Below are 115343 nucleotides of genomic sequence, written 5' to 3'. Positions count from 1 at the left end.
CGAAACGAAACCAATCAGGTTAATGTCAGCTCACAAAACCTCGAACAATACTCAAATCAGACACTGGATGGTTTGAATACTATTAGAGAGGAAATTGAAGAGCTTAAAAAGCAGATTATCCTGGTTGGAGAATCTGCCAACGATATGAGTACAAATTTAGACGATTCTATTACCTTAGCCGAAGAGGTAACTGATAAGAATCAGCATGCAGAATCAGCCATTTTTGCAAGTGTCGAAAGACTAAGTAAATTCAAAACAAACAGTCAAACTGTGATAGATAACACTGCCGCTTTTGCACAATCTGCGAATAAAATTGGTGATATTACCGGTACGATTAACGCTATCTCTGAACAAACAAATCTACTGGCGTTAAATGCTGCAATTGAAGCCGCTAGGGCGGGCGAACAAGGGCGAGGCTTTGCGGTTGTTGCCGATGAAGTTCGACAATTAGCAAAACGTTCGACTAATGCGGTGACAGAGATATCTGAATTAGCCAATGAAATGAATGCAAGAATTAAAGACACAGTCACATTATTTGAAGACAACGTCGCTGACCTTGATACAAACGTTTCGCAGCTAGAAAGTCTTACTCAAGCAGCTAAACAAAGTAGTGAAAGCGCCTCTTCATCAATATGCAGAATTAAGACCGCAAAAGAATCATATAAAGTCCAACAACAATTCGTCAATAACATCGAATTATTTTTAGAAAAGCTAAACACGGTTTCGAGTAAGACGCAAAGTGATATGAAGTCTTTATGTAATGAGTCAATGAACTTAAATACAAGTACGCATTCGCTTGACGATTTAGTCGCTTCCTTTAAAACAGAAGGTTAACACCATGAAACTCAAACACGCTTTTTTGTTATTCATATTGGTATTTTTACCAATAGAGACAATATCTGCTCAAACTGAAAATGAATTTATACTTGAAGCAGGACATGAGAGTCTACAAGTTTGGCTGTTACCAAAAACACCTGAGTCTCCTGCAGACAATCAGCCTAATGCCGAGCGTATCGAATTGGGCAAAAAACTCTTTTTTGACCCACGTCTAAGTGGCGCAAAAAATATGTCATGTGCAACTTGCCATAATCCTGTATTCGGATGGTCTGATGGACTACCCACCGCCTTAGGCAACAAAAGTATGGTATTAGGTAGAGCTTCTCCAACAGTGGTAAATACCGGGTATAATTCTATTCAAATGTGGGATGGCCGAAAAGCTACTCTTGAGGACCAAGCCTTAGGGCCAATGAAAGCCCATGAAGAAATGAATATGGATTTGGATGCATTAATCAAATTCATGTCGGCCAACGAAGAATATTCAGCGCATTTTAAGCGTGCTTATCCCGATACAGGCGTATCTGAAGCAAGTATTGCCAAAGCAATAGCCGCTTTTGAAAGAACTATAATCAGCCGCACATCGCCTTTCGATAAATGGGTAGCAGGTGATGAGTCAGCATTAAGTCCGCAACAAATCAACGGATTTAAGGTATTTTTAGATCCTGAAAAAGGTAATTGTAGCGTGTGTCATCAAGCACCAAATTTCACTGACAATGGCTTTCACAATTTAGGATTAGCTTCATACGGTAAAGAAAATCCAGATATGGGCCGGTATACCCAAAGGCCGCTCAGATTAATGAAAGGCGCTTTTAAAACCCCAACTATGCGCGACATTGCACTTACCGCACCATACTTCCATGATGGTTCTGCCGCTAACTTACGAGAAGTGGTAGAGCATTATCAAAGTGGTGGGGTGATTAAAACTAACATTGCACCTAATTTTACTGCCGCCAAACTCAGTGACCAAGAAGTTGATGATCTAATTGCTTTTATGCAAGCACTATCATCACCTCAAGCACCTTTTACACTGCCTATTTTACCCTTAGAACACTAGGACTATATTATGAAACTTTTCAAATTATTATCATTATGTTTACTCACCCTCAGCGTCTCGAGTTTCGCATTAGAAACTATTGAGGTCGAACAAAAAAACAAAGAGTTTAGCGAGAAAGAAATTACCATTAAACAAGGTGATAAGGTTAAATTTACTAATCAAGACCCCTTTTTCCACAACGTATTTAGTTTATCCGACGCTAAATTCTTTGATTTAGGTTCGTTTCCAAAAGGCGAATTTAAAGAAGTAACCTTTGAAGAAGCAGGCGAAGTTGAAGTGGAATGCGCCATTCATCCTAATATGAAAATGACTATCAAAGTCGAGAAAAAGTAATACCATGATTAAAGAGACGAAGCAAAGTGTGCATAGCAACAAAAGAACACCGCTACTATTATTAGCGCTTGTAATTTTGCTTACCTGCTTTCAGAGCGGACTAGTTGCCAAAGAAAAGACCTATCCTACATTAGAGCGTGGAGCTGAGGTATTTAAGCAACGTTGTACCCTTTGTCACGGCTCACAAGGTATGGGCGAAGGACGTATACCTTTAAAAATCAAAAGTTACCCGGATACAAATATCGTCAATGCCAGCAAGGCGAAAACAAAAGACGACATCCACAATACTATTGTATATGGAGGCTTGCTTGAGGGTATTGACAAGTATATGCCACCAATGGGTGATGAATTGACGTGGACAGAAATCGAATCAGTTGCCATGTTTGTTTTCGCATTGCGCCAAGATCCTGAAAAGCATTTAGCCTTATTGCGAGCTAAATCGGACCAAACAGTCAGTAGTTCGTTAGGTCGAGATACGTATTCTGCACGCTGCGTATTGTGTCATGGCAAGAATGGCCTTGGCGACGGCCGTATGTCCAAAATTATTAAGTCACCACCTCCTTTTAATCTAACTGTAAGCGCTGTTCCTGCAGAGTACATAAAGCTAATAGTAAGCAAAGGTGGTAAAGAGCTAGGTCGTTCAGAGCAAATGCCTCCGTGGGGTGACCAATTGTCTGAAGACGAAATAAATGCTGTCACAGAGTATCTTATTTCTATTCGTGAGTAGACAAATGTCTGAACCAGATTACCTCTCAAGAGAAGCAACGCCATATCACGTCTTTAAAAACAAACGAAATTTCCTAAAAAAATTAATCGCTTTGGGACTATTGCCTTCTGTAAACGGTTTTGCGAGCGAATCTTCTTCCGACTCATACATAACAGACAAACAATTAGTCACCAGCTATAACAATTACTACGAATTTTCGACGAACAAGAAAATGGTGAAACATTTAGCACAAGAACTAGATACCAGTAATTGGAGCCTGCATATTGATGGCTTGGTAGATAAGCCTATGCAGTTATCAATGTCTGATATTTTTGACATGAAACTGATAAAACGGACCTATAAATTACGTTGTGTTGAAGGCTGGTCTGCCGTCATCCCATGGCAAGGTATTTTGTTGCGTGACTTACTCGCCCTAGCAAGGCCTACCATAAAACATGGTTTTGTGAAGTTTTCCAGCATCTATGCACCTTCCGTAATGTTAGGTCAACGCACAAACATCTTGCCTTGGCCATACATAGAAGGATTACGCTTAGACGAAGCAATGCATCCGCTTACGCTATTAGCAACTGGCATGTATGACGCACCGTTACCTAAGCAAAACGGCGCACCGATTCGTTTAGTCGTGCCTTGGAAGTATGGTTACAAAAGCATAAAAGCGGTTTCTAAAATTACACTAACAGATACAAGATTTGAAAGTTCATGGATGCAATCTTCACCTAGTGAATATGGATTTTACGCGAACGTTAATCCAAATATTCCTCATCCACGATGGAGTCAACGCAGAGAAGTACCTCTTGGACAAACTAAAAAAATAAAAACACAACTGTTTAATGGTTATGCCGAGCAAGTCGCAAACTTGTATGCATCAGATAATATCAACCGCTTATACTAATGCAACGCTTGGTCTTTTTTAACCAATACAGAAAAATACTCAACCGTATTTTGTGGGCACTCGCTTTCTTGATCTTGTTGCTCATTGCCACTAGCTATTGGCTCATAGAACTTGTTAATCCCTTTGAATTTTTGATAGTTCAATTGGGGAGAGCATCTATTATTTGTTTTTTACTGTGTTACGCCATTTCACCAGTCGCTCGTTTAATGGCGCGTTTGTGCATAATTTTGCGCTATCAGTTCGGTAAAAGAGTAGCTGATTGGAGCTTTTTATATTATCAACGGCGCATGCTTGGGCTAAACAGTTTTTATTTCGCTTTTTGTCATATGTTGGTTTATCTATATTTTGAGATTGACCTGAGTGTAGAGGAGTTTTACTTAGAAATACAAGAACGTACATTCATAGCAATTGGCTCTTTGGCTATTTTTATAGGCTTAGTCCTTGCTATCAGTTCGCATAACAGCATCCGCAGAAAACTAAAAAGAAATTGGAAGAAACTTCATAAGTTAACGCACCTATTGGGAGCGCTTATAATTGTGCATGTTGTATTAGTGGCAAAAAATCTTGAATTTGAAGAATACGCTTATCTTATTACAATTAGCTGTTTAGCGTTTGAGCGCACTTATCATATATTAATTGCGGGTAGTGGCTCGAACAAACTTCTTTTTAAAGGTCGCAGAAAGCGCCAAAAATATAGAAAATAAAGTTTACACTACCTTATATTTTTCAATCCTTTCTTCCATGTCATGAGCTATTTTCGAAAGTTGAACACTCGCAGCTGAAAGTTCTTCTGCTCCAATTACGTTTTCTTTTGCTTGATCATCGATACTAGACACATTGACATTTATGCTGTGAATAGCGCTGCTTTGTTCCTGAGTTGCCGTGGCAATAACGGATGTTACATCGTCTACAGACTTAATATCCTCAACAATCTTTTTAAGCACTTTGGATATTTGTTGTGCATTTTCAACAGCATCATTAGCTTGCTGATTTCCGCTTTCAATACTCGAAAAGGCTTTCTTTGAGCTATTTTGTAATACGTCCACCACATTAGAAATTTCCTGCGTGGAATCTTGGGTACGTTGAGCAAGTGACCTGACTTCGTCCGCCACTACCGCGAATCCACGACCCTGTTCGCCAGCACGCGCCGCTTCAATCGCAGCATTTAAGGCGAGTAGGTTAGTCTGCTCTGCCACTGCTTTAATTACATCTACCATCCCCAGAATATCGGAGACACGTTCATTTAATTCAGTAATAGTTTCACCTACTAGCCCAACCTCTTCAGCCGTTCTATTAATACCTTGCATAGAGATGCTTACTGCATTTTCTCCATTGATGGTTTCTTTAGAAGCTTCTTGAGCACCATTAGAAGCGATCTGCATGTTTTCCATTACAGATTCCACGTTAGCACTCATTTCTTCTGAGGCACTGGCAATACTGGAAATATCTAGCTGTAATTTGACCAAATTAGCTTTGCTCTGATCAGTCGCACTTGCGGCCTGCAGTGTTGCTTTAACTATTTGTTGAGCGTTCCCCTGAAAACTAATAAAGTCTTCTTTAATATGCTCGAAAGTAACATTGATTAGTTTAGCGATTTTCCCTAAATCGTCCTCTGAAACAATAGCGACAGAATCAGTTAAATCGTTTTCTGAATTAACCTTAGACATATAGCGCTCTATTTCTCTAGATTGTTGAGCCCTGAGCCTTATAGTACCGAATGAGGCATAAGTTATGGCAATCAGGACGACAAGTAAAATCACTTCGAATATGATGACAAGACGTCTTGTAATGACTTTATCTTCTGCATAGTCAATGGTTGAATCTAGTAATACTCTTTCAGTTATTTTAAGTTTATTAATACGTTCTGTTGCAGCACTAAACCAGCTGTTGGCATCAACGCCAAACGCCCCATCGCTATTTGCAGCGATGTCTCTAAATTTTTCTACTTCTCTGCTTTCCTTTGACGTGAGAAATTGTTTCACCACTTCTTTGTACTCAGGTGTTGCTACCATACTTGTAGATTTGAAATAAGTATCTTGTTTTGTCGCCAGTTCAACAAATCGTTTAAAAAGAGCCGGCGTAAATGAATCTTTAGCAAACACATTACTTAGTACCGCACGTTCGATACCCGCTTGTTCTTTAGCATAAGCAATATTGTAAAGTGTTAAAAAACGTTCTGACGATGTCGACTCTTCCAATTCAGCTGCTAAAAAACCATTAAGGTCCAATATGACAACATTGTTGTTAGTGTAATAAAGCAGTGTTTCGGCAAGTGAAATCGACTGGCTATCTACTTTTTTACGGACTGTCTGCAGTTGTTCAAGTTGATTAAATAATTGCTTTATAATGGTGCTTGTCGCTTCGGGAAAGTCAGCCATCTTCATAAAATTACGGAGATTTTTAATTTCATTGTCAGTCAGTTTTCGTTGGCTTACTATTTCTGTACTAAACTTATTACCTTTTGATCCTAAGAAACCCGCTGACATCCCACGTTCTTTTTGCATTTCATGAACTAGCTGGTTGGTGACCAAAACAAGTTCGGCGTCGGCAATGGTTTTGTTGGCTTGGTCTAAGGCGTGATAGGCACGAAATACATCAATTGTGATGAAAATAAGGAGAACTGAAACCGGAATCAGTGTAAAAAAAGATAAGTATTTAGAAAACCAACGATTCATAAGTAACCTTTCAGATATTAATGTATATGCGCATGTGACCGTTGATATAACAAATTTTCCAATCACCTTTGAAAACATATCGGCATGTAGTCTGAAACCTATAACATCATCACACTTTAGTAGGTTACAAAATTTAGTTTGTATGCATATCTATAAAAAACAAGAACAGTCAGCTTACGTTCATGTTCAGTTTAATATTATAGCGTTTCAACTAGCCAAACTTAAAAGTTGGAAACAATATGAACAGAACCAAACTATTTAAAAATACCTTTCTAATTGCGGTGTTGAATCTAGCGATAGCCAATATTGCACTTGCTGACAACCAACAGAATTATCAAGTAAATGCAGCGCAATTTAGTCAAGCAGAATTGGCTCAGATTCTGGCGCCGATTGCTTTATATCCAGACAGCTTACTTACGCACATTATGATTGCGTCTACTTATCCTTTAGAACTTGTTCAAGCGCAGAGATGGCAACAAAAAAATGACCATCTAGATGCAGCAAGTGCTGTTGAGTTGGCCGAAAAAGAAGGGTGGGATCCGAGCGTAACAGCTTTAGTGGCATTTCCCAATGTACTTGAGCGTTTAAATGATGACTTAGCTTGGACACAAAACTTAGGCGACGCTTTTTTAGAAGATGAAGTCGCTGTTCTCGATGCAGTTCAAGACTTGCGACAACAAGCAGAGCAAGCGAACTCTTTGCAAGATCTTAAAAACATGCAAGTTACAAAAGTGAATAAACAAATAATTATTGAGCCGGTTCAAAAAGAGATTATTTATGTTCCCTACTATGATTCGCGAGTAGTGTATGGCAATTGGCATTGGCGCAGGTACCCTCCTGTTTATTGGAATTACCGTCCACGGTTATCGGTGCATTTTCCGCTAAGTGTGTCAGGTCATTTCCATTGGAATGTGGGTATTAACATTCGTTTTAACTACTTTTTCCGCGCTTTTGATTGGCACAGAAAGCATATAGTAGTGACGCATCATCGCGCCCCTCGATACGCAAATAAATACACATCAAGATACTTATCGTCTCGCCATCGTGTCACCACTAGCCATGGCGCAAAGCGTTGGAAACATAATGCGTCACACAGACGCAATGTGGTTTATCGTTCAGAAAGAATAAAATCTCGTTATGAGCACACTACTAAAAAACGTGGATACAAGCTTAATCAGCAAAAATACAAGCAACATAAGACTCAAAAAATTAAACAAGGTAGCCGTAACAGCGACTACACAAAACTAGGGCAGCATCAACGTGTAAAAAGCGCACTTGGTAAGCGGGAGCGTGTCAGCCATAAGTATGCCCGTCAAACTCAAGCAAAACGAAAGCAGGTACAGCACAAACAGGTTCGAACTAACAATTACAAGCAAGCGCAACTTAGGCATAAGAACAAGGATACTATGCAATCAAAAAACCGAGTGCCTGTGCAACCACGTAAAGTAAACACTAACGTGAAACGAAAACAGAGTCCGCAACAAAATCGAATGGTCAAAAAGCCCATAAGAGACGCGCGTAAATCGCAGAATAAAAGAACAAAAAAACGGACAAAAAAGAGAGACTAAAGCCAGGGTCTAGTCCAAGAAAACTAAAACACCGTGGTTGATGAGTACTAAAATTACTTTTTCTATGTCTTGCCAATCAAGGGAGTAGCCTTCAGTAGCTGCTCTCTTAATTAGCGACTCTCCGCATAGAGCCGTGTTATCTGCTACTAAATTGTTAATGATTGAAATTGGCATATCTTCAAATTGAAATGTTTGACCAGCACTTAATAATTCAATTTTTTTCTCGCCTAGTTGATTCAACATACATGCTTGGTTAGCGTTCCTTTTAAATCGAGTTTGTGCATTAAAATCCTGCCCTCTTATAGCCAATGTTGGCATTTCTATTTCTTTCGAAATAGGACTGTTTTGGATAGCATGTTGATAAACGAACTGTTTAAGTTGATTTCTGTCGGCTATGACCTCTAACAACTTATCAGCGATTTCATCTAGTTGTTTATCCAATCTATGCTCAGAAAGCGAACCTCCTAGACCTCGAATGCTGTGAATGGGTAAGTCTTTTCTCAAAATGGGATGAGTTTTACTAAGTTGCTGAATAAGATGGGTCAATACGTCTGCGCCAGACGTATATGGCACTGTTACGGTAAGATGAATACACGGCTCCACTGCAATTGCTTTATGCCAGTGACCTCTCGGTATATAAAGTACATCACCCGGTTTGAGCTCTATATCTAAATATGGGCTTGCGTTTCCTGACTCAGTTGCTTCAAATAACTTTTCTTCACATGGCCAAAGCTCGCTAGGCTCATAAATATACCAACGCTTAATCCCTTCCGTTTGTAAAATGAACACATCCTGAAAATCATAGTGCAAATTAAAACCTTGTGCGCTTGGATGTGAAACATAAGCGTTAATGTTCACTTCGGTGTTAAAGTCGTCTGAACATGAATCACAAAAACCTCTAATTGCAGGGTCTACTTCCTGTAGGTTATCTATTTCTAATGTTTGACCAGATATTATCTGTTCTCTTAGTACGCTATGCGATAAAAAAGGTGTTTTTTTACCACCGCCTACTAAATTTATAGACCTGTCTTTTGGTCGAGAATTAGACAAAAAGTCGTTTAAGTCAGTCCACTGGAAAAGGTCCATAAATCGCGAGGACGAACCCGGGCTATAATATGCTGTACAGTTATGATACGAATCTAGGAACGAGTCCACAGATAAAGGTGAAATTAATGACTTAAGCATAATATTGGTAGAGTTCGCTAGCTAACTTTTGGGTGCAAGTATGATAGGTTTCGATTTTTCTCTTGACCCCTCACCATTATTTGTACTCTTACCTGCATTAAAATCACTCCCATGCATTTGAATATGATTTTTTTCTGCCTCTACATTTTTACGGGTAATACTTTTTATAGTTGGGCTAGCTTGCGAGTTTGAAATTGATTTAGCAGACTGTTCATTCACTTCCTCAGAATTTGCTATGGGTATTGTCGTTGCAGTTACCGCTGCGATTGCTAGTCCTTTTAGTGCTGCTTTTCTGTTGACGAAACGTTTTTTGATGGTCATGGGTGTTGATCCTTTAAGATTGATTCTCTGCTGTCTAAATGTTATTTCAAATTACCCTTATGCATGTACTCAATTTTCACCAAATGACTACTCAATTTTTGTTATTCCCAGATAAATGTGCCTTTTACTTAAGCCACTTACTTAATCCGTATTCAAGTTTTTCAGTTTTTGAATAGTGGATATTCAAACAATAAATACTGCTTTAAGCTAGCGTAGCCTTTGGCTTGTGCCAGCAATAGAGCCGTTATTTGTTGTGCTGTATTCGTTTTATCTTTTTATTTTTGTGTTATTGTTTCTGTAATGTGATTTTTACTAAACAAATTCAACGCTTAAGCCAAGGATCCTATCTGCAATGTCTGACTTTCGCCAGCGAGCTCTTGATTACCATGAACTTCCAAAACCCGGCAAGATTAGTGTTGAATTATCAACGTCTGCCGCCACTGTAGATGATCTTGCACTGGCGTATAGTCCTGGTGTGGCTGAACCTGTGCGCGAAATTGCGGCAGACCCAAACGCCGCTTATCGATATACCGCAAAAGGTAATATGGTTGCAGTAATTTCAAATGGAACGGCGATTCTTGGCTTAGGGAATTTAGGGCCCTTAGCATCTAAACCGGTTATGGAAGGCAAAGCTTTGTTGTTTAAACGTTTTGCCGGTTTAGATTCCATTGATATTGAAGTAAAGCACCGCACTACCGAAGAGTTTATTAACACTGTGGCAAGCATTGCTGATACATTTGGTGGCATTAACTTAGAAGATATAAAAGCCCCTGAGTGCTTTGAAATTGAAAAAGAACTAATCAAACGTTGTAAAGTACCGGTTTTCCATGACGACCAACATGGCACTGCTATTGTAACAGCGGCGGGCATGTTAAACGCACTCGAGATCCAGGGTAAAGACATTCGAGACATTAAAGTTGTTTGTTTGGGCGCTGGAGCCGCAGCAGTAGCGTGTATGGAATTACTGATTAAATGCGGCGCACAACGCGAAAAAATATACATGCTAGATCGCCAAGGCATTATTCATACAAGACGAAAAACACTGACAGAACACAAAGCGTTATTTGCAAACAATACTGACAAACGCACACTAGAAGATGCAATGGATGGAGCCGATGTATTTGTTGGCGTATCCGGGCCTGATTTACTGCCACCTGAAGCTCTTGCACTTATGGCACCAAATCCTATTGTGTTTGCTTGTTCAAACCCAGACCCTGAAATCAAACCCGAGCTTGCTCATGAGGTCCGCAATGATTTAATCATGGCGACTGGTCGCTCTGATTACCCTAATCAGGTAAACAATGTACTATGTTTTCCTTTCATTTTTAGAGGTGCGCTAGATGTGCGTGCTTCCCAAATAAATGACGAAATGAAAGTAGCAGCGGTTGAAGCTATTCGCAGCGTCTCAAAGATGCCAGTACCAGAAGAAGTGCTTAAAGCCAGCAATAGCGAATCCTTAAGTTTTGGTAAAGACTATATAATTCCAAAACCAATGGATCCGAGGCTATGCAAGACTATCGCAAGTGCAGTAGCTAAAGCAGCTATTGATTCTGGCGTAGCGCAACTTAATGAGTTACCGTCAGATTACGAATAATTTTCACGCAGTTATTAATGCTTACTTTATAAATGTAATGCTCAAAGGATATGGCCATAATTCACCGTCATAAGCTTTTATTGCGCCAACAATGATAAATATCAAACTCACTATCGCTAAAATTATTAAGCCAAACACACCAATTACAAGCACCATCAAAATAGTACAAATAATGGTATATATGAAGGCGCTGATTATCCAATTCATGATCACCTTTCCGTGCTCATCAATTTCTTTAGATTCTTGCTTATTCGTTACCCACATCACAATTGGCAATACTAAGCCAGCAAATGGGATAATCACACCCGCTAACTGACTCAAGTGCATTAATAAAAGGAAAACTCTAGGTTCCATACCCCAGGGCTGATATTCATTAGTCATAATTATTCCTTAATTCGACCTATTAATTGTTTTTGCTTGTAAAGCCTCAAAATAAGGCATTGATTCATCTACTACTGCTTGTTGTTGTGCATTTAGGTGCAAGTGTTTGTTTTTATACTGCGCAAATCCGGTGGAATTTTCAACACTGTGATACCAATGACTCGCCCAAACACCGTCGCTTTTACGAGCGCCTTTTGACCATTCTAGCATCGCAATTTGAAAGTTAATACCGAGTATTTCGCATAAGTGTTGTAGCAAATTCTTAGGTGCCTTGAGGACATCATTAGCATCAATCACGGGAATATCTTGCTGGCTCAAACTAGAAATTTCTTGGTATAACTCGAATTGACGTTTAATACCAATATCGTCGACGCTGCACACGCCTCGGCTATTGGTATACGAATTTACAACTTGGGCTGGGTGTCTAATTAAAAAACAATGACTTAGCTCTCGCGTCCAGGTCATATCACACCCTACTATCATATGATGCGTCATGTGCTTTTCGTATTGAATACAAATTGACTTATCTTTTGGGATGGGGTCAGCGTGCAAACCTTTAATTACTTCATCGTAAGACTGAGGCTGTGACGCAAGTACCTCTTCAAACATAGGATGGGGACTTTGAGTTTGCGCTAAGTAAAAAGCATAAAATGGCTCGTCTACAACCTCGCAGTCGCTTCGATTTTCCCAACTTCGCATCATTGCGGTAGAAATATTTCTAGGCCCTGACCACATACAGATACGTTTAATCATTAGTTAACTTCAATTTTTTTAAAAATTCGGCTTGTAATCATAGTCTTCAACCGTTCCCGACTGGTGAAAGTTGTCGAGCTTTTCTTTGCGTGCAAAAAATTTATTCACCAAGTTGAACGGCACCATTTCAATCGAATTATTAAAGTGTTCAACAGCACGATTAAAAATAGTAATTGCAGCAGCAACATTTTCGTTTTTATCACTAATCTCGTCCATAAGTTCTTTAACAATTTCAGTTGCGCCTAGCTCAGGGTAATTTTCAGCAGTCGCCTTGAAGGATGAAAACATTGCCTTAGAGCGCGCTTCAACGGTACCAAGCGCTTCAACATCAATTTTGTCGGTATCGAGAATATCAATTGATTCTCTTAATGCTGTGACTTTTACAATAAAATCACTTTCAAACTGTTTAAAGTCATCGCTTAAACTGCTTAGTTGTGGCAACACATCTTGTTTGAGCTTTTCGTAGGTAATCACGTCAGACCAAGCCCGCTTTGCTCTATTCAAATTACTAATAATAGTATTGTAAAGCCAAATGATGGCAATCACGATAATGCCGATAACGATACTTGTAACCATAAACAATGTCCTTTTTGCGAACTCTTCACGAGCTCTCTTTTATCGTTCAGGTTATTTATTCTGGTTAATAAAAGCAATCAATTTTTGTGCTTGCTCAAGCGCTGGTAATTTATGGGGTGTCTCTAACGAATTGATAAAAGTAGTAGTATTAGTTAGGGAAGGTGTTTTAACTTTACTTGGAAATATCTCTTTAGGTAACTCAAAACAAACCACCGACGAGGGCGTAACATCCATCGACTTAATAAACGAAAATTCATCAACAAACGCTAATACTGCCTTGGGGTCAAAAAACTTTGCTGCCTGAATTTCAGAAGCACATCTCACTTTAAACCGTTTATTAAAGGCTCTGCTCGACGAATCCCATTTATTGGGAAAACGATTCACATTAATACTCAGGAAATTAAAGTCAGAAAACTGTACTAGCATCCCATATTTGTAATGTGTACTGCGGCTTGTGCGGGTGCCTCCCTTTGAGTTTGTCGAACGCGTGACTCTTACATATTTAAATTCAAACAGGGTGTAGGGAGTAGGACCTTGATGTTCATCCCCAGGCATCCCCCCTAAATACCGAGTAGTAATCGTTTGACTTTCATCACCGGTATTAAATAAAGAAAACATACCACTGAGTTGCTTCCAATAGCTGCGCCCATCAAATTGATAATCTCTAACAACACCGGCATTAATCGCTACCGAGCGAATATACACTGCGTCACCGACTCTTTTTATTTCCGCATAACGCATATAAAAAAGGATAAGCGTAAGACAGCCCGTAATTGCACTGAGCACTTGCATATAAAAGCGCGTATCTTGCGTAATATGCAATTGTTGCCAATACGAAAGCCCTCCTACAAGGCCAGCAATAGCTAAAGAAAGCCATAACAAACTATTGTTATGTGAATATTGATGTTTCGCAGAATATTCTTGGATGAGTTTAGAAATTACGCTGATATCTTCACTGGTTTTGGCATGAATTGCGCGCGCTTGTAAAATTGCCAAATGCGTTTTTAATTTATTGTTGCGTGAATTTTTGGAGGTTAATGCCATTTTACTGCTTTTTACCTTGCTCTATTTTGTTCCGGCGCATGCTAATTTACCGCTGCTTTGCCTGCTATTTATTAGTTTACGCTTTTTGTTTCGCGTGTTCAGCTTCAATGCGTGCCACATAGAGCTGCTCTAAGTGCTTAGTCGTCGTTTGTGAGCCTGTGCCTATTTTTCTGCCATCAATAACGGCGACCGGCGTCAAACCAGCAAAAGTACCCGTTATAAATGCTTCGTCGGCCGCATACACCTCTGACAACGAAAAGTTCTTTTCAAAAACCGGAATGTCATTCGCTTTACACACATTAATCACATTTCGTCGCGTAATGCCGTCTAAACAAAAATCACCACTTGATGTCCATACTTCACCGTCTCTAACAATGAAAAAATGAGTAGAGTTACAGGTGGCAACAAATCCATGTGGGTCAAGCATAAGAGACTCATCTGCGCCTGCTTTAGCCGCTTGAATACATGCAAATATACAGTTGAGTTTTGAGTGAGTATTGAGTTTAGGATCTTGTACGTCTGGATAACCCCGGCGAACATGCGAAGTGAACAAACTCACCCCATCACCCTCAGCTAAGCCCAAAGCTTGTTTGTGTTCCGCAATAATAACAATGGTCGCAGGAGAAATAGTCACTCTTGGGTCTTGGTATGGGGTTGCTTTAATCCCTCTGGTCACCATGAGTCGGATATGGACGCCATCGTGCATATCGTTAGCCTTACAGGTTTGATAAATCCGAGAAACTAATTCGTTCTTACTCAGGCCAATGTCCATATCAAGTGCTTTAGCACCATCAAATAAACGCTGCATGTGCTGATCAATAAACGCAAGTTGCCCTTTATGCAGTCTAATCCCTTCCCAAACGCCATCACCTAATATAAAACCACTGTCGAACACCGAAATTTTTGCTTCGCTACGAGCAAATAATTCTCCATTAATATTAATGAGAATACTGTCATTTCGTGGGTCTTGCTGATATTGATGTGTACCTTTGGCCATTTTACCTTCGCTCACGCTTATTTGTTATCGCCTTCTACCTCGCAAGCTCTTGTGCTCGCTAACAAAATGTCAATCTAGTACTATTTATTATGCGGGGTTAAGGTTAATATCTATAGGGTCTTGTAGCATATACAAATAAGCGGCTCATTAACATACCACTTATCAATAATGAGTCTGCAAGAGCAATACTTGCAAGACATAATTAATATCCAAGTTCGGCAACATTGACTAGAGCAGTCGATAACTATATGGGTATTTGGAGAAGATAAAGAGTGCTAGAACAAGTTAGAAAACTGATTGAAATAGGTGATCTACCTCAAGCCATCACTTCATTACACAATTGGCTTAAAAAGGAACCTCGTCATTATCAAGCGCACTTAATACTGAGTCAGTGTTTATTCGAACAAGGCTTATACAAGGAAGCATTATTAGTTAATCAAAAAGCTGAACGCTTTGATCCCCTTATTGCCGATTTTTCGTTGATTCAACAGCATATGCAAAAGCAAGCTTTTAGCGAAGCAAAAAAAGTCGCCAAACAGATGTTGTTAAAGCAAGAGGCCCACCCAAGAGCCATATTTACTCTGGCGCATATTGCCATGGCTAGCCAACAACCAGAAAAAAGTAATCATATTTTAGCCATTGGTCTACAGTTTTCTCCTGCTAATATGATGTTAAGACATATGCTCATGCAGTCTTTTGAATCGAGCGGCCACTATGCAAAGGCCATTGATGAGGCTAAAACTCTATGTGCTATTGAAGAAAGTTTTGATACGGTTTGGTTGTACACTTCGCTGCTGCTGAAATATGGCCAAAATACCGAGTTACTAAATGTATGTTCGCAGGCTTTACATCTTGCGGGAACTGATAAACAAAAGTTGGCGCAAGTTTACCTTGTTTTGGGCCAGGCTTATCGAATTGTGGGTGAGCGCGAAAAATGCGTTGATACCTATCTAAAATGTATTGATATTGCGCCCCATAATGTTGATGCATGGTGGGGTTTGGCCGATTTGAAAAATTATACCTTTTCGCCTGAAGATAAAGGCGTTTTAGAAGCGCTAACAAATAATGTAAATTTAAGTCAAAAAGCGAGAAGTGTTGCGTTTTTTGTATTAGCAAAGATACATGAATCATTCAATGACTGGCAATCTGCTATGAAAATTTATAGCAAAGCTAACCACAGCTTTCCTGTTGCAAACACCAGAATTAAACAAACAGAATCTGAATTTGCACTGCGCAAGAGTACCTTTACTCAAGCTGTACTGGATTTACAAGCCGATAATCTCAATCAGCAGGTGCGACCCATTTTTATTATTGGGTTGCCGCGGTCCGGTTCAACTATGATTGAACAAATTCTGGCAAGTCACTCACAAATTGAAGGGACCCTCGAACAACCCACTTTAGGGGCGATTGAGAAACAGGCAAATTCGCTTTGCTTACAAAAATCCAACACTAATTTATTTTCGGCCATTCACAGCTTAACAAGCGATGAATTATCTACTTTAGGACAAGCTTATTTAGATAAAGGCGCATTATTTAGAGCAAATAGAGTAAATAACGAAAATACACATAAACGTTTTTTTACCGACAAGCAGCCCTTTAATTTCCGGCACGTTGGCTTAATTCATAAAATCCTGCCAAATGCGATTATTGTCGACATACGCCGTAATCCCCTTGACTGCGGTCTCAGTCTTTTTAAGCAGTATTTTTTAAGCGGTGTTGATTTTAGCTATAATCTGACAAATATTGCTCTTTTCTATAATGCCTACATCGATCTGATGGATTTTTGGGATGCTCAAATACCCGGAAGAGTATTACGCATTCAATATGAAGAACTTGTCAAAAAGCCAGAATTTGAAATTAAACGCTTATTAGCCCATGTAGGCGTCGAATTTGAGCAGGATTGTGTGGATTTTCATAAATCTAAACGAGAAGTGCGTACCGCAAGCAGTGAACAAGTTCGACAAGCTATCAATTCAAAAGGGGTGGGTGTGTGGCAAAATGTAGAACACGAACTACAAGAATTGAAAAGCGCACTGGGTAAAAAAACTCTTGAACGATATTCAAAATATACCAACTAGCAAAATAAGTCGGAGGCCAAAGGTACAATCGAATTTGCACTCTAATGCACCTCTCAATCTAGCTTGTTCATTAGATATTACTAATCATTAGACTAATGAATAGCTTTTTAGCAAAGTTAAGATGTGCTACCTTAAGGAATCAATGCACCTCTATGGTGCTTTTTATGCACTCAATCAGTTCAATCCTACGTTGCGTTTTGGTTTAATTTGCGAGTAATATATGTATAACAAGGCTTTGCAAGGCTGGCACAAACGGTGCTTTATAAACAAGAATAATAAGAAATAACAAAAAATTTAAATTTTACACATAGTTTCGAAACACGTTCAAGGGACAACATAAATATGTCATTTACAAAAAAACACATCAAGGGTGCTACACACAGCACCAAACGCACAGCAGTATCGCTTTGTATTGCGACTGCATTAGGATTAAGTGTGCCCAGTGCTGGTTTTGCACAAGAAGAAGTTGAAGATGAAGAAATAATAAAGGTCACGGGTTCTCGAATCCCATCAGACCCTAATGTGACCTCTTCAGTTCCACTACAATCTATAGATGCAGACGATATCAAGCTTTCTGGTGAGCTCAACCTTGCAGATGTGGTAAATGACATTCCTGCTTTGATTTCATCCTTAACAGCTGAAAACTCAGTTACTGGTGCAAACGCCCTTAACTTAAGAGGCCTAGGCAGCGAACGTACACTGACATTGGTTAATGGTAGACGTCATGTTGCTGGTTTTAGAGGCACATCTGCCGTAGATATTGGTACTATTCCAAGAGCCTTAGTAAAACGCGTTGAAGTAACTACAGGTGGTGCATCTGCAATATACGGTGCAGACGCGGTAACAGGTGTTGTTAACTTTATTCTCAAAGATGACTTTGAAGGTATTCAAGTTGATGCACAAACCAGCGCTCCATTTGAAAGTGGTGGTGAATCCTTTGGTTTCGATATTATTGTCGGTGAGAACTTTGACAATGACCGCGGTAATATTGTTTTTGCTGCAACCTTAGAAAAAGAAAACTCTCTTACTTTTGGTCAACGTGACTGGGCAAGAAATAACGGCATTGCCACTGTAGAAGCTCGAGCCAATCCAGATCCAGATGGTTCTGACAGAGCGGTTATAAATGATCCAAGATTTTGGTTAACTTCTCAAGAAGGTTCTATCGCACCTACTTTTGGCGGGCGTGATGTAACTTATGTCGATATCAACAACAACGGTATTGCGGATTGTCAAGAATCAGAAGGTGGTCGTGTTGGCTTTTTGGCAGGTTGCTGGGTAACTAATCCAGATGGTAGTGTCCGTGTTAATACGGACGGTATTGTGTTAAATGGTCTATGGGGAATAGGCGGTGATGGCGGTAGACTAAACTTTGACCGCGACACCTTAATGCCGTCTACCGACAAGTACGTTATTAACTTAAATGCCAAGTATGAATTGACCGACACTATGGTCGCGTTTTTTGAAGCTAAATATGTATCGGCAACTTCGACTACTTTTGGTGAACAAGATACTTTCTACGATACTTTGTTCATTTTACCCGATAACCCATTTATTCCTGAAGCACTTCAACCTGTGGTTGACGTGACTGGTGGTTTATTACTAACTCAAGATCCTCTCGATTTTAGTGACAATAATCCGTTTACCTATAAACGTGAAACACAGCGATTTGTTGCTGGTATCCAAGGTGATATTGGTGATGACCACCGCTATGAACTGTCAATTAATCACGGTAAATTTACTAATACCTCGCGCACCACTGCTAACTATATTGATAGAATTTTTGCAGCGATTGATGCCGTTGAGGGTCCAGACGGAAATATTGTTTGTCGTTCTGATATAGATGCTGATGCATTTTATGAGATTGATTATTTTACCGCTGGTAATGGCTTTGCAGACGGCGGATTTGCAAGTAACCGTTACTACACGTTCACACCCGGCGATGGCCAATGTGCACCGCTAAATCCATTTGGTACTTACTCAGCTAGCGAAGCGGCACAAAACTTCGTAACCGCTGAATTAGAAGATGTGCTTGAAATTGAACAAACCGTAATTAACTTTTTTGTTAGCGGTGAATTTTATGTTATGGAAAGCTTATTAGATGGGCCTATAGGCTATGCAACAGGTTTGGAATACAGGGAAGAATCAAGTGATAATAAGTTTGACCCAATCACTTTAGGTATTTTACCTGAAGGGACATCACTTACACCGGGCGTGTTAGCAAATACTATTGACCCCTTCTTAAATTCATTTACCAGTATCGATAACGACCAACAGTTTAATACTTTTGGTGAATATGACGTTAGTGATGCCTTCTTAGAAGTTCGTTTACCGATTTTCTTAGATCGCGATTTTGCTAAAGAGCTAACTATCGATGCGGCGATCAGAGTTGCCGATTATTCTACCTTGGGTAATGCGACTACTTGGAAAGCCGGTCTAGCATATGCGCCAATGGATGATATTAGCTTCCGTGCAACATTCTCAGAAGCGGTAAGAGCGCCAAATATCTCAGAATTATTTGACCCACTATTACCGACCACTATTTCGGCAACCGCTGATCCATGTGACCCGGGTAACGTTACCAGTGGCACGAGCGTTCGACAAGCTAACTGTGTTGCGTCATTGCAAGCAGCAGGCGTAGCAGCAAGCGATATCTTAGATGGAAATGGCGACTATATCTGGGTCAACCCATTAACGGGTAGATTTGCAGGTACTACTGGTGGTAACCCTGACTTAGAAGTAGAAACCGCTGAAACGTTTACGGTAGGAACCGTTATTAGACCTAGCTTTATTGAAGGCCTAACCATTACCGTCGACTACTGGAGTGTTGAAATTGAGGACGCTATCAGAGCGGTAAGTGCAGACGATATTTTAAACGGATGTTTCGATTCTGCAAGCTTCCCTGCTTTGGACTTTTGTGATCAGTTTGAAAGAAGAAGCGATGGTGGTTTGACTGATTTATCAACCGTCCAAATCAACTTTGCACGACAAGAAGCTGAAGGTATCGATTTCTCTGTTAACTATACATTTAGTGTAGACGAAAACGACTTCGAAGCATCATTGGTTGGTACACGCCAAAAAACCTTGAATAACTTCTTTAATACCTCTGACTTAACTGAAGTTAACCCAGAAGTTGAAGAAGTGCAATTGCCGAAAACATCGGGTAACTTCCAATTCTCATGGGAGCGTGGGCCATTGAACGTTTCATTCCAAACGACTTATATGAGTCGCCAATCAGTCGACGAAATTGAGGTGGTTCTTGGCTTAGCGGGTAACCAAGCCCTATATGGTGATGCTGGATTCTTTGACGAAGTGTTTATTCATGACATAAATGCTAGTTACGAAATCAACGATTCACTTAGCATATTTGGTGGTATTAACAACTTAGCTGATGAAGAACCTTATGCGACACAAACAGCATGGCCTGTTGGTCCTAGAGGTCGTACTTTATTTATGGGTATCAGCTATCGTAACTAATCAAGACCTTAAGTAATAAAAAAGGGCCAAGTCTAACTTGGCCCTTTTTGTTTGTGCTTGCTTTAGCTCTGTTATTAAGCCCTTAACTCAGTTTCAAGCCGCTTGTTCTTCCTTAGCGATATTCTCAACTGGAGCAGGATTCATTAGCAAGTAATCAAATGCAGCTAATGAAGCTTTAGAGCCTTCACCCATGGCAACGACAATTTGCTTATATGGCACTGTTGTCACATCACCACATGCAAAAATGCCCTCTTGGTTTGTCGCGCCTTTTTCGTTGATGATAATTTCGCCGTATTTGGTCATATCAACAACACCTTCAACTACTTTTGAGTTTGGCACCAAACCAATTTGTACAAAAATACCTTGTAGTGATTGTTGATGCACTTCATCAGTGGCACGGTCGATATATTCTATGGCGTTTACTTTGCCATTTGCGGCCAATACTTGTTTAGTAGCTGCATTTTTCACAACCGTTATGTTGTCGCGTTTTGCCATTTGATCAATCAACACTTGGTCTGCTTTCAGCTCTGGTAAAAACTCATATACTGTTACCGATTTTACAATACCTGCTAAATCGAGAGCAGCTTCTACACCAGAGTTACCGCCACCAATAACAGCCACATCTTTACCTTTATAGAACGGACCATCGCAATGCGGGCAATATGCTACACCATTCCCAATGTTCTCTTTTTCGCCCGGCACACCAAGCTCTCTCCAGTTTGCACCGGTAGCAATAATCAATGAACGCGTGCGCACCACTTCACCATTGCTGAGCGTTAAGGTTTTTATCTTGCCGTTTTCTACTTTATCAACACGAATATGCTCTTTCTTCGTAATATCATGCTGGTCTAAGTGCTCAACTAGCGAACCAGTAAGTTCAGGCCCTGTTGTATATTTAACCGATATTAGGTTTTCTATGCCCATGGTGTCTTTCACTTGGCCGCCAAAGCGGTCAGCAATAATAGTCACTGCCAATCCCTTACGTGCAGAATAAATTGCCGCTGATATACCCGCCGGGCCACCACCAATAACGGTTACATCTTGCAAAGGAAGTTCAGGTGCGCTGTTGTCTGCTTCTAAAATTTCTGGCTGTGCTGCGCTTAACTTTTCAATAATGCCAGCAATCTCAACCTTGCCACTAGCAAAAACTTCCCCATTCATATAAACCGTGGGTACACCCTGAATATTGTTTTCCTCAACTAGTTCAGGATAAACACCGCCGTCAATCATTTCGGCTTCAATGTTTGGATTTAGTAAAGCAAATTGATTCATGGCTTGAACAACATCTGGGCAAGCATGACAACTTAAGCTCACATATACCTGAAACTTGAGTTTGTCTTTCACTTTTTTAACCATGTTTTGGATGCTTTCATCCAACTTCAATTTACTACCACCGGCCTGTAGCACGGCTAATATCAATGAGTTGAATTCATGACCACCAGGCACGCCCGAGAATGTGATACCGGTATCTGCGCCATCTGCTTGCACCAAAAAGCTAACTGCGCTTCTTAGAGTGTCAGCGCGGTCGGCTTCGGTGACCGTGATTTTTTCAGAAGTCGTTGCCAGTTGATTAAGCATATCCATTAGTTCTGCACGCTTTGCGTGCTCGCCTGTTTGCACAACAAAGGTGATGTCGTGACTAAGATCTTTCATATAGCCTTTTAGGGCATTGAGTATGTCAGGAGTTAACATTTTAAATTCCTCATAAAAACGTACTGCACTAATATAGGTATTATCATTATTGTCGAGTTAGCAGTATTTCAACTTAAATAGAAGTCAATACAGGCCTATCAGCGACAAACACCTTTGCTGCTGTAACTGGTTAATTTATACAAATCAGCGTTCACGAATAAGCATATCGACACATGTGCTATGTTTGACGGTATACCAATTTAGGAAGTAAAAGATTGGCCTTTGATTATTGTTCCCATTTCATTGCTTTCTTCCATGGGGAAAGGAAAATCGTTTACTGCCTAAAAGCTTCGTTTACACCAAAATATCTTTTTTCATATAAGCTCGCAGCCATAGCTGCGAGCTTCTCATTAAATGTTGTCATCAAGCGACTTATATTTTACCTACTAAGTCAAGGCTTGGTGTAAGTGTCTCTTGGCCTTGTTCCCAAGCAGCAGGACAAACTTCGCCGTCGTTGTTAGCAACATATTGTGCTGCTTTCACTTTACGAAGCATATCTTTTGCGCTACGACCAATACCTAGGTCATGAATTTCAGCAACTTTGATTACACCTTCAGGGTTTGCTAAGAAAGTACCACGTAATGCACGCCCTTCTTCTTCAATCAACACGTCAAATCCACGAGAAAGAGCAAACACATTATCAGACAATAAAGGATACTTTACTTTGCCAATAGCGTCTGACGTGTCGTGCCATGCTTTGTGAACAAAGTGAGAGTCAGTAGAAACACCGTACACTTCAACGCCTAAATCGTTAAGTTCAGCGTGTATGTTGGCCATGTCTTCTAATTCAGTTGGGCATACAAAAGTAAAGTCAGCAGGATAGAACAAAAAGATAGACCATTTGCCTTTTACGTCTTCGCTAGAAATCGTTTTAAACTCACCATCGTGAAAAGCTTCAACTGAAAAATCTGGGATAGTTTGGTTGATCATTGACATTGCATATTTCCTTAATATTAGGGTTAAATAATTTAGTAAGTTGTGTGTAAATTTAACTCGGTTTTTACACCACTGGTAACTCTTTACGTTGCATACAACGATATAGATGTTTGTGACACAAATAAAACTAAAAGAAACGATACGCATAATTAAAAAAAACGATTAGTAGCTTCTGATTACAATTGTTTTTTCAAATTAGCTCCATCTCGGCCAAGTTTTTACACTTTTTAAATAATTGAATATAAAAAAAGGCCAAGTAGAAATATAGCAGATTAATAAAATATCAAGCGGTGCACATCCAAAAAAATTGATATATGATTTTGAATGCATTCCATAAAAGCTAATACAAGGTAATAAAATGCCAAAACCGATTGACCCAAAATATCAATTAGTCATGCGTGGCGAAGCAATGAGTCGCGTAGAAACCTTTGTTGCTGCTGCATTTGCCTTTGCAGTCACAATGATAATGATCAGTATTGGCAATATTCCCACCAACATGGATGCCTTTTTAATTTCGGTAAAAAATATCCCAAGTTTTTTAGCGAGTTGTGCTGTTATATTATGGATTTGGCACAGTCATGCTCACTGGTCCCGTTGGTTTGGATTAGAAGACGGTCGAACAATATTTTTTAGCGGTACATTAATTAGCATCGTATTAATTTATATATATCCGCTTAGATTAATGATGCAGGGCTTGTTCTACAATATCAGTGGTCATTATCTTCCCTTTGAACTTGAAATTACAGCATACTGGCACCTACGCTTTTTGTTTATCTTCTATGCGCTTGGATTTATTTTATTATGCGCAAATTTTTATTTTCTGTATCGCTATGCAAGGAGCAAAAGTGAAAAGCTAGCATTAAGTGAATATGAATTATTTGAAGTAAGCATTAAAGAACGTTACTGGCTAGCCACCATGGGTGTCAATGTGATTGTTTTAACTACTTCGGTTCTATTGCCCGATAAATGGATGGTATTATCACCCAACCTCTACGTGCTATTTTTTCCTACCTATATTTATCTAAATAGACGTTATTACGCATCGGCTATAAAACGTGGCTATGCTCTGCGGAAAGAAAGATCAAAGGGTCAGGTTCGTTGAAGCTTTATTGCAGAATTACCATCGAGATACACAAACCTTTTAGGTTTAAGTGAGTACACTTACCAATAGCGAGTGAGTTTTAATTGAAGAGGCTAGCTATGGCGAAAGATAAAATATTAATTCTGTTGTTTACTGTGGTGTTGAGCATAGGTATTGGGATTCTAGCCGTTTACATAGACATAATGGCTGTTCCATTAATTTGTGGAAGTATTTTAGCGGGGGGCATATTACTTTCTGCTTACCCTAATGAGAACAGTAGCAACTTTAGGATAATGAGCTATTTAATGTCGTTGTTGTTCTTACCTTTGGTATGGGCGGCGTTTTTAATTGCATCATAAATCCGCTATCTAGAAACGGTGGCAGTGTTAATTAGCTATAAGTATCATCAGATTGTTATTTGATTTAAAGCTTTTCAGATAATAATTTTACCTGACTCAATTCCACACAACAGAGTTTTAAATATTAACCCATGTCATTTTCGGTAGTTTAATTCCGTATTTTACATATGAATTCTGAAAAAAGGTAGACTTCTACCGAATTATTGCTAATATCATTAATTAAGCGGTAACAAACTACTGAGTAGTGAAATGCGAACAGTGACACTGCAATTATTCAATCAAGGCAAATGGTGGGATGCGGCAACTTTGAGTTTCTCTGATGAGAAGCTAAGTTCTACTTGCTCGTTATCTTATTTTCCAGAATATATTAAAGCTGTTGCGAGTTATGATGTTAAAGACTGCTGGGCATGCAGTGTCAATGCGCCAATCAGCATTATTCCGACCGATTACCCAAATTGGCCAGCTCTATTAGATGATATTTTACCGGTCAGTAAATCGAGGGAATGGTGGCTCAAGTACCTTAACCTAAGTCACGCAAATGACTTTCAACAAAATTATGGTTTATTGACCAATGCCTGCATGTCGCCCGTTGGCAATATAAGAATAAAAGAATCTATACCCGCTATAACGCAAAACGATATTCGTCGTTTTTCTATTGATGACGTTATTAAATTACAATATGACTTCCTAGAATACGCCAATGAACACGGTGCTGCAGTAGGTGGTGCAACGGGCGCGGGTGGGGTTGCACCAAAACTATTACTCATGCTTGAAGATGACAAAGTCTTTATTGACAGTGATTTTGCAGGAAAACCTGTAAAGGCAACCCCCTACTTAACAAAGTTTGCTCGTAACAATCGGACCGCCCTAGATAACAACATTCTTAAAGCAGAGGGAATTTTTTACCAGGCACTCACTAAAGTACTACAAGGGACGGAAGTCGAAACTATTGATGTAGCGAAGCTAAAAATTTTGAAGGATACACAAAGCGGCCAAATCAGTTTATGGTTGCCTCGGTTTGATGTGGGAATTAAAAATGGCTTGGCGACAAGGTTTGGTTTGGAAAGTATCTATTCAATAATTAATGCTGAACCCGGCAGTTTCCAAGATCATTTTTATGTAATGGAAACAGTTTGGCAAAAAATAGAATCTGTTACTCAAATGACACCTTGCGAATTTGCAATGCAGTATGTTGTCCGTGATTTTTTAAACATTGTGTTCGGAAATTCAGACAATCACGGGCGCAATATTTCATTTATAAAGTTACAGGACGATATTCAATTTGCACCTATTTATGACTTTGCTCCAATGAAGGCCGACCCTGAAATGGTTACGCGCTTATTTAAATGGGGTAAAAACTGCGAACTTGGCGGGCGAGTTAATTTTTTAATGGTATGCGAACAACTCTCAGGTTTTTGTGAACAGGAAAAGCTGATTTTGGTTTTAAAGCAACTGGCGAGTAAATTAGTTGATTTACCTGTGTTATTGGAAAAACTAAATTGCCCAGAAGAAATATTGAATTTCCCAAGCATTGGCTTTAAAAACATAAAAAGTAAATTAGCGGCGATGGGAGTGTACGATGGATAATTTATCTGCAGAACAAAGAAAAGAACTACTCGATAAGTTAGAAAATGATATTGCTGACAATTTGATTACCATCGGTGAATTGGTTAAGAAGGTTCGTACTCAACTATATGACATGACACAAATACAATACGCTGAATTTATTAAAGTGTCAGACAAAACCCTGCGCGACATTGAAAAAGGTAATACAGATACTCGTGTTTCAGTATTGAATAAAGTATTGGCGCCAGGCGGATTTACATTAAGTGCCAGAGCCCATAGAACGCGGTTATAGTACTATTGTTTTTGATTACATAATCTATAGTTTTACCAAGTTTTAAAATTTTAAGGATTCAGAATTATTATGCATATCGTTTGTCAATCTTGCGCTACGACCAACAGAATACCCGATGATAAGAGCCATACAAATGCAAAATGCGGAAAATGTGGTAACCCTGTATATGCAGGAGTTCCTGCTGAATTAAGCGATAACAATTTTTTCAAATATATCGAAAATAATGACTTGCCTGTAATTGTCGATTTTTGGGCCGATTGGTGTGGTCCCTGCAAGCAAATGGCGCCTACATTCGAATCTGTGGCGCTTGAATCAGACGGTATCTTGTTTGCAAAAGTCGATACCCAGTCAGCGCAACATGTGGCAGCAAAAGCCGGTATTAGGTCTATTCCTACTCTGATATTTTTCCACAAAGGCGAAGAGCTCGACCGTATTTCAGGCGCACTACGAGAACCTCAACTCAAACAATGGATTATGCAATGTCTGCAGAAAATGTAAGTACTCAAGACCTTAACCACCTATAAAGAACCACCTTTGATAACTCGCCGTAGCAATATAAATAGACTGATATTGCTGATCATAATGATCAAGAGCGCAGGCAAGCCACCCAAACTATTCATCATACGAATACCGTCGAGGCTTGCAAAACTAATCATTACCCAAGCGATAATACCAATCGTTATTCCCCAAACGAATTTAAGCTTCATACTTGTTTGTTCTGACTCTTCTGACAAAGAGTCAGACGACGTACATAGGCGGCTCATTGCATCGGTATTTGAGTCAGCAGCGGTCACAAACGAAATAAAGGTGATCACAATAAGTAAAATGGCCATTACTGAGCTTAGTGGTAAGTTCTCAAACAGCATATAAATGAGGGATTCTGGTCCATTACTTGTAAGTGATTGTTGCAGCGCACCTTGTAATACATTGTCGAAATAAATCGCTGAGCCTGAAAAGGTAGACATCCATAAAATGGCACAGCACGAAGGTAAAATTAAGTTCACCGCTATAAATTGTCTAACCGTATATCCTTTAGCAATGCGCCCCAAAAATAAGGCCGCAATTGGCGCCCAAGCGTACCAATTTGCAAAATAGAAAACCGTCCATTCCCTTGCCCAATTATCACTTGCATGTGTCAAAGTGTTAGTACTTCTTTGCATAAAGCTCGATGCATATTCAACTACTCCGTTATAACCAACGTTTAAAATAAATAGGGTTGGGCCAAACACAAAAACAAAGATGCAAAAAAACAAAAAGATTTTCGCATTTAAGCTCGATAAACGTGCAATACCTTTATGCAAGCCACTAACAGCAGAAAACACGAATGTTAGTACAATCAGAGTAGCTACGCCCGCCATCATCAACTTTCCATTTTGCCAACCTAGTTGAGCTTCGACCCCACCGCTTAACACCAAAATACCCGTGCCTAAAGAAGAAGCCATACCCGCTACCAAGGCAAACAATGCTATGGCATCTATTACACTGGCGCCTTTTGTGGCCGCTGTTTGCCCTATTGTTGGCACAAGAAAACTACTGATTGTGTATGCTTTGTTTAAGTTGTAATAACAGAGAGCAAAAACTAAGGAGGGCACACAATAAATCGCATAGGGTGAAATCGACCAATGCATAAACATGGTGGCCATGGTAAAGTCACGCGTTTCAATAGAGTTTGCAACAAGATCAAGCGACGCAGGCGGCGAGGACATATGATACATAGGCTCAGCTACTGCCCAAAACAGAATCCCTGTCGCTAAAGTAGTGCATAAAGCAATAGAAAACCATTTCCATTTGGATAGCAGAGGTTCAGCATTTTCACCGCCTATTTTCACTTTACCCAAAGGTGAAAAATAAACAATGACTAAGCTCATAACAAGGCTCAAAGTCACATATGAAAATAACCAGTCAAAACTCTTTAAAATCCAGTCATTTATGCCTGTCATCACCAATAGAAATTGCTCAACGTCATAAAAACTAAAAATAACGGCTATAAACAGAAGCGTGAATGGTGGCCAAAAAACACTTTTACGTAAGGCTGATAAAGGACTTGTAGTTGGCACTCGCATTATAGTGTTCGACCTTTTTTAATTAATCCCAGTTTGGGATAAGTAAAGCATTTGTCACATGAATAATGCTGATAAAGCTTAAAATGTGTGCTAACTATTTGATATTACCAGACTACTTTGCGAACGCCTTGATGGTCAAGTCATTTATGGCAATGCACAAGTAGATGCACAAATATTAACTGGCTTGACTTTACTCTTCTAAACTGAAAAGCTAACTTATCTGGGCATACAATAATCGGTGCTCCAGGACGAAAAAATATAATAATTAAAGAATAATAAAAGGAGAAGTCATGGGTATTATTTCTTGGATAGTATTGGGACTAATTGCAGGCATCATCGCAAAATGGATTATGCCAGGTAAAGACGGCGGCGGCTTTATTTTAACCACTTTATTGGGCATAGCAGGCGCTTTTGTTGGCGGTTTTGTAGGTTCATTTCTTGGACTGGGTGAAGTAGGATCTTTTAGCTTAGGTAGCATGGCAACTGCGGTTGTGGGTGCGCTAATCTTGTTATTTGTCTACCGCCAGATCAAAAGTAAGTCTTAATAATTAACTAAATCATATCAGCCCTCGCAATGTAACTTTTCGAGGGCTTTTTATTGCCTCGCTAATACTGAACTATTGTTTCACCAATGCCTCACTAATGCTTCACTACCAACAAACCGTTTTTCTCTGGTTGGCGATATATGCCTTTTACCATATCACTATGCCTTGTTCTTATTTCCGCCTTTGTAAAGTTTGAGTCAAATATTTCATCCACTTTTTGCTTTGTAATTTGCCCTTCTACACTAATATAAAGTAGTGCTCCTTTATTTTGGGGTGTCTGAATATCGCCAAATAAGTCACCCGAAACATGGATAGAAGCGCTAGGATGGCCTGTAACAAGTGTACCGTTAAAGTCACCTTGGACCACTAACTTAATTGTGCCTGACGATCTTATAGTGCCATTGAAGTCACCACCAATAAAAATAGTAGCTATACCATTCGCATTAATAAGGGTATTTTCAAAAACATCTCCGGCAATAACGACTTCCGGCTGCAAGTCAATAATTAAATCTGTCTGCAAATGCCCTTTGATAAAGAGCACGTCATAACCGTTCACTAGAGACTGATGGGTCGCGTTTCCTTCAATTGATTGAAAAGATAAAAATGTAGGGGCTTTTTGCTTCTCATCATAGGGAAAAACCATGATTGAGCGATCAAAGTAATGTTCGCCTACACTGCCTACTTGCACCTTGACGTCTTCCCATAATGTTACCGGCACTTGTTTAGGCTCAGTAACGAAATGTACGGAAAGTAAGACACAGAAAATTATACTTATCTTTAACATGAAAACGTATCTGCCAATTGAGCAATGACTCACGAATAGAAACTTAGTAATCCGGATTACCTAGAAAGTTCAAATACTGAACAGAATTTACCAATAAATCTCTGCATCCATCGCGACTTTTCGGGTTTGTTCCATAACTTTAATTACACTATGAGTTTTGTCTTCAATCCAATTGGCTAAATCGGCTCTGTCTTCGTCAGGAATATCATCTAAAGAATCGCGCAACAAACGCAATGCTTTTAACTCTTGAATACCTGTGTGTAGATCTTGCCATGGTGCTCGGAACTGGCCTCGACTCTCAGTAAATAAGTCTGCCAAAATAAAGCCGTTGATCAAGGCTTGTCGTAGCATAACCTCTAGTGCCAAGTACTGTTTATCATCAAGGCTAGTGTGGCGCGACATCGACTGCAACATAGTTTGCCAAGACTGCGAAAGCCAGCCGCTGGCGTGTTTTTTTACCGCAATATTTGCACCCGAATTTTCATTGCGCCATGGCTTTTCAAGCAACACTCTAGAAGCGCTCAATTGTACTTTAGCACTCAAAGAAGATAAGTTTAGATCCAGAGGTTTATAAGCATTTAATAAGCCTTCTCTGCGCCCGAGTAAATAATTCATTAAGTTCTGATTTTTGGGAATGCGCTTACTAAATGGCCCTTTTTTAGAGCGCAAGTCGCGCAGGCCCTGCAGTTGCTCTTGCCAAGCCCAAGCTTGCGATAACTTGAGTAAGAGTTTATGTAAGGTCAGTAATTCTTGGCATTGTAAAACAGGTAAAAATAGTGCGACACCTTGCAAAATATATTGAATATCGTTTCTAATTTCTTGAAGTACTTTTAAGCTAAGCTGCTCTGCATAAACATATTGGTTATATTGCCAACGTTTCAAACACATTTGCAAGAGTTTACAAAACGCTTCTTCAGTGCTGTCATCACCAGTAAGCGGCAAATATTTTGGTAGTCGCTTTAATTCAAGGATATTACCTTGATAGAGCTGATAGCCCCGAGCTGCTTTTGTGACATCACTTAATCGACAAGGAATATAATTTACCATTAACTCTGCAACGTTAAACAAATGCCGTTTGTCACCTTCAACAAGTTCTAATTCAATCTCACAAATGGGTAAACTATTTTGCCTATGTTTTACTTCACCTAAATCAAACACCACTTCCATTTTGTAATCTTTATGGGTTAACTCGAAAGTGGTTCGCTCAAAGTCAGTAGAAAAAAGACTCTCTATTGACTCATTAATATACTGCAAATCAAAGTCTTGCGGCCAAATCTCTGGGTTAAACTTACTCAAGTCGGGCTTGTTATCTGAAAGTGGTATATTGTATTCAGGGCGCTGATGCAAACCACCCTCTACTTGCCCTCGTGTTTTGATCGTCTGTTCGTATTGATTGTCTTTAGCACGAACTCTAAATCCAATTTTCCGCGAGCCTAAAAACAGTTCAGGGGTATCATAATACTCATTATATAAATGTGCATGTTGACGACTAACGCTAATATTTTCACTAGCAAAAATATCAAGCATTTTAGACTCAAATAGACCTAGAGCATCTTGGGTACAAACCAGTTTTAATTCAATTTCCATAAAACCGCATTTTTTAAAAAGTTTGATTAGAAAACTATAGCACATTCAGTTGCTTGTTATTTAATTAACATAAGATTACCATGCTTAAAAATATTCGCGCAGACCACATTATGAATGTCTCTTCAATGACAACAAATAATTTCGAATTTATGACCTTTATGTTTTTAATAGTGCTAGCACTGTGTACGGCGATGGTGCCAAACAATGCCTTCGCATTAGTGCAAGATCAAAGCGAAGGCTTTGAGGACGAACCCAATGACCAAGATGGTGATTTTCGGTACGTGTCGAGCAACCTGTTCACATACATGCGCTCGGGACCTGGCACTCAATATAGGCTCTTAGGCTCAGTAAATGCAGGTACGCGCATACAAGTATTGCAAGTAGATAGTGACTATACTGAAATTATAGACAACCGACAGCGTACAGGTTGGATAGAAAGTAAATTTGTTACTGGTGAGCCCTCATTTAAAATGCAAGTTGATCAGTTGCAAACCGTACTAGAAGAAAATAAAACGCTGATTGAAGCTATGAAATTGGACACCTTAGCCGCTCAAGAAAGAGCTAAAAGTGCCAAGGAGCAAGCTAACGAACTTAATCGTAAAGTGACGGAACATTTAGAAGAAATTGCGCGACTTAACGAATCAATAGAAAAACGCGAACGTTCAAACAATATGCAATGGTTTACGCGCGGGAGCATACTGGCTGTTATCGCCATTATTATCGGCTATATTATGGGTTTGACTGGGCGTCGCAGAAGTCAATCTAGAAGCGGGCTAATGTAATTAGCCCGCCATAATTGCTTTAATCGTCGTCTTCTGTCAATGTCATTAGCGAAGTATTGCCACCCGACGCAGTCGTATCGATACTAATGGTTTTTTCTGTTAATAAACGCTGGATCATGTTGTCGTTATGTTCTGCAGTGATTACCGGCAAAATGGCACCTTGCCTCATTGCCATCTTTTGCACAAATCGGGCAGTACGAGAAGTATTACTGTCAACCACCATGCCAGCTATATCTTTATGCTCGAGTAATGCCTCTAAGTGCTTCAAACGAGCCACTTGAAAGACTCCTTTACTTTGCCCCGTACTCTCAAATTTATCCTTGAATGCAAGGGCTTCCTCGTAAAATAAATCCGACACTACCGCTATGACTGTATTGCCCGTTGCCAACGCGGTCACAATAGAAAGTGTCCAATATTCAAAGGTTACTTCTTTGTCAGCGAAGGTAACAAGTACTCCTCTTGGCTCTAAATGAAGGGTATTTGATTCACCTGTAGGCCCCGGCAGTTCTAGTGGCTTTTTTAAGCGTTTTTCAATCGCAATAAGCTGAGAACGCGCACTGGCAAGAGTTTGATTTAAGTCTTCTGCAAGGTCATCGACTATATCAACAGTCGCAATTTTAGCTAACAATTGCCTAACAGCAGATAATCTTGATGTTAAGCTGGTTAAACGCCATTCGTGTGTCACACTAATGGCATTTAGCAACATTTCGTTGACTTCTTGCTCTGCCATATTGTCACTCGCCAACGCGTGGTCATCGGCAAATTCGTCACTTAGCTCACCAAAATCAGGAGTGACTTTTTCCATCATTAAACGCGGTAAATAATTTGGACCACCCGCTTTAGGCCCAGTCCCTGAGAGCCCTCTACCCCCAAAGGGTTGCACGCCTACAATTGCACCTATCATATTACGGTTAATGTAAATATTGCCAGCGCGAGAGAGTTTCGCACATTCGTAAGCTCGTTCCTCGATACGTGTATGAATACCCATTGTGAGACCAAAACCGGTGTCATTGACTTTGTCTATAACTGAGGTTAGTTCTTTACCTTTAAACCTGACCACATGCACACAAGGACCAAATACTTCTTTTTTAAGCACGCTAATATCTTCAATTTCATATAAAACTGGTGCAAAAAATGTCCCTTCTGTTGCTTCGTCTGGTAATTCACACTCAAATAATGTTTGCCCAAGGCTTTGCATATATTCTTTGTGTTCGTTTAAGTTATTTAACGCTTTTTTGTCAATAACTGGCCCAACATCAGTAGTCAGCCATTGAGGGTCTCCTACACTCAGCTCCTTCATTGCGCCCTTGATCATTTCGATCACGCTGTCGGCGATTTCTTCTTGTAAGAACAAAACTCTTAATGCTGAACAACGTTGCCCTGCACTTTTAAAGCCAGACATAATTACGTCGTCGACCACTTGCTCAGGTAGCGCAGTCGAATCGACTATCATGCAGTTTTGACCCCCGGTTTCGGCAATGAGTGGCACTTGCGTCGAAGCGCGTTCTGCCAGTATTTGCGAAATTAAGGTACCTGTTTGAGTTGACCCTGTGAACATTACGCCTTGAATTCGTTCGTCGGGCAAAATCACTCTGCCAACTTCGGGGCCTTTTGCTATGACCAATTGAATGGCATCTTCAGGCAAACCAACTAGTTGCATTAAAGCAATCGCCCTTTGCGCAATTAAACTAGTTTGCTCTGCAGGTTTAGCGATAACCGCATTACCGGTGACAAGTGCAGCAGCTACTTGCCCTAAAAATATAGCGAGTGGAAAATTCCAAGGACTAATGCACAATATTACGCCCCTCGGTGCTAAGCGATTTTCAGGATCGATTTTTTCAGCTTCAACCGCATAATATCTGCAAAAATCGACAGCTTCTCTTACTTCATCAATGCCATCTTGGGTAATTTTACCCGCCTCTTTAATGCATAAACCAATCAACTCATCCATGTGTCTTTCGAGTATATCTGCTGTGCGTATAAGCAGAGCAGCACGTTCAGCGACCGGTGTTTGTGACCAAGATGCAAATGCCTTTTCGGCCTTTTCGAGTTTACTGAGCATGGCTTGCTCATCGTCAAAATGATGATGCCCAATTATCTCATTCAGGTTGGATGGGTTTTTAACAACAAAATCAGGCTGTTGACTCTCAACACTTTGCAGCGCTTTTTGTTGCCTCGCAAACCATCTTTTTACGCCACTAGACAAGTCATTTAGCTTATTAATGTCATAAAGATCAAAGCCTTTAGAGTTAGTGCGACTATCACCAAACATATCCTTAGGCATAGTGATTTGTGTATTTTGACGGTTAGCCAAACGCTGGGTATGTTCAACTGGATCAGTCAGTAATTCTTCAACCTCTTTAGTATGATCAACTATTGCATTTACAAAAGACGAATTAGCCCCGTTTTCTAGCAAACGTCTTACCAAGTAAGCTAACAAGTCTTCATGATGACCCACAGGTGCATATATGCGGCATTGTATTTTGTCATTTTTAACAATTTGATCGTATAGCGTATCACCCATTCCGTGTAAACACTGAAACTCAAAACCTTCTTTGTCGTCGCCTGCTAATTCTAAAATAACTGACGCAGTATAGGCATTGTGAGTCGCAAATTGTGGGTAAATACTGTCTCGATATGCCAGTAAGCGATTTGCACAGGCATGATAAGATACGTCAGTAGAAGCTTTGCGAGTAAATACAGGAAAGTGTTCAAAACCGCCCTGTTGAGTATGTTTAATTTCGGTATCCCAGTATGCGCCTTTCACTAAACGAAGCATGAGTTTTTTGTTAGTATTTAGGGTGAGTTCTCGAATCCATTCAATCACAAAAATAGCGCGTTTTTGATAGGCTTGTACCGCTAAGCCAAAACCATTCCAATCGGCCAACTCTGGGTCGCTAAATACCCGTTCAATAACGTCTAAAGAAATATCTAAGCGCTCTGATTCTTCAGCATCAACGGTTAAACCGATATCATATTTTTTAGCCTGCAAACATAAACGCTTAAGTTTATGACTAATTTCAGGCACAACTCGTTCGTGCTTTAAAAAATCGTAACGAGGGTGAATGGCTGACAACTTTACTGATATACCGGGGCTAGTCCGCGGCCCTTTGCCTTTAGCGGCCTCACCTATCACTTTAATTGCGTCTTCATATGAACGGTAATAACGAGCAGCATCTTTAGCCGTGCGGGCCCCTTCTCCGAGCATATCGTAAGAATAAACATAACCAATTTTTTCTTTGTCTTGGGCGCGCTTAACGGCATCTTCTATGGTTTCGCCCATTACAAACTGTTTGCCCATGACCTTCATGGCAATATTCATTGCTTTTCGAATAACCGGTTCACCCATGCGGCCCATGGTCTTTTTGAGCAACCCAAACTGTGACTTTTTACGCTCGTTGGCATAGTTAACCATATTGCCTGTAAACATTAGGCCCCACGCCGACGCGTTAACAAATAGTGAGTCGCTGTTACCTAAATGCGATGACCATTGTCCTTTTGATAATTTATCGCGAATAAGCGCTTCTTGCGTGCGCTTATCAGGTATCCTCAGTAGCGCTTCTGCGAGGCACATAAGCACAATGCCTTCTTCCGTAGATAAGGAATATTCATGTAGTAAGGCATCTACTCCGCCATGGCTTTCTTGATCATTACGAATGGTTAGCACCATATTACGTGCACGCTCCCAAGCCCTGCTGCGCGCTCGCATACTCACTTCTGCTTCGGGTAATATATGTTCTAATGCTTGGGCTTCATCGATTCGATAATAATTCCGAATTTTTTGTCTAAACATAGAATTGGTAGCTAAATTCTTTGCAATAAGCATTAACATTTGCCTCTAAAAACGCTCATTAATATGGCGGGTAACAGATATGCGCGTACAATATATATTCTTGCTCGATATTTCTACCTTAGTGTTAATTTTTGAGCAATAAACTACGCCCAATAATATTTATATGAGTTTATCCAACAAAAAATCCTAGTTACAGCAAAAGATTATTGTTAGGCTTTTATGATAAAAAGACGACACCAAAAATCATATGACTCTCTTAAGGCATCAATAATTGGCGGCATTAAGAGCTTTAATAATATTTTAGAGGAAGTAGTCGCCTACCCCAAGTCGAGCAAAAACGAAGGCTGAAAGCATCCAAAAACTATGCAAAAACTAATTAAATTCACTCAAAATAGAGTTTGGCGAACCTACCAAGGTGGCAAGCTACTTGATCAAATAGCAGGCATTGATCCAGCCAAAGACTCAAGTTTTCCTGAAGATTGGATTGGCTCAACGGTCGCTGCTAAAAATATTGGACGAGAACATATTCAAGAAGGTTTAGCGACAGTTGAAAATGAACAAGGTGAACGCGTTTTATTTAATGATGTATTACTTAGCAATCCTGAATTCTACTTGGGCAAAGTTGACAACAACCATACCGCTTTAGACGATATACCCTTAGTTAAATTTCTCGACAGTGCAACACGCCTTCACTTTCAAGCTCATCCAACACGCGAGTTTGCCCAGCAACGACTTAACTCCAACCGCGGCAAAACCGAAGCTTATGTTATTCTGGCGATTCGTGAAGACGTAACTGAACCCTATATTTATGCTGGTTTTCAACGCTCGCCGTCACGTGAACAACTAAAACAATGGATTGAAACACAAAACATTGAGGCGATAGAAGCCTGTTTCGATAAAATCCCAGTAAAACCCGGAGATGTGTTTTTACTCCCCGGTGGCCGACCGCACGCACTTGGTGAGGGGATCCTAATGCTTGAAATTATGGAGCCCTCCGATTGGGCGGTACGATTTGAATTCGAGCGCTGCGGTTATGTTATTCCAGAGGCGGCTCGTTTTATGAACCGAGGGATTGAAACAGCATTAGATGTATTTAATTTTGAACCAGTGCTGCAAAAAAATATAGATAAAGAGTTTCGTTGTGAGCCAAAAATATTGCATCAAGATACTCACGGAAATTTATTGGAAGAGCTCATTGGAGCGAACAAAACCGATTGCTTTAAAGTAAAACGTGCCAATGTGAGTGAACGTTTTGAGCGTCACGAAAAGGGTTTCTTTATCGGGATTGTTAGTGAAGGCTCAGGTAGTATAATTTTTGATGGACAAACAATTGAACTAAAACAGTGGGAAACGTTTTTCCTGCCAGCGGGTATAGTCGATTTTTGTTATCAAAGCAGTGGTAAGCTAGCCATTCTTGAATGCTATCCCGCTGACACAAATACATAATATCCAAATAGTGAAACAATAAAAAAGGTTAATTATGCAAGCTCAAAAAGGATGGAAACAAAAAGGCAGTCAGTTGCTGGCGCTAATTTTACCAGGCTTATTTTTATTGGGCTTTAATATTGGCACTGGCAGTGTTACCTCAATGGCTAAAGCGGGTGCAGATTATGGCATGTCATTGCTATGGACTATTGTGGTGTCGTGTTTATGCACCTTTTTTATGATCAATTTATATGGTCGTTTTACTATCGTTACCGGCGAAACCGCCCTACAAGCATTTCGTAAGCATATTCATCCTGGCGTAAGTATTTTTTTCATAGTTGCCCTTACCACAGGTGTGTGTGGCAGTGTGATGGGCGTAATGGGCATAGTGGCCGATATTTGCTATGAATGGTCTAAGTTAATTTTTGAAGAAGGCATCGACCCACTATACTTTGCGATATTTTTTGTATCTTTGGTTTACTATATTTTTTGGCAAGGTAAAACCCAGTTTTTTGAACGAAGTTTGGCAGTGATCGTCGCCATAATGTCTGTATGTTTTGTGGCTAATTTTTTCTTGTTAATGCCACCACCTATGCAATTACTACAAGGATTAGTACCCAACATTCCAGATGTTAGTTTGAGTACCAAAGACCCTTTATTGATTATCACGGCAATGATTGGCACAACAGTATTTTCTGGCCTTTTCATTATTAGAACAACCCTAGTAAAAGAAGCAGGATGGACGCTAGACGATTATCGAAAACAACGACTAGACGCTGCTTTTTCTGTATTCTTAATGTTTGTTATTAGCGCCTCTATTATGGCTGCTTCGGCAGGCTCGCTGCATATTGAGGGGATCAGCCTAGATAAAGCTTCACAAATGATGAGCATTTTGGAGCCTTTGGCCGGCGCTTTTGCAACGTCGATATTTGCAATAGGCCTTATTGCCGCAGGTGTTTCTTCGCAATTTCCAAACATCCTAATGCTTCCTTGGTTGTTATGCGACTTTAACGGTAGCAAAAGAGATATGACTTTGCCGAAGTTTCGAATAATGGTCTTCGCTATTTCATTGCTTGGATTGGTAGTGCCCATATTTGAAGCACGTCCTATTTTCATTATGATATTGTCACAAACCTTTAATGCGTTTATTTTGCCAATTACAGTTGGCTGTATCTTTTATTTATCAAATCGAAGCGATTTGATGAAAGAGCATAAAAACAAACTGGCATCCAACCTTATTTTAGTCGTCATATTTGGCTTCTCTTTATTTACTTCTTGGATAGCAATAAAGGCTATATGGCAAGTATTAAGCAATTTATAAAGGCTAAAATGGCTGTAGCACTATTGCATACCTAAGCCCAAAATGTGTTATAGTTTGGTCAAGAATCGCTCCATAATACAACCCATAGCAGGTGCTTATGAAGAATAAATGGATCCCCTTAATATTGTTGGCATTGTTATGTGCTTTGCAAGCACGATTGTGGTTTGGCAAAAACAGCATCGCCGATTTTAACCAAATGCAAACTCAAATTACTGCTTTAGAAGAACAAAACGCTAGCTTAAAACAGCGTAATCAACTCTTACAAGCAGACATCAACGATTTGCAGTTAGGTATTGAGTCTATGGAAGAACGAGCGCGCTACGAATTGGGTTTAATAAAAGAAGGCGAAACTTTTTATCGTATCCTGCCCAAACAATAGTGCTAAAAACACCCTTTAGCGAGTCTGTAAAATGCTTCTACCAGCTACTTTTCCATTAATTATCCTTGCTGCGGGTATAGGCGCACGTATGGGCGCTAAACAAGCTAAGCAATATATCGAGATAAATGGCAAAACCATTTTAGAACATACACTTGACGTATTTTTATCACATTCACGAATTAGTCAAATTGTTGTGGTTTTGCATCCCAAAGACGACATTTTTCACAAATTGCCAATTGCTCAACATGAATTAATTACCACAATTATTGGGGGCGATGAACGCGTAGACTCTGTGTTGTCTGGTTTAAAACATCTAAACCAAATGTCTAATAAAACGAACGAAAATCAATATGTTTTAGTGCATGATGCTGCGCGGCCTTGCATTGACCATACGTCTATTTCGCAGTTGATTGAAGTATGCGAAAATGACGTAGGTGGTATATTGGCAATTCCTGTTGCCGACACAATAAAACAAGCTAAGGCTGAAAATTCGCTTATCGATAAAACGATAAACAGAGAGAAGCTATGGCAAGCTCAAACGCCTCAAATGTTTAAACTGCAAGACTTATATTCGGCAATTATTAGCGCACAAAAAAAAGGACTGAATATTACCGATGAAGCATCGGCAATGGAACATAGCGGAGCAAGTGTTAGACTAGTATTGGGCACGTCGAAAAATATCAAAGTCACACACCCAAGTGACCTATCGCTAGCCACATACTATCTTGCTGATAAGGAAAAAACGATATGATTAGAATTGGCCACGGCTACGATGTGCATAAATTAGGTGGTGAGGGACCAATTACTTTGTGTGGTGTTAAAATTGACCATCATTGTGGACTTATTGCTCATTCTGATGGCGATGTTGCTACCCATGCTTTGTGCGACGCTTTGCTTGGTGCTCTTGCTTTAGGTGATATTGGCAAGCATTTTCCCGATACTGATTCGGCCTATGCAGGTGCAGACTCATTGGCCTTGCTAAAACACGTATACAACCTAGTTAAAGAGAAGGGTTATGAACTGAGCAACGCAGATATTACTATTGCCGCTCAAGTACCCAAATTGGCTCCTCACATAATAGAGATGAGGAATTTACTTTCAGCCGCCCTTGAAGTGGATATATCAACCGTAAGCGTAAAAGCAACCACCACCGAAAAGCTTGGCTTTGTAGGTAGACAAGAGGGTATCGAAACCCATGCTGTTGTGTTAATACAACAATGCTAGGTCTACAACCAAATGCTTGGCGATATTTGCACAATGGCCCGCTTTTCAAAGCTAATATCAAAGCACAGCTAAAAGACTTTAAAGTAGTAGAAAAACTCACTTTTGAACCCAACGGCGAAGGTGAACATGACTTCCTATTTATTGAAAAAGAAGGGCTAAACACTGCGTTTGTCGCCGAAGAAATGGCTAAGTTCGCAAAATTGCCATTACGAAATGTTAGTTACGCTGGACGCAAAGATAAATTTGCTAGCACGCAACAATGGTTTGGCGTTTACTTTGGTAAAAAAGAACGTGTTGACTGGGATAATTTCTCGCTAGTTGGACTGCAAATTCTAAAGCAAACAAAAAATCAACGTAAACTCCGTTTAGGCACCATAAAAGCTAACGCCTTTGAAATTCGCTTACGTAACATTAGTGATTTAAACGAAACTCAATTGCAACAACGCTTACAAGACATAAATAGAAATGGTGTGCCAAACTACTTTGGTAATCAACGCTTTGGTGAACGAATAAAAACCGATGGAAGCGTAGAACTAGGTGGTAATTTGCAACTTGCAGAAAAGCTTATGCAGGGCGAAGCAATAAGAAACAGAAACAAACGTTCCATGGCAATTTCTGCCTTACGTAGCTGGCTTTTTAATTATTTTGTCAGTGAACGATTACAAAACGCGGGCTTTAAGGTACTAAGTGGCGATGTGTTTATTTTAAAAGGCTCAAATAGTTTTTTTGTGCATGAATTGATAGGGACAAGTTCACAACAACAAGCGCAAAATGAACAATTGATAAAGCGATTAAGTGAACGCGACGTTTTGTTTAGTGGCCCAATGTGGGGAGAAGGCAAACTCGACAGCACATCCGCAGCGCTTGAACGAGAACAACAAATAAGTGCTACATTTCCTGATATCTGTGAACATTTAGCCAGTTTAGGTTTAAAACAACAACGTCGACCTGCGTTCATATTTCCGGAAAATTTGGCTTATGAGATTGAAGATAATGATCTGATTTTACGTTTTTCACTCCCTAGTGGAAGCTTCGCCACGTCAGTATTGCGAGAAATTGTAGACATTGATGTTGGTATTGCGCCACCAAAAGTTTAGAATACGCGCGCGATATACAAACTAGCAATAATAACTTGTGGATATTTCTGAAAGGACATTCAATAAAATGCGAATTTTACTGAGCAATGATGACGGTGTTTTTGCAAAAGGCATTGCAGTAATGTATCAACATTTAAGTCAATCCCACGACGTTGTAGTAATTGCGCCAGATCGCAATTGCAGTGGCATGAGTAATGCGTTGTCTTTGCACCAGCCTTTGCGAATGACCCAAGCTGAAAATGGATTTTACGCTGTAAATGGTACGCCTTCGGATTGTGTGCAACTGGGGATTAACAGTGGCACCTTCGATATTTTTGATTTAGTGGTTTCTGGTATTAATGATGGCCCAAATTTAGGCGACGACACCATTTATTCAGGCACAGTGGCAGCGGCGTTAGAAGGACGGCATTTGGGCTTGCCCGCTATTGCTGTATCTTTATGTGCCGACAAACGAGCTGAACAGCATTACGAATTCTCAAGCGCAGCTGTTATGACATGCCAATTAATAAATAAAATCATCGAACACCCACTAGAAGCAAAACAAATACTCAATCTTAATGTACCCAATTTGCCCCTTGATAAAATAAACGGTATTAAAACAACTCGCTGTGGCAATAGGCATAAAGCTGAAACAATGGTACAAAGTACAGACCCTTTTGGAAAAAAAATATACTGGTACGGAAAACTTGGCAATGAACAGGACGGTGGACCTGGCACCGACTTTCATGCCGTAGCAGAGGGTTATTGCTCGGTTAGCCCATTGTCAACCGATATGACTGTCCATCAGCAAATTGCTCGAATAAAACCATGGCTAGAGAAATAGCATGAAAACAAGAAGCGGCGCTCAACTTGCACAACTTTTAGCTGAAAAAGGCATAAAGAATAGTTTAGTTCTAGAAACTATCGCCAATACGCCTCGCGCGCTTTTCGTGCCCGCTTCGTTAACTCATCAAGCTTTTGAAAATACGGCACTACCTATTGGTCAACGTCAGACTATTTCTCAGCCTTATACCGTAGCAAGAATGACCGAGTTATTGTTAGAAAAAGTAGGTAAAGATTCGCGAGTATTGGAAATTGGCACGGGTTCGGGCTATCAAACTGCGATTTTAGCCAGTATTTTTGACCAAGTATGTTCAGTCGAGCGAATAAAAACGCTGCAGTTTCAAGCCAAAAGAAGAATGAACCAATTAGATTTACATAATGTCAAAATGAAACATTCTGATGGCTGGTTAGGGTGGGCGAGCAAAAGTCCATTTGATGCAATTATTGTGACAGCTGCAGCATCGAAAATGCCGCAAGCCCTACTAGAGCAATTGGCCGACGGTGGAAGATTAGTGATACCAATAGGTGATACGGAGCAACGTTTAATGTGTATGGATAAAATAGATGAACAAGTTAACGAACAGGTGATTGAGCAAGTTAACTTTGTGCCCTTGGTCTCTGGAGAAGTGTTATGAAAATATTTACGCCCCTTTATGACACTTGTTTGCGTTGGGCGAAACATCGACATGCAGAAAAGTATTTAGCAGGGCTAAGCTGTGCAGAAAGTACCTTTTTTCCTATCCCGCCTGATGTCATGCTAGCACCAATGGTATTAGGCCAAACTCACAAAGCATGGCGCTTTGCGCTAGTCTGTACAATAGCATCAGTTATTGGTGGTATTATTGGGTATGCACTGGGTTATTTTGCGTTTGAGTCTTGGCTTGCACCACTAATTGAGCAATGGGGTTACGCTGAAAAACTCGCTCTAGCAGAAGCTTGGTTTGCCAAGTATGGCGTGTGGGTTGTGTTTATTGCGGGATTTTCACCTATCCCCTACAAAATATTCACTATTAGTGCTGGTGCGCTAGCCATGGCGTTTTTTCCCTTTGTAATCGCATCGACTATTGGACGTGGTATGCGCTTTTTTTTGGTCGCGGCATTCATGAAATATGGCGGCCCACCAATGGAAGCAAAACTAAAAGACTATATTGAATATTTAGGGTGGGCCGTCATAATTGCCGCTATTGTTGCGTATTTAATACTTAGATAAACACAAAACATCAAGGCTAATTTAGCGATATGGAGATCAAATCTTTATTACTTTTTGTAAGCACACTGTTACTGCTAGCGGCCTGTAGTAGCCAGCATAACCCTGCACCCGTTATTAGCTTGTCAACTAAAGTTGCCACTCCACAAAACTTAACTGTCATAGAAGGTAATGAGTATATTGTGCAGAAAGGCGACACTCTTTTTGCAATTGCATTTTATAGTGGTAATGACTACCAATACCTGTCTAAAATCAATAACATACCTGCTCCTTATATCATTACAAAAGGACAATTAATTAGGCTTAAAGCGGATGTAAATAATCAGGATATCAACAAAAACATTGCGCCAGAACAAGGTGAGCGAAAATTAAGCAAAATACAAGTTGACCATACTAAACAGCAGGCGTATGGTGTGAATAAGAAAGAAATACATCGAAAAAACCAAGATAAAAAACAAATTGCTTCGAATAATACTGATATTAAAGCAAAAGCAATCAAAGATTGGATATGGCCGGCTATTGGTACGCATACAATAGCGACAGTTGGCGATGACGGAAGCAAAAGAGGCCTTGATATTAAAGGCCGTCTAGGCACAGAAATAAAAGCATCAGCCAAAGGTAAAGTAGTATATGCGGGGAATGCACTAAAGGGATACGGTAATCTTATTATTATTAAACATAATGATGAATACTTAAGTGCATATGCGCACAACGAAGCAATATTAGTACGTGAGCAAATGTATGTTAAACAAGGCCAAAAAATCGCAACAATGGGTAGCTCTGGCGCCAGTGATGTTATGTTGCACTTTGAAATTAGAAAAAAAGGTAAATCAGTTGACCCTTTCCGATACCTGCCAAAACAATAGAGAGACTTGCGGAGGCTTATCATGGTAGCAAGCCAAAACTCAGGTGCCGACAACAATACCGAAATAGACGCTTTTGATTTTGACGATATTGAAGAAGCTGTTGAAATTGAAGCAGTTGAAATTAAAAAAGCAAGTTCTGAAAACGAAGACGCCGACGCTTATGCTAGTGCCAGTAAAGGTCAACCTGTACCTAAACAGTTAGATGCCACGCAAATTTACCTAAATGAAATTGGTTTTTCTCCCCTATTAACTGCGGATCAAGAAAAGAAATTTGCACGCGAAGCAATAGCTGGTAAAACTGCGTCACGTGAACGTATGATCGTTAGCAACCTGCGTTTAGTGGTTAAAATTGCTCGCAGATATAACAACCGAGGCTTGGCATTACTCGATCTAATAGAAGAGGGAAATCTTGGTCTGATCCGCGCTGTTGAAAAGTTTGACCCTGAAAGAGGTTTTCGATTTTCTACTTATGCCACTTGGTGGATAAGGCAAACAATTGAACGTGCTTTGATGAATCAAACACGTACGATAAGGTTACCTATTCATGTAGTGAAAGAATTAAACCTATATTTGCGTACCGCACGAAAGTTAGCCCAAGAACTAGACCATGAACCCACGGCAGAAGACATTGCTAAAGCAACCGGTGAGCCCGTCTCTAGCGTTAGCCGTATGCTGAAACTCAATGAACGTATTAGCTCGGTTGATACGCCTATTGCCAGTGATAGTAACAATGCAATGCTCGACATAATAGCCGATGATAGTGACGCATCACCCGAATCTAAGCTTGAAACAGCTACCATGAAAACAGACATAGTAGAATGGCTAGAAGTCCTTAACCCTAAACAACGCGAAGTATTGGCAAGACGCTTTGGTTTGATGGGGCATGAGCCTGCAACACTCGAAGATGTGGGTGCAGAGATTGGCTTAACACGTGAAAGAGTAAGACAAATCCAAGTTGAAGCATTAAAACGACTGAAAGAAATTCTTCGTCATGAAGGTCTTAGTATAGAGTCAATATTTTCTGAGACCTAGTACTTGCCAGCATGCACCTGCTATTATTAGAAAACCTATTAACAATAGCAGCATCTAGGGCGAAGAGTCATGCAAGTAAAAGTAGTATTACGATTATTCATATCTGCGTTAATCGCTTTTGTTAGCTACGCCGCATGGGCTTATTATGCCAATAGCCTAGTTACCGACGACCAAGCTGTGTTAATAAAAGCCGCCATTGTGCAAGGTATTTATAGTGGTGGCGTGACTTTAATTTTTACACTTTTTTTAGAGATATTCTTTAAAAGGTTTGGCTCTTCTAGTTATTGCTTGGTGCTTATTGTGCCTCGGATCAATACTCAGCATAGCAAAAAAACACCCTGCTCCACCGTAGAAACTTTTGAAGCAGGACTCAAACTTTCTGAGAAAAAATGTAATGGCCGTTGTTTACCTGGCGCTTGGCTTTCTCCTTTGCCAGCACTGCTATTACAAAGTGTTCTAGTTATTACAATAAATGTATTATTCGCAACACCTAATTTATGGTTAACAGTTGCCCCATCAATCGCCTTTAGTGGTGTTTATGGTTATGTTTATAGTTTTGGTTTAGCGCGTAAACTGCATAATAAAGAAACCATAGCCTGAAGTACTAGGCTGATTTAATTAGGGTGACAAACTCGTAATTATGCGGATTTTTGTCATCTTTGAGATGTTTTTGACTTGCGTCGACCTGCCATTTGGCCACCGAGTTGTAGTCTGGAAATGTAGTATCTCCTTCAACGTCTAAATCGATATGTGTCAAATATAGTGTATTGGCATGGGGTAAAAAAGATTCATATATGGTCCCACCGCCAATAATCATGACAGTTTGGGCTTCTAATTGCGCTACTTTTAATGCTGACTCACAAGAATTAACAACGACTGCATCGTTCAAAGAATATGCCTGATTGCTAGTAACAACAATATTTTTTCTGCCAGGCAATGCCTTTCCAATAGACTCATAAGTTTTTCGTCCCATAATCACAGGATGGCCAAGCGTAGTTTGTTTGAAGTGTTTTAAATCAGCCGGCAAGTGCCAAGGCATTTTGTTGTCTTTCCCTATGACCCTATTTTTAGCCATAGCGGCAATCATACATATTTTCATTTACTACTCTTTAGCGCCGAAGCACCTACTCTTTTACATATATCACGTTAGGATGATCATCATCTTCATCATCATCGTCTTCATCTGAATAATCAGACTCATTATAATTTTTGTTTACATCGCCATTTGATGCGTCAAACTCATCCCACTTGAAACCAATTTCTTTTTGTTCTTCTTCTGAAAACTCTTCAGGTGGTAAGTCGTCTAAAAACTGCATGATATCTTGGCATAGTTCGTCTGTACCCAGTTTATGGAATGCAGACATTTGATAATAATCTTCTTCCCATCCCATTTGGTCGGCAATTTGCTGACAAATAGCATCAGCTTCGTCTTCAAGCATTAAATCAATTTTATTGAAGACTAACCACCTTGGTTTTGCGGCTAATTTAGGATTATAGGTTTCTAGCTCGTTGATAATAGTGAGCGCATTTTCGACTGGGTCACTGCCATCAGCAGGCATAATATCCACTAAATGTAATAACACCCTGCAGCGCTCTAGGTGACGTAAAAATTGAATTCCTAGCCCAGCACCGTCAGAAGCTCCTTCTATCAGGCCGGGTATATCAGCAATGACAAAGCTGGCCTGAGAGTCTAAGCGTACAACACCTAAATTAGGCACTAGTGTGGTGAAAGGGTAATCAGCTACTTTAGGTTTGGCTGCAGATACTGAGCGTATAAATGTTGATTTACCAGCATTGGGCAAACCTAACAAACCTACATCAGCTAATAGCATGAGCTCGAGTGCTAAATGTCTAATTTCACCTGGCGAACCATTAGTTTTTTGTCGTGGCGCTCTGTTAGTACTGCTTTTAAAACGCGCATTTCCAAGTCCGTGAAATCCGCCCTGTGCAACTTTTAAGCGTTGCCCATGTTTGGTTAAATCACCTAATACTTCTGCGGTTTCAATGTCGGTAGCACGGGTACCAATTGGCACTTTAACAGTAAGATCTTCGCCTTTACGCCCAGTACAATTAGCACCTTGACCATTTTGCCCACGCTCTGCCCTATGAAAACGCTCAAAACGATAATCAATCAGGGTATTTAGGTTTTCATCGCCTTCAAGGTAAACGCTACCACCGTCGCCGCCATCGCCACCATCGGGCCCACCTTTAGGAATGTATTTTTCGCGCCGAAACCCAACAACGCCGTTGCCGCCATCGCCGGCTTCAACGCGGATTTCTGCTTCATCTACAAATTTCATTTTTTCGTTCTAATCCTAAAATTAAGGGTAGAGTTTACCAGTTTATCAATACTAGCGTAAGCCTGTACTCAAATAGTACAACAGCAACAACACAATGAGTCGGCATCAATGGAAAGAGCGACCAAAGGTGAGTAAGGGCAAGAAATTAAGGTATCAAACGCCATGGATGGCGTTTGTTAAGCGGCCATGGATGGCGAAAAGCGTCCTTAATTTTTTGCCCTTACTCACCTCAGCGGTTTTCCATTGATGCCCACTCATTGTGTTGTTTGCACAAACTTCTTACAGGCAAAAAAAACCCCGCTAATGCGGGGTTTCCGAATTATCTTTTACCGCGTTTACTCAGCAACGATGCTGACGAATTTGCGGTTTTTAGGGCCACGTACTTCAAACTGTACTTTACCGTCTGCTAAGGCGAATAAAGTATGGTCACGTCCGATACCCATGTTGTTTCCAGGATGGAATTTAGTACCACGCTGACGAACAATAATGTTGCCTGCTAATACGTCTTGACCACCAAAGCGCTTAACACCAAGGCGTTTACTTACTGAGTCACGACCGTTTTTAGTACTACCACCAGCTTTTTTATGTGCCATGTGTTCGTCTCCTCTTAAGCGTTAATCGCAGTGATTTTCACTTCTGTGAACCACTGACGGTGTCCCATCTGCTTGCGTGAATGCTTGCGTCGACGAAACTTAACAATATTTATTTTCTCACCACGACCATGCGTGACAACCTCAGCAGACACTTTACCGCCTGCAACATAAGGTGTGCCGATTTTTATATCGTCACCATTACTTACCATCAAGATATCATCGAACTCAACGGTTTCACCCGGTGCCACTTCGATTTTTTCAAGACGAACGGTTTGGCCTTCAGCCACACGGTGTTGTTTACCACCACTTTGGAAAACCGCGTACATATATTTCTCCGCTCTGCGCATACAAGCGCTCAATTCAAAAAACAGGGCGCGAATTATAGGTAAACTTTGCTTGGGATTCAAGACTAAATTCAAGTTTATTTAGACTTAAACAAGATTAGTGTGTGTTTTTGCCTTTAAGAAACCCGTAAACCCACTAGATAAGGGCGATAGTAGAAAAATTAACCATTACTAGAGTTACGGATTGATTGATGTAAAATAGGCATATTATTAGAAATTCCAGAATATACTAGAGTAGCAATGGATTTAGAACAAATAAAAGCGCTTTCTGAGCCAGACATGCTCGCCGTGAACCAACTAATACAAAAACAAGTAAAATCTGACGTAGTACTGATTAATCAACTTGGCTTTTACATTGTAAATAGTGGTGGAAAACGATTGCGCCCTTTACTGACTGTTTTGGCGGCCAAGGCGTTAAATATTCAAAACAACAATCATCACACGCTAGCCGCTATAATAGAATTCATCCACACTGCAACCTTATTACATGATGATGTCGTCGACGAATCAACTATGCGAAGGGGCAGGCAAACTGCAAATGCCGTTTTTGGAAATCAAGCAAGTGTTTTAGTGGGGGATTTTTTATATTCTCGGGCCTTTCAAATGATGGTCGAGCTACAACAAATGAAAGTCATGGATATATTGTCAGATGCAACTAACAGAATAGCCCAAGGTGAAGTTATGCAGTTGATGAACTGCAATGACCCAAATACTACAGAAGAAAGTTATTTTGAGGTCATATACAGCAAAACTGCCCGCTTGTTCGAAGCGGCAACTCAATTGGCTGCAGTATTAACAAAACAAGATCCTGACATCGAAAAAGCCATGCAGGATTATGGCAAACATTTAGGAACTGCATTTCAATTGATTGATGACGTGTTAGATTATACGGCTGACGAAGATGAAATGGGTAAAAAAGCAGGTGATGATTTAGCTGAAGGCAAACCAACACTCCCGCTATTGCATGCCATGTGGAATACCGACAAAGACAACGCAGACCTTATAAAGCATGCAATTGAAAACGCTGATGGCATGCCGCACTTTGATAAAATATTGAAAATAATGCAAAGCACTGGATCAATCGAATATACCCAACAGTGCGCGATTGAAGAAGCAAATCGAGCTAAAGAAGCCGTATCTGTTTTACCTGAATCAGAATACAAAGCAGCATTATTAGGCTTAGCCGATTTATCCGTTAATCGCAACAGCTAGCTTTTATAAATCTAAACCAAGCTCTCTGGTCATATTTTCATTACGCTCTCTGTGTACGATCACATTGTCTTCAATCCTGACTCCTCCATAAGGTCTAAATTGGTCAATTACATTCCAATTTACAAATTTTGAGTTTGAAGTACTCTTTAGATCGCTTAGCAATGAATCAATAAAGTAGACACCTGGCTCAATGGTATACACATGCCTTGGTTCGATAATTCTTGTGCAGCGCAAAAAAGGATGTTTTGAAGGAGGAGGCTTTGGTGTTCCTCGGTCATCAACGACATGTCCTGCAACATCATGTACTTGTAAGCCAAGTAGGTGGCCAATACCGTGTGGGAAAAATGTGCTGACAATCCCAGCTTCTACAGCGTCTTCAGGCAACATATTTAACACGCCAAAATCACATAATATTTTAGCGACACCCGCATAAGCTGCTACCTGCACGTCAACATAAGCTAGGCCTGGCTTTAACATATTAGCCAAATCAATTGTTAGCTGATTAACCGCTTGTATCAAAGCATTAAACTCGTTATTTTGTGTCGTATAAGTACGCGTAATGTCTGCCGCATAACCGTGAAAACTGGCACCAGCATCAATCAAAAAAGCTAAATGCTGCGATGGTGCTGTGGTATCTAATACCGTGTAATGCAATATTGAAGCATGTTCATTTAACGCGACAATATTGCCATAAGGTACGTCGTTGTCGCCCTGTTTTGCGGCTAACAAGTAGGCTTGATTGATTTCAAATTCGCTTAGGTTATCAAAAAATGCTTGCTTAGCTGCTGTGTGGGCTTTTACCGCAATACTATTGGCCATGCGCATGCAATCGAGTTCGTAATCAGACTTACAAGCACGATAAAAGTGTAAATAATGCATCGCTTGGTCAGGGTTAATTAGCTCAAAGCCTAAGGCTTTGGCAACTTCAATATATTCGCCGACATAAGCGTATTTGCTTTTGTCGTAAGGTAAGTGTTTTTCTACTCTATTTGCTTGTTTTAAATAAATAATATCAAAATATTCCACCCAATAATCGATAGGTGTTTCTGGTACTTTATGCCAAAAATCTATGGGTTGATAAAAAATAAGCTTGGGTTTATCGACACCATTCACAATAAGCCAACAGTTTGGATTATCAACCACAGGCAACCAAGCCTTAAACTGTGGGTTAACTTTAAAAGGATAATTATTATCATCTAAAAAAAGACGCTTCGCTTGACCGGAATGGATAACTAGCCCGTCTATATTTTCGCGTGCTAGCGCGTCCCGAGTATGATTCTGTAACATTGCAACATGACTTGCATAGTTGGACTGAAGTGCTGTTTGCGTGCTTGCTTGCATCATGTAAATTAATATCCTTACGTGCTTAAAGTCTCTTTTATTTTAAAGAATAGCATAGATTGTAGCCCAGATTCACTGGGCCTGTTTTACCTTCATTATTTTTCGGTTTTTGCAATGCTGCGTTCCTTAATTTCCACACCGTTCGGTATCGAGAGAACCCTATGATGAGTAGTATTTCAACATGTTTAGGTGCTACTAAGAGTTGTTAAGATGCTTTATAAAGACAAACCTGAAATAACTCTTTCTATATTTATTAAAACTTTAAAGTTTGCCTAATGAAAGTCAAAAAAATAAAAATTTGAATACTAAATAGAAGCTGACTATTCTTTAGTTACTCATTAGACATAAAAACACCAAGTGCACTGGCCTCGACCAAGCTCTCGCATATTGTGAGGAGTCTCAATAGTGATTTTGGGAATTGTAAACAGCAATAGAAACTAATTTTTTAGGGCAATTTAATGGCAAAATTTAAAGCCGTGCTATTACTAGAAGGTTCTAGCAGGTTAACTGGCATTTTTCATGAATTAATGGCTGAAGAATTCAAACAACATGATATTGAACTATTTAGCTTGGATGTAAACGATCAAGTTAGGCTACAAAACAACTTTATGGAAGCCAAAAACAATAGCACTTATCTATTTTACATGACGATTAATGGTTTTGGTCTTGATATTCATGCAACGGTGAATGGTAAAAATGTCTTAGTTTACGAATTTATTAAGACCCCAGTGTTTAACTTGCAAGCTGATCCAGTCTTTACCAATGAAATGCTTCAAAATGCCAAAATCCCCTTTAATCCATATCTAATAGATATAGTTACTGACATCTTTAATATTCAGTGGTTAGCGCAACTAAGAGGGAGCGTAGAAAATATATATCACACCCCAAGCAGCGGTATACATGTTGATTTAGGAAACTCAGATTGCATTGCGATTGAAAATAGAAAGATTGACAACCTTTTGTGTATGTCGGTTAGCCCTCCTGAATTTTTCCGTGACCGCTATGTCGCAACCCTGACTAAAAAACAAACTAATTTAGTAAAAATATTTGATGGTATTGTAGACACCTTTGAAAGTCATTTGCGCAGTGATCCAATTGTATGGGTTAACACTGTTTTCCCCACGTTGAGGGTGAGATTTAACTTATCTGATGACACTCATCAAAGACTCATTTCAGAAGTTTGGCACTTTATTCGTATGAGAAGAAGAATAAAACTCCTCAATTCATTGCAGGATTATCCATTAAACGTGGTCACAAATAACGACCCCTGTATGCAGCAAATTAAGATCCACAAAGATACTAAGTTACACAAGCCGATAAACTTTGACGAATTTATAGGCATGCTAAGAAATACTAAAACACATATTTTACCACCGACTCAATATGGTGGGTTTCATGAACGTCAGATTGCTGGGATGTATCAGTCTTGTGTGACTATTTCGCCACCAAATAGAGTATTTGAAGAAAAACTTAGACATGGCAAAGATCTGTTAATCTATAATGATATTGAAGCTGGTTTACCTTCGTTAATGGCCCAGATAAATAGCAATATTGATTTACAAAAAGAACTTTCTGCAAATGCAAAAGAACAATCCTTGAAATATTTCCACACCCGAAATACAACTGACAGGATCATCAACATTTTTAATGTGATCAGCACCAAATTAAAGTGATAACTTAATCCTGATGATCAACTTTACTCTCATTTTATTGCTTAAAGGCTCTTTACTACTATGAACACCTCCGTTGTTAAAAATTTTTCTCTTATAACCATAATCGCTTTTTTGGCCGGGTGTGCTAGTTACGATTATCCTGGCGAAGTAGAATTAGGTGCGCCGCTTATTTCATTCACGGGTCAAAGTTTAGAAGGCGAAACGATAAACATACCCAACGATTTAGCCGGTGAAAAAACCATACTTATCTTTGGCTATGTGCAAGATTCTCAATTTGATATTGACCGTTGGCTAATAGGATTAGACATGCTTGAAATTGCTGCACCTGTTTATGAAGTGCCAACAATCAAGGGCATGGCGCCTAGGATGTTTAGCACCACTATCGACAATGGTATGCGCCGTGGTATACCCAAAGAGTTATGGAAAGGAGTAGTAACCGTTTACGCAGATGGTGATCGTGTTCAGCAGTACACTGGCAATACCAATCCTAATAATAGCCGTATAATTGTAATAAACGAACAAGGCGCAGTGGTCTATTTTTACGACCGAGGATTTCAAGTCAGCGCCCTAAAAGAAGTCCATGCGTTTTTTAAGTGAACTAAATATAGCACGTTAAAATATATTTAAAATTAACCCACGACTTCACAAGACGCGTTTATTCATCAAACTAAAGGGCATTAATTAGTCTAATAAAGTGGGCGGCAATGACTGCAGCATTTATATTATAGCCTTTAAATTTCTCAAGAAAGGTTTTGTTATATGTCCATCGATTTCCAAAATAAAACAGCTTTGATATCGGGTGCTGCCGGCGGTATTGGTTTAGCTCTTTCGCGTGAATTAGGCCATTTAGGCATGAAAATTGTGATGGCCGATATTGAGCAAGAAGTATTGCAAGCATCAGCTAACATATTAAGGGCAGAAGGTATTGAAGTGTTAGCATGTGAGCTAGATGTGACTAACTTCGAACAATGGGAAAGCGTTGTTAGTGCCGCTAAAGACAAATTTGGTGCCATTCATATGCTCATCAATAATGCCGGTGTAGGTGGTATACCCAGTGGCATAGATAAGTCAGACAATAATATTTTCCAATGGGTGGTTGATGTAAATTTAATGGGCGTTATGTACGGAGCTCGCGCCACAACACCGTCGATGAAAGAGCATGGTGAAGGTGGCTGGATTATTAATGTTGCATCCATGGCTGGCATGAACGGAGTGCCCTATTCAACAGCCTATTCAGCGACAAAAGCAGCCGTTGTTTCCATGAGCGAAAGTTGGGCCGTTGAACTCAAATCGCATAATATTCACGTCTCAGCCTTATGTCCTGCCTTTGTGAAAACGCGCATACACGAATCTTTGCGCACTAAACAAGATAAATACAAAACTAACATGCTTAAAGAGAACGCTGAAAATCTTAAAAAAGGATTTGGCCAAGCTGCCGCGCTCGTTGAATCAGGCATTGATGCGAGTTTGTTGGCAAAAAGAGTCGTCGAAGCTCTAGAAAATAAACAACTTTACATTTTCACCCATCCTAACTATCGGGAATCCATGGGATACAGAGCAAGAGCCATTGATAAAGCATTTGAAGATGCTCAAAATAGCCCGCTAGTTAAGCATTTAATTGACGACGAAATCGTCAGCCTATAACGAAACAGGAATTGCGGTACCCAAAAAGTCTTCAAAAACCTTGCCTTGTTGCACAGCAGATGTCGCATCGGGTTCAGACAACTGAGCCCGATAGATTTGTTTATATGCCATTACCGCTTTAACGTAATTGCGTGTTTCTCTGTAAGGGATAATCTCAACCCAAATATCGGCTTCTAGTGGGGCAGTTTCTGGCAGCCACTTAAGTACTCTGCGCCATCCAGCGTTATAAGATGCGGTGGCAAGCACAGAGTTATTGTCGAGCTTGTTCATCAAATAACGCAAGTATTTGTTGCCTATTCGAACATTAGTGCCTGCATCTAAAAGTTGTTTAGCACTTACTCGGCGTTTTTCAAGATATTTTGCCGTACTTGGTAATACTTGCATCAATCCTCGGGCGTTAGCCGTTGATACTGCATCAGTCATAAACGAACTTTCGCGACGCGCTATAGCAAAAGTCCATTCTGGCGCTATGTTATTTTTTTTAGCTTCTTCAACAATAAGATCCTCAAAAGCAGTAGGAAAACGGCGGCCAACATCATTTAAATAATCTTCTCTTGAAAAAGTAAAAATAGATTGATCGTGCCATGCCCAAGCGCTAGATATAACAGTACTCACTAATTTGTGCCGTTTGTCTAGTTGACCTTGCATGTAACGCCATTCTGCTCTTGCGTAGTGGAAGCGTTTGAGAGCCTTCAATTCAAAAGCACGTTCAGTTGCCTCATTTGAAAGCACAACTAGTGCTTCTGCATGGTTAACGTGAAGCGGTTCATCTTGTAAGCTAAATACTTGTCCTAAACGGGCACTCGCCAAAAACCCATAATAATGTCGAGACTGCGCAAGTTGAGTATATAAAACCCTAGCTTGTTGCTCACGTCCAAGATTTTCATAAGCGCGAGCGAGCCAGTAAGTATAATCTTTGGCCGCAACCAATTGCGGGGGTGACGACTCAATCAACAAGGCTATTTTTTGCCAGTCTTGTTGCTTTAATAAATAAGCTAAATGCCAGCGCACAACTTCTGGGTTATCGCTCACTTCTGCTGACTTAATCAGCCACCTCTCGGCATTATTTGCATCGTCTATTGCTAATTTGATACCAAAAGCATCGTATACTTTTGATTTTTGCTGATTACTAAATACCTTCGATTTTTCAGCTTTTTGCATAGTACGCACAGCGAGCTCAGCATCGCGCCATATTAAACGCGACAAACCATAACTTATTATGTTTGCCTCAATATTTGGATATTTTGCTGGGAATCTAGCGAGGGCTTTTACGTAACTAGGATCTCGCCTCGTTTTTCTCCATAAGTCAGCTAAATATTGTTTTTCTGTGGGTAACAACGAACGCAAATAGGGAATAAGGGTATGACTCCCCCCATCAGCAGACTTTTCAATTCGAAGTAAAATCAGATCTTCGGTTAATTGCTCTGCTTTTATCCACCTCTTGAAAGGCGCATCACATTCTTTAGGTTGAGATTTACCTACTGTCCAAAGGTCTGCTATTTGCTCGTAAAAAACAGTTTCATTAATGCCTTGTTTCATTTGTGCATGAATATAATGACATCTCAATTTTGTATTTGAAGTTGGCCTATAAAAATCGATAAAAAGACCATATTGCTTTTTTCTAGCCAAATAGAATAACCAATTGCGGCGAACACTAAGCCCAATGGGGCTATCGCCATATTTATTTAAAAATGCACGTATTTGTGCTTCATCTTTTAAAGAAAATGAATCACTAATTTTCCGCGCAATTAAATAAGGGACTAAAGGATAATCACCTAAAGATTCAACTGTCGATAAAAACTCATCGCTATCCATGCGCCATATTGTTTTTTCTGCGCGTAAAAAAGCAGCTCTTTGCTTGAGCCTTTCAGGTGTTTCAAGAGAATAGCTAGGATTACCTGCAGTAATTTGCTCCCTAAGTGCAGATTCGGTTGATGCACTTTGTTCCTTAATAGTTTGCGAAATAGGACTCTGTATATTCGAATTTTGCTTACTACTGCTTTGAGCCACAAGAGAACAACTGAAGCAAATAGATATCAAGCCAGCAATTAAGATCTGAATTGTTGTTTTACTTAAAAAGTTATTAACACAAGAAAGCTTCTTGTATTTGTTTGACATTGTTTACTCGCTTTGAAAATGAAGAATATAAGCCCTGCTTATTGAATCATATTAAAAAAATAGAAGACCATTAGGCTATGATTGACGTAGTATTACCCAACTGGTCAAACTAGCTGACATATGATTTATATATCGTCGCTATATGATGAATACATAAGTTAAACATACTTAGACCTAAAAAGTTCGCCACATTTAACTAAATAGGCGCTTTTGACCTAATTAGCATACTTGATAACAAAATTTTTGCATAGGAGATTACAATGGTTTACGAAGGCAACAGTCTATCGGTTTCGATGACCGAAGCCGGCATTGCCGAGCTCGTTTTTGATGCGCAAGGTTCGGTCAATAAATTTGACCAACAAACCGTAAAAGAACTTGACGAAGCAACTGCTGCAATAGCATCGTCAGATGGCATAAAAGGTGTTTTGGTTCGTTCAGCCAAATCTACTTTTATTGTCGGTGCCGATATCACTGAATTTACTGCTTTATTTGAGATGCCCGAGGAAGAAGTACTTGAATGGGTTGGTAAAACCTCAAAAGTATTCGACCGCTTTGAAGATCTCCCTATGCCCAGCGTTTGCGCCATCAACGGCTTTGCGCTAGGTGGCGGTTGCGAAATGACCTTAGCTTGCGACTTAAGAGTGGCAGATACTACTGCCCGTATTGGGTTACCCGAAGTCAAACTTGGTCTCATGCCAGGATTTGGTGGAACGGTGCGTTTACCTCGAGTAATCGGTTCAGATAACGCCTTAGAATGGATGACCACTGGCCGCGATCGTAATGGTCAAAAAGCATTAAACGAAGGTGCTATTGATGCCGTAGTGAATGCTGAAAGCCTGCACCAAGCAGCGCGCACTATGTTACTCGACGCCATAGCTGGAAAACTCGATTGGCAGAGTCGACGACAACAGAAACAAGCTCCATTAATGCTAAATGAAAACGAAGCAATGATGAGTTTTTCTACCGCGGCAGCAATGGTTGCGGCACAAGCAGGCAGACACTATCCTGCGCCTCATAAAATGGTCGCCACTGTGCAAAAAGCGGCAGCCCTCGGACGGGATGGCGCGCTTGAGCTAGAAAACCAAGGTTTTGTAAGCTTAGCTAAAACAGACGCTTGCCAAGCACAAGTGGGTATATTTTTGGCCGACCAATTGGTTAAAGGTAAAGGCAAGAAAATGGCCAAGGCGGCAACTAAATCCATTAAAACTCATGCTGTATTGGGCGCTGGAATCATGGGGGGTGGTATTGCTTATCAAGGCGCAGTTAAAGGCATTCCTACAGTAATGAAAGATATCGCTCAACCTGCGCTAGAATTAGGTTTGGGCGAAGCGGCTAAAATACTGGGTAAAGGTATGCAACGCGGCAAATTCGATGGCGCCAAAATGGCAGCAACTTTGAATAATATATCGGCAACATTAGACATGAATGCCATTGCAGCATGTGATTTAGTTATTGAGGCGGTCGTAGAAAATCCTAAAATAAAAGCAGCGGTGCTTAAAGAGACAGAAGACACAGTCGCTGACGACGCAATTATTTGTTCGAATACTTCTACTATTTCAATAAATCAATTGGCAAAAGCGCTCGATAAGCCAGAACGTTTTTGTGGCATGCACTTTTTTAACCCTGTGCACAAAATGCCATTAGTCGAAATAATTCGCGGCGAAAAAACAGACGATGCGACAATTGCAGCGGTTGTTGCATCCACATTAAAGATGGGTAAAACCCCAATAGTAGTGAATGATTGCCCTGGTTTTTTAGTGAACCGCGTTCTGTTCCCTTACTTTGCTGGTTTTAGTCAGCTATTGATCGACGGTGCTGATTTTACTGCTGTTGATAAAGTCATGGAAAAAGTATTCGGGTGGCCAATGGGCCCTGCTTATCTGCTAGATGTAGTGGGTATGGATACGGCCGATCATGCTTCAGGGGTTATGTCTGATGGTATTCCTGAGCGTATGCAAAAAATTGAAAACGACCCAGTAACCCTTTTATACACCAATAAACGTTTAGGTCAGAAAAACGGTAAAGGTTTCTATAACTATGGTAAAGACAAGCGTGGTAAGCCTACCAAAGTAGCCGCTGATGAAGCTTATGCATTATTCCAAGGACACGTTGCTGAAAAACGCGATTTTGATACTGAAGAAATTATCGCTCGCGTCATGATACCCATGGCAAATGAAGCAATCCGTTGCGTAGAGGAAGGCATTGTCGGTAGCGCAGCTGAAGCTGATATGGCTTTACTTTACGGACTAGGGTTTCCTCCTTTTAGAGGCGGAATTTTCCGTTATATCGAAACAATGGGCTTAGCTAATTTTGTTGCACTTGCCGACAAATACGCAAGCTTAGGTCCTGTTTATCAAATTAGTGATGGCGTTCGTGAAATGGCGTCTTCCGGTAAATCATACTTCGCTTAATAGCGGCCATTCCTTTGTTTTTAAAAAAGCAAAGTGAAGAGAAGGAGAATGTAAAATGAAAGACGTAGTAGTAATCGACTGTATACGCACACCAATGGGGCGCTCTAAAGGCGGTGTTTTTAGAAATGTTCGCGCCGAAACTTTATCTGCACATTTGATGAGTAAATTGCTTGAACGCAACCCAAATCTCGATCCAAGTGAAATTGAAGACATCATCTGGGGTTGCGTGCAACAAACCAAAGAACAAGGTTTTAATGTTGCCCGTAATGCTCAATTGTTAACAGCAATACCCCGCAGCACAGGTGCAGTCACCGTTAATAGGCTGTGTGGTTCATCTATGCAGGCACTGCATGATGCGGTATCGGGTATCATGTCAGGGCGTGGCGATACATACATGATTGGTGGTGTAGAGCATATGGGTCATGTACCTATGAACTATAATATTGATTTTCATCCTGGTATTGCAAAGCATACGGCTAAAGCTTCAGGCAGTATGGGCATGACCGCAGAGCTATTAGGTCGTCAAAATGGAATTAGCCGAGAAATGCAAGATGCCTTTGGCGCTCGTTCCCACCAAAAAGCCCATGAAGCCCACTTAAATGGTGGTTGGGATAATGAGATTGTTGCAATTGAAGGGCATGATGCTTCAGGCAAATTGACGCTCGTTGAACACGACGAAGTGATTCGCCCAGAAACCACAGTAGAAACCTTAAGTGGTTTACGGCCTGTTTTCGACCCAGTCAATGGTAGTGTGACTGCTGGTACTTCTTCGGCTATATCAGATGGTGCTTCAGCAATGCTCATTATGTCGGCAGACCGAGCAAAGGAACTAGGTTTAACACCTCGAGCTAAAATCAAAGCAATGGCCGTTGCCGGATGTGACGCGGCAATAATGGGCTTTGGCCCTGTTCCTGCCACTAAAAAAGCCCTAAAGCGTGCCGGTATGAGCATGGACGACATTGAATTGGCTGAGTTTAACGAAGCCTTTGCTGCACAGGCTTTGTCGTGTATCAAACGTTTAGGTTGGCTAGATGTTTACGACGAAAAAGTGAATCTGAAAGGTGGTGCAATTGCGCTAGGGCATCCTCTTGGATGTTCAGGTTCGCGTATTTCGACCACATTGTTAAACGTAATGGAAGATAACGATAAGTCGGTTGGCTTAGCCACAATGTGTATTGGTTTAGGACAAGGTATAGCGACAATATTCGAAAGAGTATAATCGTAATATAAATACGGTGTGGTTCTCGAGCCCATTGCATTAAGAATCAAGAAGCCAGAAGTATTTCACTTCTGGCTTTTTTTATTCAATTAAGTACAGGCTCGACGGGCTTTTTTAGAAGATAATGCTTGTTTTGATGCAACTAAAATCAGGTTTTCCGAAGCTAATTGCTCAAATGCGGCTTGTTGTAGCAGTTTTGCCTCTCGACTAGAGATGCCCAGTTCGAATGCTGAACATTCGTTTTCACCCAACAAACGTGGGTCTTTTCCTGTCAAATTGCCAAATACTACCAATGCATGTAAATAATAGCCGTGTGTACTTGCATGGTAATGATCCCATGTCCAAAGACTAATTTTTCCAAAATCGATGCCGTCGTATGGGTTTGAATCTGCAATACCGAGCTTCATTGCCCGAGTCCACGCTTCACCAACTGGGTTTACCCCTTTGATAGCTGAAGAAGCAGAGGCAGCTTTATTATGTCCAGCCCTTATATCAATTGCCATTTTTTCAACGGATGTACCCGACCATAAATTCCCCTCTTGATAAATAAGATCAGCGCGAGACCACGTAGACGTTAAATATACTTCTGCTTTTGGGTTAAGTCCTATTAAAAAGGAAGCCATATTAGCGGAAGTTTCAATTAGTAAGGTAGGATCACCTGGCTTTTTGCTGTCAAGCGTACTAAAGCCATGCATAGCGACTTGGTCCCATGCTTGTGTTCCAATGACATCTCGTTTTTCAGCCAAATGAAAATCTAAGGCACTGCCTCCACGGGTTTCCACAAACACATCATAATCAAGATTGACTTGTTGTGTAAAAGACTTGAATAGGGCAGGAACACCGCCGATCCCTTGTTTGTTTAAATCGGTAACTGTAGTTGCCCGATAAAAACGAACTGCCGAGCCCCAACCAAAAGTAAAGCTGTTGCCAATGAACAGCACTTTTATTGAAGATTGCGTGGCTTGTTCAGTGTGGTTAAGGCTTGTTGCCGCAGCTGGAATTAGAAGTAGTGTGAGCGTAATGAGTATTATTAATATGCGTTTCATGCAGAGCTCCTCACAAAAGTGACAGATACAAAAATGGCACGTTAAACGTGCCATTTCTTTGAGAAATTATAAGCTTCTCTGTAAAAACTAGATAGTTTCTACGTTTGCAGCTTGTAGTCCCTTTTGGCCTTCTTCCACTTCAAAAGATACGCGTTGACCTTCTGGAAGTGTTTTATAACCTTCAGCAACGATAGCGCGGAAATGAACAAAAACGTCCTTGCCACCATTATCTTGTGTTAAAAAACCGTATCCCTTTTCAGGGTTGAACCACTTAACTGTGCCTGTAACTTTAGACATGTAAACCTCAAAATATTTATAACTAATACGCGCAACAAATTTGCGCACTTGAATTTTTGCCAAGAGAGTTTTGAAGAATTAATAACTTGGGAATAACGACGTCGAACACTGGAACTACAGGTGGTACAAGAGGTTATATACATGTTAAGAACAACAATTAAAACAGTTTCTTACCAAAAACGAGTGAAGTTTAGCACAAATTCAGAAACTTACACGAAAAACCGAACATATTTTGAATAAAAACTGAAAACTTATCATTTAAGCGTGATCAAACCACAATTTTTAACACAAATATGGTTTGATCACTTATATCGCTTAAGGTCTAAGTGCCCTATCTCCGCGAGCCAATCCGCAAACGCCGGTTCTTGCTGATTCAGTGATATCCGCACATTGCTGCATAACATCTGCAAACGCCGTGAGTTTGTCGCTGGTACCGGTTATTTCCATTGTGTAGTGATGACTCGTCACATCTAAAATTCGTGCTCTGAAGATATCAACGTTACGTTTCACCTCAGCTCTGGCACTTTCAGAACGCGTGGCTACTTTTATCAACATAAGCTCACGTTCAACATGCGGCGCCTCGGCCAATTCGGTAACCCGCAACACGTCAATTAACTTATTAACTTGCTTAATAATTTGCTCTGTTACTTTAGCGTCTGCCTCAGTAATAATAGTTAAACGAGACAAACTCGCGTCAGACGTAGGTGCTACACAAAGAGAATCAACGTTAAAACCACGTTGTGAGAAAACACCGACTATGCGTGAAAGTGAGCCAGGCGCATTTTCCATCAATACCGATAATATTCTTCTCATTATGTTCGCTCCGTTTTGCTCAAGCGCATATCGTCCATTGCGCCATACTTTATTTGCATTGGGTAAACATGTTCGTTTTGATCTACCAAAATATCCATAAATACAAGTCTGTCTTTTTCTGCAAAACAACGCGCCATGGCATCGTCTAACTCATCAAGGCTATCCACTTTTATTCCGACATGGCCGTATGCTTCAGCTAACTTAACAAAATCGGGCATTGAATCCATATAAGAATGTGAATGACGACCTTTATAATTCATGTCTTGCCATTGACGCACCATGCCTAAAGCACGGTTATTGAGTGAAATAATTTTTACCGGTAAGTTGTATTGTAAACAGGTAGACAATTCTTGAATGTTCATCTGAATACTGCCATCTCCAGTAATGACCACAGAACACGCATCGGGGTGCGCAAACTGCACACCCATTGCCGCTGGCAAACCAAAGCCCATCGTACCCAAACCGCCAGAATTGATCCAACGTCTTGGTTTGTCAAAAGGATAATATAAGGCAGCAAACATCTGGTGTTGACCAACATCTGAAGACACATAAGCATCGCCGTTGGTATGCTTATATACCGCTTCAATGACCTTTTGCGGTTTAATTACTTGACCGCCTTGTTCATAGTTCAAACATTTACGTGAGCGCCATTGATTAATTTGTGCCCACCAGTCTTTCAGTTTTTCTTGCTGCTCTTTAGCCGTTACATCTTCCATGCGAGCAAGTAGTTGTTCACATACTTTTTCTACAGAGCCTACCACTGGGATATGTGCATTAACTGTTTTTGAAATAGAAGCAGGGTCTATATCAACATGGATAATGTCGGCATAGGGACAAAATTTATCAACATTGTTAGTGACTCGGTCATCAAAGCGAGCGCCTAATGCCACAATACAATCGGCATTATGCATCGTCTTGTTTGCTTCAAGTAAACCATGCATGCCAAGCATACCAACAAACTGTTCATGTACACCAGAAAAAGCGCCCAAGCCCATTAACGTACAGGTAACAGGCGCATTTAATTTTTCAGCCAATGTTGTTACTAAGCCATTAGCTTCAGCAGTAATTGCACCACCACCAACATAAAGTACAGGGCGCTTAGCTTTTTTCATACTAGCTACTGCTTTGCTAATTTGCTTATTATGCCCTTTGAGTGTTGGGCTGTATGAGCGCATAGTCACGTCAGTCGGAAACTCATAAGGATGTTGATCTTGAACATTAACTAGGTCTTTTGGTAGGTCAACCACAACGGGACCAGGGCGCCCAGTATTAGCAATGTAATATGCTTTCGCAATAGCCATTGGGATATCAGTTGATTTTTTAACTAAAAAGCTGTGTTTAACAACGGGTCGTGAGCACCCTACCATATCTGTTTCTTGGAAAGCATCTTCACCTATATGCATCGAAGGTACTTGACCTGATAACACCACCATAGGAATCGAATCCATATAAGCCGTTGCAATGCCAGTTAGGGTATTCGTAGCGCCTGGACCAGAAGTTACTAGCACCGTGCCCGTTTTACCAGTAGACCTTGCATAACCATCTGCCATATGAGCTGCCGCTTGTTCATGTCTAACAAGTACATGTTTGACTTCATCTTGGGCAAAAAGCGCATCGTAAATATCCAAAACGGCCCCACCCGGGTATCCAAATACATGGGTAACACCAATATCTTTTAAGGCTTCTACTACCATAGCAGCGCCTGACATCATTCTCACCTGAATGACTCCTTTTTTAGTCGAAATTATTAAACACAAATATCTGCCGAGGAATATACCTCAGCAGATAGAAAGAAAAAACAGATAATCAGCAAAAAGTGAGAGGTTTATCCCTATATAGTAATATATTAGGATAATCATCATAATATGATGTAAGTTAAGTGTGGATTTTAGGCTAATTTACCTTTTAGTCTTCTGTGTCCACAATAATATCATCTATATCACTTGGTTCATCGTGATCTTCAATGTTTTCGTTACGTACTTTTTTTGTACCATGTATACTACCAGTTTTAGGCCGATTGATCCGCTTTTGATACTTTAACCATGCACGTTGTTTTGTATCTTGAGGTTCAATAGCACCATGCGCTGCCGCAATGATGGATTCGTCTTCTTCACCTTGTGGATGAAGTTGGCCATCTACAAGGGCTGCAATTAAGCAACCATACTCAACTAAGGCTTTACTTTCTGCTATAGAAAAATCCCCTGAACGCGAAAATCCGTAGGGATAATTTTTGGGATCGCTGAACACTTTTCTTAGTAAACTATCTTTTGTTAACACCATTATAGCCTCGCTCATAACAAGAAAATTAAAAGGTATTGCCGCTTTTTTGCAATACTTACTCTTGTCTATCGTCAGTGTCAACAAAATGTTTTAGCTTTTAGTAAGAATTTGCCTGTAAATGCGTAATCTTCAAAAAAGTGTCACATAAAAGACCTATTTTGCGCATGTTTTAGGCCTTTTTATGTTTACTCACCCATGCCCAATTCATTTCACAAATTATAGGTTCTTCGCCGCTTTCGTCTGTTACGACAACAGCCACCAAAATGTCGCCTTTTTCTTCGCTTTGCATCAAGTTTATTTGTTCATCTGTGACATGGGCAACAGCTGTCATATCGCCCACTGAGCGACGCACATATTTCAAATCCATACGTTTTATTAAAGGGAGTTTGTCGCCGGGTAAGTTCAAGCCAACCACAAAGCCTGTAGCAGACTCCGCTAATAGCGCCATTGTGGCGGCGTGCACTTGCCCAATATGATTACGTACTTTCTTTCTATTTTTTACAAAAAATGTCACCGATTTGAGATCTGTTTCAATAATGCTAATTTTTAAAGTGCCTACTAACTTAACTTTGAATCGAAACATAAAAGTAATCAGGCGTAAACCTAACCACTCTGGATAACTGAGTGCTTTTTCTGCAAATGTTCGTAAAGGGTTATTTTTAGCCATTTATTGCGCCTCTTAAAGTACGTTAGGCTGAGCTTGGCGTTTACGCACCGCCACCCAACTGGTCAGATGTGTATAAGTATATCAGGGATGCACTAATTCTCAACAAAGCATTATTCTAAATAATATATTGCAAATAGGAACGATTCTCATTATCATGCGCATTGAATAGTTCTTACATCTTGGAAAAATTACATTGAAATTCACATTAACCGCCATTGCAGCTGCATTGCTGCTTAGTAACAATGCAACTGCAGAAGAAAGCAATGAAGCCATTGAAACTATTGCTGTTACCGGATCTTATTTATCAAGCAATCAGTCAAATTCAATAAAATCACCTACGCCAATTATTGATGTACCGCAAAGTTTGTCTATTATCACGGCGCAAGATATCACCGATCGCGGTATTACCGCTATTAGCGAAATCATCGATTACACCCCAGGTGTTAATACCTCTCAAGGTGAAGGCCACAGAGATTCAGTAGTGTTTAGAGGAGTTCGTTCGACCGCCGACTTTTTCTTGGACGGTAACCGTGACGACGTTCAATATTACCGTGCCTTATATAATATTGAACAAGTAGAAATATTACGCGGCCCTAATGCTCTGTTATTCGGTCGTGGAGGTACTGGTGGCATTTTAAATCGTGTCAGCAAGAAAGCATCTATCGGTGATCAATTCACTTCATATAAAGCAGGGTTTAATACTTTCGGTGGTGTTAATGGTGAAATTGATTCTAATTTTGAAATGAGTGATACCTCAGCATTTAGAATGAACGCCATGTATGAACGCCTAGAAAACCACCGAGATTTTTATGATGGCTCACGCGTAGGTATTAATCCTACAGCACGTTTTGAATTGAGCGAAGACACTATTTTTGATATCTCTTATGAATACATAAACCATCAACGTTTTATTGACCGTGGTATACCCACCGGCAACAATGGTGAGCCTGTAGAATTTTTACAGGATGTAGTATTTGCTGATCCAGACAATAATTATCATGAACTCGAAGCGCATGTTTTTAGAGTTAATGCAGAGCATCGTTTTAGCGACACGCTAAAAGGGAATTTTAGTGTTTTTTATGGCGATTATGACAAAGTATATGCTAACTTTTATGCTGCAAACTATGATCAAGATACTAATATTGTTGAGTTAGATGGCTATATTGATAACACCTCTCGCAACAACCTAATTATATCAAGTACTCTGGTAAGCGAGTTTGAAACAGCAAATATTGGCCATACCGTTATTTTTGGCGGTGAAGTAATTAACACTAGCTCAGATCAAAACAGGCTCAACCCGATCTTTAACACCACATTAGATGACCGAGAATCATTTTTTGCGACAAGACCACTGAATTTTGCAGGCTTTAGAGGCTTTAACTCCGAAGGCATCGCGGTAGTGACTGACTTTACTGACTTAAATGACGATACGCGTGTTAACTTAGATGTTTATTCTATTTTTATACAAGATGAAATTGAAATTTCTGACACATTGGATATTGTTATTGGTGCTCGTTTCGATAGTTTTGATATCAATGTGTTTAATGCAGCTCCCGGTGCTTTGGAAACCCGCTCAAGGACAGACGAAGAGGTATCTCCTAGAGCAGGTATCATTTATAAACCACAAGAAAACATTTCGTTATATGTAAGCTACAGTGAGTCATTTTTGCCTCGAAGTGGTGAGCAGTATGCCAATATCAATGGTAGCAATAATCAATTAGACCCTGACACATATTCCACCCGCGAAGCGGGAATAAAGTGGGATTTTGCTCGCAATCTAAGTTTTACTGCAGCTATTTTTGAAAATGAACAAAGTTCACCGCAAGTCGCCGATGCCGATCCTGCTACCTTAGATGTTATTGAATCTGAAATTTCAGGATTTGAATTACAGCTAGTGGGTAATGTAAATGATAAACTTTCGATTTCAGTTAATTACTCAAATCTTGATGGTGAAATAGTTAATCGTTCAGGCTCAACCGGTCTAACTCCTCGCGAATTACCAGAAAATACTTTTTCTGTTTGGGGCGCCTATCAAGTTAACGATAAATTTGGTTTGGGCCTAGGCGCAACATACCAAGATGAGAGTTTTGCGAATAATAGCAACAGTGCCACACTGCCAAGCTACACAAGGGTAGATGCGTCTGCATATTATGACCTGTCTGATGATCTGAGAGTACAAGTAAATATAGAAAACTTGACTGACGAACTCTATTTTCCCAATTCGCATTCAACTCATCAAATAACGGTTGCGGCACCTATAAACGCAATGCTTAGTCTGATTGGTTCATTCTAAGCTTTGCAGGTGGCATAATATTTTGTTTAAAAATTAAATGCGTAGTTAACAAAATAGTAGTTAACGCCATGATTGATATCAGCAATGTTTGCGTTTGAATAGTGATTGACGCTTAAAGACACTCGGTGTTTTTGCGCAATCACCATTCCTAGCTCAAACTTGTCTTCGAATAAAAAGCGAGAGCCTAATTCTCTGTCCATTAGTACATCATCGTCAGTGTATGCCAAACCTATTCCCAATCCAAAATACAAAGATTGAGACAAAGCAGGGATGTAATATCGCCACATAGGTGTAAAAAACACACCACTTTTCGACTTCTCTAGCCAAGAATCGCGCCAATGATGAACACCCATTTCTAATTCTAATTTGAGCTCATGGGTTTGATGAAAGGTCCATGCATATTTTGTAGGCATGATGTAGGCAAAACGGTATGCTTGTGATGACAACTCGCCGCGGTCTCTAAAATACCATCGGGACTTACCTTCTCCTACTGATACACTGAATTCGCCAGAGAACAAATTGTTACTGCTCTTATCCACTTCTTCTGCGATAACTTGCACGCTAAGTGACCAAAAAATTAGCCATGTTAAGATTATTGAGCGACAAGGTTTTTTATGAAATGAACGCAAAATTTCTCCTCGGTTTATATATTTTGAACAGAAGAAGTATGTATTTACATCCAATTGATTCTATTGGCTTATGTTCAACAGCATTAGAGACTCTAGATTTACTGACCATTTGGCTTCTCAGCATGAAGCTGAAGAGATTGGAGCGGGAAACGAGATTCGAACTCGCGACCCCGACCTTGGCAAGGTCGTGCTCTACCAACTGAGCTATTCCCGCAACAAAATGGACGCGCATTATAAAAAATATTCAAAAAGGCGCAAGCTTTTTATGCAATAACATGAAAAAAAACAGCATCAAAAATCAAAAAAATAGTAAATAAAAGGGCCAAAATACCTCCGCCTGCAACTAAATTTTAAACACATGCTCCCTGTAATAACGCATTTCTTCTATCGATTCAATAATATCGTCCAATGCTAAGTGGACGCCTTTTTTCTTAAAGCCTTTCGCAATGTCTGCTTGCCATCGAACGGTTAGTTCCTTAATGGTACTCACGTCGATGTTGCGATAGTGAAAAAATGATTCTAATTTAGGCATATATTTCACCAAAAACCGGCGATCTTGCCCAATTGTATTGCCACACAAGGGTGATATTCCACTGGGTACATATTTCGATAAAAATGCAAGAGTGAGCTCTGTCGCATCATCAACACTGTGTTGGCTATCTTTGCATCTTTGCGTTAGTCCTGATTCGCCATGAGTTTTAACGCACCATTCATCCATGCTATTTAAAATTTCATCACTTTGATGAACGGCAATAACAGGGCCTTGAGCAATTATATTGAGATCTTTGTCGGTGACAATACTAGCAATTTCGAGCACCACACATGTTTCTGGGTCCAAACCCGTCATTTCCATATCAATCCAAACCAAATTTTGCTCATGAAACGACATTTAATTCCCCTGTAAATTATAAGCAATACATATTGCTCTAGGCTTCATTAATGCAACAAGGTATCATGATACAAAACTTGAGCCAATAATTGCATAGGAATACGTGGCTAAAAAACCCAAACTCTCCAAAAATCAGCAACGCCAAATTGCGCAAAATCGCGATAAACGCATTCGTGATTCGGCACATAATAAATCAAACGACAATGATCTTCTTGGCGAAGCTATCGATGGTCGTGTTATTAGTCGTTTTGGTAAGCAAGCAATTGTGGAAACGCTAACTGAGCGTAATATACACAAGTGTTACATTCGACGAACAATAAAGTCGGTTGTGTGTGGCGATAAAGTCATATTTCGCCCCTCATTGAGCAAAGAAGACCGAGACCGCGGTATTATAGAAGCCGTTATGGATAGACAAAGCACTTTGTCTCGACCTGATTATTATGATGGCATTAAACCTATTGCAGCCAACATAGATCAAATTATCGTAGTAAGTTCTATCGTGCCGACTTTATCTACCCATATTATCGACCGATATATTGTTGCATGCGAACATGCAGAAATAAAACCAACCCTGGTTATTAACAAAGTCGAATTGCTTACTGACGATGAGTTATCGCAAGTGATTACTGATCTCGAGATATACAAACAGATTGGATACCACCTAATTTTAGTAAGTTGCAAAACCCGTAAAGGATTACCAGAGCTAAGCAATATTTTGAAAGATAAAGTGAATGTTTTGGTGGGTCAAAGTGGTGTCGGAAAATCTAGCATTATCAACCAACTGCTTCCTGATTCAGATGAAGTTGTAGGAGAAGTGTCGAATAATTCGGGTCTTGGACAACATACTACCACAGCCGCAAAATTGATCCCTTTTGATTTAGGTGGTGAACTAATAGACTCTCCTGGCGTCAGAGAATTCGGCTTATGGCACCTGCCCGTTCAGGACATAACAGAGGGCTTTGTTGAGTTTCGAGAATATTTGGGAGCTTGCAAGTTCAGTGATTGTAAACACAAACATGATCCCGGCTGTTTGATCACCCAAGCGGTGAAGAATGGCGATATCGACAGTAGACGTTACGAAAGCTATATCAAAATAGTAGACTCACTAGACCAAAACCGCCCTTCTTATATCAAAGAATAATCAAACTTTACTCAATTACTCTACTTTATCTGTCTGCTTGTTATACAATAGCGTTGCTTTATGCATGGAAAATATGACTGGAGAATTCCGTGATCGATTGGATAAAAGTTAATACTCAATATATCTTACCTAAACACCTAATTTCTCGTTTATTAGGTAAACTTGCCGCTGCCGAAGCGGGAGCCCTTACACAATTTTTAATTAAAGCATTTATCAAAGCCTTTGATATAAATATGCAAGAGGCTCAGTTTGAAGAGCCGAGTGCATATACAAGCTTCAATCAATTCTTCACTCGTCCACTTAAAGATGGCGTAAGGCCAATCGTAGAAGATAAAAACTTACTTTGTCACCCTGTTGATGGTGCTGTCAGCCAATTTGGGGACATTGTGGGCGACAAAGTGTTTCAAGCTAAAGGTCATGACTACAGTTTAACAACCCTGTTAGGCGGCAAACCAGAATTAGCAGAATGCTTTAAAGGGGGTAAATTCGCCACCATTTATTTGGCACCAAGCGATTATCATCGAATTCACATGCCTATTGACGGTCAACTTACTGATACTTTACATGTTCCGGGCGAACTTTTTTCGGTCAATCCATTGACTGCCGCTAATGTGCCCGGTTTATTTGCAAGAAATGAAAGAGTCGTTACTATTTTTGATACACCTGTCGGTAAGCTTGCCATGGTGCTTGTGGGAGCAACAATTGTAGCGAGCATAGAAACAGTGTGGGCAGGGAATATCACCCCACCTGCAGGTAAATATGTACAGCATTGGCAACACCAAGAAGATGATATTTCCTTATCTAAAGGTGAAGAGATGGGGCGATTCAAATTAGGCTCTACTGTTGTTTTATGCTTTGAACCCAACAAAATCGAGTTCGAAGACTTAGCCGCGGGTGATACAACTCGCTTAGGTGAAGCCTTGGCCAGTATTCAGAAATAAGTCGGTTTGTTTTATTATTTTACATTTTTACGAGCAAACCTTAAGTGCCTAACTTATCGAGGTCAACGTGAACCCTGTTAAACGCAGCCTTATAAACATGCATCTAACCGTCATGTTATTGGGAGGTACTGCACTTTTTTCAAAACTCATCCCTTTGACGGCTGTCGACATCACCTTTGGACGTTCATTACCTGCCTTTATATTGTTATTTATCATAGTCAAACTGAGCGGAGAATCACTCAAATTAAACAGCACTAAAGATTATTTTATTGGCGTCGGACTAGGTATTATCATGGCGGTCCATTGGGTTACTTATTTTGCATCTATGCAATACGCTAGTGTATCGGTAGGTATTATTGCTCTATTTACCTTTCCTGTGATAACTGTGTTATTAGAACCCCTATTTGAGAAAATTCGTATACGCTGGCAAGACATTACCAGCACGCTGGTTGTATTGGTCGGCATTTGGCTAATAGTGCCAAGCACTTCATTGTCTGACGAAGTGACTTTAGGCGTACTAATAGGTGTGTTTTCGGCATTTTTATACGCTATACGAAACTTAATGCATCGCAAATATTTTTCTCATTATAGTGGTTCAAAAGCAATGGCGTATCAAACAATGACCATTTGCCCAGTACTTGTTTTATTTTTGTCAGACGATGTTGCCACAATGAGTATGGAAACCTTTGGTTTATTATTGTTACTTGGCACGGTATTCACTGCATTTCCGCATGCGATGATAGCCACAGCACTCAAGCATTTGCGGGCAAAAACATTTTCACTTGTTGCCTGTATGCAACCTTTTTACGGTGTTATTTTTGCTATCATTGTGCTGAACGAGTCTCCCCGTTGGCAAACACTTTTAGGTGGCTTATTGGTTATTTCTGCCGCTATCTATGAGACGGTTCATACACATAAAGAAGAAAAGAGACTGGCTGCTACAGGAAACTAATATGAAAATTTTTGCACACAGGGGTTTGAGCGCCGATTACCACGAAAATACTCTAGAAGCCTTTGAAAAAGCGATTGAAGAAGGTGTGGATGGAATAGAGTTTGACCTTCATCAAGTCGAAAATGAATTTGTCATATTTCATGATTTTACACTTGAACGTTTAAATGGCGATGCCACTCTCTTGAATCAACTGTCCTTAGATCAAGTGCAAAATATAGTGTTAACAGGCGATCATCGCATTCCTTTATTGCAAGATATTTTTGCTCTTGTAAAAGGCAAAGTACCACTAAATTTAGAGCTCAAAGCCATAGACGATATAGACGCCCTGTTATCTCTTGTTGTTGATTATATTTACACACATGATGGGGAAGTTATCTTCTCGTCCTTTAACCACCCTTTATTACGCTCATTAAGTGAAGGTCTACGTAATACTCGCATCCAAAATAAGGTCACAACGGGCGCGTTAATTGGCCATAGTCCAATCGATAATGCAGCTTATGCAGTAAATTTGGGTGCCGACATAGCAGCTATAGATGTACATTTGGTAACACCTGAATTTGTGCAAAATGCACATCAATTCAATTTGGAGGTGTGGTGTTACACAGTCAATAATAAAGATGTGCTTGCACGATTACTTGATATGGGAGTAGATGCTGTCTTTAGTAATGATCCAGCTCTTATGAAAGAAGGATTGTCAGAAAAATCAGCACGAAAAGACCAAATCTAGCACTTCTCACAAGTTTTACACTTTTTACAAAGCCTTAAATTAGCGATGTGCGCCGCGATAATAAATAACGCACCTAGCGCAATAGTAAATGGTTCATAAGAATGCCCAAATATATCTTTATTCCAATATATTAAGCCACCTAATGTAAGTGAGTATAGCGGGTAGAGCTGACGGTGGTATTGGTGGAACCCAATAAAAAGCGCAACAAAACCAACTAAAATAGAAAAGGTCAATATAGTTCTTTCAAACCACGCTGAAGCAACAAAGGTAGAAGCGATTAATGGGACCAAGGGAATGAGTATTGGCAATAGCATGCAGTGTAAAGCGCAAACACTAGTAATCCACATTCCCATACGGTCTAGTTTTGAATTATTAATCTGATTTAGATCAGGCTTTGAAGAACGTTCTTTGTCATTCAAAGTTTTCGAGAGATTAACCTCAATATCAGATGTCTTTACCTGTGCCATTTATATGCGTAAGCCTATTGATTTGTTCTACTACAATGTTGTCTATATTTTGGGCGAAGTATAACGTTTTGAACACTAAAATGATACATTATTACATATTATTTTTATACTTAGTTATATAAAAAAAGAGGAAAACTCTAATTCGGCAACATCACTTGCTGCAGACTCTTATCATTTAATGAATTTTGCTGACTCACTAATCGAGGGTTGATACGGAATTTTTCAGTTTCCTGTAAATAGTTGCTGATTGTAATCAATTCGACATCTTTTGGAAGGTTTTCAAGTTTTGTTGCCAAAAACTCAAGCGTTATTGGGTAAGGATGGCCAATACCAATGGCCTTGCCGGTTTTACGTGCTTTCGCAATAAGTGCATCAAACTGTTGATTTAAAAATGATGGGTCTTGTTTGTGGTCTAAGAAAATATGTCTTCTCGCAGTTTTAACACCTGTCTTCTGCGCAATTAGTTTAGCTTTGGTAAAACGCGTGGTTCTACTATCGATGAAAAACATATTGTTTTTCTCTAGTATTTCCATCATGGCGGTCATTTGTAGCGTCATTTGAGTCAATTTGCTTCCCATGTGGTTATTTACACCCACCGCATGTGGCACAGTTTGCAGAGCATTTAACAAAGCCATTTCGACTTCTGAGGGATACATTTTTGCCAATATAGGTCCCTCACCAAGGTTCACCTTATGTAATGATTCCATCGGCATATGGAGCATTACTTCTCTATTTTGTTGAGCAGCCCAATAAGAAAAGTCAGTGCTAAAGTCGGTATGGGGTAAGATAGAGAAGGTGACCATTTTGGAAAGAGAAAAAGCTTTTGCGTCAGATGCTTTAGCACCGACATCATCTAAAATAATCGCTATTTGTACTTTTACCCCAGAATTATTTGACGGAGTCATTGTCGCATGGGTTGATATGCACAACTGGCAAGTGATCAACACAAACAAAAATAGTAGGTTTTTACATCTAGTCTTTTTTAACACAATTACCCACAATGCTTAGGTCATTCCTAAAGAATAACAGTAGTTTAGGTTTATACACAAGCTCTATGCAATAAGCGTGCAAAAAAACATATAGCTATCTAAAATATCTATTTTTAAAATGAGCCTCTTTACCATCTACATCTTAATTTAAGATTCTAAATTCATGCAAAATATTAATTTATATTAAAGAGATGACCAATATCCCAAGATAACATGGCGCTTGAATGCTCATTCAAAACAGCATATTCTGGGCAATAGGACATATTAACAATAAGGTTGGGGATAGTATTAACTAATATGAAGAGCCTTATCTATTTAAGCTTATCAAGAAACGAGTTTTCTGAAAGTGACCTAGTTGAATTGGCAAAAACATCTGCTAACAAAAATGCAGAAGTCGGAATAACAGGTTTTTTGTGTTATCAAAATGGCAGATTTATTCAATATATTGAAGGTCCTGAAGACAAACTTGAGCTACTTATGTCAAAAATTAGACAGGATAAACGTCATAAAATATTAACTGAACTTATCTCTTCTCAAATATTAGAAAAACGTTTTCCTGCTTGGGGTATGGCTTTATTAAAGGAAGAGAACCTTACAGAATTTAATTTTGAAGAAAGCATTGAACGCAATTTAATGTATATTAAAAATGAGTTTTTACATAAGGATATATCTAAAAAAATTGTTTGGCAGCATGTGAGTTTGATAGGTCAACTGCATATGTCAAAGTTGAATCTTCAAGAAGATAAGCAATCTAAATCTTAAAAGCCGAAGCTTGCTTAAGCTTCATCTGATAACAGGATATCGTTTATATTCCCTACCAACTGTTTATCTTTATACGTTTTTACTCTTTGCACATGCAAACTAGGATAAAGTTTGGGCGCGTTGAGTAGGTATTGAATTTGCGCATGTTGTGCATTTTGCGTAGACAACCACAAACCAATAAAATCATTATCAACTGGTAAAAACAACGGAAAAGCTTTTTCATGATAAGGCGTCATTTTAGGATGAGCATCACGCGTAATAATCGCGCAACAATAGTCTCCGTTTGGCAATTTTCTATAAACCGCACCTAACAAGAATGGTTCTTGGCTACGCATTAAATATTGATGTTTGGTCTTACCTACTAGCTTTGACTCACCTAAATGGTTGGCGAATACAACACCACGATGCTTGTTTAATGCACCTTTCCAAAATGGACTATCTAAATTTCGGGCATTGAAGCTTGTACGACGCCCTAATACGGTAATATTAGACGTCGAATCCCCCTTCTCACTTTGTTGATATTCTTGACAATTCGCATCAAACCACCAAACTGCCTCTACGCGTTTTAATTCGCCATTTTCCCTTATCATCAATGGAATTCGTTTGTTTGTATCCCCGCCAAATGCGGGATAAGCCGAATAGCTGCGCCAATGGCTTAGCAGAAACTCCAGAGGTAGTTGAGCAACAGAAGTCATAGCGGCTTCCCATTGCGGGTGCTCTTTAATTGTGGCCTGTTCGTAACTTACAAATCCGCACATATAAGCTCACTATTGCGATAAACGTTTAACGACTTGCTGTAAAAATGCCATGGAGCATCCGAAATTTATTCGGAAAAATCCAGGTGCTAAAAAATCCTTACCTGGCGAGGGACCCACGCCTTTTTGTTCACACCATTGTTGCGGGTTGTCGATGCTAAGGCCGCTACCGTCTACCCAAAGTAAGTAGGTAGCTTCGGGAGTGAGCGCCCTTAAACCATCAATTGCATTAATTTCAGCTACCAAATAATCTCTATTATTTCGCAAATAAGCTAATTCTTGGGTGTGCCAATCTTTACATTGAGTAAATGCCGCTTCGGTAGCAACCAAACCTAAAATGTTAACCCAAGGCACAATGCCAGCACTACTTTTCACAAACCTTGCGCGTACTTTAGGATCTGGAATAATCGCAAATGAAGTCCCCAAACCGGCAATATTAAATGTTTTACTTGCCGCCATAAGCGTCACAGACTGCTCACTAATAAGATCTAGTTTACCAGCAGGTACATGTTTACATTGTTCATTCAAAATTAAATCACAATGGATTTCATCGCTACACAATACGACATTATTTTCTTTACAAATACTGGCAATACGAGCTAACTCAGCATCATTTAGCACAGAGCCTACAGGATTCATCGGATTGCACATGATAAACAACTTGCACTCTGGTCTAGCGGCTTGTTTTTGCAGCTCGTCTAAATCAATACTCCAACGCTGGTTTTTCTCTATAGTAGGGATATCGACACGTGTTAAACCGTTGATGCTAGGCGCCGCTAATAAAGGAGGATAATTTGGCGATTGCACCATAACAGCATCACCCTTTTTACAAAATGCTTGGCAAGCCATGTTAAAAGCTGGCACAACACCAGGCGTCCAAACAATCCAGTCTGTCTCTATAGACCAGGCATACTCTTGCTGACACCAATGCTTAACCGCTTCATTAGCTGGGCTATATTGCGCAGGTAATGTGTAGCCTAAAATGCCATGCTCTACTCTTGATTTAAGCGCCTCGAGAATTGCTGTGGCACACTTAAACTCAGTATCGGCAACCCAAACTGGCAATATGTTTTGGTTTTTATATCTTTCCCATTTGAAAGAAAAACTTCCGCTTCGATCAGGCGTTTTATCAAAAATTGAGTTATCAAAACGGGGACTTTCCCATTTTCTTTCAGACATATTTATAGTCCATTTAAATTGAGTTAGAGTAATCTAAGCACCCTATGGTGCAACTAGATAAAGACTAATATAAAACGAAGTTATAAAAAAGGCATCAACAACGATGCCTTTTAAAAAGTTTATGTTAGTCCGTAAGTGGAGCGACTATTAATCCTTATTTTTGCTTCGACCCGCGCGCTTGCGATCGGTCTCGGTAAGTAACTTCTTACGAATTCTAATACTTTCAGGGGTCACTTCAACCAACTCGTCGTCATCAATAAATTCTAGCGCTTGTTCTAAGGTATAAATAATCGGTGGCACAAGTGTTTGCGCTTCGTCCGTACCTGAGGCTCTAACGTTAGTTAGCTGCTTACCTTTTAAGGCGTTAACAGTTAAATCATTGTCTCTGCTATGTATACCAATGACCATTCCTTCATACACTTCAACACCATGACCAATAAATAAGCGCCCACGTTCTTGCAAATTAAACAGGGCATTAGTTAACGCTTTACCTGTTGCGTTGGCAATTAATACACCATTTTTGCGTTGGCCGATATTCCCACCTTTATGCGGGCCATAGTGGTCGAATGTATGATATAACAAGCCTGAACCAGAAGTCATTGTCATGAAGTCTGTTTGAAAGCCAATTAATCCGCGACTAGGGATCATAAAGTCAACACGAACGCGCCCTTTTCCGTCGGGTGACATATTGGTCATTTCAGCTTTGCGAATACCCAACTGCTCCATAATTGAGCCTTGATGTTGATCTTCCACATCAACAGTTAATGACTCGTAGGGCTCCATCAGCTGACCATCTTCTTCTTTTAAAATAACTTCTGGTCTCGATACAGCAAGTTCGTAACCTTCACGGCGCATATTCTCAATTAATATACCCAAATGTAGCTCACCTCGACCCGATACTCTAAACTTATCTGGATCAGCAGTTTCTTCAACGCGAAGGGCCACATTGTGAACAAGCTCAGTTTGTAAACGCTCCAAAATATTTCGAGACGTCACGTATTTACCTTCTTTCCCAGCAAATGGTGAGGTATTCACTTGAAAAGTCATTGTTACCGTTGGCTCATCTACTGAGAGCGGAGTAAGGGCTTCTACTTGGTTAACATCACAAATAGTATCGGAAATTTTTAACTCACCTAAGCCTGTAATTGCAATGATGTCTCCAGCGGCGGCAGAATCTACATCATGTCTTTCTAGACCTAAATAACCAAGGACTTTACCCACCTTACCATTGCGACTTTCACCAATAGCATTGACGATAGTAACCTGTTGATTCAATTTTACAGTACCGCGAGTAATGCGGCCAACGCCGATAACACCAACGTAAGAGTTATAGTCTAGTTGCGATATTTGCATTTGAAAGGCACCGTTTGCATCAGCATTCGGAGCTTCTACTTGTTTCACAATAGTCTCAAACAAAGGGGTCATATCAGGCATTTCGACACCTGACTCATTCGATGCCCATCCATTTAGAGCCGACGCATATACCACTTCAAAGTCGAGTTGGTCATCGGTCGCGCCTAGGTTATCAAACAAATCGAAAACCTGGTCCATCACCCAATCTGGTCGAGCCCCCGGCTTATCAATTTTGTTAATTACAACAATGGGTTTTAAACCTTGTGCAAACGCCTTTTGCGTGACAAACCTAGTTTGCGGCATTGGGCCTTCTTGTGCATCCACCAACAGTAATACCGAATCAGCCATTGACATCACACGTTCCACTTCACCACCAAAATCGGCGTGTCCTGGCGTGTCAACAATATTAATTCGATAACCATTCCAATTAATTGCAGTGTTTTTAGCTAAAATTGTGATGCCACGTTCTTTTTCGATATCATTTGAGTCCATTACACGCTCTTCTGCGACACCGCGACTTTCCAAAGTGCCGGACTGCTGTAATAGTTTATCAACCAAAGTTGTTTTTCCATGGTCGACGTGAGCGATAATCGCTATATTTCTTAACTTACTGATATCGTTAGACAAAATTAGAACCTATATTTATATAACCGCACTCAAAAACAACTGCATTTGAGGACAAATAATGTAACCCATCACACAAACTTAATGTCGTGCAAAAAATGAGCGCGCATTATACATGTATTGAGGAGAATCGCAGAATGAAATTTTCATGAATGCTGAAAATAAAAGGCAGTAAGTCAGCTTAACAAAACATGACCTTATGCCTTTTACCTTATTTTTGTGAGCTAAATCGTGATATTAGTTACAAAGATTAACCGTTGAGTAAGTCTTTCAACTTATCCTTCGCTTTATCTTTTAACTTGTCTTTTTCTTCTTCTAACTTTTCTTTTGCTTTCGCTTTTGCCGCTTCGCTTACGCGTTTTTTAGCTTCAGCTTTTGCTTGTGCAATGATGTTATCGAGCATTTTGTCAACTATCGCAGTACCCACTTGGTCTGCTGGTAAACCGTTAGGTTTGCCGATTGAACCTGCGCTGAAAGTGGGCAATTCTACTTCATACGCTCTTTGCTCGACCGGCAGCTCAATGCCTTTTGTATCTAAATTCTCAAAATTGAGTTTTAAGCGTACTTTGCTTACTTCTACGTTTTCAACAATGACTAGTGGGTTTGGCCCTGCTTTTTCTTCTACTGGCGCTTCGCCTGTTGGTAGATTTTTCATTAAGTTATCTTTTAATACTAATAAGTTGCCGCCTCCGTTGGCGTCTACTTCATAAAGAATTTCAGGGGCATTAACGCTCACTGTTTGAACGGTGTATGGTTCGCCCGTAATATCACCTAAATCTAAGGTAACCGATTCGAGACTAAACGCGTCAGACTGACTAAAGCCCTCAGGGTTTTTTACGTCTAAATCACTTATTGTCATGCGTCCTTCGGTTAATGCTAAATCAACATTAAAAACGCTTACGGATGTACCAAGAAATTTACTGCCTTGAGTTTCTATTTGTTCCTTAATGATGCCTCCGGCATTACTCAAAAAGTAATACGATCCACCCGCAATAACGGCTAGCAAAAGTAGTAATATGATTAAACCCTTTTTCATGATCTGGTCCTTTAGTTATTTATAGAAATCGTCTAAATATTAACACTATATTCTTAAGCAAGTAAGCGATAATACATCGAATACAGAGAGATATTTTACACTCCACACCAGCTTTTCACTATTTTAGTGCAGGCTCTCAAAAAGCCGCACCATGTTAGCTCAACAAGTCTGCTCCCGATTAAAGGTTACTGCCATATCTATATGTATTTTAAGGTGTTTTTTCAAGACGCCGTAAAGGCTTATTGTGGCATGATTATCGCTTAGGCATTTGGTTAATAAATAATAAGAATTTTTAGTGATAAAACATCGAAAGAGAGGTGAAAATACGTACTCTTGATGATACTCTAATTTGAGATACTTATTTTCAATTATAGACATAAAAACCGGAGGCCGATATGTCATACGAGTCAGTACTAGAACTGATCAAAGAAAGTGAAGCAAAATTTGTCGATTTGCGCTTTACAGATACAAAAGGTAAAGAGCAGCACGTTTCTATTCCTTGCCACCAAGTAAATGAAGATTTTTTCGAAGAAGGAAAAATGTTTGATGGATCTTCAATTGCAGGCTGGAAAGGCATAAACGAATCTGACATGGTTTTAATGCCTGACCCTGAGACTGCGGTTTTAGACCCTTTTGCAGAAGAAACCCAAGTAAACATTCGTTGTGACATTCTCGAACCATCAACAATGCAAGGTTATTCTCGCGACCCTCGTTCTGTTGCTAAACGTGCTGAAGAATATCTTAAATCTACGGGTATCGGTGACACTGTCTACTTCGGTCCTGAGCCAGAGTTTTTCTTGTTTGACGACGTTCGTTTTCACACCGACATGGCTGGCTCTTTCTACAAAATAGACGCCGAAGAAGCTAAGTGGAATTCTGGTGCTGAGTACGATGGCGGCAACATGGGTCATCGCCCTGGTGTTAAAGGCGGATATTTCCCAGTTCCTCCAGTAGATTCAGCACATGACATTCGTGCTGCAATGTGCACCGTTATGGAAGAAATGGGCCTTACTGTAGAAGCGCATCACCACGAAGTAGCAACTGCTGGTCAAAACGAAATCGCTTGCCTATTTAATTCGTTAGTTAAAAAAGCCGACGAAATTCAAATATATAAGTATGTTGTTCATAACGTTGCTCACGCATACGAAAAAACAGCCACCTTCATGCCTAAACCTCTTGTAGGTGATAACGGCTCTGGTATGCACTGTCACCAATCAATTAGCAAAGACGGTAAAAACGTTTTCGCTGGTGACGCATATGCCGGTTTGTCTGAAGAAGCTTTATATTATATTGGTGGTATTATTAAGCACGCTCGCGCAATAAATGCGTTTGCGAATGCTTCAACTAACTCTTATAAGCGTTTGGTACCTGGGTTTGAAGCACCAGTAATGCTTGCATACTCAGCTCGAAACCGTAGTGCCTCAATTCGTATACCATTTGTTACGAGTGAAAGAGCGCGACGCATAGAAGTACGTTTCCCTGACCCGACTGCTAACCCTTACTTAGCCTTTGCTGCTATGCTTATGGCTGGTATCGACGGTATCAAAAACAAGATCCACCCTGGCGATTCAGCCGATAAAGACTTGTATGACTTACCGCCAGAAGAAGCTGCAGAAATCCCAACGGTTGCTAGCTCATTAGAGCAAGCGTTAGAAGCCTTGAGTGATGATCGCGAATTCTTAACTGCAGGTGGTGTAATGAGTGATGAAATGATTGATGCCTATATTGAGCTTAAATCTGAAGAAGTTGAAAAACTCAACATGACAACTCATCCTGTTGAATTTGATATGTATTACAGCGTGTAAATACACACTGCAAAGCATTCACTTATGCAATTGAATACTAAGCCTGCTAACTGCAGGCTTTTTTTTTACTACCGATAACGTACAATGAATAAGTGGTTGCTTTAAAGTGTAGGTCTTACAAATGCGCATACTGATGTTAATTTTCATATTATTGTTTTCGTTCCAAACTATTGGCGAAAACAAAATTTATAAAACTGTGCATGCGGATGGCACCGTCACTTATTCTGATCAACCTTCAGAGGGTGCAATAGAAATCACTTTACATGTCAACACAAGTACGATTAATAGCAATAACGCGCGTCCTACACCTCAAGTTCAAGTGACCCAAAAGCAGAGTGCGCAATACACTTTGAGTATTGTGAGCCCTGAAGCTGATGCTACCATTCGCAATAACAATGGCACCATAAAAATTGCGGCTTCTATTGCTCCAGCAGTAAATGGACTATTTGAACTCTCTATCAATCAACAAACTCACCGCTCTGCTTCTGGTCTATTTACCTTGGTAAACATGGACAGAGGAAGCTACTCATATTCAATTAAATTTATTGGCACATCGGGCAAGGTAATTGCATCTAGTGAAGCGAGAGAATTGCATTTACACAAAGCATCTGTGCTAATTAATAATAGCCGCAATAATCCATAGTTTTAAGGCCTAGTAGTAGGCTGAATTGGATTATATAGGCAACTAGCTCTATTCAATGACCTTTCTGTATTGCTTCTTTATGGCGCTTTGCACTATTAAAGTGCATAATTATTGGTGAAGTAAAAACTCTTTTAGGGGTTCTAGCCTTGGTTGCTGACAATCTACATTACGAATTATTTTTAAACTCTATTCGAACTGCATTGGTGCTGATAGATGAAAACTTTGAAATTAGCTTTGTAAACGATGCCGCTCTAAATTTGCTAGAAACAGGCAAGAGCCAAATGAAAGAAAGGCCTTTTAATGACTTTTTTTTACCAGACAGCTTTAATTCAGAACAGTTTGTTCAAGCATTGTTAACTGGGGAAGAATTTTCAGAGTCCAGTGTTCAATTATGCTTTACAGATGGCCGCAGTTCTATGGTTGACATTAATGCAAATATAGTCAAAGCAAACAATAAACGCCAAGCATTGATCGAGATTATCCCGGTCGAAAAACAACGTAAAATTTCACAAGAGACACAGCAATATGCGCAGCAACTAGCGGCAAGAGAACTCATTAGAGGACTCGCGCATGAGATCAAAAATCCTTTAGGCGGGATACGAGGAGCTGCTCAATTATTAGAAAAAGAATTGCCCAACCCAGAGCATAAAGAATTTACAGAAATGATTATTAGCCAGTCGGATAGACTTCGAAGCCTCGTAGACAAATTACTTGGGCCAAATTCTTTACCACAGAAGTCTGAATTTAATATCCACAAAATTATAGATAAAGTCGGTGTTTTGATATCTGCTGACGTATCATTTTCTATTAAAATTGAAAGAGATTACGACCCCTCTATTCCTGATATCTTTGCTGACTCTGACATGCTCGAACAAGCGATATTAAACATTTCAAGAAACGCTAGTCAGGCGCTGCAATCCGTTAACATAGAACATCCAATCATCACCTTTAAAACCCGAATTGAGCGAAAATGTGTCATTAAAGGTGTTAGGCATGCCTTATGTGCAAAAATTAGCATAGTTGATAATGGTCCGGGCATTCCCCATGAAATTAGAGATACTCTGTTTTATCCGATGGTGTCTAGTAAAGCCAATGGCAATGGACTAGGTTTATCAATAGCACAAACCTTAACAGATCATCATAACGGCAAAATAGATGTAGAAAGCTTTCCTGGCTATACAGACTTCAGTTTGTATATTCCGCTAAATTATAAAAAACCAACTTACAACCAAAAGGATATTGAATCATGAGCCAATCTGTATGGATCGTCGACGACGACAGTTCTATTAGATGGGTCTTGGAAAAAGCGTTAAAAGCCGCTGATATAGATAGTCTTAGTTTTGACAATCCCGAAGACCTATTGCTACAAATTCAGTCTGGTCAAGCACCTATGGTCGTCATTTCCGACGTGCGAATGCCTCAAATGGATGGCATGCAACTCCTCGAAGAGATACATCACCATTTTCCAGATTTACCTGTTATTGTAATGACCGCACATTCTGATTTAGATAGTGCCGTTAATGCTTATAAAGGGGGAGCGTTTGAGTATTTACCAAAACCTTTTGATACCGACGAAGCTGTAGCGCTAACCAAGCGAGCGCTTGAACACGCTAGAGAATATTCTGGTGGCGCAAAGGCAGAAAGTATTAACCCAACAACTGAAATAATTGGCGAAGCTCCAGCCATGCAAGAAGTATTTCGTGCGATTGGAAGGCTATCACGTTCTTCAATTAGTGTGCTTATTAATGGACAATCCGGCACAGGTAAGGAACTTGTCGCTCATGCATTGCACAAGCATAGTCCGCGACACCGCAATACCTTTGTTGCATTAAATATGGCAGCTATCCCTGCAGATTTAGTCGAGTCCGAGTTATTTGGACATGAAAAAGGCGCTTTTACTGGCGCACAAAATGCAAGGATAGGTCGGTTTGAGCAAGCCAACGGCGGAACTCTATTTTTAGATGAAATCGGCGATATGCCTGTAGGTGTTCAAACGCGACTACTCCGTGTGCTTGCCGACGGACAATTTTATCGTGTAGGAGGACATAACCCTGTTTCTGTCGATGTCAGAATTATTGCTGCAACCCATCAAAACTTAGAAGAAAGAGTCAAAGATGGTAGTTTTAGAGAAGATTTATACCATCGCTTGAACGTGATTCGAATCCATATTCCTTCGCTTTCACAAAGACGTGAAGATATACCATTATTAGCACGCCATTTCTTATTAAAGGCGGCAAAAGAATTGGGCGTTGAGTTAAAGTTATTGAGTTCAGAAGCCGCTGCTAGTTTATCTGAATTTGCATGGCCAGGTAATGTTAGACAACTTGAAAACACATGCAGATGGCTAACCGTTATGGCCAGTGGCCAAGAAATTTTACCGTCTGACTTTCCACCTGAACTGTCATCGATTGATAAAGAACAAACTAATACGGCAGTACACAGTGATTGGACTAGCTTATTGTCCATCTGGGCTGACAAGCAATTGATAGTTGGTAAAAACGATATTTTGGATGAAGCGCAAGTTAAGTTCGAAAAAGTATTGTTGGAATGTGCACTAAACCATACCAAGGGTCATAAACAAGAAGCTGCGAAACGATTGGGCTGGGGCAGAAACACCTTAACTCGAAAGCTAAAAGAGTTAAATTTTGACTAACTTAAGGACGGATAGTCACTGCTCAAATATTTAATTTTTTACTGGAGAAAGCGAAAAACTAAAGGTTGTTCCGCATCCTAGTTCGCTTTCAACAGTCAAGCTTGAACCCAATACATCCACTAATTTTTGACTGATAGCCAAACCTAAGCCTACATGAGAGTTTGCGTCTCTTTCTGTATTACTGGCTTGATACCTTGCATTGAAAATATAAGCAAGCTCTTCGTTAGCGATACCTACCCCAGAATCTACTACACTAATTTGAATGTTATCTTGCACCGTGCTGACGTTAATTTTAATTGTGCCATTTTTTGGTGTATGTCGAATCGCATTTTCTAGTAGGTTCGTTAAAACACGCTCTAATTTTTCAATATCAGCACTTACATAAGTATTTATTTGTTCTGCTTGCACCGTTAAGCTAATGTTTTTTTCGGTCGCTTTTATTTTAAATTTAGCCGCAATATCGTGTAAGAGTTCGGTCAATAAAAAATTCTCTTTTTTAAGATTGATATGCCCACTCTCTAGGTAAGCAAGTTCAAAAATTTGATCAATTAGACGCTTGAGATTGTGTAAATTTTTAAGTGATATGGCGATAAAAGTTTTTCTCTCCTGGGCACCTAGTGACTCTCCTTTTATTGCCAGGGTTTCTACATAACCCTGTAAATTTGCTAGGGGCGTCCTTAAGTCATGAGACAAATCAGCCAGCAAAGTGCGTCTTTGTGCATCTGTTGACTTAATTTGCTCCCATTGCAAATCAATATGTTTTAGCATTTCGTTAAATGAATGACCTAAGCGTTGCACTTCGTTACGGCTATCGTCGCGCCAAGGTAAAAGACTGACCCCTGAACTAGCCAGGTTAAAGCCACTATTTCGAAACAAATCCATGTCGTCACTTAAGCGTTTTAAAGGAAGGGTGAAAACACGAAATAGCAGCATTAATGCGAAAAATAAAAACAGAGTGCCAGCCACTATCACCATCGCAAACTGTTGAATTCCTTTGTTTTTCTTTAAACTGTCAACAATAGAATCATATTGTGCACCACCTATGATCACATACAAATAACCTTGTAACTTGTCACCATTATATACCGGTGCCGCAGAGAATATTTTGTCACGGTTTTGTGACTTAGGGTCGGTACCGTATAAGGGCAAACTAGAACTGTCTTCGAGTAGTTCTAGTACTGGTTTTAAATCGATCTGTTTGCGTAATACTTCGGCAGTTTCTGCTGATTTTGTTAAAATTCTTCCTTGTGTATCAACAAAATAAAATTCAAAGCTTGGGCCAAGCAGCATTAGCGTATGAAAGAGATTCTTTAAGGCATCATAGTCATACACGCCTGTTTTAAGTAAAGGATTGTCATGCACTAAATGATGAGCCAAATCTAAATGTAGACGCTGTTCTCCTTCTCGAGTAACTGATTCTTGCAGGTATGACGAAGCCACAGCAAACAAGGTGATAACACCAAAAAAGACGGTGACCAAACTAACTGATAAGCGTTGATAAAAACAAAGACGAGGACGCCACATAGTCATACCTTAAATTTTTGTCTTAGTGTAATAACCAATGTTTATGCTTTGGCTACGTTAAATTTATATCCAACACCCCAAACTGTTTGCACGTAGTCTGGATTTGCCGCGTCTGTTTCTACTTTTGCACGTAAACGATTGATATGGGAGTTTACTGTATGTTCATAACCGCTATGTTGATACCCCCAGACCGATTCTAAGAGTTGAGCTCGTGAAAAAACCTGATTAGGATGCTTCATCAAGTGATATAACAAATCAAACTCTGTCGCAGTTAAATCTATTAGTTTTTGCCGACAAAATACTTCTCTTGTTTGCTGGTTTATACATAAACTACTATGTTCAATCATGTGTTGTGGTGATTCTGGCTGAGTTTGCGCATTAGCTAAAAGATGCACCTTTCGAATTTGAGAACGCACTCTTGCCTGTAACTCTCTGATGCTGAATGGTTTAGTCATGTAATCGTCGGCACCTAATTCAAGGCCAAGTACCCGGTCAGTTTCTGAGTTTTTTGCCGTCAACATAATTATTGCTTGCTCAGGTTTTCGGTCGCGCAGATTACGACAAATATCTAAACCACCTAAAGAAGGTAACATTACGTCTAAAAGCACTAAAGAATAATCGTTATTTAAAGCCGCATTAAGACCCGCTTGGCCATCAGCATGATGTTCAATACTTAATCCTAATTCGGTTAAATTAACCGTAATAAGGTTTGCAATATCATGATCGTCTTCAACAACTAATACTTTATCCATAACAATTTTCCTTAAACTAGTATCAACCTTAGTCAATGTACTCTCGTCTTTTTGGACATGAGTATTATCCATAGTGCTGGGTATGTTTATATTGAGCATTAATGTAGACCTTAAAGACGGCAGATTTCTTTCAGAATTGAGTAGCTTAATAGGTAGATATCAAAAAAGTATCACGAAACGATATCGATTATTTATTTTTGCGGAATGTATTATTGAATTAGATTTTAGGGCTTACGCTATGCGTTCGATAGACTGCTTGCTAAGTTCTTGCCATATTTTTGTGTTTTTTGCTAATGTGACTTGCTCTTCCAAGATAGCTCGTAAATCGTCTTCTGTGGTTAATGGATTAGCTAGTACAACCCTAAACACGGTTGTAGAGATACCTTTATAAGATTCAGTTTCAATGCGGGTTCGAGATACAAAAGATTTTCCCGCTTCCCTTTGTTGTTTTTGTACACTGACGGTTAACGTATCAAGTTGTGAATTAACTTCTGCCATTTGCTGATCGCTGGCTTCAGCCATATTACTCAAGTGCTGAGGACATAATCGATAAGTTAATAAGGATAACGTAGGAGGTGTAATTAATTCGAAATGTTCAGTTTGTTGTATAAGTTGAGCAAATTTCACAGCCATTTGCATAGAACGGTCAATTAATAACTCATATCCTCTTCTGCCCAAAATATGCAAAGAAGAATACAACATCATTGCCATACCGTTACGTGAACCTTCTAGCGTCGTTGACCCTAAATCTTTCGATCCTTCTCGTAAAATGTATTGAGCATGATGGCGAACTGTATTTGAGCTTTTAGGATCCTTAAACAAGACCATCCCCGCACCCATGGGCACATACATTTGTTTATGGGCATCAATAGTCACGGAATCGGCTTTGTCTATGCCTTTTAAAACACTACGATGAGTAGATGAAAACAAAGTGGCCCCACCCCAAGCAGCGTCAACATGGAACCAAGTACCCAGTTCTTTTGCGACTTCGCTTAGTTCTTCAAGAGGGTCAACATGCCCTGTCTCAGTAGTGCCCGCTATACCAATAATCGCAAGTAATTTTTTACCTCTTGCTTGGTATTCCTTGCCCACTCTCAAAGCTTCTTCTGGTTTCAACACTTGGCTACCTTGGCCCACAGCCAACATATTTTTACGACCTAGACCAAGCACATCAACTGCCTTTCCTAGAGAATAATGCCCTCTTTTTGACGACATTAACCCCATATCGTCGATACCATAATGCTGATAAGCCGCAAATAAGCCTTCCTTTGCCACACCTGCAAAATGTTCATTGGGTCCCAATATTTTGTTGCGGGCAACCCAAAGCGCAGTTAAGTTTGCAATAGTGCCACCGGAACAAAATGCACCTAACGCATCTTTTGCACTATGCAAATATTGGTCATAAAAGTTGGTTTCTCGCTTATAGATCAAACCGTGTAACATGCCTAAGGTCTGTCTTTCTAGTGGTGTAAAAGCTTTGGAGGTTTCAATTTTAACCAAATTTTGATTTAACCCAACCAACAACTTCGCTAGTGGAAGATGGAAATAAGGTAAGGCCGACGTCATGTGACCAATAAATGTCGGCGATGATGTGTTGACCGAATGGGAGACTAGTTTATCAAGCAAATCTTGCGCGTGGCTAGAGACAAAAACAGGCGACTCCGGGACGAGATACTCCCTAAAGTCTTGCTCTATCTCTTCTAGCGATGTTTTTTTTGTCACTACATGCTGAGACAAAAAATCAGACAAATTGTCTGATAAATGACGCTCAATTTTGGCAAGCGTAGAATCATTATTTTCAGGCTTAGTAAAAACCCGATACAAATGCTCTAAGCTAACATCTGCTTTCAAGCACTCTCCCCCTTATATTTTAACCTTCGACTGGTCTTAACTCGCGCACTTTACCTTAGAAAGGAAAAATTGCCAAATTTTCATGATCAGCATATTTACAAAAATAAAAAAACCTAAAGTAAACAGGGTTTTGTAGGATAACAAGACAATAGGGAAAGTTAAGAGGAACCCACCGTGCAAGCTAAACCCGTCGTCGATAAATTTTCGATTGAGCAAATAGTACCCTATTTTCAACCTATATTCGATTTACGTATGCATAAAGTCGTAAGTTATGAATGCTTAGCGCGCCTAATTACCGACGATGAAAATATTTATCTTCCAGCAGATTTCTTAAACATTGTTCAACGTTCACAGTCTAATGCCTCACTTACTCAACGTATCATCGAGCTCAGTAGTGCATATTGTGTGCCTCGTCGCATGCAATGTAGTGTTAATTTATTCCCCTCCGACTTACGCAATGCTAATCTAATAAATTGGATGAAAGACCTTTGCGACGATAGCTACGATGGTCTAGTTGGTGTTGAGCTAAATTATGAAAGTGTCAAAGGACATGCACATTTGCTTCGAAACCTAATGAATAAAATGCCAAGTTTACAAATTACGATTGATGATGTGGACAGTTTTGAACATGAATTGATAGAAGTCATCAAAACGGGTATCCATGCAATAAAACTAAGTGGCAACATGGTAACTAGATTCGCAAAGACAGGTGAAGGCAAAAACACCATCGAAAAAATTATATTACAATGTGAAGTATCCGAATGTATGTTAATTGCTGAGCATATCGAAAGTGATAATATTTTAGATGCCGTGATGAATTTAGGCATCCAGTATGGACAGGGCTACTCTTTGTCTGAGCCTGCAGGTCGAATGTCTAGTTTAAAACAAGTTTGACCAGACGCTAGGTACTTTCGCTCAAAGGGTGTAATTGGTGCTTGTGAAGCTTCGATATTATTCAACTCTCCAATTAGGCCAAAATATTCTGCCGCTATTTTAAATTCTTCAAGATATATCTTCCAATTTGACCTAACTTCGATGCATTGACACGTTTTCAATATTTCTGGAAAAATCGCACTAGCGTGCCAACGTTTACCTAGCTGCGTCTTTTTAGGATAGGGGTTTGGATACAAAATATATTGTTTGATGACTTTCCAAGCAGGTGACTGCTGCTCAATATAATGATTTAAAAGGCGCCAGAAATCGTTCAAATCGGCCTGTAAGAGCATATAATTTTTAGGTATCGCATTTACAGGATATGTTGACAGCTGAGCCTTATTTATACTTGAGTAGCTGCTATGCTTGGCTAGTCGCTGATTTGATTTATCTATGCCAACCACCATGACGTCAGGATATTCTCGAGCGATCGCGATACTACTTTCACCTACCCCACAGCAAGTATCTAACACCACATCTCCATGCCAGCCTTCTAACCAAGCAATAAGCGAGTCGAATGCAAGACGGGTATGATCTGCAAATGGTCGTTTAAAATGATGACGTTGATGACGCTGTAACCTATCAATTAAATCCTGATGAGGCTCAAACTGGTTAGTTTCTATGCTCTTGGCTTGCAAGGAAGGCTTATTTTTCATGCTCACCCTTTAGCTTCTTATACCAACGCCTTTCTTGAGTAAATAATAAGCTAAAGACATGAGCACAACATTAAAACCAATCAGCAAAGCCAACGACACCCAATGATTAACATCCGACACACCCAAAAATCCGTACCGAAAGCCATTTACCATGTATACAATCGGATTAGCTTGACTAACAATTTGCCAAAAATCAGGCAGAAGCGTAATTGAATAAAAAACGCCTCCCAAGTAGGTAAGAGGTGTTAGCACAAACGTCGGAATCACGCTTATATCATCAAAGCTTTTCGCATAAATGCCATTAATTAAACCCGCAGTGGCAAATAAAGTCGATGTTAGTAATAACGTAACAACAATAATGAAAAAGTTGTGCAGTTTAACATCAACAAAAAACATCGAAACACAGGTAACAATAACACCAATAATCATTGCCCTTGCAACTCCGCCGCCTACAAAGCCCATAATAACTACCCATGTAGGGACAGGAGCAACCAAAAGTTCTTCTACATTGCGTTGGAATTTGGCACTAAAAAATGAAGATGACACATTTGAATACGAACTGGTAATAATTGACATCATAATCAAACCGGGCACGATAAATTCCATATAACTGAAACCGCCCATCTCTCCAATACGCTTGCCAATTAAATTTCCAAAAATCACAAAATAAAGGGACATAGTAATTGCAGGTGGAACCAAGGTTTGCACCCAAATACGCAGAAATCTGGTGCACTCTTTAATCCATATCGTTTTAAGCGCAACATAGTTTCGATTGGCTGCGCTCACTTCAGCAATATTTGGTTCTGAAATACTCTCACTCATGCTGATGCGTCCCTTTTTTCTGTATTACCAGATTTTACTAATCTAACAAATAACTCTTCTAAACGATTTGCTTTGTTGCGCATACTCATTACCTTGACGTTTTCTTGAGAAAGGTATTCAAACACTTTATTTAATCCACTTTCTTTTGGCACGTCTATCTCAAGGGTTTGATCGTCTGTTGCTCTTGTTTCAAACTCAGGAATACTGATTGAACGTGCACCATCGACCAAATCAAACACAAATGTTTCAATATTTAGAGTGGCTAACAAAGCCTTCATACTTGTGTTTTCAACAATTATGCCTTTATCAATAATCGCTATGTTCCGACACAACATTTCGGCCTCTTCAAGGTAGTGTGTGGTGAGGATAATAGTGATGCCTTGTTCATTAATTTTTTTCAAAAATGCCCACATTGACCGCCTAACTTCAATGTCTACACCAGCTGTTGGTTCATCTAGTATTAACATTTTTGGTTCGTGCATGAGTGCACGCGCTATCATCAATCGGCGTTTCATGCCACCTGATAATTCTCGAGCACGTGCGTTTCGTTTATCCCAAAGCTCTAGTTGCTTTAGATATTTTTCAGCGCGTACTTTTGCTAAACTGCGAGGCACGCCGTAATAACCCGCCTGATTAACAACAATTTGATATAAGGTTTCAAATTGGTTGAAATTAAACTCTTGTGGCACTAAACCAATACATGTTTTAGCCTCGACTTCCTGTTTCACTGAATCGTGACCAAATACCGAGATAGCACCCGAAGATTTATTGACTAAAGAGCAAATGATTCCGATGGTGGTTGACTTTCCGGCACCATTAGGGCCTAACAACGCGAAAAAATCCCCTTGCTCAACTTCTAATTCAATACCCTTTAAAGCTTGCACGCCACCGGCGTAAGTCTTCTGCAAGCCCTTGATGTCCAATGCTTTCATTGATGTCCTATTTTATGGGAGATGTTTATTGGTGCAATGCATGCACACCGACAACGATATTATACTACGAAGTAAGGGTTTTAATCGATTTTTCTTATTTCAAGTTTAGCTAAGATATCTCAAACAGCCGGCGTTATCTCATGTATACAACCTTAGTTGATAATTTAAGCAAGCCCGTATAGATTTACACTTATCTATTGTATACTCACAACGCGAACTAAAAAATGAGTATGGAATCGCTCGGTAGTTTTTACTCATACCGACACTTTATGGAGTACATTTGTCTGATTAAGGAAGATAAAACACTGCACAGCGCCCTCTTTATTTACTGCGTTTGCTAGGAGAAAAATCATGCCTAATTCAAAGTTCGTCGATCCTCGATTGCAGGCAAGAGAAGAGCGTTTTCAACATTTGCATTTAAGTACATTCGAAACCATGCAATACGCGCGCACAATACAAGAGCAAGTCGAACAAACAGGGCATGATATTGAATCAACAAACGTAGAATATCTGCAACTATTACGAGACTACGAAGTTACCAAAAATCTGGCACCAATAAGCGACTCTCCCTTAAAAGCCATGTGTGATAAAACCGATATTATATTAAAAGCGTCAAAGCATGCTTATGCCAATTGTGCGCAATTATGTGCTGCCGCTATTGCGACCTTGAATCATTGGCGGATACTATCAGAAATACCTAGTGACTTGCGTGACAACGAGGTCGTAACAAGAGCGCTTAAAGATAAGTTGCATCAGCAAATGGATACTTGGAATTATATATTGGACGATTTGCTGGACTCACCAAGCGCTTTTTAAAGTGATTACTTTGCGTTTTGCTTATTTGTCGAATTCTCGTTTCCATTAAACTGTTCGACCATTCTTTTTTCGCGGCGTTTCCACATTATTTTAGCAAGTCTTTTCATACTAACGGTCGTGTCTTGTTCATCTACAATTTCAATACCAAGTAAGCTTTCTAGCAAATCTTCAAGCGTTAACAAGCCTTCAAGTCCGCCATATTCGTCAACTACCAGTAACATGTGCACTCGAGAATTCAAGAAATGATCGAAACTTTTTGATAATGGCATATTCCCTAATAACGTGATCAAGGGCTTATTAAATTCTGCCAAGGTTTTATTACCTTCTCCATTAGCCATGGCCAGCAAAATTTCGGTACGCATGATATAGCCATTAATACTCTCACTTTCATCATTTTCATAAATAGGAATGCGTGAAAACGCAGTGTCAGAATGTTTTTCCACAAACTCACTTACACTTAAAGATTCAGAAACTGAAAAAACAACCGTTCGATGGGTCATTGCATCTTTTATTTGTAGTTCGTGTAAAGACAATAAATTTTGTAAAAAAAGTGCTTCCTGCTGTGCCAATTGCCCTTCTTTGCCCGACAGTTCAGCCATTGCCAATAGTTCACTGCGACTCAATCCTTTTAAAGGGCTGTCTTCAGTAAATCCACTAGTCAGCTTTTGCGACATTTTAACCAAGGGATATAACACCAATATCAAGTACTTCAAGAAATAAGCAGTCGCAGGTGCCAGCGCCTTCCAATAGGTGGCACCCAATGTTTTTGGAATAATTTCTGAAAATACTAAAATCATAAAAGTGAGTACCGCAGAAATCAGACTAAAATAGGCATCACCAAATACGGTTAAGGCTTGTGCTCCGGCACCAGCAGCTCCCATGGTGTGGGCAATAGTATTTAACGTTAATATGGCTGATAAAGGTTTGTTTATATCGGTAGTCAGTTGATTTAGCAAAGCACCTGACGGTTTTTTATCTTTTTCTAACAAGGAAATATAGGCTTGGGAAACGCTTAATATAACGGCTTCCGCAATTGAGCAAACGAATGAAAAACCGAGTGCGATAAAGACATAAATAATTAAAAGCAGCATATTTGATTGATTTGTGGGTAATAGTTATTAGGACAAGCATATCATTAAAAAAAGCTTGTTTGTTTAGGAAGCGTTCGAAACAATCCGCTTCCTAAACAAAGACTAGTCAATCACCCAGCTTAACGCAAGCGCATAAAAAAGCGATGAGTATCTAAACAGATTTATTAAAAGTGTTTGTTACGTTTAAAAAAGAAGAACACGTAAATCCCAACTGCTGCAGTTAGCGCTAAAACGTCATATCCAATTTCAATATTGAATTTAAAATAATCTGGGTTAAGAAATTCGGTAATCACCGCTATATAAATAATCGCTAATAAAGCAAAGCTAATGCGAAAAATAATTTGAGATAACTTCATAAAATATATCCCTTTCTTTCAAGGTTTTTTTGTTTTTTATTAAGGGTTCAATCCATGAAATGTAAAGCGTCAATTTTTTGACAGGCTAAAGCATAGTGCTAATTTTATGAGCAATCAACTGCTTTTTTATTTTTCGTTCAAAAAGTCTAAAAATACATATAAAACAACGATAAACGTCGCAATAAAGAGACAGATTAAGGTGTGTTTTAAAACTTTACAATTGTATGATTAGGAAACCGCTCAGACAGTTGAATACAAAAGGTATGTCGTTTATTCTTTGTACATTATGTTTGTCATCAAGAATATTGGCGTGTTGATGCGTTAACAGTGCTTTTTATTAGCACTTTTTACAAATACAGTTTGACTGCAATTAGAGGTTTTTTTGAAAAATAATAATATAAAAAATGTAGTGATTTTAGGCGGTGGTACCGCCGGTTGGATGGCTGCAGCCGCACTTTCAAAGTCACTTGCAAATGCTAACCTTGATATATCATTGGTCGAATCAGAAGAAATTGGCACTGTTGGCGTTGGCGAAGCAACCATCCCACATATAAAATTTTTCAATCATTTGGTTGGCTTAGACGAAAAAGAATTCCTACGCGAAACTAATGCGACTTATAAATTAGGCATTGAATTCGTAAATTGGGGAAAGCTCGGTGACAGTTATGTTCACCCTTTTGGCCCCTACGGAATCGACATGCAAGGGGTGCATTTTCATCATACTTGGTTACGTCAAAAGCGCAAAGGGACGGCAAAACCCATTGAAGAATTTAGCTTACCCGGCATGGCCGCTAAGGCTGGCAAGTTTCAACATCCTCGACCAGACCTAAAATCATCCCCGCTTAGTTCAATCGACTACGCTTATCAATTTGATGCTGCCTTGTATGCTAAGTTCATGCGTAAACTCTCCGAAGGAAGAGGCGTAAAACGAATTGAAGGAAAAGTGACAAGCGTTAAACAAAATATTGAAAAAGGTCATATCGAAAGTATTGAGCTAGAGAGTGGTGCGGTAGTTGAGGGCGATCTATTTATTGATTGCTCAGGCTTTAAAGGGCTACTTATTGAGCAAACCTTAAAAACTGGATACGAAGATTGGTCTGAGTATTTACCTTGTGATAGAGCTGTTGCAAGGTTAAGTGAGCGTCAAGAAACTGTGCATGCTTATACTAAGGCAACAGCTAAAGAAGCGGGTTGGCAATGGCGTATCCCATTACAATCACGTACTGGCAATGGCTATGTTTATTGTAGTAAATATATTTCTGACGAAGATGCATTAGCCAGCCTCAATAGAGACTTAGATACTCCCCCAATTGCTGATCATAAGTTTCTGCGCTTTAAAACCGGCATTCGCAAAAAGACATGGAACAAAAACGTCGTCGCTATTGGCTTAGCGGCTGGCTTTCTTGAGCCATTGGAGTCGACGTCAATTCACTTAATACAAACAGCCATCGCCCGCATATTAACCAATTGGCCAGATAAACACTTTAATGAACATGACATTGAGTTTTTTAATCGCAAAACTCAAGCTGAATACGAACAAGTGCGTGACTTCCTAATTTTGCATTATCATGCAACAGAAAGAGATGACAGCCCATTTTGGCAATACTGCCGTTCCATGGAAATACCTAAAAGCTTAGAAAGACGTATCGCCATCTATAAAGAAAATGCCCGCTTGTACAGAGAAGACACTGAACTCTTCACCCCTGTAAGTTGGTTTGCAGTATTTAATGGTCAAAATATCGAACCTAGTCGATACCACCCATTAGCCGATATTCTCGACGATGATAAATTAGAAACAAGAATGGCTGAGCTGTATCGTGCAACACAACGTTGCGTGGAAGTGATGCCCTCACACGAGCAATATTTAAAAGATGTTTGTCGCTAAGATTTTTTGCTGAACTCCCTGCGATAAACGCGACAAGAGACCTTTTTACTGAATCACAGGCACAATAAAAAAGGTCGTTAACTTTCGTTAACGACCTTTTTGTTATTACATTTCCGTTGTTTAGAAAGTGTACTGAACACCAAACTGTATACGACGGTCGAACATAAAGCTTGAACGCTGGAAGGTTTCACCTGCTTCATTCAATATGTCTCTAGAATCTTGCAGTTCGTCTGTTAGGTTAGTACCTTGCAGTCTAATCTGTAAGTTTTCATTGATTTCATATTTTATTGAAGCATCCAACGAGAAGTTAGCTTGTTGAACATTTGGGTTACCTGTTATGAAAGTTTCGTAGGAGTTTAAGAACTCATCACGATACTGGTAAGCAATCCGAATTTCTAACTTGTCATCTTGATAGATACCCACAAGGTTAGCAAAGTTTTCTGATTGACCAATAATACCGTTTAAGGTTTCTATACGCACAATACCGTCAAAACTATCAGGAACACCATCGCCGTCAGCATCAAGTGAACGCTGAGGTGAGTCTGCATCTACATCAAGATTGGTGTAGTTTGCCTGTACCCCAAAGTTTGACCAAATACCTTCTAACTCGTCGAAGAAATATTGACCTGAAACTTCAAAACCAAAAATATCTGCATCAGATTGGTTAACTGCACCTTGATAGAAAATAGGTATTTCGTTTCCATCAAGTGTAATTGAATCGATTTGCACAATGGTATCAGTTTGTACAATGTCTTTAATTGTTTTCTTAAAGACCGCAAAACTAAAGTAATTACCACCATCGCCATACCATTCAGCCGCTAAATCATAATTGATAGCAGTTGTCGGTTTCAAATCGGGGTTACCACCGCTAATTAGTAAACGAGAAGTACTCGCGCCTAACAAACCAATTGGATCCGGATCACCCTCTGCAACTTCAGGTACAATCACTGATGAAATGTCTCTCACTGACTGAGACGCACTGTAATTAGAAATATTCGGTAAGGTCAAACCTTTACTGACACCAAATCTCAAGATCCATTCGTCGGTTAAGCTAAGTCTTGTGTTAAATGAAGGCAAATAGTAAGCCTCATCTAATCCTACAGATCTATTAGTAGAGTCTTGATCAAGATAAGCAGCTGTCTCTGGTAAGAAATCACGAATGTTATCGATAGCTTCTAACGCTGGGTCTCTTCCATCTTGCTGTTCATCTTCACCAAATGGACTGTATTGGAATGAACCTAAGGAATTAATATCCATTTTCACGTAACGAACACCAAAGTTACCGTCTAAGAACATACCATTGTCAAAGTCTCTGGCAAAATCAAAACGTACATATAGATTGGTAACAACCTCTTCTACGTTAGCTGTTTGCGCGTCGGTATATTGCTCAACATAATTCGCATCACGTCTATCATTGGATGACGGACCGTAATCGATACCAGCACCAGCAATATTCAAATCAGGCTCAGTGGCTAAAAAGTCATAAAATGCATCTGGGTTTCTGAGAAACTCAGAGTTAGCAAATACAAACGAAGTATTATCACCTACCACTACACCACCGCGTTGGAAGTTAGAGAAGTCATATACTTCATGGGCAACAGTATCAAAAGCATTGTATCTTGCAATACCACCGTTCCATGCTTGGCTTACGCCCTGCCAGTTGAGGCCGGCATCTTGATAAATTTGCTCACGCTCTGCTCTACGTGCACCAAATTTAACAGATTCAAACCAATCACTGTCGTCGAATACATAAGTTGCATCAACTTTAACCGCAGTTGAATCACCACTACCGTCTTGGAATCTATCTGCGGCATAACCCATAAAATAACCCGCAGGATCAGCTGTTGAAGTTGGAACGGCAGGTGCAACTTGGTTAGTCCCTGCATCTCTTAAGAAACCATCATTAAACAAGAAACCATCATTATAGAAAAATTCTATTTCTGGGTTATCAAGGTTTGGACGGCTTCTGAAATCAAGATGAGTTGTTGCCCCAATCCATTGCTCTCTGTCAATAAGTTCAGATGTAGTATTGTGCGCATCAAATTCTACGAACCAGTTGTCATCAACTTGCCACTCAATATTAACACTGATGTCATCGGTAGTGGTTTCTCTTGCTCTACCTATGCCTAAGTTACCAATTTGAGCGCCAGGTGCGCCGTACCAACCGCTTTCATTTGAAGATAAAATACCTTCTTCAAACAAGCCACCATCAATTGGAATTAATTGACTACAGAAATTAGCTGGATCTCCACCAGTTGCGCCATTACCACAGCGAGGAACTCCTGTAGCAGAGATAAACGGAGTAAGAGAAACGTCAGTAGCAACAATATTACCATCGGCAGTGGTTAAACCGTAGGCTATACCACCATCTTGCCACTCTGTTGTACGTTCTAGGTCAAAAGTTTCATTTTCAACACGTACATATTTAGCGGTTACTTTTATTGCATCATCACTGCTTTTCCACTGACCTGCCAAGTAAATGTTTGAGCGTTCGCGGTCAACTTCAGTTGAACGAAGCTGGAAGCCATTGATAATACCTACCGTTTGACCTTCTAGAGGGATTAAGTCACCAACGAAATCAGACACATTTATGTCAGGGAATTGGTCACCACCAACTGCGCCAACAGGTACTGGCGTAATTGCACCAGACTGATATCCATTAAATAATGATTTCAATTCTGAGTGAGAAAACGACGCTAATAAGCCCCATTCACCAGAATCTGTATCCCAGCGATTACTTGCAAGCACACTAAAAGTAGGTGATGTTTCTTCTCTTAAGTCACTATATGTGCCTTCAAGAGAAACAACCGCCATTGCACCTTCTCTATCGAAAGGCTCAAGTGTTCTTAAGTTGATGCTACCACCAATACCACCTTCTATTAGATCGGCTGTTTGGTTTTTATAAACATCGACACCTTCAATAAGTTGCGGAGGAATACTAGACCAATCTAGTGCTCGGCTACCATCTGATGTAAAGGCATCACGGCCATTCAATTCAGAACGAATTAAGCCTAAACCACGAATAAGGTTACCTGACCCTTCTGCAGACGGGAAATCACCACCGTCGGCGCCAATGTCAAATTTGGTTACCGTAACACCAGGTACACGACCTAGTGCCTCAGCAACTGATAGATCAGGTAATGAAGTTGCGTCAGAAGATGTGATTGAGTCAACAAAGGTGCTCGCTTCTCGTTTTATTTCTGCAGCACTAGCAAGTGCTCCCCGAATACCTTTAACCTCGATTAGTTCAACATCTTCGGCTTTTGTTTCTTCATCTGTAGTTTGCGCCAGAGCATTTTGCGCGGCCAATGAGGCCATTAATGCTGTGGTTCCATAAAGCGCTAACTTCACCGATGATGATAGGAATGATTTTTTTTGAATATGCATGTTTTCCCCAGAGTTTCAGTGTCCAATTTTATAGCTTTAAAATAGTGTGTGTGAGCTTAAAAATGTGCCAACAAATAAGCATCTTAATTTGCCTAAAAACAAAATGTAACCCCTTACATTTTTATCTAAAAACAAAGTGCATTTAAGCACCTTTACTGATAAAATTTTGGGATAATGTTAATCGGCTGTTAAAGAAATTATCATTGTTCGCGACAAAATAAAACAAAATTTGTAATAAAAAGGTAAAAATATTTTATGCGAGTATGCATATTAGGTGGTGGAACGGCCGGATGGATGACCGCATCAGCCCTCTCCAAAAAGGTAAAAAACCTAACCAATTCAATAACATTAGTAGAGTCTGAAGCCATCGGAACAGTGGGTGTTGGAGAGGCAACCTTGCCGCATATACGATTTTTCAATCAAGGCCTAGGGATTGAAGAAAGCGCTTTCATGAGAGCTACTGAAGCAACTTTTAAGCTTGGAATTGAATTTTGCGATTGGGGGCGAATTGGTCAACGTTATATCCACCCATTTGGTGATTTTGGCACCAGTATTAATGAACTCGATTTTTATCAACATTGGATTAAATTAAATCAACATGGTGACTTTGGTTCTTTAGACGAATATGCCTATGGCATCATGGCCGCAAAACAAGGCAAATTTCAACTTCCAGAGTCTGGAAAAACAGAATTACAAAGAGCTTTTGGTTATGCGTATCAATTTGACTCTTCCCTGTATGCAAAATTTTTACGTCAGTTTTCTGAAAACAATGGCGTTGTCCGAATTGAAGGCAAAGTCATCAATGTGATGCAAGATCAACAATCTGGCAATGTAACAAATGTGACATTAGATAGCGGGCAAATCATAGAAGCTGACTTGTTTATCGATTGTTCAGGCTTCAGAGGCGTTTTAATTGAGCAAAGCTTAAAATCGGGGTATCAAGACTGGTCACAATGGTTACCGTGCAACAGAGCCGTCGCCGTGCCGTGTGAGAGTACTGGCGCTATAAACCCATACACACGGGCTACTGCTCGCAAAGCAGGTTGGCAATGGCGTATTCCTTTGCAGCATCGGACCGGTAACGGGCATGTTTATTGGAACGAATTTATAAGCGACGACGAAGCCACCAACGTGTTGATGTCTAACCTTGATGGTAAAGCGCTTGCCGAGCCAAAACAATTGTTTTTCAAAACTGGGCGGCGCAATCATTTTTGGAAAAATAACGTGGTTGCAATAGGCTTGTCCGGAGGCTTCCTTGAGCCCTTGGAATCAACCTCTATTCATTTGATTCAAGAAGGCATAACTGCATTATTGGAATTATTTCCTGTCACGCAGGACAATAAATACGAAGTGCAAGAATATAATAATCGAATGGGCCTCCAATATGAACGTGTACGCGACTTCCTGTTGTTACACTACGTAGCAAATGAACGAACCGACAGCGAAATGTGGCGATATTTTAGTAATATGACCCTACCAGATAGCTTGCAAGAAAAAATAGACGCTTGGTTACATCGTGGTTATGTTCAACGATATGAATTTGGTACTTTTTTACCGCCAAGTTGGGTAGCGGTAATGATGGGACAAAATCTAATTCCTCAAGCTTACGACCCACGAGTTGACAAAAGTGACTTCCAGCAAATCAAAAATATGAGTCAGTCTATGCGAAAAGATATTGCGCAATCTGTCGCGACCTGCCAATCACATATGGACTATATAAAAACTATCGGTGCGGCGTCTAACAGTAAAATACTGAGAGCACCTTAATGGACATTACCAGTATCACTATTGTAGGCAATGGCCTAGCTGCTGCGCAATGCGCTCTCATGCTAACAACCATGTTACCCAGTTCTGTTCAGCTTAATTTGATTCGCAGCAAAGACTGTCCTGACAGTGATTTATTGTATGGCTCAATCACCTCGCCCGATGCATACCAACACAATTTGCAATTGACAGTGTCAGAACCTGAAATCATGCTGCAAAGCGATTCGTCATTTTCATTTGGTACACGTTTTGTAGATTGGGGAGAAAATAAACGCGACTGGATACAGTGTTTTCATCAACCGTTTAGCGCAGAAGCAGGTGTCCACTTTCACCAAATAATCCGTAAACATGACGCCAACCTTGAAGATTATTTGATCAGTGCCCAAGCGGCCAAACTCGGGCGTTTCGCTCATCCGCCAGTCGATAAACCAGAATCAGCTTTATCACGAGCAGAATATGGCTATCATTTCTATCCAACAGAATGGGCTGAGTTGTTTTTCAAAAAATTGACTAGTAAAAAAATCAATATTGTAGACACCGAGTCTTGTTCGGTAAACCTTGTTGATAACAATATCGAATCAATCACATTGGCAAATGGGAAGCAAATCACAGCAGACTTATTTATAGATTGCAGTGGCACAAGCAGCAAATTATTGTCATCGATCAGCGATGAATTTGAGCAACAATCTCAAATAGATGCTGTATTTAAGCTTGTGAATGTTGCACAAACTGGGCCTTCATACAGGCAAATACAAGGAGATCACACACAATGGCAGAGTGTGACACCTTTACAAAATAAAAATTTATTGTTGTCTGTCAAAAAACATGCTGCGAATCAGTCGGGCACTGGGCAATTTACGCTTGGAAGACGACCTAAAGCATGGATAAATAATTGCGTAGGCATTGGACATGCCGCCTATGTTATAGAACCATTAACGCCGGCTCCACACATGTTGTTAAGCAAAGATATTTTGCGCTTAGCTGAATTAATTCCCTTAGGCAAAAATATGCTCATGGAAAGTAAAGAGTACAATCGGCGCTATATCAATGACGTGAAACATGCAGAATTGTTCCAATTTGCGCTATATGATGAAAACCAAATGCCAGCTAGCGACGAACTCACTCGCAAACTTGAACAGTTTAATCACAGGGGTGTTTTGGCTAATTTTGATTTAGAGCCTTTTCATGATGAAGACTGGCTGACTCTTCATTTTGGCATGGGGCGTAAATCACAATATTATGATCGACTCGCTGACCAAATTAATACCACCGAGATGGCGAGTAAATTGTTGAATATGCGAAAAGGCTTACAACACCTAGCACAACAAATTCCACCCCATCATATTTATCTTGAGAAGTTTTTGCAGTATTTAAGGGAAAAGCATGTCAATCATTAGCGATAACACAATTAAATCTATTGCCATCATTGGCGGCGGTACTGCTGGTTGGATGACTGCCGCAGCGCTTTCTCGCATGCTAGAATCTCAAAATGTCGACATCACGCTGATTGAGTCAGAACAAATAGGCACAATTGGCGTGGGTGAAGCAACCATACCCGACATTGCAAACTTTAATAGTATGTTGGGTATTGATGAAAAAGAATTCTTAGCAGCGTGCAATGGCACCTTTAAACTGGGCATTCAGTTTAACAATTGGGGCAAGCTTGGCGACAGTTATTTTCATCCCTTTGGCGGGCATGGTGTTGACATGCACGGCATCGATTTTCATCAGTACTGGTTGCATACCAAAGCCCATGGCAACCCAGCCGAACTGGAAGATTACAGTATTTGTTCGGTTGCGGCTAAACAAGGAAAGTTCAGGCACCCAGACCCTAACCCGCGTTCTGTATTGTCACACTTGCGGTATGCATACCACTTTGACGCAGCGGGATATGCCGCCTTCTTAAGACAATATGCTGAAAAAAGAGGCGTTAAACGCATTGAGGGAAAAATTGCCGAAGTAAACGTCGAACCGCAGTCTGGCAATATCAATGCGGTTGATTTAGAGGGAGGCGCTAAGCATAGTGCCGACTTTTTCTTTGATTGCACAGGTTTTAGGGCACTGCTGCTTGAACAAACCTTGGGCGTTAAGTATCAAGACTGGAGTCATTGGTTGCCATGTAATAGTGCCCAAGCAGTGGCGAGCAAGCGTACTGAACCCTTATTGCCTTTTACCAAATCAACCGCTAAAACAGCCGGATGGCAATGGCGTATTCCAACGCAGCATCGAACCGGTAATGGGCATATATATTCAACCGATTTTATGAGCGACGATGAAGCACAAAAAATACTGCTCGCTGGGCTTGACGCAGAGCCTATAGGAGAGCCAAGGACAATACGTTTTAAAACCGGTTGCCGGGAACAATTTTGGTTTAAGAACTGTGTAGGTATAGGGCTTGCAAGCGGTTTTCTTGAACCCCTAGAATCAACCTCTATCTTTTTAATTCAACAAGGCATTGCACGGTTTATTTCGTTATATCCTAACGCGAGTAATAATGAGGTTATACGCAATGAGTACAATCGGCTAATGTCTCGAGAATTTGCGCAAGTTCGTGACTTCATCATTCTGCATTACCATGCCACACAGCGCACTGACAGTGAATTTTGGAACTTCTGCCGAACCATGAATATTCCAGATAGTCTGCAACATAAAATGGATTTGTTTAAAGCAGGTGGTCGGGTGTTTCGTGACGAAGGCGAATTGTTTTCAAAGCCTAGCTGGATTGCGGTAATGTTGGGCCAAAACATTATGCCTAATGTCGCTGACCCCATGCTAAACGACATTCCTATCTCTGAAATAAAGCACAGTTTAAACTCTATGCAAAAAGCTATGTTGAGCGCAACAAACAGTTTACCCAGTCATGCCGACTTTATTCGTCAATATGCTAGCGCACGCTAAGGTCTGTTGATGTTTGCGAAATTGGCAAAAGTGCTAGCATAATACATATATATCGCCACATTTGTGTTAAGTAAACAAAGCGGTACAATTAAGTACGATGAAACGCTCAGAGGTATCTTATGAAAATTAAGCAAGTTGGCGATCCTATATTACGCACTCCTTCCCAAATAATTAGTCAAGCTGATTTCGAAAGTGGGATTGTTGCCTCATCAATACAAAAAATGCATGCCATTTTGAACGGAATAAAATCAATTTCAGACGAAAATGGGAATGCGCTGAGTGCGCCTCAAGTGGGTGTGTCTATTCGCTTAATTGTTTTAAGAATAGATGGTGAGTTCATCAATATCATTAATCCACGTATTATTGAGCGCAGCGAAAGTACCTTTATGTTTGAAGAAGAATGCTTTAGTTTTTACAATATACGAGCAAAAGTTAAACGCTATCAGTCGGTGGTTGTCTCGTTTCTAGACGAAAAACAACTCGAACAAAGACTCAAAATGGAAGGCGAGTTCTCAGGTTTAATCCAACATGAAATTGACCATTTAAATGGCATATTTTTCTTGGATAAAGTTGAAGATAAATCGACATTGGTATCTATCGATTATTTGTTAAGAGATGAACCCGAGCGTTTAAAAGTAGTAAAATCCCTTTGCGATTATATGGCGAGCGATTATATGGCGAGTGATTGAACTGGTTGACCTGCAGCCCTTATAAGGCGTATCCTTCAATCATAGCCTTTTATAGGAAACCTCAGTGCAAGACCAAATTACCGCCGTTTTACTCATCCAGCAAGCATTAACGCCTGTTTTTCTAATTGTGGGCATTGGCACATTGCTCAATGTACTCACAACTCGACTCACTCGCATTATCGACCGAGTTAGGTGGTTCGATACGCCCGAGGCAAAGCATTGGCAACACAAACGTCAACTTGAACTTACTGTCTTATCAAGACGAATGCGCTGGGCAAATTGGTCTATTAACCTATTATGTGCAGCCTCTGTCGCCGTATGTATCAATATCTTTTTATTAATTTTTCAAGGTTATACCCATAACACCATCGATGATTGGATTGTGATCAGCTTTATTTCGATTATTGTATTACTTGCCTGCGGTTTAATATGTTTTTTTATAGAAGTAAGTTTAGCGACCGCATCATTACGAGTAGTTAATGCGCCCCAGATAGAAGAAAAAAAATCGATAAAAAAAGGTTCAGATGACTAACATTCTGACCTTCCTTCTTAACTAAATTAAACAGCTTTCCATTGTGCACTCAGTATTGGTGTATTTTTATCAACACCAAACAATGCTGCCTTATATGTGCTATCAGCCACAACTTTGCCAACACCTGCAGGAGTGCCGGTCATAAAAATATCACCGTCTTGTAAACTAAATGACTCGCTTATATGTGTAAGCAAGGCTTCGGGTTTAAACAACATGAGTGAATAATCACCTGCCTGAGCTAGCTTGTCGTCAATGTGAAGAGTAAAGGACAAACTATTCAATTGCCGCCCACCTAAATTCACATCATCTAAAGGTAAAAAGTCACTGAACACCGCAGAACCGTCAAAACCCTTAGATTTTTCCCAGGGCAGACCTTTACTTTTTAGTTTAGTTTGTAGTGCGCGTTTGGTTAAGTCTAAGCCGAGACCCACAGCAAATATTTTATTGTTTTTTATTGTAAAACAAAGCTCTGCTTCAAAATGTATTTCGTCAGTTTTATGTAGTTTTAAGGTTTCAGCAATAGCGGAGTTAGGTTTCATGAATATGACAGGTTCATCCGGCATTTCGTTATTTAGTTCATTAATATGCGCCACATAATTGCGTCCTACGCAAACAATTTTAGAAGGATAAACTTCATCTGAAACTAAGCTAATAGAATTTTGCATACAGTAAACTCGACAATTAAAATAACACTTGCATTGCTTTGCTAGCGGTAAACAATGCTATAAAAAATTAGGAGGTCTATAATACATTATAATAACTATCTCATAACAGTGTTTCTGCAAACTCTAAAATGACAAAAAATATAGTAAGCTCACGAATTTCCAAATCTTATATTGCCGTTGCCCAAAATGCTTCTGGGCGTAATTTAAACGTACCGGTTTACCGTATAAGCGACGGCCTTAAGGGACCCACTATATACATACAGAGTTCTATTCATGGCGCGGAGGTACAAGGAAATGTGGTTATTTATCATTTGTTGCAGTGGTTAAAATCCAATACGATAAACGGCGAAGTAATTTTAGTACCCAACTGCAATCCGGTTGGAACCAACATTAAAGCCGGTGAGTATACGCTTGGGCGTTTCGACCCGGTTAATGGCACTAATTGGAATAGAGGGTATTATTACGAAAAAGACCAAGTCACTCGTTTTGTTGAATCGGTTACTGAAGACGAATCAATCACAAGCATCAAAGAACGCTTTAGAGCTCAGATAGACAAATCAATTGCGAATAAACTGGCACAAAATTGGGGCTTAGGTTTAGCACAGCAACTTAATTTAAAGCTTCAACAAATTGCCGTGCAAGCTGACTATGTGCTCGACCTGCATAATGGTCCAGTATCAACAAGGCATGTCTATATTCCTGAATATGCGAAAGACGCTGCTACCGCTTTTTCTATTCCACATTGTATATTTATTCCCAATGTTTTTGCAGGTGCACTAGATGAGGCCTGCTTTTGCCCGTGGTGGACATTACAAGATGCATTAGATGAGAAATTTGGCAGCGCTTATGATTTTGGCGTAGAGGCATTTACACTCGAAATGGGCAGCCAAGAAGTAATAGATTTTGCCGAAGGTGAAAAAGACGCAAATAGTATTTTAGGCTATTTGGCGACAAAAAACGTTTTGCATACCCAAGATTATGCGCCCGCCAAAATGCAAAGATTAGGCGTTTATTTAAGCGACTATAAAACCTTATTTACTGATTTTGGCGGCATGGTTGAGTACTGTGTTGCACCAGGTCAGCATGTATTATCTGGCGAAGTTATGGCCCGCATCTTAAATGTAGACGAATTAGAAACCGACCAAGGCATGCAAGAATTAAGAGCTCCATGCGACCTTATTCCTATTTTACACTTTCCGTCTGCTTCAGTATTGAGCGGCACTCAGTTGTATAAATGCTTTACCAAATACTTCACTCTTAGCGAAAGTTAACATATTTTTTACAAATCGCCCTTTAGGCTTTAAGATTAGCTTATAAATTAACACGAGGTGAACTATGGATGCCGAAAGCAACACATCACAAACAATGAAAATTGACGTTCCTGTATGGTTTACTATTATTGCCGGTATGGCACTAGCATGGAATTTGCTTGGTTTAGCTGCGGTAATAATGGACTTTATGATGAGCGCCGAATCGATTGCTAGCTTGCCCATGGAACAACAAGAAATGTATGCTGCACGTCCATCCTGGGTGAGTTTTGCTTCATTATTGGCTGTGTTTGCAGGTACACTTGGATGCGCCGGCTTAGTAATGAAAAGAGCGTGGGCCAAAGTTATTCTGCTGCTATCGCTATTTGGACTAATCGCACAAGATATAGCTTTTTTCGTAATATTAGACACAGCTTCTGTTTATGGCGGACAGGTAGTATTCATGCAAGCAATCGTTTTTATAATTGCATTAGGCTTGTTAGCACTCGCTCATTGGGCAACTAAAAAACGTTGGATTAGTTAAATTCAAGGATTAAAAAACATTGAGTGAATTATATAAGTTGTATGGAGCGCCATTGTCGCTTTATACAGGCAAAGCTCGAGCTTATTTACGTTATAAGCAAATTCCCTTCACAGAAGTTTTTTCTTCCCGCAAAGTTTATACCAATATTATTGTACCAAAGACAGGTGTCCGCTTTATACCGGTAGTAGAAACGCCACAAGGTGAATTTGTTCAAGACACTTCTGCGATTATTGATTTACTCGAAAATACTTTCACTGAACGCTCGGTAAGGCCCACAACACCCAAACAGGAATTGGTCTCGGCCATTGTTGAAATGTGGGCTGACGAATGGTTATTACTACCGGCTATGCACTATCGCTGGAATCACGACAATTTCCCTTTTATATACGAAGAGTTTGGAAAAATTGCATTTCCCAATATGCCTGCTTTTATTCGTCGATTTGTAGGTAAAAAATTAGGCGCCAAATTTAAAGGGTTTGTGCCTTTACTTGGCATAAGTGACAAGACTATTCCTGCAATAGAAAACTGGTACGAAGGCGATGTGCTGCCTGCTCTAAACGCGCACTTTGCAGAGCACGACTATTTGTTAGGTAGTCGCCCCTGTGTGGGTGATTTTGGACTAATGGGGCCGTTGTATGCGCATTTATTTCGTGACCCTGCACCTGGCAAAATAATGCAACAAATTGCTCCTAACGTAGTTGCTTGGATAAACCGTATGAACAGCGAAAAACAAGATTGCGGAATGTGGCTAGATGATGATCACATACCAGATACCTTGCTTTCCCTGCTAAAACGTCAATTTAAAGAGTTTTGGCCGGTGCAAATTGATACGCTCAATTTCAATAAGCAGTGGCTTGAATCTAATCCAGAAAAATCTGTTTTGCCACGCATGGTAGGCAAACATAGCTTTACAATCGGTGAAGCCACCGACACCCGTGCGGTGCGGTCTTTTAGTCAATGGAAGTTACAACGCGTTCTGGAGATTTATCAGGGCTTTAATGATACTGAAAAAGCGAGCGTTGACCCATTTTTAAACTCATTAGACGCGCTAGAATTAATGCAAACTAAAATTAAACCCCGGGTGTGCAGAGTCAATAATCGCTTACAAGTCGAAAAAGTATGAATCGCAAATTGTTCCTAAGCTAAGCCTCAGCTATGGTTGTAAAACCACCATAAATCAAACGTTTTCCGTCAAAAGGCATATTCTTGGGATCGTAATTTTCGAAACGTGGGTCTTCCATCGCGGCTTTATTGCCTGCATCGCGTGCTTCTTTAGAAGGCCAAGTAATCCAAGAAAACACCACTTGTTCATCTTCTGCGCACTTTACGGCCAAAGGAAAGGAAGTTAGCTTACCTTCAGGCACATCATCACCCCAATTTTCAACAACCGACAAAGCGCCGTGATCTTTAAACACAAGCGCTGACTCTTTAGCTAGCTTTATATAAGCCGCCTTGTTCTTTTTCGAAACAGCGAGGACATAGCCATCAACATAAGACATATTTTTTACTCCTTTTTACATTTGCCACAAGCCAATTTGCACGCCACCCTGCATTAGCACAGCGCACTTACCATAACCTGAAATATCGGTAGGTGGCAGTGCCACTATAGCACCTGTTTTTACTGCAGACGCTACTGAGAGCTCAATATCATCAACTAAGCTATAAGGCCGCGTGACTGGCTCTTCCGATTCGTGCATCGGGGCTCGAATACCAATCATGCCACCGGTAGAAAGCGCTGCCGTATATGCACCACCTAAAGATAAAACTGGCTCACTAAACGAAATATCTAAGGATTCAGCATAAGATGAGACCATATCGTTAACGTCTGGTGTCACAATTTCAAGATAATGTATATTCATTGCTTGTATCATATTGTCTCCTTGCACTTACTTGTTTCATAATTGAATAGCTTGCTCGCTTTTACACTTGTAATACAGCATAAACAACAATCATCACTAGTATTACCATGTATGGCAGTGGAGAACTCCAAATAGATAGGTTTTTTGGCGGCTCACTTTTTATTGGACTTTGAGCCTGCATATGCTGTTGAGCTTGTTGTTGCGCTTGCAGTTCAATATGGCGTTTATATCGCCAATATACAAATGAAACAAGCAGAACGAAAATAACTATAGCAAGCGGCATACTAAAGCCCTCATACACCCATGCGGCATAAAAATATACGAACACGTAAGCAAGTACACCGAACCAAAAAAAGTATTTCATGTTTTCTCCGTTGTTTATGCTGTTCAGAATAATATGAAAAATGACGAGGTTCAAGACGCCATCATTGTTCATTCAAGTAATTGTCATTATTACGAGTCTTTAGCTTCAAACGGCCAAAAAATGAAATACAGCGAAAATTAAACAAGGCATATTTGCGGGATATAAATGAGCGACTACATCAGTGCAGCATGAGAGCACATGACCTTGTTTAGAGCGTTTATTAATTTAATTAACTGCCAATTCTTGAGCCACGCTCTAACACCCAACATCGTTTATTGTTTGTAAATCCGATATGCTCATAATATTTATTAGCGTTTGGAGCAGCGATCAAAATCAATTTACACTTGGAGCCAAGTTGGGCCTGAGTAGTAATTTGAAGCTCTTTTCCAATACCAGCTTTTTGATAGTCTACATGAACAGCAAGGTCAGAGAGATAACAGGCATAATGAAAGTCAGTAATACTTCTTGCGATGCCAACTAATTGTTTGTTATCCCATGCGCTTATTAACAAATTACTATTGGCAAGCATACCGTCAATACAATCATGGTCATCTACTGGCCGTCGTTCAGCCAATGTTGAGGATTTAAGTAAAGTAATGAACTGAGCACTTGTTATTTTTTTATTTATTTTATACTCGATACTCATAAATGATCTTGAACCGACTTATTGATTTCAACCGAAAACGTTTTATCTCCAACCTTTATGATAGCTTCTTTACCTAATTCTACTATCAAAGAAGGTTATATTTGTGCTTCGCCAATATTTAAATTCGTTTGTAAACTGACAGACTTATTATCAACTGTTTTTATTTTGCTTAAAATAACCATTCATACAAACCAAAAAGCCATCCACCCAAATACGGAATGGCAATACCTAACATTAAGCCCCAAAAAAATGCATTTGAAACTCTGTTGCTAAGCTTTTCTTCAGCTTGCTTTCGTTCAATCGAGTTTAAGTTGTTTTCAACCGAACCTTTTTCCTCAGTTAATCGATTTAGGGAAAATTTTGATTGTCCAATTGTAGAGATGACATATTTTTATATGCGAACTACGACAGTCTTACCGATATAGTCGTGTAGAGCTCTGCGTTTATCGTTAAACAACATAGTTACAAATTCAGATATTCCCCAAACCATAACTAAAATACCAAAACCAATTACCGCATAAGATAAACCCACAGAAATAGTCCCTGACATTTCTAATGATGTTGCTACGACTAGAATGATTATAACCCAAGAAATATTTAAAACTAAATTAACTGACTCTCTGCGCAATGCTTGTTTTACGTTTATCTCAGTCTCCGTGTCATGATTTAGGACTTTAACTTCCATAATCATTTTCCCAATAGTTTGACCAAAATAACCATGCATAAATATGGCGTATATTGCTAATTGAACACCGTTTAAAGCTTGAAGAAGTATATCTTGAGTACTATCTTCAACACCAAAAACTAAGGATTCAACATATAAAATGAATGCAAATATAATTCCATCGATAATAGCAGCAAAAAGCCGTCGCCAGAATGTTGAATATTTACTTACTTCTTGGTGATTTTCTATCTCTTCTTGAATTTCAGGGTTATTCTTTTTATTTGAAAGTGCTAATTCTATTTCTTTAGCTCTTTCAGGGTAAAGTTCTTTGTCGATATTATTTTGAACATCTAAAAGTTCTTCTAGTGTGTAGTTGTTATAATTAGGGCCTGAATCCATGTGCTTAATTCTCCTTGAGTACAGAACACTTTCCATAAGCAATTTTGCGCGGTTCTTGCATAAAATCCGTATTCAACTTTTTGTTAACTACTGCCTTGATAATACCTTTCAAATGCTAGCTTTCCTTTACTAGTTTTGAATAATAATAAATAAGCTATCGCTAGTCCTAGCACTATGCCAACAGAAAGCCAAATAACAAGAACGCTATCATCTGGTATAAATACAATACGCACCATTAAAAGCAAAGCCATACCTATACTTGCTGCCATTATTACCTTTCTTAACCACAAATCACTAAAAATAAATGACAGTAATTTTTTTTGAAATTTTAATAACGAAAAAATACTTAGTATAATCAAAGCAGCAAACACGAGCCTGCCAGTAAATGTGACTAATACAATCGAAAACGGAAGAAACAAAAGTTGGCCCAAATCTTTCTGAAAAGAGTTTTTAAACTGCTTTTTCTTAAAGCCCTCAGGGTCGTTATGTTTCTCAACTTCTTCTGCGCTTGCTCCGGCTTCACAACCGCAATTTTTACAAATTGAACTGTTGGGTTCATTGCCAAGTCCGCAAGCATTACATGTCCAATTATATCTGACCATTGATCTGCTTTAAAAATAAATATGAAGCTATTATCCCGAAAATACTAAAAAGCGGCCCCTCTGCCATCATCTCTATTTCGAAACGATTCTGACCATGTTCGATGTACCCGCCCCGTCCTAGATGTCTAATACTCAAATTCATTAGGATGTTTAACACCCGCTTAAGCGTCGAAAATTGCTCTTTATTTTTGACCGCTTGAAGCGTTTATTAGGTGCTGATGACATTTGAAACTCCTAAAGCCCATTAATACAGCGACCAATGAATAAATTGATATTAAAACGCCTAAAACAACTTCTGAGGAGCTAACATTAACAGATATAAAGCTGCTTATAGAATAAAATAAGCCTGCTAAAATACCTAAAAAACCCAATAAGTTGACAACAAACAATGAGAATTTAACATATTCCTCAGCGAAACAGGCGAACACGAACATAAGTGCTAAAAAAGGTACTAAGGTACCTAGTTCAAAAGTTATCATCTTCGTGTCACTACTGCTAGTAACCAAAATTGTTACTAGTACCAAAGGAACGCCAAGAAACACTAAAACAGCCCTCAGTTCGCTAATATGGCGAGGACTGGTAAGAAACTTGTGTGACGCAGGCCATTTCAATCCGTAATAGCTAAACATACTGGAGCACCTAACAATTTACTATCCGGCACAAACCATGTTTAAACACGACTCTTTACCATATTTGATTTATTCAGTATTCCCAATATATTTATTTATACAGGTAAACACAAGAGGTGTACACTTAGGTTGTATTACCATATTTATGAAAAGCGACTTATTGTTGGTTAATTGTGATAAGCGGCTAACAAAGTGTTTTACACAACAAAAGTGCTATTTTTGTAGCTCAATAAACTGATCTCTTATGCTCTCATATGGGTAAATATAATGTCTTAGAAAAGGAAAACACTATGCGAATTCGCTCCCTTGTTATTGCCCTCTCTTTTGCTAGCGTAACTGCTTGTGTGAATAGTCAGGTTGACTCACCAGCTATAACTGCTGACGCAAGCGATACTCAATATGAATTAGTAAACGTTACCGACGCTGTCATTATTCCGTGGGGAATGGTGTGGTTAAATGAAGCCGATATGTTGGTCACCGATAGAGGCGGTGAATTGCGATTAATTTCTGACGGTAAATTAGCAGATGCTAAAATTTCGGGCTTGCCAAAATTAGACGCTCGTGGACAAGGCGGGTTGCTCGACATAGAAAAACACCCTAACTTTGCTGAGAATGGTTGGATATACATTTCTTATTCTGGTTTTGAAGGTGAAGAATCTGGTAGCAATGCGTCAGTAGTTAGAGCAAAGTTCGATAAAAAAGCAATGGCCTTGACCAATGTTGAAGTCATCTTTGAAGGAAGCCCCAATGATTCCAATGGTCGTCATTACGGCAGTCGTTTAGAATTTGATAACGAAGGCTACTTGTATGTTTCGATAGGTGACCGCGGTGCGCGCGATGAAAATCCACAGCGCTTAGACAGAGACGCAGGAAAAGTGCATCGCATCAACTACGATGGCAGTATTCCAAAAAATAATCCATTTGTGAGCACCGATAACGCAAATCCAAGTATTTATTCTTATGGCCACCGTAACCCTCAGGGGATGGCTAAACACCCGAAAACTGGTGACATTTGGACTCATGAACATGGTCCGCGCGGTGGTGACGAAATTAATCGTATAGTAAAATCGACCAACTATGGCTGGCCAATAATTTCGTATGGAGTGAATTATAGCGGCACTAGCTTTACTGAGATTACTGAAAAAGACGGTATGGCACAGCCTAATTGGCAGTGGACACCCTCTATTGCACCTTCGGGTATGGTGTTTGTTGAAAGTGATAATTATCCGCAGTGGAAAGGCCACATGCTTGTTGGGTCACTAAAGTTCGCTCAAGTAGTATTAGTAAAAATGGATGGCGACAAGGTGACAGGCCATGCATCTTTGTTTGAAGGAATAGGTCGTGTGCGCAGCTTTAGTATGAGTCCAAGTGGATATTTATATGTAGGTGTTGACGGTAAGGGTGTTTATAAAGTGATGCCTAGAGCATAACCAAAACCTGTTTTTTAAATACTTTGCACGTAAGTGCTTAATGAAAGTTTAAGTGGAATAAAAAAGTTAGCCAAAAAAAGCCGCTTAAAAAGCGGCTTTTATATTTTTTGCTCTTAGTGTGAGCGTCTTAGATGATTAGTCTAAGATTTTTGCTACAACACCAGCACCAACTGTGCGGCCACCTTCGCGGATAGCGAAGCGTAAACCTTCGTCCATCGCGATTGGCGCAATTAGCTCAACTTCAAATTTCAAGTTGTCGCCAGGCATT

The 115343-nt window shown here is 39.9% G+C and carries 108 protein-coding genes and 1 tRNA gene (1 of these 109 running past the window's edge); 57 read left to right on the top strand and 52 right to left on the bottom strand.

What is annotated here, in order from left to right; all coding sequences use genetic code 11:
- The 6 genes in view from RM552_RS00545 to RM552_RS00520 are tightly spaced (at most 9 nt apart) and all read left to right on the top strand, a layout consistent with a single transcriptional unit that may run on beyond the window.
- Nucleotides 1-834 carry the 3' portion of a methyl-accepting chemotaxis protein gene (locus RM552_RS00545; RefSeq protein ID WP_311366849.1) on the top strand. The gene continues 762 nt to the left of window position 1, outside the view, so only the last 834 of its 1596 coding nucleotides appear in the window; its start codon lies off the left edge, out of view; its stop codon occupies nucleotides 832-834.
- Nucleotides 835-838: 4 nt separating this feature from the next.
- Nucleotides 839-1891 carry a cytochrome-c peroxidase gene (locus RM552_RS00540; RefSeq protein ID WP_311366848.1) on the top strand — a complete coding sequence of 351 codons (1053 nt, stop codon included), beginning with the start codon at nucleotides 839-841 and terminating at the stop codon, nucleotides 1889-1891.
- A 9-nt stretch (nucleotides 1892-1900) separates the two neighbouring features.
- The gene (locus RM552_RS00535; RefSeq protein WP_311366847.1) at nucleotides 1901-2224 is read left to right on the top strand and encodes a cupredoxin domain-containing protein; all 324 of its coding nucleotides are present in this window, start codon (nucleotides 1901-1903) and stop codon (nucleotides 2222-2224) included.
- Between the two features lie 4 nt (nucleotides 2225-2228).
- A complete protein-coding gene (locus tag RM552_RS00530) occupies nucleotides 2229-2951 on the top strand; it encodes a c-type cytochrome (RefSeq protein ID WP_311366846.1) in 723 nt (240 codons plus the stop codon).
- A gap of 4 nt (nucleotides 2952-2955) precedes the next feature.
- Complete coding sequence (gene msrP / locus RM552_RS00525; RefSeq protein ID WP_311366845.1) at nucleotides 2956-3843, top strand: protein-methionine-sulfoxide reductase catalytic subunit MsrP; 888 nt, start codon at nucleotides 2956-2958, stop codon at nucleotides 3841-3843.
- Nucleotides 3843-4547, top strand: a complete 705-nt coding sequence (locus tag RM552_RS00520; protein WP_311366844.1) for a protein-methionine-sulfoxide reductase heme-binding subunit MsrQ — start codon at nucleotides 3843-3845, stop codon at nucleotides 4545-4547. The genes msrP and RM552_RS00520 overlap by 1 nt, the downstream gene beginning before the upstream one ends.
- 3 nt (nucleotides 4548-4550) lie before the next feature.
- Here RM552_RS00520 and RM552_RS00515 read toward each other — a convergent pair whose 3' ends face one another.
- Entirely contained in the window at nucleotides 4551-6518 is a 1968-nt protein-coding gene (locus RM552_RS00515; protein WP_311366843.1) for a methyl-accepting chemotaxis protein, read from the bottom strand.
- A gap of 239 nt (nucleotides 6519-6757) precedes the next feature.
- On the opposite strand from RM552_RS00515, the gene RM552_RS00510 reads away from it, so the two are divergent.
- Nucleotides 6758-8086, top strand: a complete 1329-nt coding sequence (locus RM552_RS00510; protein WP_311366842.1) for a DUF3300 domain-containing protein — start codon at nucleotides 6758-6760, stop codon at nucleotides 8084-8086.
- Nucleotides 8087-8095: 9 nt separating this feature from the next.
- Here the strand turns inward: RM552_RS00510 and RM552_RS00505 are convergent, their stop codons facing one another.
- Nucleotides 8096-9172 (bottom strand): JmjC domain-containing protein, encoded by a 1077-nt coding sequence (locus RM552_RS00505; RefSeq protein WP_311366841.1) that lies wholly within the window; start codon nucleotides 9170-9172, stop codon nucleotides 8096-8098.
- A 120-nt stretch (nucleotides 9173-9292) separates the two neighbouring features.
- On the bottom strand, nucleotides 9293-9592 hold the full coding sequence (locus RM552_RS00500; RefSeq protein ID WP_311366840.1) for a hypothetical protein: 300 nt from the start codon (nucleotides 9590-9592) through the stop codon (nucleotides 9293-9295).
- A gap of 352 nt (nucleotides 9593-9944) precedes the next feature.
- On the opposite strand from RM552_RS00500, the gene RM552_RS00495 reads away from it, so the two are divergent.
- A complete protein-coding gene (locus tag RM552_RS00495) occupies nucleotides 9945-11186 on the top strand; it encodes a malic enzyme-like NAD(P)-binding protein (protein WP_311366839.1) in 1242 nt (413 codons plus the stop codon).
- A gap of 21 nt (nucleotides 11187-11207) precedes the next feature.
- Here RM552_RS00495 and RM552_RS00490 read toward each other — a convergent pair whose 3' ends face one another.
- From RM552_RS00490 to RM552_RS00470, 5 genes are all read right to left on the bottom strand, one after another.
- Nucleotides 11208-11567 (bottom strand): DUF4870 domain-containing protein, encoded by a 360-nt coding sequence (locus tag RM552_RS00490; protein ID WP_311366838.1) that lies wholly within the window; start codon nucleotides 11565-11567, stop codon nucleotides 11208-11210.
- Nucleotides 11568-11576: 9 nt separating this feature from the next.
- Complete coding sequence (locus RM552_RS00485) at nucleotides 11577-12320, bottom strand: sulfotransferase-like domain-containing protein (protein ID WP_311366837.1); 744 nt, start codon at nucleotides 12318-12320, stop codon at nucleotides 11577-11579.
- Between the two features lie 18 nt (nucleotides 12321-12338).
- Entirely contained in the window at nucleotides 12339-12896 is a 558-nt protein-coding gene (locus tag RM552_RS00480; RefSeq protein ID WP_311366836.1) for a LemA family protein, read from the bottom strand.
- A 51-nt stretch (nucleotides 12897-12947) separates the two neighbouring features.
- Nucleotides 12948-13940 carry a hypothetical protein gene (locus RM552_RS00475; RefSeq protein WP_311366835.1) on the bottom strand — a complete coding sequence of 331 codons (993 nt, stop codon included), beginning with the start codon at nucleotides 13938-13940 and terminating at the stop codon, nucleotides 12948-12950.
- A gap of 76 nt (nucleotides 13941-14016) precedes the next feature.
- Nucleotides 14017-14952 (bottom strand): aminotransferase class IV, encoded by a 936-nt coding sequence (locus RM552_RS00470; protein WP_311366834.1) that lies wholly within the window; start codon nucleotides 14950-14952, stop codon nucleotides 14017-14019.
- Nucleotides 14953-15209: 257 nt separating this feature from the next.
- Between RM552_RS00470 and RM552_RS00465 the strand changes: the two genes are divergently transcribed.
- Entirely contained in the window at nucleotides 15210-17015 is a 1806-nt protein-coding gene (locus RM552_RS00465; protein ID WP_311366833.1) for a tetratricopeptide repeat-containing sulfotransferase family protein, read from the top strand.
- A gap of 342 nt (nucleotides 17016-17357) precedes the next feature.
- Nucleotides 17358-20489 carry a TonB-dependent receptor domain-containing protein gene (locus RM552_RS00460; RefSeq protein WP_311366832.1) on the top strand — a complete coding sequence of 1044 codons (3132 nt, stop codon included), beginning with the start codon at nucleotides 17358-17360 and terminating at the stop codon, nucleotides 20487-20489.
- 93 nt (nucleotides 20490-20582) lie between these two features.
- Here the strand turns inward: RM552_RS00460 and ahpF are convergent, their stop codons facing one another.
- Together ahpF and ahpC are read right to left on the bottom strand one after the other, a co-directional pair.
- Nucleotides 20583-22181: an alkyl hydroperoxide reductase subunit F gene (gene ahpF, locus RM552_RS00455; protein WP_311366831.1), complete on the bottom strand. Its 1599-nt coding sequence runs from the start codon at nucleotides 22179-22181 to the stop codon at nucleotides 20583-20585.
- Between the two features lie 372 nt (nucleotides 22182-22553).
- A complete protein-coding gene (gene ahpC, locus RM552_RS00450) occupies nucleotides 22554-23117 on the bottom strand; it encodes an alkyl hydroperoxide reductase subunit C (RefSeq protein ID WP_311366830.1) in 564 nt (187 codons plus the stop codon).
- A 358-nt stretch (nucleotides 23118-23475) separates the two neighbouring features.
- Between ahpC and RM552_RS00445 the strand changes: the two genes are divergently transcribed.
- From RM552_RS00445 to trxC, 5 genes are all read left to right on the top strand, one after another.
- A complete protein-coding gene (locus RM552_RS00445; RefSeq protein ID WP_311366829.1) occupies nucleotides 23476-24219 on the top strand; it encodes a DUF1211 domain-containing protein in 744 nt (247 codons plus the stop codon).
- Nucleotides 24220-24317: 98 nt separating this feature from the next.
- The gene (locus RM552_RS00440) at nucleotides 24318-24557 is read left to right on the top strand and encodes a hypothetical protein (RefSeq protein WP_311366828.1); all 240 of its coding nucleotides are present in this window, start codon (nucleotides 24318-24320) and stop codon (nucleotides 24555-24557) included.
- Nucleotides 24558-24806: 249 nt separating this feature from the next.
- On the top strand, nucleotides 24807-26144 hold the full coding sequence (locus RM552_RS00435) for a HipA domain-containing protein (protein WP_311366827.1): 1338 nt from the start codon (nucleotides 24807-24809) through the stop codon (nucleotides 26142-26144).
- Entirely contained in the window at nucleotides 26137-26415 is a 279-nt protein-coding gene (locus tag RM552_RS00430) for a helix-turn-helix domain-containing protein (protein WP_311366826.1), read from the top strand. The genes RM552_RS00435 and RM552_RS00430 overlap by 8 nt, the downstream gene beginning before the upstream one ends.
- A gap of 69 nt (nucleotides 26416-26484) precedes the next feature.
- Nucleotides 26485-26913, top strand: a complete 429-nt coding sequence (gene trxC / locus RM552_RS00425; protein WP_311366825.1) for a thioredoxin TrxC — start codon at nucleotides 26485-26487, stop codon at nucleotides 26911-26913.
- Between the two features lie 20 nt (nucleotides 26914-26933).
- Here the strand turns inward: trxC and RM552_RS00420 are convergent, their stop codons facing one another.
- Nucleotides 26934-28478 (bottom strand): BCCT family transporter, encoded by a 1545-nt coding sequence (locus RM552_RS00420; RefSeq protein ID WP_311366824.1) that lies wholly within the window; start codon nucleotides 28476-28478, stop codon nucleotides 26934-26936.
- A gap of 290 nt (nucleotides 28479-28768) precedes the next feature.
- On the opposite strand from RM552_RS00420, the gene RM552_RS00415 reads away from it, so the two are divergent.
- The gene (locus RM552_RS00415; protein WP_311366823.1) at nucleotides 28769-29023 is read left to right on the top strand and encodes a GlsB/YeaQ/YmgE family stress response membrane protein; all 255 of its coding nucleotides are present in this window, start codon (nucleotides 28769-28771) and stop codon (nucleotides 29021-29023) included.
- 94 nt (nucleotides 29024-29117) lie between these two features.
- On the opposite strand, the gene RM552_RS00410 is transcribed toward RM552_RS00415, so the two are convergent.
- The gene (locus RM552_RS00410) at nucleotides 29118-29807 is read right to left on the bottom strand and encodes a hypothetical protein (RefSeq protein WP_311366822.1); all 690 of its coding nucleotides are present in this window, start codon (nucleotides 29805-29807) and stop codon (nucleotides 29118-29120) included.
- Between the two features lie 87 nt (nucleotides 29808-29894).
- The gene (locus RM552_RS00405; RefSeq protein WP_311366821.1) at nucleotides 29895-31394 is read right to left on the bottom strand and encodes a CYTH domain-containing protein; all 1500 of its coding nucleotides are present in this window, start codon (nucleotides 31392-31394) and stop codon (nucleotides 29895-29897) included.
- A gap of 80 nt (nucleotides 31395-31474) precedes the next feature.
- On the opposite strand from RM552_RS00405, the gene RM552_RS00400 reads away from it, so the two are divergent.
- Complete coding sequence (locus RM552_RS00400; RefSeq protein ID WP_311366820.1) at nucleotides 31475-32176, top strand: TIGR04211 family SH3 domain-containing protein; 702 nt, start codon at nucleotides 31475-31477, stop codon at nucleotides 32174-32176.
- A gap of 19 nt (nucleotides 32177-32195) precedes the next feature.
- On the opposite strand, the gene putA is transcribed toward RM552_RS00400, so the two are convergent.
- Complete coding sequence (gene putA, locus RM552_RS00395) at nucleotides 32196-36002, bottom strand: bifunctional proline dehydrogenase/L-glutamate gamma-semialdehyde dehydrogenase PutA (RefSeq protein ID WP_311366819.1); 3807 nt, start codon at nucleotides 36000-36002, stop codon at nucleotides 32196-32198.
- A 330-nt stretch (nucleotides 36003-36332) separates the two neighbouring features.
- On the opposite strand from putA, the gene RM552_RS00390 reads away from it, so the two are divergent.
- The 12 genes from RM552_RS00390 to RM552_RS00335 all read left to right on the top strand — a co-directional run bounded on the left by RM552_RS00390 (nucleotide 36333) and on the right by RM552_RS00335 (nucleotide 45942).
- Nucleotides 36333-37415 carry a class I mannose-6-phosphate isomerase gene (locus RM552_RS00390; protein WP_311366818.1) on the top strand — a complete coding sequence of 361 codons (1083 nt, stop codon included), beginning with the start codon at nucleotides 36333-36335 and terminating at the stop codon, nucleotides 37413-37415.
- A 34-nt stretch (nucleotides 37416-37449) separates the two neighbouring features.
- Nucleotides 37450-38715 (top strand): Nramp family divalent metal transporter, encoded by a 1266-nt coding sequence (locus RM552_RS00385; RefSeq protein ID WP_311366817.1) that lies wholly within the window; start codon nucleotides 37450-37452, stop codon nucleotides 38713-38715.
- 97 nt (nucleotides 38716-38812) lie between these two features.
- Entirely contained in the window at nucleotides 38813-39094 is a 282-nt protein-coding gene (ftsB, locus tag RM552_RS00380; RefSeq protein ID WP_311366816.1) for a cell division protein FtsB, read from the top strand.
- Nucleotides 39095-39125: 31 nt separating this feature from the next.
- Complete coding sequence (gene ispD / locus RM552_RS00375; RefSeq protein WP_311366815.1) at nucleotides 39126-39845, top strand: 2-C-methyl-D-erythritol 4-phosphate cytidylyltransferase; 720 nt, start codon at nucleotides 39126-39128, stop codon at nucleotides 39843-39845.
- Nucleotides 39842-40318, top strand: a complete 477-nt coding sequence (gene ispF, locus RM552_RS00370) for a 2-C-methyl-D-erythritol 2,4-cyclodiphosphate synthase (protein WP_311366814.1) — start codon at nucleotides 39842-39844, stop codon at nucleotides 40316-40318. Before ispD ends, ispF begins: the two co-directional genes overlap by 4 nt.
- Nucleotides 40312-41415, top strand: coding sequence for a tRNA pseudouridine(13) synthase TruD (gene truD, locus RM552_RS00365; RefSeq protein ID WP_311366813.1), 1104 nt, complete (start codon nucleotides 40312-40314; stop codon nucleotides 41413-41415). Before ispF ends, truD begins: the two co-directional genes overlap by 7 nt.
- A 67-nt stretch (nucleotides 41416-41482) precedes the next feature.
- Nucleotides 41483-42238, top strand: coding sequence for a 5'/3'-nucleotidase SurE (surE, locus tag RM552_RS00360; RefSeq protein ID WP_311366812.1), 756 nt, complete (start codon nucleotides 41483-41485; stop codon nucleotides 42236-42238).
- Between the two features lies 1 nt (nucleotide 42239).
- Nucleotides 42240-42872: a protein-L-isoaspartate(D-aspartate) O-methyltransferase gene (locus tag RM552_RS00355; protein ID WP_311366811.1), complete on the top strand. Its 633-nt coding sequence runs from the start codon at nucleotides 42240-42242 to the stop codon at nucleotides 42870-42872.
- Nucleotides 42869-43447 carry a YqaA family protein gene (locus RM552_RS00350; RefSeq protein WP_311366810.1) on the top strand — a complete coding sequence of 193 codons (579 nt, stop codon included), beginning with the start codon at nucleotides 42869-42871 and terminating at the stop codon, nucleotides 43445-43447. Before RM552_RS00355 ends, RM552_RS00350 begins: the two co-directional genes overlap by 4 nt.
- 29 nt (nucleotides 43448-43476) lie before the next feature.
- The gene (locus RM552_RS00345; protein WP_311366809.1) at nucleotides 43477-44310 is read left to right on the top strand and encodes a peptidoglycan DD-metalloendopeptidase family protein; all 834 of its coding nucleotides are present in this window, start codon (nucleotides 43477-43479) and stop codon (nucleotides 44308-44310) included.
- A 21-nt stretch (nucleotides 44311-44331) separates the two neighbouring features.
- Complete coding sequence (gene rpoS / locus RM552_RS00340) at nucleotides 44332-45342, top strand: RNA polymerase sigma factor RpoS (protein WP_311366808.1); 1011 nt, start codon at nucleotides 44332-44334, stop codon at nucleotides 45340-45342.
- Nucleotides 45343-45411: 69 nt separating this feature from the next.
- The gene (locus RM552_RS00335; RefSeq protein WP_311366807.1) at nucleotides 45412-45942 is read left to right on the top strand and encodes a hypothetical protein; all 531 of its coding nucleotides are present in this window, start codon (nucleotides 45412-45414) and stop codon (nucleotides 45940-45942) included.
- 4 nt (nucleotides 45943-45946) lie between these two features.
- Here the strand turns inward: RM552_RS00335 and folA are convergent, their stop codons facing one another.
- The 4 genes from folA to rplU form a co-directional block, all read right to left on the bottom strand.
- A complete protein-coding gene (gene folA / locus RM552_RS00330; RefSeq protein ID WP_311366806.1) occupies nucleotides 45947-46441 on the bottom strand; it encodes a type 3 dihydrofolate reductase in 495 nt (164 codons plus the stop codon).
- A 25-nt stretch (nucleotides 46442-46466) separates the two neighbouring features.
- Nucleotides 46467-47642: an Obg family GTPase CgtA gene (gene cgtA / locus RM552_RS00325; RefSeq protein ID WP_311366805.1), complete on the bottom strand. Its 1176-nt coding sequence runs from the start codon at nucleotides 47640-47642 to the stop codon at nucleotides 46467-46469.
- Between the two features lie 335 nt (nucleotides 47643-47977).
- The gene (gene rpmA / locus RM552_RS00320; protein WP_311366804.1) at nucleotides 47978-48235 is read right to left on the bottom strand and encodes a 50S ribosomal protein L27; all 258 of its coding nucleotides are present in this window, start codon (nucleotides 48233-48235) and stop codon (nucleotides 47978-47980) included.
- A 14-nt stretch (nucleotides 48236-48249) separates the two neighbouring features.
- The gene (gene rplU, locus RM552_RS00315) at nucleotides 48250-48561 is read right to left on the bottom strand and encodes a 50S ribosomal protein L21 (protein WP_311366803.1); all 312 of its coding nucleotides are present in this window, start codon (nucleotides 48559-48561) and stop codon (nucleotides 48250-48252) included.
- Nucleotides 48562-48819: 258 nt separating this feature from the next.
- Here rplU and ispB point away from each other — a divergent pair, with 258 nt between their 5' ends.
- Complete coding sequence (gene ispB, locus RM552_RS00310; protein ID WP_311366802.1) at nucleotides 48820-49791, top strand: octaprenyl diphosphate synthase; 972 nt, start codon at nucleotides 48820-48822, stop codon at nucleotides 49789-49791.
- A gap of 3 nt (nucleotides 49792-49794) precedes the next feature.
- On the opposite strand, the gene pepQ is transcribed toward ispB, so the two are convergent.
- Nucleotides 49795-51135: a Xaa-Pro dipeptidase gene (gene pepQ / locus RM552_RS00305; RefSeq protein WP_311366801.1), complete on the bottom strand. Its 1341-nt coding sequence runs from the start codon at nucleotides 51133-51135 to the stop codon at nucleotides 49795-49797.
- Nucleotides 51136-51590: 455 nt separating this feature from the next.
- Here pepQ and RM552_RS00300 point away from each other — a divergent pair, with 455 nt between their 5' ends.
- The 3 genes from RM552_RS00300 to RM552_RS00290 all read left to right on the top strand — a co-directional run bounded on the left by RM552_RS00300 (nucleotide 51591) and on the right by RM552_RS00290 (nucleotide 54449).
- The gene (locus tag RM552_RS00300) at nucleotides 51591-52805 is read left to right on the top strand and encodes a hypothetical protein (protein WP_311366800.1); all 1215 of its coding nucleotides are present in this window, start codon (nucleotides 51591-51593) and stop codon (nucleotides 52803-52805) included.
- A 60-nt stretch (nucleotides 52806-52865) separates the two neighbouring features.
- Complete coding sequence (locus tag RM552_RS00295; RefSeq protein WP_311366799.1) at nucleotides 52866-53402, top strand: hypothetical protein; 537 nt, start codon at nucleotides 52866-52868, stop codon at nucleotides 53400-53402.
- A 162-nt stretch (nucleotides 53403-53564) separates the two neighbouring features.
- Nucleotides 53565-54449, top strand: coding sequence for an SDR family NAD(P)-dependent oxidoreductase (locus tag RM552_RS00290; protein WP_311366798.1), 885 nt, complete (start codon nucleotides 53565-53567; stop codon nucleotides 54447-54449).
- Here the strand turns inward: RM552_RS00290 and RM552_RS00285 are convergent.
- Nucleotides 54444-56567: a lytic transglycosylase domain-containing protein gene (locus RM552_RS00285; protein WP_311366797.1), complete on the bottom strand. Its 2124-nt coding sequence runs from the start codon at nucleotides 56565-56567 to the stop codon at nucleotides 54444-54446. The two genes, RM552_RS00290 and RM552_RS00285, sit on opposite strands and share 6 nt — an antisense overlap.
- Before the next feature lie 260 nt (nucleotides 56568-56827).
- On the opposite strand from RM552_RS00285, the gene fadB reads away from it, so the two are divergent.
- Together fadB and fadA are read left to right on the top strand one after the other, a co-directional pair.
- A complete protein-coding gene (gene fadB, locus RM552_RS00280) occupies nucleotides 56828-58978 on the top strand; it encodes a fatty acid oxidation complex subunit alpha FadB (RefSeq protein ID WP_311366796.1) in 2151 nt (716 codons plus the stop codon).
- Nucleotides 58979-59033: 55 nt separating this feature from the next.
- The gene (gene fadA / locus RM552_RS00275) at nucleotides 59034-60197 is read left to right on the top strand and encodes an acetyl-CoA C-acyltransferase FadA (protein ID WP_311366795.1); all 1164 of its coding nucleotides are present in this window, start codon (nucleotides 59034-59036) and stop codon (nucleotides 60195-60197) included.
- An 89-nt stretch (nucleotides 60198-60286) separates the two neighbouring features.
- On the opposite strand, the gene RM552_RS00270 is transcribed toward fadA, so the two are convergent.
- The 6 genes from RM552_RS00270 to RM552_RS00245 form a co-directional block, all read right to left on the bottom strand.
- Nucleotides 60287-61243, bottom strand: coding sequence for a PEP-CTERM sorting domain-containing protein (locus tag RM552_RS00270; RefSeq protein ID WP_311366794.1), 957 nt, complete (start codon nucleotides 61241-61243; stop codon nucleotides 60287-60289).
- An 87-nt stretch (nucleotides 61244-61330) separates the two neighbouring features.
- Nucleotides 61331-61540: a transcription antiterminator/RNA stability regulator CspE gene (gene cspE, locus RM552_RS00265; RefSeq protein ID WP_136250564.1), complete on the bottom strand. Its 210-nt coding sequence runs from the start codon at nucleotides 61538-61540 to the stop codon at nucleotides 61331-61333.
- Nucleotides 61541-61855: 315 nt separating this feature from the next.
- On the bottom strand, nucleotides 61856-62353 hold the full coding sequence (gene ilvN, locus RM552_RS00260) for an acetolactate synthase small subunit (protein WP_311366793.1): 498 nt from the start codon (nucleotides 62351-62353) through the stop codon (nucleotides 61856-61858).
- Complete coding sequence (locus tag RM552_RS00255) at nucleotides 62353-64071, bottom strand: acetolactate synthase 3 large subunit (RefSeq protein WP_311366792.1); 1719 nt, start codon at nucleotides 64069-64071, stop codon at nucleotides 62353-62355. Before RM552_RS00255 ends, ilvN begins: the two co-directional genes overlap by 1 nt.
- Nucleotides 64072-64258: 187 nt before the next feature.
- Nucleotides 64259-64636, bottom strand: coding sequence for a MaoP family protein (locus tag RM552_RS00250; RefSeq protein WP_311368240.1), 378 nt, complete (start codon nucleotides 64634-64636; stop codon nucleotides 64259-64261).
- Nucleotides 64637-64802: 166 nt separating this feature from the next.
- A complete protein-coding gene (locus RM552_RS00245; RefSeq protein WP_311366791.1) occupies nucleotides 64803-65300 on the bottom strand; it encodes a DUF4442 domain-containing protein in 498 nt (165 codons plus the stop codon).
- Between the two features lie 193 nt (nucleotides 65301-65493).
- Between RM552_RS00245 and RM552_RS00240 the strand changes: the two genes are divergently transcribed.
- Nucleotides 65494-67593: a TonB-dependent receptor gene (locus tag RM552_RS00240; RefSeq protein WP_311366790.1), complete on the top strand. Its 2100-nt coding sequence runs from the start codon at nucleotides 65494-65496 to the stop codon at nucleotides 67591-67593.
- Nucleotides 67594-67619: 26 nt separating this feature from the next.
- Here the strand turns inward: RM552_RS00240 and RM552_RS00235 are convergent, their stop codons facing one another.
- From RM552_RS00235 to orn, 3 genes are all read right to left on the bottom strand, one after another.
- Nucleotides 67620-68153 carry an acyloxyacyl hydrolase gene (locus RM552_RS00235; protein ID WP_311366789.1) on the bottom strand — a complete coding sequence of 178 codons (534 nt, stop codon included), beginning with the start codon at nucleotides 68151-68153 and terminating at the stop codon, nucleotides 67620-67622.
- A gap of 207 nt (nucleotides 68154-68360) precedes the next feature.
- Nucleotides 68361-68436, bottom strand: a tRNA-Gly gene (locus RM552_RS00230).
- Between the two features lie 129 nt (nucleotides 68437-68565).
- Nucleotides 68566-69111, bottom strand: coding sequence for an oligoribonuclease (gene orn, locus RM552_RS00225; RefSeq protein WP_311366788.1), 546 nt, complete (start codon nucleotides 69109-69111; stop codon nucleotides 68566-68568).
- 103 nt (nucleotides 69112-69214) lie between these two features.
- On the opposite strand from orn, the gene rsgA reads away from it, so the two are divergent.
- The 4 genes from rsgA to RM552_RS00205 all read left to right on the top strand — a co-directional run bounded on the left by rsgA (nucleotide 69215) and on the right by RM552_RS00205 (nucleotide 72872).
- Complete coding sequence (gene rsgA, locus RM552_RS00220; protein ID WP_311366787.1) at nucleotides 69215-70252, top strand: small ribosomal subunit biogenesis GTPase RsgA; 1038 nt, start codon at nucleotides 69215-69217, stop codon at nucleotides 70250-70252.
- Nucleotides 70253-70341: 89 nt separating this feature from the next.
- Entirely contained in the window at nucleotides 70342-71193 is an 852-nt protein-coding gene (gene asd / locus RM552_RS00215; protein WP_311366786.1) for an archaetidylserine decarboxylase, read from the top strand.
- Between the two features lie 67 nt (nucleotides 71194-71260).
- Nucleotides 71261-72145: a DMT family transporter gene (locus RM552_RS00210; RefSeq protein ID WP_311366785.1), complete on the top strand. Its 885-nt coding sequence runs from the start codon at nucleotides 71261-71263 to the stop codon at nucleotides 72143-72145.
- 1 nt (nucleotide 72146) lies between these two features.
- Entirely contained in the window at nucleotides 72147-72872 is a 726-nt protein-coding gene (locus RM552_RS00205; protein ID WP_311366784.1) for a glycerophosphodiester phosphodiesterase, read from the top strand.
- Here the strand turns inward: RM552_RS00205 and RM552_RS00200 are convergent.
- Both RM552_RS00200 and RM552_RS00195 read right to left on the bottom strand, forming a co-directional pair.
- A complete protein-coding gene (locus RM552_RS00200) occupies nucleotides 72869-73225 on the bottom strand; it encodes a MerC domain-containing protein (RefSeq protein WP_311368239.1) in 357 nt (118 codons plus the stop codon). The two genes, RM552_RS00205 and RM552_RS00200, sit on opposite strands and share 4 nt — an antisense overlap.
- 251 nt (nucleotides 73226-73476) lie before the next feature.
- Nucleotides 73477-74244 carry a divergent polysaccharide deacetylase family protein gene (locus tag RM552_RS00195; protein ID WP_311366783.1) on the bottom strand — a complete coding sequence of 256 codons (768 nt, stop codon included), beginning with the start codon at nucleotides 74242-74244 and terminating at the stop codon, nucleotides 73477-73479.
- A gap of 381 nt (nucleotides 74245-74625) precedes the next feature.
- Here RM552_RS00195 and RM552_RS00190 point away from each other — a divergent pair, with 381 nt between their 5' ends.
- Nucleotides 74626-75090 (top strand): BLUF domain-containing protein, encoded by a 465-nt coding sequence (locus RM552_RS00190; protein ID WP_311366782.1) that lies wholly within the window; start codon nucleotides 74626-74628, stop codon nucleotides 75088-75090.
- A 14-nt stretch (nucleotides 75091-75104) separates the two neighbouring features.
- Here the strand turns inward: RM552_RS00190 and RM552_RS00185 are convergent, their stop codons facing one another.
- From RM552_RS00185 to RM552_RS00170, 4 genes are all read right to left on the bottom strand, one after another.
- Nucleotides 75105-75848, bottom strand: a complete 744-nt coding sequence (locus tag RM552_RS00185) for an SOS response-associated peptidase family protein (protein ID WP_311366781.1) — start codon at nucleotides 75846-75848, stop codon at nucleotides 75105-75107.
- Between the two features lie 9 nt (nucleotides 75849-75857).
- A complete protein-coding gene (locus tag RM552_RS00180; protein ID WP_311366780.1) occupies nucleotides 75858-77024 on the bottom strand; it encodes a MalY/PatB family protein in 1167 nt (388 codons plus the stop codon).
- A gap of 147 nt (nucleotides 77025-77171) precedes the next feature.
- Entirely contained in the window at nucleotides 77172-79007 is a 1836-nt protein-coding gene (typA, locus tag RM552_RS00175; protein WP_311368238.1) for a translational GTPase TypA, read from the bottom strand.
- A 244-nt stretch (nucleotides 79008-79251) separates the two neighbouring features.
- Entirely contained in the window at nucleotides 79252-80037 is a 786-nt protein-coding gene (locus RM552_RS00170; protein ID WP_311366779.1) for an AsmA family protein, read from the bottom strand.
- Between the two features lie 395 nt (nucleotides 80038-80432).
- Between RM552_RS00170 and glnA the strand changes: the two genes are divergently transcribed.
- The 4 genes from glnA (at nucleotide 80433) to glnG (ending at nucleotide 85138) form a co-directional block, all read left to right on the top strand.
- Complete coding sequence (glnA, locus tag RM552_RS00165; RefSeq protein WP_311366778.1) at nucleotides 80433-81842, top strand: glutamate--ammonia ligase; 1410 nt, start codon at nucleotides 80433-80435, stop codon at nucleotides 81840-81842.
- 121 nt (nucleotides 81843-81963) lie between these two features.
- Nucleotides 81964-82485, top strand: a complete 522-nt coding sequence (locus RM552_RS00160) for a DUF4124 domain-containing protein (RefSeq protein ID WP_311366777.1) — start codon at nucleotides 81964-81966, stop codon at nucleotides 82483-82485.
- A 146-nt stretch (nucleotides 82486-82631) separates the two neighbouring features.
- Entirely contained in the window at nucleotides 82632-83735 is a 1104-nt protein-coding gene (gene glnL / locus RM552_RS00155; RefSeq protein ID WP_311366776.1) for a nitrogen regulation protein NR(II), read from the top strand.
- On the top strand, nucleotides 83732-85138 hold the full coding sequence (gene glnG, locus RM552_RS00150) for a nitrogen regulation protein NR(I) (RefSeq protein ID WP_432277166.1): 1407 nt from the start codon (nucleotides 83732-83734) through the stop codon (nucleotides 85136-85138). The genes glnL and glnG overlap by 4 nt, the downstream gene beginning before the upstream one ends.
- A 30-nt stretch (nucleotides 85139-85168) precedes the next feature.
- On the opposite strand, the gene RM552_RS00145 is transcribed toward glnG, so the two are convergent.
- The 3 genes from RM552_RS00145 to panP all read right to left on the bottom strand — a co-directional run bounded on the left by RM552_RS00145 (nucleotide 85169) and on the right by panP (nucleotide 89265).
- On the bottom strand, nucleotides 85169-86662 hold the full coding sequence (locus RM552_RS00145; RefSeq protein WP_311366775.1) for a sensor histidine kinase: 1494 nt from the start codon (nucleotides 86660-86662) through the stop codon (nucleotides 85169-85171).
- Between the two features lie 41 nt (nucleotides 86663-86703).
- Nucleotides 86704-87414 carry a response regulator transcription factor gene (locus RM552_RS00140; RefSeq protein WP_311366774.1) on the bottom strand — a complete coding sequence of 237 codons (711 nt, stop codon included), beginning with the start codon at nucleotides 87412-87414 and terminating at the stop codon, nucleotides 86704-86706.
- A gap of 231 nt (nucleotides 87415-87645) precedes the next feature.
- Nucleotides 87646-89265, bottom strand: coding sequence for a pyridoxal-dependent aspartate 1-decarboxylase PanP (gene panP, locus RM552_RS00135; protein ID WP_311366773.1), 1620 nt, complete (start codon nucleotides 89263-89265; stop codon nucleotides 87646-87648).
- 174 nt (nucleotides 89266-89439) lie between these two features.
- Between panP and RM552_RS00130 the strand changes: the two genes are divergently transcribed.
- Entirely contained in the window at nucleotides 89440-90159 is a 720-nt protein-coding gene (locus RM552_RS00130) for an EAL domain-containing protein (protein WP_311366772.1), read from the top strand.
- Here the strand turns inward: RM552_RS00130 and RM552_RS00125 are convergent.
- Genes RM552_RS00125 through RM552_RS00115 form a run of 3 tightly spaced genes read right to left on the bottom strand, consistent with a single transcriptional unit; the run spans nucleotide 90108 to nucleotide 92608 of the window.
- Nucleotides 90108-90854, bottom strand: coding sequence for a class I SAM-dependent methyltransferase (locus RM552_RS00125; RefSeq protein ID WP_311366771.1), 747 nt, complete (start codon nucleotides 90852-90854; stop codon nucleotides 90108-90110). The two genes, RM552_RS00130 and RM552_RS00125, sit on opposite strands and share 52 nt — an antisense overlap.
- A 9-nt stretch (nucleotides 90855-90863) precedes the next feature.
- The gene (locus tag RM552_RS00120; protein WP_311366770.1) at nucleotides 90864-91676 is read right to left on the bottom strand and encodes an ABC transporter permease; all 813 of its coding nucleotides are present in this window, start codon (nucleotides 91674-91676) and stop codon (nucleotides 90864-90866) included.
- The gene (locus RM552_RS00115) at nucleotides 91673-92608 is read right to left on the bottom strand and encodes an ABC transporter ATP-binding protein (protein ID WP_311366769.1); all 936 of its coding nucleotides are present in this window, start codon (nucleotides 92606-92608) and stop codon (nucleotides 91673-91675) included. Before RM552_RS00115 ends, RM552_RS00120 begins: the two co-directional genes overlap by 4 nt.
- Nucleotides 92609-92959: 351 nt before the next feature.
- Here RM552_RS00115 and RM552_RS00110 point away from each other — a divergent pair, with 351 nt between their 5' ends.
- Complete coding sequence (locus RM552_RS00110) at nucleotides 92960-93424, top strand: hypothetical protein (RefSeq protein ID WP_311366768.1); 465 nt, start codon at nucleotides 92960-92962, stop codon at nucleotides 93422-93424.
- A gap of 5 nt (nucleotides 93425-93429) precedes the next feature.
- Here the strand turns inward: RM552_RS00110 and RM552_RS00105 are convergent, their stop codons facing one another.
- Both RM552_RS00105 and RM552_RS00100 read right to left on the bottom strand, forming a co-directional pair.
- Entirely contained in the window at nucleotides 93430-94515 is a 1086-nt protein-coding gene (locus RM552_RS00105) for a CNNM domain-containing protein (RefSeq protein ID WP_311366767.1), read from the bottom strand.
- Between the two features lie 164 nt (nucleotides 94516-94679).
- A complete protein-coding gene (locus tag RM552_RS00100) occupies nucleotides 94680-94871 on the bottom strand; it encodes a hypothetical protein (protein WP_311366766.1) in 192 nt (63 codons plus the stop codon).
- Nucleotides 94872-95253: 382 nt separating this feature from the next.
- Here RM552_RS00100 and RM552_RS00095 point away from each other — a divergent pair, with 382 nt between their 5' ends.
- Entirely contained in the window at nucleotides 95254-96756 is a 1503-nt protein-coding gene (locus tag RM552_RS00095; protein ID WP_311366765.1) for a tryptophan halogenase family protein, read from the top strand.
- A 120-nt stretch (nucleotides 96757-96876) separates the two neighbouring features.
- Here the strand turns inward: RM552_RS00095 and RM552_RS00090 are convergent, their stop codons facing one another.
- Nucleotides 96877-100143 (bottom strand): TonB-dependent receptor, encoded by a 3267-nt coding sequence (locus tag RM552_RS00090; protein ID WP_311366764.1) that lies wholly within the window; start codon nucleotides 100141-100143, stop codon nucleotides 96877-96879.
- Nucleotides 100144-100398: 255 nt separating this feature from the next.
- Between RM552_RS00090 and RM552_RS00085 the strand changes: the two genes are divergently transcribed.
- From RM552_RS00085 to RM552_RS00065, 5 genes are all read left to right on the top strand, one after another.
- Nucleotides 100399-101910, top strand: a complete 1512-nt coding sequence (locus RM552_RS00085; protein ID WP_311366763.1) for a tryptophan halogenase family protein — start codon at nucleotides 100399-100401, stop codon at nucleotides 101908-101910.
- A complete protein-coding gene (locus RM552_RS00080; protein WP_311366762.1) occupies nucleotides 101910-103304 on the top strand; it encodes a tryptophan 7-halogenase in 1395 nt (464 codons plus the stop codon). The genes RM552_RS00085 and RM552_RS00080 overlap by 1 nt, the downstream gene beginning before the upstream one ends.
- Complete coding sequence (locus RM552_RS00075) at nucleotides 103291-104805, top strand: tryptophan halogenase family protein (RefSeq protein ID WP_311366761.1); 1515 nt, start codon at nucleotides 103291-103293, stop codon at nucleotides 104803-104805. The genes RM552_RS00080 and RM552_RS00075 overlap by 14 nt, the downstream gene beginning before the upstream one ends.
- A 119-nt stretch (nucleotides 104806-104924) precedes the next feature.
- Nucleotides 104925-105494 carry a peptide deformylase gene (locus RM552_RS00070; RefSeq protein ID WP_311366760.1) on the top strand — a complete coding sequence of 190 codons (570 nt, stop codon included), beginning with the start codon at nucleotides 104925-104927 and terminating at the stop codon, nucleotides 105492-105494.
- A gap of 64 nt (nucleotides 105495-105558) precedes the next feature.
- Nucleotides 105559-106026: a DUF2721 domain-containing protein gene (locus RM552_RS00065; RefSeq protein WP_311366759.1), complete on the top strand. Its 468-nt coding sequence runs from the start codon at nucleotides 105559-105561 to the stop codon at nucleotides 106024-106026.
- Nucleotides 106027-106052: 26 nt separating this feature from the next.
- Here the strand turns inward: RM552_RS00065 and RM552_RS00060 are convergent, their stop codons facing one another.
- Entirely contained in the window at nucleotides 106053-106691 is a 639-nt protein-coding gene (locus RM552_RS00060) for a fumarylacetoacetate hydrolase family protein (protein WP_311366758.1), read from the bottom strand.
- 128 nt (nucleotides 106692-106819) lie between these two features.
- Between RM552_RS00060 and RM552_RS00055 the strand changes: the two genes are divergently transcribed.
- The 3 genes from RM552_RS00055 to RM552_RS00045 all read left to right on the top strand — a co-directional run bounded on the left by RM552_RS00055 (nucleotide 106820) and on the right by RM552_RS00045 (nucleotide 109605).
- On the top strand, nucleotides 106820-107962 hold the full coding sequence (locus RM552_RS00055; RefSeq protein WP_311366757.1) for a M14 family metallopeptidase: 1143 nt from the start codon (nucleotides 106820-106822) through the stop codon (nucleotides 107960-107962).
- Between the two features lie 64 nt (nucleotides 107963-108026).
- Nucleotides 108027-108482 (top strand): hypothetical protein, encoded by a 456-nt coding sequence (locus tag RM552_RS00050; protein WP_311366756.1) that lies wholly within the window; start codon nucleotides 108027-108029, stop codon nucleotides 108480-108482.
- A gap of 19 nt (nucleotides 108483-108501) precedes the next feature.
- Nucleotides 108502-109605 carry a glutathione S-transferase family protein gene (locus tag RM552_RS00045; protein WP_311366755.1) on the top strand — a complete coding sequence of 368 codons (1104 nt, stop codon included), beginning with the start codon at nucleotides 108502-108504 and terminating at the stop codon, nucleotides 109603-109605.
- 19 nt (nucleotides 109606-109624) lie between these two features.
- Here the strand turns inward: RM552_RS00045 and RM552_RS00040 are convergent, their stop codons facing one another.
- The 6 genes from RM552_RS00040 to RM552_RS00015 form a co-directional block, all read right to left on the bottom strand.
- A complete protein-coding gene (locus RM552_RS00040; RefSeq protein WP_311366754.1) occupies nucleotides 109625-109981 on the bottom strand; it encodes a DUF1428 domain-containing protein in 357 nt (118 codons plus the stop codon).
- A 15-nt stretch (nucleotides 109982-109996) separates the two neighbouring features.
- Nucleotides 109997-110353 carry a VOC family protein gene (locus tag RM552_RS00035; RefSeq protein ID WP_311366753.1) on the bottom strand — a complete coding sequence of 119 codons (357 nt, stop codon included), beginning with the start codon at nucleotides 110351-110353 and terminating at the stop codon, nucleotides 109997-109999.
- 49 nt (nucleotides 110354-110402) lie between these two features.
- Nucleotides 110403-110705 carry a hypothetical protein gene (locus RM552_RS00030; RefSeq protein ID WP_311366752.1) on the bottom strand — a complete coding sequence of 101 codons (303 nt, stop codon included), beginning with the start codon at nucleotides 110703-110705 and terminating at the stop codon, nucleotides 110403-110405.
- A gap of 229 nt (nucleotides 110706-110934) precedes the next feature.
- Nucleotides 110935-111351 (bottom strand): GNAT family N-acetyltransferase, encoded by a 417-nt coding sequence (locus RM552_RS00025; protein ID WP_311366751.1) that lies wholly within the window; start codon nucleotides 111349-111351, stop codon nucleotides 110935-110937.
- A 391-nt stretch (nucleotides 111352-111742) separates the two neighbouring features.
- Nucleotides 111743-112414 (bottom strand): RDD family protein, encoded by a 672-nt coding sequence (locus RM552_RS00020; RefSeq protein ID WP_311366750.1) that lies wholly within the window; start codon nucleotides 112412-112414, stop codon nucleotides 111743-111745.
- An 83-nt stretch (nucleotides 112415-112497) separates the two neighbouring features.
- Nucleotides 112498-113016, bottom strand: a complete 519-nt coding sequence (locus tag RM552_RS00015) for a zinc finger Ran-binding domain-containing protein (RefSeq protein WP_311366749.1) — start codon at nucleotides 113014-113016, stop codon at nucleotides 112498-112500.
- 919 nt (nucleotides 113017-113935) lie between these two features.
- Between RM552_RS00015 and RM552_RS00010 the strand changes: the two genes are divergently transcribed.
- On the top strand, nucleotides 113936-115075 hold the full coding sequence (locus RM552_RS00010) for a PQQ-dependent sugar dehydrogenase (RefSeq protein WP_311366748.1): 1140 nt from the start codon (nucleotides 113936-113938) through the stop codon (nucleotides 115073-115075).
- A 135-nt stretch (nucleotides 115076-115210) separates the two neighbouring features.
- On the opposite strand, the gene RM552_RS00005 is transcribed toward RM552_RS00010, so the two are convergent.
- A partial coding sequence (locus RM552_RS00005; protein ID WP_489753035.1) for an EF-Tu C-terminal domain-related protein occupies nucleotides 115211-115343 on the bottom strand: 133 nt, incomplete at its 5' end.

The sequence above is a fragment of the Glaciecola petra genome, assembly GCF_031846345.1.
GTDB lineage: Bacteria > Pseudomonadota > Gammaproteobacteria > Enterobacterales > Alteromonadaceae > Glaciecola > Glaciecola petra.
Note: the sequence above shows the minus strand (reverse complement) of the source record. Positions and strands in the feature narration are given on the sequence as shown.

Excerpts from the sequence above, each read along its gene's own strand:
- RM552_RS00540 (WP_311366848.1), top strand. The coding sequence starts at position 839 with ATGAAACTCAAACACGCTTTTTTGTTATTCATATTGGTATTTTTACCA.
- RM552_RS00535 (WP_311366847.1), top strand. The coding sequence starts at position 1,901 with ATGAAACTTTTCAAATTATTATCATTATGTTTACTCACCCTCAGCGTC.
- RM552_RS00530 (WP_311366846.1), top strand. The coding sequence starts at position 2,229 with ATGATTAAAGAGACGAAGCAAAGTGTGCATAGCAACAAAAGAACACCG.
- msrP (WP_311366845.1), top strand. The coding sequence starts at position 2,956 with ATGTCTGAACCAGATTACCTCTCAAGAGAAGCAACGCCATATCACGTC.
- RM552_RS00520 (WP_311366844.1), top strand. The coding sequence starts at position 3,843 with ATGCAACGCTTGGTCTTTTTTAACCAATACAGAAAAATACTCAACCGT.
- RM552_RS00515 (WP_311366843.1), bottom strand. The coding sequence starts at position 6,518 with ATGAATCGTTGGTTTTCTAAATACTTATCTTTTTTTACACTGATTCCG.
- RM552_RS00510 (WP_311366842.1), top strand. The coding sequence starts at position 6,758 with ATGAACAGAACCAAACTATTTAAAAATACCTTTCTAATTGCGGTGTTG.
- RM552_RS00505 (WP_311366841.1), bottom strand. The coding sequence starts at position 9,172 with ATGGACCTTTTCCAGTGGACTGACTTAAACGACTTTTTGTCTAATTCT.
- RM552_RS00500 (WP_311366840.1), bottom strand. The coding sequence starts at position 9,592 with ATGACCATCAAAAAACGTTTCGTCAACAGAAAAGCAGCACTAAAAGGA.
- RM552_RS00495 (WP_311366839.1), top strand. The coding sequence starts at position 9,945 with ATGTCTGACTTTCGCCAGCGAGCTCTTGATTACCATGAACTTCCAAAA.
- RM552_RS00490 (WP_311366838.1), bottom strand. The coding sequence starts at position 11,567 with ATGACTAATGAATATCAGCCCTGGGGTATGGAACCTAGAGTTTTCCTT.
- RM552_RS00485 (WP_311366837.1), bottom strand. The coding sequence starts at position 12,320 with ATGATTAAACGTATCTGTATGTGGTCAGGGCCTAGAAATATTTCTACC.
- RM552_RS00480 (WP_311366836.1), bottom strand. The coding sequence starts at position 12,896 with ATGGTTACAAGTATCGTTATCGGCATTATCGTGATTGCCATCATTTGG.
- RM552_RS00475 (WP_311366835.1), bottom strand. The coding sequence starts at position 13,940 with ATGGCATTAACCTCCAAAAATTCACGCAACAATAAATTAAAAACGCAT.
- RM552_RS00460 (WP_311366832.1), top strand. The coding sequence starts at position 17,358 with ATGTCATTTACAAAAAAACACATCAAGGGTGCTACACACAGCACCAAA.
- ahpF (WP_311366831.1), bottom strand. The coding sequence starts at position 22,181 with ATGTTAACTCCTGACATACTCAATGCCCTAAAAGGCTATATGAAAGAT.
- ahpC (WP_311366830.1), bottom strand. The coding sequence starts at position 23,117 with ATGTCAATGATCAACCAAACTATCCCAGATTTTTCAGTTGAAGCTTTT.
- RM552_RS00445 (WP_311366829.1), top strand. The coding sequence starts at position 23,476 with ATGCCAAAACCGATTGACCCAAAATATCAATTAGTCATGCGTGGCGAA.
- RM552_RS00440 (WP_311366828.1), top strand. The coding sequence starts at position 24,318 with ATGGCGAAAGATAAAATATTAATTCTGTTGTTTACTGTGGTGTTGAGC.
- RM552_RS00435 (WP_311366827.1), top strand. The coding sequence starts at position 24,807 with ATGCGAACAGTGACACTGCAATTATTCAATCAAGGCAAATGGTGGGAT.
- RM552_RS00430 (WP_311366826.1), top strand. The coding sequence starts at position 26,137 with ATGGATAATTTATCTGCAGAACAAAGAAAAGAACTACTCGATAAGTTA.
- trxC (WP_311366825.1), top strand. The coding sequence starts at position 26,485 with ATGCATATCGTTTGTCAATCTTGCGCTACGACCAACAGAATACCCGAT.
- RM552_RS00420 (WP_311366824.1), bottom strand. The coding sequence starts at position 28,478 with ATGCGAGTGCCAACTACAAGTCCTTTATCAGCCTTACGTAAAAGTGTT.
- RM552_RS00415 (WP_311366823.1), top strand. The coding sequence starts at position 28,769 with ATGGGTATTATTTCTTGGATAGTATTGGGACTAATTGCAGGCATCATC.
- RM552_RS00410 (WP_311366822.1), bottom strand. The coding sequence starts at position 29,807 with ATGTTAAAGATAAGTATAATTTTCTGTGTCTTACTTTCCGTACATTTC.
- RM552_RS00405 (WP_311366821.1), bottom strand. The coding sequence starts at position 31,394 with ATGGAAATTGAATTAAAACTGGTTTGTACCCAAGATGCTCTAGGTCTA.
- RM552_RS00400 (WP_311366820.1), top strand. The coding sequence starts at position 31,475 with ATGCTTAAAAATATTCGCGCAGACCACATTATGAATGTCTCTTCAATG.
- putA (WP_311366819.1), bottom strand. The coding sequence starts at position 36,002 with ATGCTTATTGCAAAGAATTTAGCTACCAATTCTATGTTTAGACAAAAA.
- RM552_RS00390 (WP_311366818.1), top strand. The coding sequence starts at position 36,333 with ATGCAAAAACTAATTAAATTCACTCAAAATAGAGTTTGGCGAACCTAC.
- RM552_RS00385 (WP_311366817.1), top strand. The coding sequence starts at position 37,450 with ATGCAAGCTCAAAAAGGATGGAAACAAAAAGGCAGTCAGTTGCTGGCG.
- ftsB (WP_311366816.1), top strand. The coding sequence starts at position 38,813 with ATGAAGAATAAATGGATCCCCTTAATATTGTTGGCATTGTTATGTGCT.
- ispD (WP_311366815.1), top strand. The coding sequence starts at position 39,126 with ATGCTTCTACCAGCTACTTTTCCATTAATTATCCTTGCTGCGGGTATA.
- ispF (WP_311366814.1), top strand. The coding sequence starts at position 39,842 with ATGATTAGAATTGGCCACGGCTACGATGTGCATAAATTAGGTGGTGAG.
- truD (WP_311366813.1), top strand. The coding sequence starts at position 40,312 with ATGCTAGGTCTACAACCAAATGCTTGGCGATATTTGCACAATGGCCCG.
- surE (WP_311366812.1), top strand. The coding sequence starts at position 41,483 with ATGCGAATTTTACTGAGCAATGATGACGGTGTTTTTGCAAAAGGCATT.
- RM552_RS00355 (WP_311366811.1), top strand. The coding sequence starts at position 42,240 with ATGAAAACAAGAAGCGGCGCTCAACTTGCACAACTTTTAGCTGAAAAA.
- RM552_RS00350 (WP_311366810.1), top strand. The coding sequence starts at position 42,869 with ATGAAAATATTTACGCCCCTTTATGACACTTGTTTGCGTTGGGCGAAA.
- RM552_RS00345 (WP_311366809.1), top strand. The coding sequence starts at position 43,477 with ATGGAGATCAAATCTTTATTACTTTTTGTAAGCACACTGTTACTGCTA.
- rpoS (WP_311366808.1), top strand. The coding sequence starts at position 44,332 with ATGGTAGCAAGCCAAAACTCAGGTGCCGACAACAATACCGAAATAGAC.
- RM552_RS00335 (WP_311366807.1), top strand. The coding sequence starts at position 45,412 with ATGCAAGTAAAAGTAGTATTACGATTATTCATATCTGCGTTAATCGCT.
- folA (WP_311366806.1), bottom strand. The coding sequence starts at position 46,441 with ATGAAAATATGTATGATTGCCGCTATGGCTAAAAATAGGGTCATAGGG.
- cgtA (WP_311366805.1), bottom strand. The coding sequence starts at position 47,642 with ATGAAATTTGTAGATGAAGCAGAAATCCGCGTTGAAGCCGGCGATGGC.
- rpmA (WP_311366804.1), bottom strand. The coding sequence starts at position 48,235 with ATGGCACATAAAAAAGCTGGTGGTAGTACTAAAAACGGTCGTGACTCA.
- rplU (WP_311366803.1), bottom strand. The coding sequence starts at position 48,561 with ATGTACGCGGTTTTCCAAAGTGGTGGTAAACAACACCGTGTGGCTGAA.
- ispB (WP_311366802.1), top strand. The coding sequence starts at position 48,820 with ATGGATTTAGAACAAATAAAAGCGCTTTCTGAGCCAGACATGCTCGCC.
- pepQ (WP_311366801.1), bottom strand. The coding sequence starts at position 51,135 with ATGATGCAAGCAAGCACGCAAACAGCACTTCAGTCCAACTATGCAAGT.
- RM552_RS00300 (WP_311366800.1), top strand. The coding sequence starts at position 51,591 with ATGGCAAAATTTAAAGCCGTGCTATTACTAGAAGGTTCTAGCAGGTTA.
- RM552_RS00295 (WP_311366799.1), top strand. The coding sequence starts at position 52,866 with ATGAACACCTCCGTTGTTAAAAATTTTTCTCTTATAACCATAATCGCT.
- RM552_RS00290 (WP_311366798.1), top strand. The coding sequence starts at position 53,565 with ATGTCCATCGATTTCCAAAATAAAACAGCTTTGATATCGGGTGCTGCC.
- RM552_RS00285 (WP_311366797.1), bottom strand. The coding sequence starts at position 56,567 with ATGTCAAACAAATACAAGAAGCTTTCTTGTGTTAATAACTTTTTAAGT.
- fadB (WP_311366796.1), top strand. The coding sequence starts at position 56,828 with ATGGTTTACGAAGGCAACAGTCTATCGGTTTCGATGACCGAAGCCGGC.
- fadA (WP_311366795.1), top strand. The coding sequence starts at position 59,034 with ATGAAAGACGTAGTAGTAATCGACTGTATACGCACACCAATGGGGCGC.
- RM552_RS00270 (WP_311366794.1), bottom strand. The coding sequence starts at position 61,243 with ATGAAACGCATATTAATAATACTCATTACGCTCACACTACTTCTAATT.
- cspE (WP_136250564.1), bottom strand. The coding sequence starts at position 61,540 with ATGTCTAAAGTTACAGGCACAGTTAAGTGGTTCAACCCTGAAAAGGGA.
- ilvN (WP_311366793.1), bottom strand. The coding sequence starts at position 62,353 with ATGAGAAGAATATTATCGGTATTGATGGAAAATGCGCCTGGCTCACTT.
- RM552_RS00245 (WP_311366791.1), bottom strand. The coding sequence starts at position 65,300 with ATGGCTAAAAATAACCCTTTACGAACATTTGCAGAAAAAGCACTCAGT.
- orn (WP_311366788.1), bottom strand. The coding sequence starts at position 69,111 with ATGTCGTTTCATGAGCAAAATTTGGTTTGGATTGATATGGAAATGACG.
- RM552_RS00205 (WP_311366784.1), top strand. The coding sequence starts at position 72,147 with ATGAAAATTTTTGCACACAGGGGTTTGAGCGCCGATTACCACGAAAAT.
- RM552_RS00200 (WP_311368239.1), bottom strand. The coding sequence starts at position 73,225 with ATGGGAATGTGGATTACTAGTGTTTGCGCTTTACACTGCATGCTATTG.
- RM552_RS00195 (WP_311366783.1), bottom strand. The coding sequence starts at position 74,244 with ATGACTCCGTCAAATAATTCTGGGGTAAAAGTACAAATAGCGATTATT.
- RM552_RS00190 (WP_311366782.1), top strand. The coding sequence starts at position 74,626 with ATGAAGAGCCTTATCTATTTAAGCTTATCAAGAAACGAGTTTTCTGAA.
- RM552_RS00185 (WP_311366781.1), bottom strand. The coding sequence starts at position 75,848 with ATGTGCGGATTTGTAAGTTACGAACAGGCCACAATTAAAGAGCACCCG.
- RM552_RS00180 (WP_311366780.1), bottom strand. The coding sequence starts at position 77,024 with ATGTCTGAAAGAAAATGGGAAAGTCCCCGTTTTGATAACTCAATTTTT.
- RM552_RS00170 (WP_311366779.1), bottom strand. The coding sequence starts at position 80,037 with ATGAAAAAGGGTTTAATCATATTACTACTTTTGCTAGCCGTTATTGCG.
- glnA (WP_311366778.1), top strand. The coding sequence starts at position 80,433 with ATGTCATACGAGTCAGTACTAGAACTGATCAAAGAAAGTGAAGCAAAA.
- RM552_RS00160 (WP_311366777.1), top strand. The coding sequence starts at position 81,964 with ATGCGCATACTGATGTTAATTTTCATATTATTGTTTTCGTTCCAAACT.
- glnG (WP_432277166.1), top strand. The coding sequence starts at position 83,732 with ATGAGCCAATCTGTATGGATCGTCGACGACGACAGTTCTATTAGATGG.
- RM552_RS00145 (WP_311366775.1), bottom strand. The coding sequence starts at position 86,662 with ATGTGGCGTCCTCGTCTTTGTTTTTATCAACGCTTATCAGTTAGTTTG.
- RM552_RS00140 (WP_311366774.1), bottom strand. The coding sequence starts at position 87,414 with ATGGATAAAGTATTAGTTGTTGAAGACGATCATGATATTGCAAACCTT.
- RM552_RS00125 (WP_311366771.1), bottom strand. The coding sequence starts at position 90,854 with ATGAAAAATAAGCCTTCCTTGCAAGCCAAGAGCATAGAAACTAACCAG.
- RM552_RS00120 (WP_311366770.1), bottom strand. The coding sequence starts at position 91,676 with ATGAGTGAGAGTATTTCAGAACCAAATATTGCTGAAGTGAGCGCAGCC.
- RM552_RS00115 (WP_311366769.1), bottom strand. The coding sequence starts at position 92,608 with ATGAAAGCATTGGACATCAAGGGCTTGCAGAAGACTTACGCCGGTGGC.
- RM552_RS00110 (WP_311366768.1), top strand. The coding sequence starts at position 92,960 with ATGCCTAATTCAAAGTTCGTCGATCCTCGATTGCAGGCAAGAGAAGAG.
- RM552_RS00105 (WP_311366767.1), bottom strand. The coding sequence starts at position 94,515 with ATGCTGCTTTTAATTATTTATGTCTTTATCGCACTCGGTTTTTCATTC.
- RM552_RS00100 (WP_311366766.1), bottom strand. The coding sequence starts at position 94,871 with ATGAAGTTATCTCAAATTATTTTTCGCATTAGCTTTGCTTTATTAGCG.
- RM552_RS00090 (WP_311366764.1), bottom strand. The coding sequence starts at position 100,143 with ATGCATATTCAAAAAAAATCATTCCTATCATCATCGGTGAAGTTAGCG.
- RM552_RS00085 (WP_311366763.1), top strand. The coding sequence starts at position 100,399 with ATGCGAGTATGCATATTAGGTGGTGGAACGGCCGGATGGATGACCGCA.
- RM552_RS00080 (WP_311366762.1), top strand. The coding sequence starts at position 101,910 with ATGGACATTACCAGTATCACTATTGTAGGCAATGGCCTAGCTGCTGCG.
- RM552_RS00075 (WP_311366761.1), top strand. The coding sequence starts at position 103,291 with ATGTCAATCATTAGCGATAACACAATTAAATCTATTGCCATCATTGGC.
- RM552_RS00070 (WP_311366760.1), top strand. The coding sequence starts at position 104,925 with ATGAAAATTAAGCAAGTTGGCGATCCTATATTACGCACTCCTTCCCAA.
- RM552_RS00060 (WP_311366758.1), bottom strand. The coding sequence starts at position 106,691 with ATGCAAAATTCTATTAGCTTAGTTTCAGATGAAGTTTATCCTTCTAAA.
- RM552_RS00055 (WP_311366757.1), top strand. The coding sequence starts at position 106,820 with ATGACAAAAAATATAGTAAGCTCACGAATTTCCAAATCTTATATTGCC.
- RM552_RS00050 (WP_311366756.1), top strand. The coding sequence starts at position 108,027 with ATGGATGCCGAAAGCAACACATCACAAACAATGAAAATTGACGTTCCT.
- RM552_RS00040 (WP_311366754.1), bottom strand. The coding sequence starts at position 109,981 with ATGTCTTATGTTGATGGCTATGTCCTCGCTGTTTCGAAAAAGAACAAG.
- RM552_RS00035 (WP_311366753.1), bottom strand. The coding sequence starts at position 110,353 with ATGATACAAGCAATGAATATACATTATCTTGAAATTGTGACACCAGAC.
- RM552_RS00030 (WP_311366752.1), bottom strand. The coding sequence starts at position 110,705 with ATGAAATACTTTTTTTGGTTCGGTGTACTTGCTTACGTGTTCGTATAT.
- RM552_RS00025 (WP_311366751.1), bottom strand. The coding sequence starts at position 111,351 with ATGAGTATCGAGTATAAAATAAATAAAAAAATAACAAGTGCTCAGTTC.
- RM552_RS00020 (WP_311366750.1), bottom strand. The coding sequence starts at position 112,414 with ATGGATTCAGGCCCTAATTATAACAACTACACACTAGAAGAACTTTTA.
- RM552_RS00015 (WP_311366749.1), bottom strand. The coding sequence starts at position 113,016 with ATGGTCAGATATAATTGGACATGTAATGCTTGCGGACTTGGCAATGAA.
- RM552_RS00010 (WP_311366748.1), top strand. The coding sequence starts at position 113,936 with ATGCGAATTCGCTCCCTTGTTATTGCCCTCTCTTTTGCTAGCGTAACT.